This window comes from Geodermatophilus sp. SYSU D00779 (genome assembly GCF_054050595.1).
Map to the genome: position 1 here is coordinate 171,519 of NZ_JBJGZQ010000002.1, position 83,791 is coordinate 255,309.

Here is an 83,791-nt window from a genome sequence, read left to right on the forward strand (position 1 = left end):
ACGGCTACCGCATCGGCCTGCCCCGGCCGGGCAGCTGGCGCGAGGTGCTCAACACCGACGCCGAGGGCTACGGCGGCTCCGGGGTCGGCAACATGGGCAGCGTCGAGGCCGTCGAGGAGCCGTGGCACGGCCAGCCGTACTCGGCCACCCTCGCCGTCCCGCCGCTGGGCACCGTCTGGTTCGTGCACGACTGACGGACCCCTCCTGCCCCACCACTCGCGAGCTCGCGGTGGGGCCCTGCAGGAGGACCGTTCCAGTACGTCACGAGGCCGCGCCGTCGCCCACGGACCTGCAGCTCCGGGGGCGACGGGGCCGCTCCGATGGGACGATCCGAGGGACATGCCTGCCTCCTCCCTGCGCCGCGCGGCCGTGGCCCTGCTCGCCGCGGCCGCGCTGCTGCTGGTGTCCGGCTGCTCGATCGCCGTCGTCGGCCGGCCCAGCGCGGCCCAGCCCCCGGCCTCCGACATCCCCTCCGGCGAGCTGCAGGTCATCGGCGCCACCACCGGCCCGATCGACACCCTGGCGCGCAACGCCCTGGCCGACCTCGAGGCCTACTGGGCCCAGCAGTTCCCCGACGTCTTCGGGCAGGACTTCGTCCCCCTCCAGGGCGGCTACTTCAGCGTCGACCCCGACGACGTGGACCCGGGCGCGTTCCCCCAGGGCATCGGCTGCGGCTCCGACCCGCGTGACGTCGAGGGCAACGCCTTCTACTGCCAGGCCCCGGACGTGCCGAACTCCGACTCGATCAGCTACGACCGCGCCTTCCTGCAGGAGCTCGCCGAGCAGTACGGCCGGTTCATCCCCGCGCTGGTGATGGCCCACGAGTTCGGCCACGCGGTGCAGGGCCGGGTCGGCTACCCCGACTACTCCATCTCGGTGGAGACCCAGGCCGACTGCTTCGCCGGCGCCTGGACGGCGTGGGTCGCCGACGGGCAGAGCGAGCACACGCAGATCCGCGCCCCGGAGCTCGACGAGGTGCTGCGCGGCTACCTGCTGCTGCGCGACCCCGTGGGGACCAGCATCAACACCGAGGCGGCACACGGCTCCTACTTCGACCGCATCTCGGCGTTCCAGGAGGGCTTCGAGGCCGGTCCGACCGCCTGCCGCGACAACTTCTCCGCCCAGCGCCCCTACACCCAGGGCGCCTTCTCCACGCCCCGCGAGGCGGCGACCGGTGGGAACGCGCCGTTCGGCGAGGCGCAGCGGATCGCGGCCAGGGCTCTCGAGGAGTTCTGGGGCCTCGCGTTCGACCAGGTCTTCGGGGAGCCGTTCACCGCGCCGCAGCTCCAGCCCTTCGAGGGCAGCCCGCCGGGCTGCGCCGCCGACGACCTGGACCTGGTGTTCTGCGCCGACGAGGACCTCGTCGGCTACGACGTCCAGGACCTCGTCGGCCCCGCCTACGAGGAGCTCGGCGGCGGCGACTACGCCGTCATCACCGCCGCGTCGCTGCCCTACGCGCTCGCCGCCCGCGACCAGCTGGGGCTGTCCACCGACGACGAGGAGGCGATCCGGTCGTCGATCTGCCTCACCGGCTGGTTCTCCAAGGCCTTTTTCGACAAGAGACTGCGGGCGGCCGCCATCTCCCCGGGCGACATCGACGAGGCGGTGCAGTTCCTGCTGACGTACGGCACCGACCCGTCGGTCGTGCCCGAGGTCTCGCTGACCGGCTTCCAGCTGGTCGACCTGTTCCGCAACGGCTTCTTCGGGGGCGCCGCCGCCTGTGACGTCGGCGCCTGAAAGAGGACCTTCCTGCCCCTCGCGCGGCGGCGCCGTCCCGGGTCCCGCCCTGAGCTTGCGAGGGGGAGGACGGGGTCCTCAATACAGGGCGAGGGTGAGCTGGCGGCGGGCCGCGGCGACCCGCGGGTCCTGGTCACCGACGACGCCGAAGAGCTCCACGAGGTGCCGGCGCGCCTGGTCGCGATCGTCCCCGGTCGTCCGGCGGACGACGTCGAGCAGCCGCTCGAAGGCGCCCTCGACGTCCCCCGTGCCGAGCAGGAAGTCCGCGGCCCGGGCCTGCGCGGCGACGTCGTCCGGCGCGGCGTCGGCGGCGGCCAGTGCGTCCGGGCCGGCCTCGTCGGCGCGGCGGAACAGCTGCACCTGGCGCAGCGCGAGACCGGCGACCGGGTGGTCGGGCTCGGCGTCGAGGATCGCCTGGTAGGCGGCCTCGGCCGCGGTCAGGTCACCGCGCTCGAGCGCGGCCTCGGCGGCATCCAGACGGGGGTCCTCGGCCTCCGCGGGCGCGCCGTCGCCGGCGCCCGGGACCGCGCCGCCGGTGGTGGCGCGCACCAGCTCGGTGACGAACTGCCGCGCCTGCTCCTCCGGGATCGCGCCGGTGAACTCGGCGACCAGCTGGCCCTGCCAGACCGCCTTGACCGCGGGGATGCCCTGGACCCGCAGGCCCTGGGCGAGCGCGGGGTTGGCGTCCACGTCGACCTTGGCGAGGACCCAGGAGCCGCCGCCCTCCGCGGCCAGCCGCTCGAGCACCGGGGACAGCTGCTTGCACGGCCCGCACCACTCGGCCCACAGGTCGAGCACGACCGGCACCTGGAAGGAGCGGTCGAGCACCTCGGCCTGGAACGTCTCCTCGGTGACGTCGACGACCGCGGCCCCCGATGCGCCGGCCGGGGCGGCGGCGCCGGGCGGCGGCGCCGCCTGCGCCCGTGCCGCGGCCTCGGAGCGGGCCTTGACGGCAGCGAGGTCGACCGCGCCGGCGAGGGAGGCGGCCAGCTGGGCCTGCTGGGCCTGCGCGCGCGGGTCGGGGCGTCCGGGACGGGTGGGCTGCATGACCTCGATCATCCCACCGCTGCGGAGACGGTGTCGGGGGGTGCCGGGGCGGCCGGTCAGCCGGCCGCGGTCGCGTCGTCCGCCACGTCGCCGGCACCCCGCCGGACCCGCTCGAGGATGGCGAACAGCGTGTCCAGCTCGTCGTCGGGGACGTCGCCGAGCCCGAAGTCCAGCGCGGTGAGCGCGGCGGTCGCCTCCTCGACGACGGCGCGGCCGCGGTCGGTGATCGCCGCGAGGACGCCGCGCCCGTCGGCGGGGTTGGGGCGGCGGTCGACGTAGCCGGCGGCGACCAGCCGGTCGATGGCGTTGGTGACGCTGGTCGGGTGCACCATGAGCCGGCTGCCGATCACCTTCAGCGGCAGCTCGCCGGTGCGGCTGAAGGTGAGCAGCACCAGCACCTCGTAGCGGGCGAAGGTCAGCGCGTGCGGCCGCAGCGCCTCGTCGAAGCGGGCGAGCAGGATCTGCTGCACCCGGAAGACCGACGTCGCGGCCCGCATCGCCGCGGCCGGGCCGAAGCGCTGTTCCCAGGACTCCCCGGCGCGCACGATGGGATCGAACGGCAACCCCAGCGGACGGACCATGGCCCCAGAGGCTACGGGTGTGGCTCCCCGAACCGCCGACCGGTGAGTGCGCGTGGTCACCGGCGTGGCACGACCACGCCGAACCGCACTCGGCGCACTCGAGCGAGCGGTCGGACGGCTACCGCGGGGCCGGGCGCAGCGGGGGCACCTGCCGCACGCCGAACACCTCGCGCAGCGCGACCTGCGCCGCGTTGTCGCCGCAGGCACCGTGCACGGCCGGCCCCGGCGGGGTCGCCGACGAGGCGAGGTAGACGCCCTGCACCGGGGTCTTGTAGGTGTTCCAGCGCGGCACCGGCCGGGCGAGCATCTGCCGCAGCGACGCCTGGCCGTTGGAGATGTCCCCGCCGAGGTAGGTCGGGTTCCAGGCCTCCATCTGGACGGCGTCCTTGGTGACCCGGTCGACGACCGTGTCCTTGAAGCCCGGTGCGAAGCGCTCGATCTGGTCCTCGATGGCCGCGGTCATGTCGATGTCGGAGCCGTGCGGCACGTGCACGTAGGCCCAGAAGACGTGCCCGCCCGCGGGAGCGCGCGTCGGGTCGGGCACGGTCGGCTGGACGGCGAGCACGTACGGGCGGTCGGTGGACCTCCGCTCGTTGGGGGCCCGCTCGCCCTCGATCGTCTCCTCGAGCGTGCCGGCGACGTGGATGGTCCCGGCCCGCCGCACGTCGGGATTGGTCCACGGCACCGGCTCGGACAGGATCCAGTCGACCTTGAAGACGCCGGCTCCGTGCTCGTACCGGTCCACCCAGCGGCGGTAGCCCTCGTGCACCCGGTCGCCGGCCATCGCCACGAAGGCCTCCGGCGTCGTGTCCAGCAGCACGGCCGGGACGCCGTCGAACTCGCGCAGGTCGGTGACCAGGTGGTCGGTCTCCACCTCGCCGCCCTGCTGCTCCAGCGCGGTCACCATCGCGTCAGCGAGGTTCTGCGACCCGCCCTCGACCAGCGGCCAGCCGACGTGGTGACCCAGCATCGTCAGCAGCATCCCGAGCGCGGACGTCAGCGGCCGGGTCAGGTCGAGCATCCCGTGCGCGGCCGCCCCGCCGAGCAGCGCGCGGGCACCCTCGGTCTCGAAGTGACGGTGCGCCAGCCAGCGCACGTTGGGCAGCCCGTTGAGCCCGAAGTGCACGATCTGCGGCACGCTGCGGGTCGGGAGCCGGCGCAGCCGGCTGGTCAGGAAGAAGTCGACGACGTCCTGCCCGTGTGCCACGAGCGGCTCGAACAGCCTCCGGTAGGCCGGACCGTCCGGCCCGAGGCCGGCCGCGGTCTCCTCCAGTGAGTGGTGGGCGACCGAGGCACCCCCGCCGTCGAGGGGGTGCGCGTAGTTGACCTCCGGCTGCACGAGGCGGACGCCGCGGCTGGCCAGGTCGAACTCGCGGAAGAACGGCGCCGCGGCGGCCATCGGCTGCACGATCGAGCAGACGTCGTGCCGGTAGCCCGGCCGCATGAGCTCCTCGGTGCGCATCCCGCCGCCGGGGCGTCCGGCCGCCTCGACGACCTGCACCCGCAGCCCGGCCGCGGCCATCCGGAGGGCCGCCGCCAGCCCGTTCGGCCCGCTCCCGACGACGACGGCGTCCGGCTTCCCGTTCACCCCGTCATCGTGCCCTCAGCGGGTCGGACCCGCGCGAGCAGCGCTCTACAGCTGTTCCAGGAGCAGGGCGGCGGCGCGGAACGGGTCGCTCTCCCCCGCCACCACCTGTTCGGCGAGGGCACCCAGCGCCGCCGAGCCGCGGACGTCGCCCATCCGCTCGCGGAGCGCGGCCAGCGCGATCGCCTCGATCTCGCGTGCCGCGCGGACCGCCCGGCGGCGGTGCCCCTCCCCCGAGGACCCCAGCCACGCGCGGTGTTCCTCGACCGTCCCGACGAGCTCCTCGATGCCGGTGCCCGAGGCGGCCACCGTGCGGCGGATCGGCGGGCGCCAGGCGCCCGGGAAGTCGTGCCGGCCGCCGAGGGAGAGCGTGTAGCGCAGGTCGCGCACGGTCTGGTCGGCGCCGTCCCGGTCGGCCTTGTTCACCACCAGGACGTCGGCGACCTCGAGGATCCCGGCCTTGGCGGCCTGGATGCCGTCGCCCATGCCCGGCGCGAGCAGCACCAGCGTGGTGTCGGCGAGCGAGGCGACCTCCAGCTCCGACTGGCCCACGCCGACGGTCTCGACCAGCACGACGTCGCACCCGGCGGCGTCGAGCACCCGCAGCGCCTGCGGGGTGGCCCAGGCCAGGCCGCCGAGGTGGCCGCGGGAGGCCATGGAGCGGATGTAGACGCCCTCGTCCCCGGCGTGGTCCTGCATGCGTACCCGGTCGCCGAGCAGCGCGCCACCGGAGAAGGGGGACGACGGGTCGACGGCGAGGACGCCGACCCGCAGCCCGCGCGCGCGGTAGGCGCGGACCAGCGCGGTCGTCGTCGTGGACTTGCCGACGCCGGGCGAGCCGGTGAGGCCGACGACCTGGGCGCGCCCGGTGTGCGGGGCCAGCGCCGCGGCGACCTCGCGCAGCGCCGGACTGGCGTCCTCGACCAGCGTGATCAGCCGCGCCACCGCGCGGGCCTCGCCGTCCCGGGCGCGGGCGACCAGGTCCGGGACGTCCACGGCACGCCGGCCCCGCCGGCCACGGAGGGCGGCGGGGCCGGGCGTCCGGACGGCTGTGCCGAGCGCGTCCGCGGGGACGACGGAGCCCTCCCGGGTCACGCCTTCGCGGGCACGTGCAGGACCAGCGCGTCGCCCTGGCCGCCACCACCGCACAGCGCGGCGGCACCCACGCCGCCGCCCCGGCGGCGCAGCTCCAGCGCCACGTCGAGCACGATCCGCGCGCCGCTCATGCCGATCGGGTGGCCGAGGGCGATCGCACCGCCGTTGGGGTTGACCTTCTCGGGGTCGATCCCGAGCTCCTTGGTCGAGACGAGCGCGACGGCGGCGAAGGCCTCGTTGAACTCGACGAGGTCGAGCTCCTTGGGGTCGATGCCCTCCTTCTCGCACGCCTTCTGGACCGCACGCGACGGCTGGCTCTGCAGGGTCGCGTCGGGCCCGGCCACGACGCCGTGGGCGCCGATCTCGGCGATCGGGGTGATGCCCAGCTCGGCGGCCTTCTCGGCGCTCATGACGACGACCGCGCAGGCGCCGTCGGAGATCTGCGAGGCGGTCCCGGCGGTGATCGTGCCGTCCTCGGCGAAGGCCGGCTTGAGCTTCGACAGCGTCTCCACCGTGGTGTCGGCGCGGACGCCCTCGTCGTCGCGGAACTCGATCGGGTCGCCCTTGCGCTGCGGGATCAGCACCGGGGTGATCGCCTCGTCGAAGACGCCGTTCTTCCCCGCGCGGGCGGCCTTCTGGTGGCTCTCCGCGGCGAACGCGTCCTGCTCCTCGCGGGTGAGGTCGTAGCGGCTGTTCGCCTGCTCGGTCAGGGCGCCCATCGCGACCTGGTCGAAGGTGTCCGACAGCCCGTCGTGCGCCATCGCGTCGACCAGCTTGGCGTCGCCGTACTTGGTGCCGGTGCGGGAGTTGGGCAGCAGGTGCGGCGCCTGGGTCATCGACTCCTGGCCACCGGCCACGACGACGTCGAACTCGCCGGCGCGGATGAGCTGGTCGGCCAGCGCGATGGCGCTCAGGCCGGAGAGGCACACCTTGTTGATCGTGAGGGCCGGGACCGTCATGGGGATGCCGGCGGCGACGGCCGCGGGGCGGGCCGGGTTCTGGCCGGCGCCGGCCTGCAGCACCTGCCCCATGATCACGTACTCGACCTGGTCGCCGGAGATGCCGGCGCGCTCCAGCGCGGCCTTGATGGCGACGCCGCCGAGGTCGGCGGCGGAGAAGTCCTTGAGCGAGCCGAGCAGCCGCCCCATCGGGGTGCGGGCGCCGCTGACGATGACCGAACGGGACATGAGATGCCTCCAGGGCCGGGTCGCCGACGCTGGCGACCCATGGGGTCGGTGCCGCCGCCGTGACGGGACACGGCGTCGATTCCGCCGAGGATAGGCCGCCGCACGGGCTCCGGGCCCCGGCGTGACGCACGTCTCAACGCAGCCGACGGTGGGCCATCGAGGGTGGCCCGCACGGCGGCGTCAACGCCTCGCACCCGGAGCAGTTCGACGAGGCGCTGATCGGCTTCCTGGCGCGCTGGGCCTCCGCAGCGATCGGGCGGGGGCCGCCGCACGGGTGTGTGCGGCGGGCCCACGTGGCTGTGTGGCGCCCCCACCTGTCGTCTCAGACGTCTGGTCCGGGAGGATGCCGCCGTGACCACCGACCCGCGCACCGGCCTGCCGGCCGAGTTGTTCACCACGATCGACCACGTGGGCGTCGCCGTCCCGGACCTCGACGAGGCGCTGGCCTTCTACGCCCAGGCCTTCGGCGTGCACTCGGTGCACGAGGAGGTGAACGAGGAGCAGGGCGTCCGCGAGGCGATGCTCGCCGTCGGCGACGGCGAGACGCGCATCCAGCTGCTCGCGCCGCTGACCCCCGACTCGACGATCGCCAAGTTCATCGGCCGCTCCGGCCCGGGCCTGCAGCAGCTGGCCTTCCGGGTGGCCGACGTCGAGGCGGTCAGCGCGACGCTGCGCGAGCGCGGCCTGCGGCTGCTCTACGACACCCCCAGGCGCGGGACGTCGGACAGCCGGGTCAACTTCGTCCACCCCAAGGACGCCGGCGGCGTCCTCGTCGAGCTCGTCGAGCCGGCGCCGACCGCGCACTGAAGAAGGACCCCGCCCTCCTCACCCCTCGCAGGCTCGGGGCGAGCCTCTGGGCGGGGCCATGAGCCGATTGATTACCCACCGGTAACATCTCGCGCCACTGCACCGCCTCACGAGCCGACGGAGACCCGGGAGACGCACGTGTTCGACATCAGGGACGCCATCCTCGCCGACCAGCTGGACGCCCTCGCCGGGCTGCCGGTGCCGGAGTCCTACCGGGCCGTGCTGGTCCGCAAGGACGAGCAGGACATGTTCGCCGGCCTGCCCACCAAGGAGAAGGACCCGCGCAAGTCGCTGCACGTGGAGGAGGTGGCCACCCCGGAGCTGGGCCCGGGCGAGGCGATCGTCGCGGTGATGGCGTCCTCGGTGAACTACAACACCGTCTGGACGTCGATCTTCGAGCCGGTGTCGACCTTCGGGTTCCTGGAGCGCTATGGGCGCCTCCACGACCTGGCCAAGCGGCACGACCTGCCCTACCACGTGGTCGGCTCCGACCTGGCCGGCGTGGTGCTGCGCACCGGCCCGGGGGTGCACCGGTGGAAGCCCGGCGACGAGGTGGTCGCGCACTGCCTGTCGGTGGAGCTGGAGGACCCGGCCGGGCACGACGACACGATGCTGGACCCCCAGCAGCGGATCTGGGGCTTCGAGACCAACTTCGGCGGCCTGGCCGAGCTGGCGCTGGTCAAGAGCAACCAGCTGCTGCCCAAGCCCGCGCACCTCACGTGGGAGGAGGCCGCCGCGCCGGGGCTGGTCAACTCCACCGCCTACCGGCAGCTGGTCAGCCGCAACGGCGCGGACATGAAGCAGGGCGACGTCGTGCTGATCTGGGGCGCCTCCGGTGGCCTGGGCTCCTACGCCACCCAGATGGCGCTCAACGGCGGCGCCATCCCGGTCTGCGTGGTCTCCAGCCCGGAGAAGGCCGCCATCGTCCGCTCGATGGGCGCCGAGCTGGTCATCGACCGCTCCGCCGAGGGCTACCGGTTCTGGAAGGACGAGGACACCCAGGACCCCAAGGAGTGGCAGCGGTTCGGCAAGCGGATCCGCGAGCTGACCGGTGGGGACGACGTCGACATCGTCTTCGAGCACCCGGGCCGCGAGACCTTCGGCGCCAGCGTCTACGTCGCCAAGAAGGGCGGCACGATCGTCACCTGCGCCTCCACCAGCGGGTACCTGCACCAGTACGACAACCGCTACCTGTGGATGAACCTCAAGCGGATCGTCGGGTCCCACTTCGCCAACTACAAGGAGGCGTGGGAGGCCAACCGGCTCATCGACCGCGGCCTGATCCACCCCACGCTGTCCAAGGTCTACCCGATGGAGGAGGTCGGGCAGGCCGCCTGCGACGTGAAGAACAACTGCCACCAGGGCAAGGTCGGCGTGCTGACCCTCGCCCCGGAGGAGGGGCTCGGCGTCAAGGACGCCGAGAAGCGGGAGAAGCACCTCACCGCGATCAACCGGTTCCGGGGCGTCTGAGGGGAGCCACCTTCCTCCCCACCGAGCCGGCGGCGGGACCCTGCAGGGGCCCGCGGGGCCTTGCAGGGTGCCGGCACGTGGCGCGGCCGCGTGCGGTGCTGGCACCCTGCAGGGAGGGGTCTGGCGACACGCCGGGCCCGCCCGCCGACTCTGCGAGGATGACCGCATGACCGATCCCCGCCGCGACATGCTGCCGATGCGCGAGGCCCAGCACTCGTTCGACGTGGTGCTCCGGGGCTACGACCGGCACCAGGTGGCCGAGACGATCGAGCGCCTCGAGGCCGACATCCAGGTGGCGATGGCCGACCGCGACGCGGCGATGAGCCGCTCGGCCGACCTGGCCGGCCAGCTCTCGGCGCTGCACGGGGAGATCGACCAGCTGCGGCGCAAGGCCGCGTCCTCCGGGCCGACCACCTTCGAGAACATCAGCGAGCGCATCCAGCACATGCTGCGGCTGGCCGAGGAGGAGGCCGCGGAGATCCGGCGCTCGGCCGAGGAAGAGGCCCAGGCGCTGCGGGAGCACACCGCCGCCGAGGAACGGGCGATGCACGAGCGGCACGCCGCCGGCCAGGCCGAGGTCGATCGGATGATCGCCGAGGCCCGGCAGAACGCCGAGCAGATCGCCAGCAAGGCGCAGATCCGCGCCGACGAGCTGGTCGCCAAGGCCCAGGAGAAGGTCGCCCGGCTCGACGCCGAGTCGCAGGCCCGGCGGGCCAAGGTGGAGGAGGACTTCGAGATCGCGCAGCGGGCGCGCCGCCAGGAGGCCGCCCGGCAGGACGAGGAGCGCGACCGCACCTCCGCCGAGGCCGCCCGGCAGCGGGTCGCCGCGGCCGAGGAGCACGCCGCCCGGCTGGTCAGCGAGGCCGAGGCCGCCGCGACCGCCATCCGTGCGGTGCGCGACGAGCTCACGGGGCGGCTGCTCGAGGCGCGCTCGCTGCTCGAGCGCCTGCCCGACCTCGGCGACCGGCGCCCCGAGCCGCAGGCCGGCCCCCGGCCGCCCGCGCCGGTCCGTCCACAGCCGACCCCGCGCGTGCCGCAGGCCCAGCCCCAGCCGGCCTCCGAGGAGCAGCGGCAGCCGCAGCCGGTCGGGCCGGTCACGGCCCAGCAGCCGGTGGTGCGGCCCACGACGGCACCCCAGCCGGCGCAGCGGCCGGTCGAGCCACCGACGGGCAACGGCGAGGCCGTCGCGGCCCGGCAGCCCACCCGGCCGCCGGCGCCCCCGACGCAGCCGGCCGTCACCCCGGCGGCCGACGCCCCCACCGAGCAGGTCACCCCGGGCCCGCAGACGACGCAGCAGCTGCGCCCGGTCCCGACCGGGAGCACGGCCGCCTCCGCGCCGCCGCGGGTCGACCCGCCCACGCTCGTGCAGCCGGCCGTCACGCCCGACGACGCCGACACCGGCAGCCAGACCGTCACACCCGGCCGGCGCTGAGCCCAGCCGCTCCCTCCTCGGTAGCGAGGCAGCGCACCACCGTCCGCGGGACACCTGCGTCCCGCGGGCGGCCCCGTCCACGGACGCCGGTCCCACTCCCGGGACGACCACCACCCCCTCGGCGTCCCGATGCCGGACGGGCCCGCCGGGGAGCTCCTGGACCGGGCGGGCGTCGACGCGCGCCTGCTGTCGCTGCTGGCCGTGCCGACCGCCCGGGAGGGCGTCGACGTGGCCGCCCTCCCGCGGGACGGCGGCGCCGAGGGTCCGGCCCGCAGCGCGCTGCTCCGGCCGTCGGTGGCGCCCCGTCGGGTCCGGGGAACCGGCCACGGCGGCGCTGACGACCTGGCGGGACGCGCAGCGGCCGCCGTTCGCCCCCGACACCGTCGGGGTCACCGGGGACGGCGTCCTGCTGTCCCACCGTTACGCCTCCGACCCCGACGGGCTGGTGACCGAGGTCTCCCCGTGACTCTCGGTTGGACAGGAGTCGCGATGGGTGGACGAATGGACGCCGGACCGGCACCCGGCCCGCTCGCGCACCCGCTGGAGGGAACCGTGGACCGCTGGACCCGCGTGCTGGCCGTCGCCGCCGTGACCGCCGGGACGGTGCTCGTCGCCCCGCCCGGGGCCGGTGCCGCCGAGACCGGCCTGCTGCGTCTGGCCCACCTGTCCCCCGACACCCCGGCCGTCGACGTCTACGTCGACTCGGTCCCCGACCCCGGCGACGGGACGGCGCTGCTGACCGTGCCCGGGGTCGGCTACGGGACGATCTCCGGCTACCAGGACGTGCCCGAGGGCGTCTACACCGTCAGCATGCGCCAGGCCGGCGCCGACCCGGCCACCCCGCCGGTGCTCTCCACCACCGTGCAGGTCGGCCCCGGCAGCGCCCGCACCGTCGCCGGCGTGGGCCGCTTCGCCGACCTGGGCCTGGAGGTGCTCGAGGACGACCTCACCCTCCCGCCGTCGGGCCGGGCACGGGTTCGGGTCGTCTCCGCCGCGGCCGACGCGCCGACCCTCGACGCCTCCGCGGGCGGCACCGCCCTCGCCACCGGCCTGGCCTTCGCCGAGGCCGGCGACCACGTGAGCGTGCCCGGCGACGCCGACCGGCTGCAGGTGACCGTGGACGGCGGGCAGACCGAGCTGCCGCTGGAGCTGGACCCGGGCTCGGTGTACAGCCTGTTCGTCCTGGACCGGCCCGAGGGCGGGCTGACCGTGCGCACGGTCCTGGACGCCGCGGGCTCCGGCGTCGTCCCGACCGGCGGCGTGGAGACCGGCGCCGGGGGCACCGCGTCCGCGGAGCCGGCGCCGGGGGTCGTGGTCGGCGCCGTCGGCCTCACCGTCCTGACCGGCCTGCTGCTGGCCCGGCGGTCGCGGCGTCGTGCCGCGCGGCGCTGAGGCCCGGCCGGTGAGCCGCCACCGGGAGCCGCGGCGGCCGGTGCTGCCCCTGGCTCGGGGGCTGCTCGCCGGCACCGCGGTCCTCGCCGGTGCGGTGGCGCTGTTCTCCCCCGGCGTGCCCGCCCCGGCAGCAGCGGGGGCGCCGCCCGCCGCGACCGTCCCCGCCCCGGTGGTCGCCGAGGCCGGCACGGACGGGACGTCGGCGGCGCCCGTGCGCGTGCGCGTGCCGGCGATCGCGGTGGACAGCGAGCTGCTGCGGCTGGGCACCGACGCCTCCGGGGTCCTGGTGCCCCCGGACGACTTCTCCCGGGCCGGGTGGTTCGCCGGCGGCGCCGTCCCGGGCGACGTCGGCCCCGCGGTGGTCGCCGGGCACGTCGACTCGGTCGACGGGCCGGCGGTCTTCTCCCGCCTGCGCGACCTCGTGCCCGGCGACGAGGTGCTCGTCGACCGCGCGGACGGGACGACGGCCCGCTTCACGGTGACCGGGGTCGGCCGGTACCCGAAGGACGACTTCCCGACCGGGGCGGTCTACGGACCGACGCCGCGGGCGGAACTGCGGCTGGTCACCTGCGGCGGCGACTTCGACCGCTCGCGGCGCAGCTACGAGGACAACGTGGTGGCCTTCGCCCGGCTGACCTGATGCCGCGGCCCCGTCCCGGGTCCCGCCCTGAGCTCGCGAAGGGTGAGGAGGGCGGGGTCCTCTTTCAGCGGCGGTGGCCCCGCGCGGCCCAGCAGGTCGCGTGCCAGTGCCGGCGCAGGTCGGCGGCGGAGTCGGTGTCCCAGGGATCGAGGTCGGAGTCGCGCGGATAGGCCGGCCAGGTCACCAGGTGCGGCGTCCCCGGGCGGATCTCCTGGTCGCAGCCGGGGCAGCGGTAGGACTTGCCGCTCGCGGCCCCGGTGAGCCGGCGCACCACCCAGTCGCCGTCCGCCGCCTCCTCCACCGTCTCGGGACGGCGCAGGGGGTCGCGGCCCGCAGGCCGCGCCCCCCTCCGACCGCTGCGCCGGGGCACCGGGTCAGCGGCGCGCCACGTCACGGGCGGCATGGTCCCGGAACCCGCGGCCGGTCTTGCGGCCCAGGTACCCGGCGGTGACCAGGTGCTCGAGCAGCGGGGCGGGCGCGAAGCCCGGCTCGCGGAACTCGGTGTACAGCTCCCGCTCGATGGCCAGGGACACGTCGAGGCCGACGACGTCCAGCAGCTCGAAGGGGCCCATCGGGTAGCCGCAGCCGACCTTCATGGCGGCGTCGATGTCGTCGGCCGTCGCGTAGTGCGCCTCGAGCATCTTCACCGCGTCGTTGAGGTAGGGGAACAGCAGTGCGTTGACGATGAAACCGGCCCGGTCGGAGCAGGAGACGGCGTGCTTGCCCAGCCGCTGGCACACCGCGTGCGCCGTGGCCGCCACGTCGGGGGCGGTCGAGATCGTGGAGACGACCTCCACCAGCTTCATCACCGTGGCCGGGTTGAAGAAGTGCATGCCGACGACGTCCTCCGGCCGACCGCTGGCCTTGGCGCACTCGATGACCGGCAGGCTGGAGGTCGTGGTGGCCAGCACCGCGCCGGGCTTGGCGATCTCGCCGAGGTTGGCGAACAGCGCCTCCTTGACCGGCAGCGACTCGACGACGGCCTCGATGACCAGGTCGCGGTCGGCGAGCTCGTCGAGGACCGTCGTCCCGCTGACCCGGGCCAGCACCTCGTCCCGCGTGGCCTCGTCGAGCCGGCCGCGCTGCACCTGCTTCTCCAGCGACTTCGCCAGCTCCCGGTGCACCGCCTCGACCTTCTCCGGCGAGCGGGCGACGAAGCGGACGTCGTAGCCGCCCTTGGCGACGACCTCGATGATGCCGGTGGCCATCGTCCCGGAGCCGACGACGCCCACCGTGGAGACCTCGCGGGCGCCCTCGGCGGCCCCGCCCTCGACCGGGGTGTGCGCATCGGGCACGACCTCGGCCGAGTCCCGGCCGGCGTAGGTGTAGAAGCCGCGGCCGGACTTCCGGCCCAGCAGGCCCGCGGTCATCATCTGCTTGATGATCGGGCTGGGCGCGTGCAACCGGTCGCGGGACTGCCGGTACATCGTCTCGAGGATCTCGTAGGCGGTGTCGATGCCGATGAGGTCCATGAGCGCCAGCGGGCCCATCGGCAGGCCGCAGCCCAGCCGCATGGCCGCGTCGATGTCCTCACGGCTGGCGTAGCGGTTCTCGTACATGGCGACCGCGTGGTTGAGGTAGCCGAACAGCAGCGCGTTGGCGATGAAGCCGGCCTTGTCGCCGATGGTGACGTCGACCTTGCCCAGCCGCGCGGCCAGCGCCTCCACGTCCTCGATCACCGACGGCTCGGTGACGACGGTGCGCACGACCTCGACCAGTTTCATGACCGGTGCCGGGTTGAAGAAGTGCATCCCGATGACCTTGCCCGGCCGCCCGGTGGCCACCGAGATCTCGGTGACCGACAGGCTCGAGGTGTTGGTGGCCAGGATGGTGTCCGGCGGGCAGATCTTGTCCAGCGCGGCGAAGATGTCGCGCTTGAGCTCCAGCCGCTCGGGCACGGCCTCGACCACCAGCTCGGCCTGCGCGAGGTCCTCCAGCGACGTGGCGAACCGGATCCGGCCGAGGATGGCGTCGCGGTCGGCGGGGTCGAGCTTGCCGCGCTCCACCGCCCGCCCGGTGGAGTGCTCCAGGTGCTCCCGCCCGCGGGCCACGGCCGCCTCGTCGACGTCCACGGCGGTCACCGACAGGCCCGCCCGGGCGAGGACCTCGGCGATGCCGGCGCCCATCGTGCCCAGCCCCACCACGCCGACCTCGGTCAGTTCTCTGGCCACGCTGCCATCTCCTCTGCGCCGCGGATGATCCGGGGCAGTCTCTCATCCGCGCCCCGCCGCCCCCGCCGCGAGCGGTGGGGGCAGGGGGTCCTCTCTCAGAAGAGCCGCTGCGTGGGGTCGTCGGTGCCCTTGAGGACGGCGTAGTCGACGGTCAGGCACTCGATGCCGCGGTCGCCGGCGAGCACCCGCGCCTGCGGCCTGATCTCCTGCGCGGCGAACACCCCGCGCACCGGCGCGAGCAGCGGGTCGCGGTTGAGCAGCTCGAGGTAGCGGGTCAGCTGCTCCACGCCGTCGATCTCGCCGCGGCGCTTGACCTCGACGGCCACGGTGGCGCCGTCGGCGTCCCGGCAGAGCAGGTCCACCGGACCGATGGCGGTCGGGTACTCACGGCGCACCAGCGACCAGCCCTGCCCGAAGGTCTCCACGTGCAGCGCGAGCAGCCGCTGCAGCTCGGCCTCGACGCCGTCCTTCTGCAGGCCCGGGTCGACGCCGAGCTCGTGGGAGCTGTCGTGCTCGACCGACTCGATGGTGATGATCAGCTGCTCGCCGGCCTTGTTGGTGACCGTCCAGGTGCCGGAGGCCCCGTCAGGACCGCTGACCAGCTCGTCCTTGAACGAGCACGGCGGGGTCATCCAGTTCAGCGGCTTGTAGGCGCGGTCGTCGGCGTGCACGGAGACCGAGCCGTCGGCCTTGACCAGCAGCAGCCGCGGCGCCATGGGCAGGTGGGCGGTCAGCCGCCCCACGTAGTCGACCGAGCAGCGGGCGATGACCAGGCGCACGGGGACCGACGGTACCGAACCGGCAACGACGGGCCCGGGACGCCGGGGGTCCCCGCGGTGGCACGGCATCCTGACCAGGTGAGACCTGCTCCGCTGACCGCCGTCCTGGCCGCGCTCGTGCTGGTGGCCGGGTGCGCCGGCGACAGCGGCCGCGACGCGGCTCCCCCGCCGACGCCCGTCCCCGACGGGCCGGGTCGGCTGGTCCTCGAGGTGGAGCACGTCGGCGGCTTCACCACCCCCGACGCGCTGGCCGCCCGGGTGCCGCTCGTCGCCGTCTACGGCGACGGCCGGGTCGTGGCGCCGGGGGCGCAGATCGAGGTCCACCCGCCGCCCGCGCTGCCCTCCCTGCAGGTGTGGCAGCTCGACGCCGAGGGGGTCCAGACCGTCGTCGACCGCGCCGTCACGGCCGGCGTGACGGACACCGCCGACCTGGGCTCGCCCCCGGTCGCCGACGCCCCGGCGACCCGCTTCACCCTCGTCACCGACGCGGGGACGTCGGTGCGCGAGGTCCCGGCGCTGTTCGAGCTGCCCGACGACAGCGGGCTCACCCCGGAGCAGCAGGCGGCACGCGGCGAGCTGCGCGGCCTGCTCGAGGTGCTCACCTCGCCCGAGCCGCTCGGCGCCACCGGCCCGGAGCCCTACGCGGCCACGGCGGTGGCGGCCGTCGCCGGGCCGTGGACGCCGCCCACCGACCCCGCGCTGCTGCAACCGGAGGCCGCCTGGCTCGGCCCCGCACTGCCCGGCGAGCCCCTCCCCGGCGGGCCGCTGACCGGCCGGGCGGGCCTGTCCTGCGTCGTTGCGCGGGGAGCCGAGGCGGAGGCCGTCCTGGCCGCGGCCGCGTCGGCGACCACGCTCACGCCGTGGGTCGCCGGCGACGGCAGCCGGTGGACGCTCACCCTGCGCCCGCTGCTGCCGCACGAGACCGGCTGCGCCGACCTCGCCGGCTGAGACGACGCGGGCCCGGCTCCTCCGGACGGGAGGGCCGGGCCCGCGGGCGGCCCCGTCCAGGGCACCGCCGTGAGCCTGCGCGCGGTGGGGAGGACGGGGTCCTTCTCAGGCGGTCACGGGCTGGCGCAGGTCGTCGTCCACCTCGACCCGGGCCACCGGGTCGGCCGTGGAGGTCGACCGGTACCGGTCCACGTCGAGGATGCCCTCGCGCTTGGCGACGATCGTCGGGACCAGCGCCTGACCGGCGACGTTCACCGCGGTCCGGCCCATGTCCAGGATCGGGTCGATCGCCAGCAGCAGGCCGACGCCGGCCAGCGGCAGGCCGAGCGTGGAGAGGGTCAGCGTCAGCATGACGACCGCGCCGGTCACCCCGGCCGTGGCCGCCGAGCCGACGACCGAGACCAGCGCGATCAGCAGGTAGTCGGTGAGGCCGAGGTCCACGCCGAAGAACTGCGCCACGAAGATCGCGGCCAGCGCCGGGTAGATCGCCGCGCAGCCGTCCATCTTCGTGGTCGCGCCCAGCGGGACGGCGAAGGACGCGTAGGACCGCGGGACCCCGAGGTTCTGCTCGGTCACCCGCTCGGTCACCGGCAGGGTGCCGATCGAGGAACGGGACACGAACGCCAGCTGGATCGCCGGCCAGGCACCGGCGAAGTACCGCAGCGGCGAGAGGCCGTGCAGCCGCAGCAGCACCGGGTAGACGACGAAGAGCACGAGCGCGAGGCCGACGTAGACCGACCCGGCGAAGACGCCGAGCGAGCCCAGGGACCCCCAGCCGTAGCTGGCCACGGCGTTGCCGATGAGCCCGACGGTGCCGACCGGGGCCAGCAGGATGACCCACCACAGCAGCTTCTGCACGATCGACAGCGCCGAGCGGGTCAGCGCCAGGAACGGCTCGGCCGGCTCGCCGACCTTGAGCGCGGCGACGCCGATCGCCACGGCCAGCACGATCAGCTGGAGCACGTTGAAGGACAGGCCGCCGTCCGCCGAGGACTGCAGGCCGAGGACGTTCGCGGGCACCAGCCCGGTGAGGAAGTCCCACCAGGAACCGGTGGTCTCGGGCGCGGCCTGGGCGGCGGCGTCGACGGAGCTGTTGCGGCCCGGCTGGGTGAGCAGGCCCAGGCCGATGCCGAGGGACACCGCGATGAGGGCGGTGATCGCGAACCACAGCAGCGTCTGCCCGGCCAGGCGGGCGGCGTTGGAGACCTGCCGGAGGTTGGCGATGCTGACGATCACCGCGGTGACGATCAGCGGCGGGACGAGGACCTTGAGCAGCGTGACGAAGGTGCTGCCGACGGTCTGCAGGGTGCTGGTCAGCCAGTTCGGCGTCCCGTCGGCGACGGGACCCATGTCCCGGGCGACGAGCCCGAGGGCGACGCCCAGCACGAGGGCGAGGAGGACCTGCGCCGCGAACGGGACGCGGCGGAGACGAGCGAGCACGGGAGTGCCTTCCAGGGACGGTGCGGAGGGGACGACGGAGCGCGCGGGCACTCAGGAGTCGGCCGTCATCCGTCCGAAGTCGAGCGCACGCCGCCGGGTGAGGTCCCACCTGTCGCGCACGTCAGAGCACAAGGCGCCCCCGCCGTCCGCCCATCCCTCCTGTGCGCAGTCTCACCGTGCGGCCCGTTGGCCCGAAGGCCCCGTCCCGGGACCCGCCCTGAGCCTGCGAAGGGTGGGGAGGACGGGGTCCTCCTACGAGCGGCGGGGCCTGCGGGGGCCCTCTTTCAGTCGGGCCAGACCGGGCGTCGCTTCTCCAGGAACGCCGACATGCCCTCGACCGCACCGGGCAGCTGGCTGGCGGCGGCCATCACCTCGACCGCCGTGGTGTAGGCGTCCCGCTCGGGCCGTCCGAGCTGGGCGTGCATCGTCTGCTTGCCCCACGCCTTGCTCGCCCGCGACCCGCGGGTGGCCCGGGCCATGAGGTCGGCGACGGCGGCGTCGAGCTCGGCGTCGGGCACCACCCGGTTGACCAGCCCCCAGTCCAGCGCGGTGGCCGCGTCGATGACGTCGCCGGTGAGCGCCAGCTCCATGGCCCGCTTGCGGCCGACGTCGCGGGCGATGGCCACCATCGGCGTGTGGCAGAACCAGCCGCCCTTGCCACCGGGCGCGGCGAAGCCGGCCGACTCGGCGGCGACGGCCAGGTCGCACGAGGCCACCAGCTGGCACCCGGCCGCGGTGGCCAGGGCGTGCACCCGGGCCAGCACCACCTGCGGGACGTCGTGCAGCGTCTGCATGAGCTCGGTGCACAGCTGCAGCAGGCTGCGCACCTCGGGAACCGGCCGGCCGGCGACGTCGGCGAAGTCGTGCCCGGCGCTGAACACGGGCCCCTCCGCGGCGATCACCAGCCCGGCCGCGTCGCTCTCCCCCACCGCCGTCACGGCGCCCAGCAGCTGGGTCAGGTGGTCCCGGGAGAGCGCGTTGCGCTTGGCCGGCCGGCACATCGTGAGGGTGACGACGTCGCCGTCCCGCTCGACCCGGGGTTCGCCCTCTGCAGTCATGGGCCGACGCTAGCCGACCGCTGCACGGGCAGGGGCGCGCCGTGCAACCGCCCACGGCCGCCCGCCTTGGCGCCGTACATGGCCTGGTCGGCCTCCTGCAGGGCCTCCTCGAAGGGTGTGCCGGGCTCGGCCATGGCGAGCCCGATGCTCGCCGAGACCCGCACGTGGCGGCGTCCGACCGCGACCCGGTCCACCAGCGCGAGGACGAGGCGCTGCCCGAACGTCGTCGCCGTCCCCTGGTCCACGCCGGGCAGGACGGCGGCGAACTCGTCGCCGCCGAGCCGCCCGACGACCGCGCCGGGCACCTCCTCCAGGTGCGTGCGGAGGCGCTCGGCGAGGCGGACGAGCACCTGGTCCCCCACGGCGTGCCCACCGCGGTCGTTGACCTCCTTGAAGTGGTCGACGTCGATGAACAGGACCGCACCGCCGCCGGTGAGCGCGGCCCGGCCCGCGTCGAGGAGGTGGGCACGGTTGGCCAGGCCGGTCAGCGGGTCCTGCCGGGCCACCCGGGTGAGGGCCCGGCGCCACCCGTCGGCGTCGGCGGCCACGGTGGTCAGCCGGTCGACGGTCTCGGCCAGGACCCTCTCCTGCTCGGCGTCGGCGTCCGGCGCCAGGTCGCCCACCGCGGTGGAGAGCAGGTCGAGGACCTCGTCCAGCGGCGCGCCGGTGGCGACGGCCTCGAGCACCCGCCCCTGGGACACCAGCAGGCGGGCGTCCCACCGGTGTGCCGCGACCTGGCGCCGCAGGGAGAGCACGCTGCGCACGAGGTGGACCTGGATCTGCAGGACGTCGAGGTCGTCCTCGGAGAAGGAGCGGACGTCGTCGTCGGAGACCCCCAGCGAGCCGAGGACGAAGCCGTCCTCGTCGATCAGGGGGACGCCGAGGTAGGAGCGGATCGCGCCGGCCGCCACCGCCGGGTTCCCGGCGAACACCGGGTGCGCCAGCGCGTCGGTCACCTCCAGCGGCTTCCGCGTCGCCACCACGTGGGCGCAGAACGACAGCTCGTCGGGGACGTTCGAGGACGGCACCCCGACGCCGATCTCGGCGGGGAAGCACTGCAGGTCCGGGCCGACGAGGTCGATCACCGCGATGGGCGCGTGCAGAGCGCGGGCCATGTGGGCCACCACGGCATCGAGGTCGGCGTCGCCGGCGTGGCCGCCGAGCCGGTAGCTGGCGATCGCGGCGAGGCGGCCGGGGTCGGCCACGGCGGGACGGGGGCTCTGCACGGGCCGGACCGTAGCGGCTGAGGTGACGATCGACACACGAGGTGACACCCCGGGTTGCCCGTGTCGCGGGACCGCTCCGGCCCTCCGAGCGGGAACGAGGACAGGGCAGGATCGCGGCATGGACCCCGTGCGCTTCGGACTGGTGGGCTACGGCTTCGGCGGCCGGTACTTCCACGCACCCCTGCTGGCGGCCGCCCCGGAGGTCGACCTGCTCGGCGTGGTGACGACGTCGGCCGAACGGCGGGCGCAGGTCGCCGCGGAGCACCCCGGCCTGCGCACCTTCGGCTCGCTCGAGGAGCTGGCCGACGCCGGCGCCGAGGCGGTGGCGATCTCCACCCCGGCGGACACGCACACCCCGCTGAGCGAGCAGGCACTGGGTCTGGACCTCGCCGTGGTCTGCGACAAGCCCTTCGCGCTGGACGCCCCGGCGGCGGAGGGGACGGTGCAGCTGGCCGCAGCCCGCCGGCTGGCGCTGGCGCCGTACCAGAACCGCCGCTGGGACTCCGACTTCCGCACCGTCCGGGCACTGGCGGACGCCGGCCGGCTCGGCACGGTGACCCGTCTCGAGTCGCGCTTCGAGCGGTTCGAGCCCGAACCGGGCCCGCCGGCCGCGGGCGGCGGCACGCTGCTGGACTTCGGCAGCCACCTGGTCGACCAGGCACTGCTGCTGCTCGGCCCGGTGACGAGCGTCTACGCCGAGTGGCGGGTGCGGGAGTCGGGCCTGGACGACGACGTCTTCGTCGCGCTCACCCACGCCGAGGGCGCCCGCTCGCACCTGTGGGGCAGCTGGAGCCAGGGCGCGCCCGGCGACCGCTTCCGGGTCAGCGGCACCGAGGGCGCCTACGTCGTCGGCGGCCCGATGGACGGGCAGGAGGCCGCGCTGCTGGCCGGGCACACGCCGGCGACGCTCGACGAGCACTGGGGTGCCGAGCCGCAGGAGCGCTGGGGCCGGCTGCGCCGTGGCGACGAGGGCGTGGTGGTGCCCACCGAGCGCGGCCGCTGGGACACCTTCTACCCGGCCTTCGCCGCCGCCGTCCGCGGGCAGGGGCCGGTGCCGGTCGACCCGCGGGACGCCGTCGCCACCGCCCGGGTGCTCGACGCGGCCCGCCGCAGCGCCACCGAGGGCACCGTGGTGGAGCTGCGAGGCTGACGTGGCCCCTCGGGTGCCGCCGTCCCCGCCGGACGACGTCCGGCCGGTCCTGCTGCGCCAGGTCTGGCGGGATGTGGCGTTCCTGCACTGGCCGCTGGACCCGGCCGTCGCGGCGCCGCTGCTGCCGCCCGGCACCCGGCCCGACGTGCTGGCCGGGGTCACCTACGTCGGCGTGGTGTCGCTGCGCATCGCGCGGACGGCTCCCGGCGTCGGTCCCGCGCTCCCGTGGGCCGGCGCCTTCGACGAGGTGAACGTACGGCTCTACTCCGTGGACGAGAGGGGTCGCCGCGGCGTCGTCTTCCTGCGCATGGACGCCGGCCGGCTGCTGCCCGTGCTGGCGGCGCGGGCGCTCCCCCGCCTGCCGTACGTGTGGTCGCGCACCCGCGTGCAGCGGGACGACGAGCCGTACGTGGTGTTCGTCGGCCGACGCCTGCGGATCGTCCTGCGCATCGGCGCGCCTGTGGAGCCCGGTCCCCTCGATGCGTTCGTGACCGCCCGCTGGGGCCTGCACACCCGCGTCGCCGGCTACACCGTGCACCTGCCGGTGGCGCACGAGCCGTGGCCCCTGCGGAGCGCCGAACTCATCGATCTCGCCGGTGATCCGCTGCAGGCAGCGGGGCTGCCCGCAGCGGCCGGCCCCCCGGTCGGCGTGCTGTTCTCGCCGGGGCTGGACGAGGTCCGCCTCGGGCCCCCGAGCCGGGTGTGAGCGCGCAGCAGCGCTCCGCCCACGCCACGACTCAGGCCGGGGGCAGGGACTCAGGCCGGGGGCAGGGACTCAGGCCGGGGCAGGGACTCAGGCCGGGGGCAGGGACTCAGGCCGGGGGCAGGACCAGGTCGTCGAGGCCGTTGGCCTCGCGGACGACGTCGACGATCTGACCCATGATGTCGGTCAGTCCGAAGTCCTTGGGCGTGAAGACGCGGGCCACGCCCTGCTCCCGCAGCCGGCGGGCGTCGCTGTCAGGGACGATCCCGCCGACGACCACGGGGACGTCGTCGAGGCCGGCGTCCCGCAGCCCCCGCAGCACCGCCGGCACCACCTGCAGGTGGGAGCCGGAGAGCACCGACAGGCCGACGACGTGCACGTCCTCCTCGACCGCGGCGCTCACGATCTGCGCCGGGGTGAGCCGGATGCCCTGGTAGACGACCTCGAAGCCGGCGTCCCGGGCGCGGACGGCGATCTGCTCGGCGCCGTTGCTGTGCCCGTCCAGGCCCGGCTTGCCGACCAGGAACCGCAGTCGCCCGCCGAGCTCCTCACCGGTGGTGCGCACCCGCTCCCGGACGTCGGCCAACGACGCGTCGGCCTCGCCACCCCCGGCGGCCGCGGCGACGCCGGTGGGTGCCCGGTACTCGCCGAACACCTCGCGCAGCACGCCGGCCCACTCCCCCGTCGTCACGCCGGCGCGGGCGCACTCCAGGGTGGCCGCCATGAGGTTCTCGTCGGTCCCGGCGACCGCGCGCAGCCGCGCGAGCGCCCGCTCGACCGGCTCCGGGTCGCGCTCGGCGCGCCACTTCTGCACCGACTCGCAGGCGGCGGTCTCCACCGCGGGGTGGACCACCTGGATGGCGGTGTCGAGGTCGGCCAGCAGCGGGTTGGGCTCCGTGGCCTCGAACCGGTTGACGCCGACGACGACGTCGTCCCCGCTCTCCATCCGGCGGCGGCGCTCGGCGAGCGAGGTGACCAGCTGGCCCTTCATGTAGCCGGACTCGACCGCGGCCACCGCGCCACCCATCTCCTGCACGCGGGCGATCTCCGCGCGGGCGCCCTCGACCAGCTCGGCCACCTTGCGCTCCACCACGACCGAGCCGGTGAACAGGTCGTCGTACTCGAGCAGGTCGGTCTCGTAGGCGAGCACCTGCTGCAGCCGCAGCGACCACTGCTGGTCCCAGGGCCGGGGCAGGCCGAGCGCCTCGTTCCAGGCCGGCAGCTGGACGGCGCGGGCGCGGGCGTCCCTGGACAGGGTGACCGCGAGCATCTCCAGCACGATCCGCTGGACGTTGTTCTCCGGCTGGGCCTCGGTGAGGCCCAGGGAGTTGACCTGCACCCCGTAGCGGAACCGCCGGTGCTTCGGGTCCTGCACGCCGTAGCGCTCCTCGGTCAGCTCGTCCCAGAGCCGGGTGAAGGCGCGCATCTTGCACATCTCCTCGACGAAGCGGACGCCCGCGTTGACGAAGAAGGAGATGCGCGCGACGACCTCGCCGAAGCGCTCCGGCGGCACCTGGCCGGAGTCGCGCACCGAGTCCAGGACGGCGATCGCGGTGCTCATCGCGTAGGCGATCTCCTGCACCGGCGTCGCCCCGGCCTCCTGCAGGTGGTAGCTGCAGATGTTGGTCGGGTTCCACTTCGGCATCGCCGACACCGTGTAGGCGACCATGTCGGTGATCAGCCGCATCGAGGGCCCGGGCGGGAAGACGTGGGTCCCCCGCGACAGGTACTCCTTGATGATGTCGTTCTGCGTCGTCCCCGCGAGCTTGCTGACGTCGTGACCGTGCTCCTCCGCGACCGCCTGGTAGAGCGCCAGCAGCCACATCGCCGTCGCGTTGATCGTCATCGACGTGTTCATCTCGTCGAGCGGGATGCCGTCGAAGAGCGCGCGCATGTCGCCGATGTGCGTGATCGGCACGCCGACCTTGCCGACCTCACCGACGGAGAGCTCGTCGTCGGGGTCGTAGCCGGTCTGCGTCGGCAGGTCGAAGGCGACCGACAGGCCGGTCTGCCCCTTGGCGAGGTTGCGCCGGTACAGCGCGTTGGACTCGGCCGGCGACGAGTGACCGGCGTAGGTGCGCATGACCCAGGGGCGGTCGCGCTCCTCCGGCCTGTGCGGGAACGGCATGCCAGCGGAGTGTAGGGGCGTTACCCGCCAGTAGAAACGACCCCTCGGGGTGTCCCCCGGTGGCACACTCGCAGGCGCCGAGGGGAGGACTGCGATGGCACCGGTGGCCGGCACGCACTACCTGGCGGGACCGGTGATCGCGTTCGCCGTGGTCGCCGGGCTCGCGCTGTTCCTGCGGTGGGCCTTCCGCAGCGACCCGCGCCGTCGTCCCCCGGCGGACGACGGGCTGCTCACCCGCGTCGCCACGCTCTCCCGGCGCGAATCGGCACTGGCGCTGCGCGCGGTGCTCTCCGACGCCGGGATCCGCTCGACCGTGCGCGTCCCCGGCCCGCACCGGGCGGAGGTGCTGGTCTTCCCCGAGGACGCCGACCGCGCCCGCGCGCTGGCCGCGTCGTTCCGACCCGGTTAGCGGGAGACCCCTCGTGCCCCCCGAACCTCGCTCCGCTCGGCTCGGGCCCCTGCACGAGGGCCGTCAACCGGGCCGCTCGACCCGCTCGATCCGGGCGCCCAGGCCGCGCAGCTGCTCGACGAAGTCGGGGTAGCCGCGGTCGACGTGGTGCACGTCCTGCACCTCGGTGACGCCGTCGGACACCAGCCCGGCCAGCACCAGCCCGGCGCCGGCCCGGATGTCGGTGGCCAGCACCGGCGCGCTGGAGAGCCGCTCGCGGCCCCGGACGACGGCGTGGTGGCCGTCGGTGCGCACCGAGGCGCCCAGCCGGACCAGCTCGTTGACGAACATGAACCGGCCCTCGAACACGTTCTCGGTGATCAGCGCCGTCCCCGTGGAGACGGCGGCCAGCGCGACCGCCATCGGCTGGAGGTCGGTCGGGAAGCCGGGGTAGGGCAGCGTGACGACGTCCACGCCGCGCGGGCGGCGGTCCATCGCCACCCGCAGCCCGTCGGGCAGCGGCTCGACCTGCGCGCCGGCGTCGCTGAGCTTGGCCAGCGCCACGGTGAGGTGGTCGGCGACGGCCCGTTCGATGACCACGTCCCCGCGGGTCATCACCGCCCCGATGGCCCAGGTGCCGGCGACGATCCGGTCGGGCACGGTCGTGTAGGTGACCGGCTGCAGCCCCGGCACGCCGTCGACGGTGATGGTCGAGGTGCCCGCGCCGTCGATCTGCGCGCCCATCGCGGTGAGCATCGCGCACAGGTCGACGATCTCCGGCTCGCGGGCGGCGTTGTCGATGACCGTCGTCCCCTCGGCGAGCACCGCGGCCATGACCAGGTTCTCCGTCGCGCCGACCGACGGGAAGTCCAGCCAGATGCTCGTGCCCTCCAGCCGCGGCGCGGTGGCCACGAGGAAGCCGTGTTCGCTCTCGATGGTGGCGCCGAGCCGCTCGAGGCCGGAGATGTGCATGTCCAGCCCGCGCGAGCCGATCGCGTCGCCGCCGGGCAGCGCCACCCTGGCCGACCCGCAGCGGGCGACGAGCGGGCCGAGCACGCTGATCGAGGCCCGCATCCGGCGCACCAGGTCGTAGTCGGTCTCCGTGGCGGGCCGGTCGGGCACGTCGACGACCAGCCGGCCACCGCCGCCGTGCGCGTGCCGCTCGTAGGTGACGTCGCACCCGAGTCGGCGCAGCACCTCGCTCATGATCGCCACGTCGAGGATGTCGGGCACCTCGTCGATGGTGGTCCGCCCGACGGCCAGCAGCGCGGCGGCCATGAGCTTGAGGGCGCTGTTCTTCGCGCCGGTCACCCGCACCCGCCCGGTCAGGGCCGTGCCGCCGGTGACCTCGAAGCACTCCACCGGCTCACCCTACGGTGGCCCCGCTGCAGGGTCCCGCCGCCGGCGCCGTCCCGAGGCTCACCCCGAGCCTGCGAGGGGCGAGGAGGACGGGGTCCTCCCACGGTGGGAGCAGCGGGGTCCTTCTCCTAGGCTCCAGACATGACCGTCCGGCTGACCCGCATCTACACGAAGACCGGCGACGCCGGCCAGACGCACCTCGGGGACATGAGCCGGGTGGCCAAGACCGACCCGCGCCTGGTCGCCTATGCCGACGTCGACGAGGCCAACAGCGTGCTCGGCGTGGCGCTGGCCCTCGGGTCGCCGACCCCGGAGCTGACCGAGCTGCTGCGCAGCGTGCAGAACGACCTGTTCGACGTCGGCGCCGACCTCTCCACCCCGGTCACGCCGGACCCGCAGTACCCGCCGCTGCGGGTGACCGCCGCCTACACCGAGCGGCTGGAAGCGGCCTGCGACACGTACAACGCCGAGCTGCCGAAGCTGTCCAGCTTCATCCTCCCCGGAGGCACGCCGCTGGCCGCGCTGCTGCACCAGGCCCGCGTCGTGACCCGGCGGGCCGAGCGCAGCGTGTGGGCGCTGCTGCAGGCCGACGCCGAGCGCACCAACGCCGAGACCGCGCGCTACCTCAACCGGCTCTCGGACCTGCTGTTCATCCTCGCGCGGGTGGCCAACCCGGGCGGTGACGTGCTGTGGGAGCCGGGCGCGCACAGCGGGGCGCACGCCCAGCGGGCCGCGGCGTCCTCGGCGGCGGAGACCCCGGCCGCCGACTGACGGAGGACCCCCGCCTCCCACTCCTCGTAGGAGGACCCCGTCCTCCCCGACCTCCGCGAGCTCGGGCTGGGACCCGGGACGGGGCCGGCGGTGACCTGGAGGAGGCCGCTCAGCGGACCGGGGGCGCGGACTCCACCCAGGAGAGGAAGCCCGTCACGGTCGAGGGGTCCATGGCCAGCTCCCGGGGCCCGGCCGCGGTGGCGCAGGAGAGGACGACGACGTCGTCGGGGAGGGCGACGTCCCCGGCATCCGCACGACGCCGGCCCTGCACGCGGAACTCGGCCCGGCACAGCCGCTGCTGCGGGCGCACCGACAGTGACAGCGCCCGGTACCAGAGCAGCGAGTCGCCGCCGTACCAGGCCACGCCCACCGACCAGCGCGGTGAGCCGGCCGACCGCAGCCACATGGTGACGGCACCGAGCCCGGAGAGCAGGAAGCGGCGGCGCAGCAGGAAGGCGACGACCAGTCCGACGAGGACCCCCACCACGACCACGACGAGCAGTTCGGTCGTCATCGGGGGCGCCGGGCGGTCAGGCGGGCGGCGGGAGGCTCAGGCGTCCTGACCGGCGGCGCGCAGTCGCGACTGGGCGCGCCTGGCGGCGGCGAGGGCATCGGGGTCGTCGCCGGCCTCCTCCGCGCGGCGCAACGCCTCGCGGGCCCGCTCGACGTCGATCTCGGAGGAGATCTCCGCGGTCTCGGCGAGGATGGAGACACCGCGGTCGGTCACCGACAGGAAGCCGCCGTGGGCCGCGACGACCATGTCCTCGCCCTCGACGGTGCGGACGGTGACGACGCCGCCCTCGGCGAGCTGGCCCAGCAGCGGCGCGTGGCCGGGCAGGACGCCGAGCTCACCCTCGGTCGTGCGGGCCACCACCATGTTGGCCTCGCCGGACCAGATCATCCGCTCGACGGCCACCAACTCGACATGCAGGGTCGCCACGACACTCCTCGGGGTCCACCGGCCGGCGGTACGGGTCGCCACGTCCGGGCTGGACACGGCGACGGGTCGGGCACACTCTAGCCGCCGTGCCCGCGCCGTCCCTGCCGAGGCCCCGTCCGGAGGCTCGTGCGAGCGGTGCGGAGGACGGGTCCTCCCTCAGGCGCAGCGGCGGTACAGCAGGGTCCAGCGGCCCACGCGCACCCAGGGACGGCGCACGGTCGAGGCCGGCGCCCAGTCCTCGGTGTGGAACTGCCGCCCGCCGACGTAGGGCACCGCCGCGGACGGCGGCCAGCTCCAGTCGGCGCCGTCCACCCGCGTCCCGGTGATGCCGTCCACGTCGTCTCTCCCGATCGCCGCCCAGCTGGTCCAGGCGTCCTCGCACGAGATCGGCACAGGGCGAGGAGCCCTTGAGGCGACTCGCACCACACCCACCCGTCCGGGCCGCCGCGCCGGGGCTACCCGCCGCACCACCGGGAAACACGGAACGGCCGGGTCCCGTTGGGGACCCGGCCGTTCTCGGCGGTGCTGGTGAAGACCCCGCCGACCCCGTCCCGGCCCCCGCCCCGAACGTGCGAGGGGTGGGGAGGACGGGGTCCTCCGACGAGTGGGGGGAGCGTGGTCCTCCGTCAGGCGCGCTTCAGCTTGTCGGCATTGCGCTCGAGGTCCTCGAGGCCACCGCACATGAAGAAGGCCTGCTCCGGCACGTTGTCGTACTCGCCGTCGGTGATCGCCTTGAACGCCTGCAGCGTCTCCGACACCGGCACGAACGAGCCCGGCTGACCGGTGAAGGCCTCGGCGACGAACATGTTCTGCGAGAGGAAGCGCTCGACGCGCCGGGCCCGGTTGACCGTGACCTTGTCCTCCTCGGAGAGCTCGTCGATGCCGAGGATCGCGATGATGTCCTGCAGCTCCTGGTAGCGCTGCAGCACCTGCTTCACCCTCTGGGCGATCGCGTAGTGCTCCTGCCCGATGTACTGCGGGTCGAGGATCCGGCTGGTGGAGTCCAGCGGGTCCACGGCCGGGTAGATGCCCTTCTCCGAGATCGGCCGGCTGAGCACGGTCGTCGCGTCGAGGTGGGCGAAGGTGGTGTGCGGCGCCGGGTCGGTGATGTCGTCGGCGGGCACGTAGATGGCCTGCATCGAGGTGATGGAGTGGCCGCGGGTCGAGGTGATCCGCTCCTGCAGCTCGCCCATCTCGTCGGCCAGGGTCGGCTGGTACCCCACGGCGGAGGGCATGCGGCCCAGCAGCGTGGAGACCTCGGACCCGGCCTGGGTGAACCGGAAGATGTTGTCGATGAAGAGCAGCACGTCCTGGTTCTGCTCGTCGCGGAAGTACTCCGCCATCGTCAGCGCGGAGAGCGCCACCCGCAGGCGGGTGCCCGGCGGCTCGTCCATCTGGCCGAAGACCAGCGCGGTGGACTCGATGACGCCGGACTCGGTCATCTCGGTGATGAGGTCGTTGCCCTCGCGGGTGCGCTCGCCGACGCCGGCGAACACCGACACGCCACCGAACTCCTGGGCGACGCGGCGGATCATCTCCTGGATGAGCACCGTCTTGCCCACGCCGGCGCCACCGAACAGGCCGATCTTCCCGCCGGCCACGTAGGGGGTCAGCAGGTCGATGACCTTGATGCCGGTCTCCAGCATCTCGGTGCGGCCCTCGAGCTGGTCGAACCGCGGCGCGTGCCGGTGGATCTCCCAGCGCGGTGCGTCGGTGCCGTAGCCAGGGGTGTCCAGGCACTGGCCGAGCGCGTTCCACACGTGGCCGGTGGTCACGTCACCGACGGGCACGGAGATCGCGGAGCCGGTGTCCCGCACCTCGGCACCCCGGACCAGGCCGTCGGTGGGCTGCATGGAGATGGTGCGGACCACGTTGTCACCCAGGTGCTGGGCGACCTCGAGGGTCAGCGTCTTGCCCAGGTCGGCGAGGGTGACCTCGACCTGCAGGGCGTTGAACAGGTCGGGCATCGCGTCGCGCGGGAACTCGACGTCGACGACCGGCCCGGTGACCCGGACGACGCGGCCGGTCGTCTGGGTGGTCGGACGGTCCTCGGTGACGGTCATCTGTACTGCTCTCCTGCCCTCGGCCTTGCGTTGGTCCGCGTCTTCGGTGTCCCTGCCGCGGGAGCGGCGGGGGTGGGGTCAGTCGTCGGCGCCCGCGGACACCAGCGCGTCCGCACCGCCGACGATCTCGCTGATCTCCTGGGTGATCTCGGCCTGGCGAGCCTGGTTCGCCTGCCGCGAGAGGTTCTTCGCCAGTTCCTCGGCGTTGTCCGAGGCCGACTTCATGGCCCGTCGCCGCGACGCCGACTCCGACGCCGCCGACTCCAGCATCGCCGCGAAGATCCGCGTCGTCACGTACTTCGGCAGCAGGGCGTCGAGGAGGGCGTCAGGCGAGGGCTCGAACTCGTAGGACGTCGGGACGCCGGAGTCGCCGGTGGTGACGCCGCTCTCCCGGTCCTCCCGCTCGTAGTCGAACTCCTCGACCTCCTCGACCTCCAGCGGGGCCATCCGCTTGGCGACCGGGACCTGCGCGAGCAGCGACCGGAACTCGGTGTAGACGATGTGCAGCTCGTCCACGCCGAGGACGCCGTCGGCGCCGGCACCGGTCTCGTCGTCGTCCTCACCGGCGGTGAAGGCGGCGATGAGCTCCTCCCCCACCCGCTGCGCGTCGGTGTAGTTCGGCTGCTCCGAGAACCCGGTGAAGGTCTCGGCCACCGGGCGGTTGCGGAAGGAGTAGTAGGTCTCCCCCTTCCGGCCCACCACGTAGAGGACCGGCTCCTTGCCCTCCTGACGGAGCAGCGAGAGCAGCTCCTCGGTCCGGCGCAGCACGTTGACGTTGTACGAGCCGGCGAAGCCGCGGTCGGAGGTGATGACCAGCACCGCCGCCCGCCGCGCGTCCTGCCGCTCGGTCAGCAGCGGGTGGTCCAGCGACGCCGAACTCGCGAGGGCCGACAGCACCCGGGTGATCTCCCGGGCGTAGGGCTTGGAGGCCTCCACCCGGGCCTGGGCGCGCACGATGCGGGCGCCGGCGATCAGCTCCTGCGCCGAGAAGATCTTCTTCGTCGACTGCGTGGAGCGGATGCGGCGCCGCAGCGCGCGGAGGTTGCCGGCCACGGTCAGGCGCTCCGCTTGACCTGGACGCGCTCCTGGCCGCGCTCGGACGCGTCCATGGCCTCGGCCTCGTCCTCGTTGATGCGCAGCGTGCCGCCGTCGGAGGTCTGGAACTGGCCGTAGAACTCCTCGACGGCCCGCTCCAGGCCCTGGACGGCGTCGTCCCCGAGGGCCTTGCTCTGCCGGATCCCGTCGAAGACGCCGCCGTGGTTGCGGGCGACGTAGTCGAGGAACTCGGCCTCGAAGCGACGCACCTCCGGCACCGGCACCTTGTCCAGCTTGCCGGTGGTGCCCAGCCAGATGGAGGCGACCTCGCGCTCCACCGGGTAGGGCTGGTACTGGCCCTGCTTGAGCAGCTCGACCAGGCGCTGGCCGCGCTCGAGCGTCGCGCGGCTGGAGGCGTCGAGGTCGGAGGAGAACGAGGCGAAGGCCTCGAGCTCGCGGTACTGGGCCAGGTCCAGCCGCAGCCGGCCGGCGACGGACTTCATGGCCTTGATCTGCGCCGAGCCACCCACGCGGGAGACCGAGATGCCGACGTTGATCGCCGGGCGGACACCGGAGTTGAACAGACCCGTCTCGAGGAAGATCTGCCCGTCGGTGATCGAGATGACGTTGGTCGGGATGTAGGCCGACACGTCGTTGCCCTTGGTCTCGATGAGCGGCAGACCCGTCATCGACCCGGCACCCAGCTCGTCGGAGAGCTTCGCGCAGCGCTCCAGCAGCCGGGAGTGGAGGTAGAAGACGTCGCCGGGGTAGGCCTCACGGCCCGGCGGACGGCGCAGCAGCAGCGAGACCGCGCGGTAGGCCTCGGCCTGCTTGGACAGGTCGTCGAAGACGATCAGGACGTGCTTGCCCTCGTACATCCAGTGCTGGCCGATGGCCGAGCCGGTGTAGGGGGCGATGTACTTGAAGCCCGCTGCCTCGGAGGCGGGTGCCGCGACGATGGTCGTGTACTCCATCGCGCCGGCCTCCTCGAGGGAGGCGCGGATGGCCGCGATCGTCGAGCCCTTCTGGCCGACGGCGACGTAGATGCAGCGGACCTGCTGGCTCGGGTCGCCGGTGGCCCAGGCCTGCTTCTGGTTGATGATCGTATCGGTGACGATCGCGGTCTTCCCGGTCTGCCGGTCACCGATGACCAGCTGGCGCTGGCCGCGGCCGATCGGCGTCATGGCGTCGATGGCCTTGATGCCGGTCTGCATCGGCTCGTGCACCGACTGCCGCTGGACGACGGTCGGGGCCTGCAGCTCCAGCGCCCGGCGGCCGGTGGTGGCGATCGGGCCGGCGCCGTCGATCGGGTTGCCCAGCGGGTCGACCACGCGGCCGAGGTAGCCGTCGCCGACCGGCACGGAGAGGACCTCGCCGGTCCGGCGGACCTGCTGGCCCTCCTCGATGCCGGCGTAGTCGCCGAGGATGACGACGCCGACCTCACGGACGTCGAGGTTCAGCGCCAGGCCGCGGACGCCGCTCTCGAACTCGAGCAGCTCGTTGGTCATGACCGAGGGCAGGCCCTCGACGCGGGCGATGCCGTCGCCGGCCTCGGTGACGATCCCGACCTCTTCCCGCGACACGTCGGGCGAGTACTCGGTGACGTAGTTCTGGATGGCACTGCGGATCTCGTCAGCGGAGATCGTCAGCTCGGCCATGGCGTGGTGTCCTCTTCCCTGCTGGGTGGTGTCTGAGTGGGAGCCGGTCAGCCGACGAGCCGTCGGCCGGCGGCCTCGAGACGGTGGGCGATGCTGCCGTTGATGACCTCGTCACCGACGCGGATGACCAGGCCCCCGAGCACGCTCGGGTCGACGGTCACCTGGAGGCCGATCGGGCGGTGGTAGAGGCGGCCGAGGAGCTCGGCCAGCCGGCGCTCCTGCGCGTCGGTCAGCGCCACGGCGGTCGTCACGTGCGCCACCGACTGACCGCGACGGGTCGAGGCCGCCTCGGAGAGGCGCTCGACGACGTTCTCGGCGTTGCCGATGGCCCGCCCGGTGAGGTGGTTGCGCAGCAGCATCGCGGAGATCGGGCTGACCCGCCCTGCGAGCAGCCGGTCCAGCAGCGCGGTCTTGCCGGCGGCCGGAGCGGTGCGGTCGCTGAGGATCCGGGACAGTTCCGCATCCCCTGCGACGATACGCCCGAAGCGGAACAGCTCGTCCTCGACGCCGTCGAGCTCACCGCGGGCGTCCGCGGCGTCCAGCGCGGCGTCCGTGGCCAGGGTCTCGGTCGCCTCCACCAGGTCCAGCGGCCGCGACCAGCGCTGCCGCGCCGCGGTCTCGACCAGGTCGAGCGTGGCCTCGGAGACCCGGCCGGACAGCAGCCGCCGCGCGACGCCGGCCCGGTCCGCCGGGCTGCCCGACGGGTCCGACAGCGCCCGGCGCAGCGCGACCTGCCCGTCGAGCAGGCGCGCGACGGCGAACAGCTCGTCGGCCAGGGCCGCGAGCTCCTCGGGGGTCGCGGCCCGCTCCTGACCGGTCAGGCGGTCGCGCGCCCGCTCCAGCAGACCGGAGGCCGGCCGGGTGATCTCGCCGAGCCGGTCCCGGACGACCGCCAGCGCCTCGCGGCTGGAGGCATCCATCAGCGGTCGCCCTGCACGTACACGGAGCTGCCCGTGGCACCGCCCCGGCCGTCCGGCGAGGCACCGGCGGCCATGCCGTCGAGCTGGTCGAGGAACCGGTCGACGGTGCCGCTGCGACGCGCCTGGTCCTCGAGGGACTCGCCGACCACGCGGCTGGCCAGGTCGACCGCGAGCGCGCCGATCTCGCCGCGCAGCTGGTTGACGACCTGCTGCCGCGAGGCCGACAGCTGCTCCTCGCCGCGGGCGATGATCCGCGCCGACTCCTCCTGCGCCTGGGCCCGCAGCTCCTCGAGGATCTGCTGGCCCTCGGCACGGGCCTGGTCGCGGATCTGCGCGGCCTCGGTGCGCGCCTCGGCCAGCTGGGCGCGGTACTGCTCCAGCGCCGCCTGGGCCTCGGCCTGCATGGTCTCGGCCCGCTCGATGCCGCCCTCGATCGCCTCGCGGCGGGCCCGGAAGACCTGCTCGAACCGCGGCCAGACGAACCTGGCCAGGACGAAGAAGGCGATCGCGAAGGTGATCGTCCCGATGATGATCTCCCCCACGGGGGGGAGCAGCGGGTTGGCCGACTCCGCAGCCTGGATGCTCATGCTCTGCACGTCCCTACGTCAGAGGAGTCCGGACGGGACTCAGGTCAGCCGGCGTTGCCCGGCCCGAAGATGAAGGGGACGACCAGGCCGATGAGCGCCAGCGCCTCGGAGAGCGCGGCGCCGAGGAAGGCGTAGGTCCGGGTCAGGCCGGCCGACTCGGGCTGGCGGGCGGTCGCCTGGATGTAGGCGGCCCAGACGATGCCGACGCCGATGCCCGGGCCGATGGCGGCGAGGCCGTAGCCGACCGAACCGATGCTGCCGACGAGCTCTGCCATGACGTCCATGCGGGGTGGTTCCTCCTGTGTCGGTCGCCCGGGGGGTCCCCGGGCGGCTGGCTGGGGGTGGTACGGGGTGGTGCGGTCAGTGAGCGGGCTCGACGGCGCCGTTGAGGTAGGTCGCCGTGAGGACGACGAAGACGTAGGCCTGCAGGACGATGACCAGCAACTCGAAGAAGGTCATGACCAGCGCCATGAGGAAGGAGGCCGCGCCGAAGAGGGGCATGATCCCGCCGGCGGTGAGCAGGTACACCGCGCCGAGCGAGAAGACGACCAGCAGCATGTGGCCGGCGAACATGTTGGCGAAGAGCCGGACCGCCAGGGTGAACGGGCGGATCACGAAGACCTGCAGCAGCTCGATCGGCGTGACGAGGATGAGGGCCCCGATCGGCACGCCGGGCGGGACGGCGGCGTCCTTGAAGTAGCGCGCGGCCCCCTGCTCGCGGATGCCGATGTAGTTGTAGAGGACCCACACGATCACCGCGAGGACCAGCGGGAAGGCGAACCTGGAGTTCGGCGAGATCTGCGCGAACGGGACGATGCTCATGAAGTTGTTCGCGAGGATGAAGAAGAACAGCGACGCGAGGAACGGCGCGAACGGCAGGCCCTTGGGGCCGATGACGTCGCGGGCCATGCCGTCGCGGACCAGCGAGTAGCCGCTCTCACCGATGTACTGGAGCTTGCCGGGGACCACCGACACCTTGCGCGCGGCGAGCACCAGCAGCGCGAGGATCGCCGCGGTCGCGATCCACATGATGATCGTGATCCGGGTGATCTCGAAGTCGATGCCCAGGACCGAGAACTCGGCGACGGCCGGCGGGTAGAACTCGGCGATCGTCGGCGACTGGAAGCCACCCTCACCGCCACCTTCGGCGGCGAGTACGTCGACGAGCGCGTGGGCGCTGGAGGTCACCGTTGTCCCTTCTGCGTCCTGGTCGGGCTGCGGCGCCCGCCCCGGGTGGAGCCGGTGCGCCCGGACCCCTCGGTCGGGGGCAGGGCGCCGTACTTGACGACCACCAGGTAGATGGCCACCGTCAGGCCGAGGAGCACACCGATGAGGGCGACGAAGCGCGTGCCCCACCAGCGGTCGAGCAGCAGCCCGACCCCGCCCCACACGATGATCCCCGAGAGCATGGTCCCGGTGATGCTCCACCCGATGTCGGCCCCGCTGGGCTGACGCTGGGCGGACGGTGCAGGTCGAGGTCGAGAACCCCCGCTGGAGGAGCTGTCCTCGGCCATCGGGCGGGACACTATCAGCCGCGTGTCGGGGGGCCTCCCGGCGGCAGCGGGGTTCCCCCGGTCGAGGGCGGGGCGGGCGGGGCGACACGGGGCGGGGCGGGCGGGGTGACGTAGTACAGCCGGCGGGTCCAGACCCAGCGCTGCTGGACGACGCTCCAGACCAGCGCGCCCGCGACCACCGTCCACGCCAGCGTCCTGCGGTGCACCCACCCGTCGGCCGGCAGCGACTGCAGCACGGCGGCCAGGACCAGGATCTTCACGAAGAACGAGCCGAGGGCGGCGGGCAGCGTGAAGGCGTCGCCGTGCCGCCCGGCCCAGGCGATGACCAGGCCGGACAGCGCGAAGAAGAACGTGACGACGGCGGCGCCGAGCAGCACGGCCACGGCGGCGTCCCACCCCGCGAACAGCCCAGCGACCGGTGCGGCGACGGCGGTGAGCGCCGCGGTCACCGCCGTCCCCACGCGGAGGAAGGAGAGGTCCCACGGGACGTGCTGCTGCTCGGTCCCGGTGGCGGTCATCGGACTCCCTGGGGCGACGGCTTGCCGGCCGGGTCGGCCGGCCGGCCCTGGACGGAGGGGGCGGCTGCGCGCAGGGCCCGCCCCGTGGGGTGGTGCGCGCGGCTGCGCCGCCGCTGGGCCTCGAGCTCGGCCGCGCGGGCCTCGCGGGCGGCCCGCCGGGCGCGCGGGCTGAGGACCACGACGACGCCGAGGACGAGCAGCACCGCGATGCCGACGAGCAGCTCCACCCGGCCGCCGGTGATGGACAGGCCCACCGCCCCGAAGGAGAGGAGCGCGGCCCAGAAGTACATGACCAGCACCGCGCGCCGGTGGGAGTGCCCGATGGCCAGCAGCCGGTGGTGCAGGTGCATCTTGTCCGGCGAGAAGGGCGAGCGGCCGCGCAGACTGCGGCGGACGACGGCCATGACCAGGTCGATGAACGGGATGGAGAGCACCGCGATCGGCACCAGCAGCGGCAGGGCCAGCGGCAGCAGGGTCGCCGCGGAGTCGAACGTCTGCGGGTCGGCCTGCCCGGTCGCCGAGACGGCGGCCGCCGAGAGCATCAGGCCCACGAGCATCGAGCCGGAGTCGCCCATGAAGATGCGGGCCGGGCTGAAGTTGTGCGGCAGGAAGCCCAGGCAGGCACCTGCCAGGACCGCGGTGATCAGCGTGGGGGCACTGGCGATGTCGTCGTAGCCCTCGACGCCCAGGTTGTAGCTGTAGGCGAAGAAGGCCAGCGCGGCGATCGCCGAGACGCCCGCGGCCAGGCCGTCGAGGCCGTCGATGAAGTTGAGCGCGTTGACGGTGAGGACGGTCAGCAGCAGCGTCAGCGGGACGCCGATGTCGGGCCCGAGGGAGAGCGTCCCGATGTCGGCGACGGGCAGGAAGACGTAGAGCAGCTGGACGCCGAGCAGCACCATGACGCCGGCGGCGGCGATCTGGCCGGTGAGCTTGGTCAGGGCGTCCAGGCCGAACTTGTCGTCGAGCACGCCGAGCGCGCAGATCAGCCCGCCTGCGATGAGGACCGCGGCGGTCTGCGAGTCGTCGAAGGTGCGTTGCAGGGCCGGCAGCCGCGTCGCCACCAGGACCGCGGCGGCGACCCCGAGGTACATCGCGACGCCGCCGCCGCGCGGCGTGGGGATGACGTGCACGTCGCGTTCGCGGGGCGCGGCCATCATGCGCAGCCGGACCGCTGCCAGCCGCACCACCGGGGTGGCCAGGAAGGTGACCAGCCCCGCGGTGAGCAGGACGACGACGTACTCGCGCATGGCTCAGGCGGGACCGGAGACGGTGCCCCAGGAGAGGGTGCTCATCGCAGCGGATCTCCCGGGATCGACGACGGACTGGAGTCCCACGGTATCGCTCCGGCCCCTGCCCCACCGGGAGCGCGCGTCCCGCCTGGCCCTTCCGGGGTCCCGAGCCTGCGGGGGTGGCCGCGTCCCGGGCATGCGGCGGGTGCGGAGGACGGCGGCCCCCTCCCGGGTCCCGCCCTGAGCCGGTGAGGTGCTGGAACGGCCCCCTGCAGGGACCCACCGCGAGCCTGCGAGCGGTGGGGGGCAGGGGGTCCTCCTTCAGTCGACGATCTCGGGGACGACCTCGCGCAACCGGTCGACCGGGATCGCCCCGACCCGCAGGACCCGCGGGGCCGGCACGGTGCAGTCGACGATCGTGCTCGCCGCGCTCCCGGCGCGCGGCCCGCCGTCCAGGACGACGGCCGCGTGCGGACCGAGCTGGGCGACCGCCTCGTCTGCGGTGGTCGCGGCCGGCCGGCCGGAGCGGTTGGCGCTGGAGACCGCGAGCGGGCCGGTGCGCCGCAGCAGGTCGCGGGCGACCTCGTCGTCCGGCAGCCGGACGGCGACGGTGCCCTCGGCGTCCCCCAGGTCCCAGGCCAGGGACGACGCGTGCTCGAGGACCAGGGTCAGCCCCCCGGGCCAGAACGCCTCGGCCAGCTTCGTCGCCAGCGGCGGGACGACGGTGACCAGCCCGACGAGGGTGGAGGCCTCGCCGATGAGCACCGGCACCGGCATCGTGCGGCCGCGGTTCTTCGCCGCCAGCAGCGCGGCGACCGCCGGTGGGGTGAACGCGTCGGCGGCGACGCCGTACACGGTGTCGGTGGGCATCAGCACCAGCTCGCCCCTCCCGATCGCCGCCGCCGCGGCGTCCAGCCCGGCGGCACGGGCGTCGGGGTCGGAGCAGTCGTAGGTCGCCGGGGTCGAAGACGGAGCCACGGAGGGCGAGTCTGTCATCCCCCGCTCCGGTGCGCGGTCGTGTACCGGGGACGGCCGGTCAGGTCGGGGTGGTCCTCGACGTCGGTCCAGCCGCCGGAGGCCCGCACCAGCGCGGGCAGTGCGCTCCCCTGCTGGTCGGCGTGCTCGATGCCCAGCCCGCCACCGGGCCGCAGCAGCCGCCCGGCGGTCCGCAGCAGACCGCGGACGACGTCGAGTCCGTCGGGGCCGCCCCACAGCGCGAGCGGCGGGTCGTGGTCGGCCACCTCGCGCGGCACCGTGGCGCCGTCGGGCACGTACGGCGGGTTGGAGACGACGAGGTCGACCGCGCCGTCGAGCTCCCGCAGCAGGCCGGGGTCGGTCATGTCGCCGGACAGCACCTCGACGGGGGTGTCCCCCGCCGCGGCGCGGGTGGCGGCGTTGGCCTTCGTCCACTCGATCGCGACGGGGTCGCGCTCGACGGCGGTGACCCGCGCGCCGGGGTGCTCGTGCGCGATCGACAGCGCGATGGCGCCGGAGCCGCTGCCCAGGTCGACGACGACGGGCTCGGCCAGACCGGCCAGCCGCGCGAGCGCCCACTCGACGAGCTGCTCGGTCTCCGGCCGCGGCACGAAGACGCCCGGGCCGACGGCGAGCTCGAGGTGGCGGAACGGCGCGCGGCCGGTGAGGTGCTGCAGCGGCACCCGGTCGGCGCGCTGTCCGGCGAGGGCGTCGAAGCGGGCGGCCGCGTCGTCCGGGACCTCGCCGAGGGTGAGCAGGCCGGCGCGGGGGACGCCGAGGACGTGGGCGAGCAGCAGCTCGGCGTCCACCCGTGGCGACTCGACCCCGGCGTCGGCGAGCCGCCGCGCGGCGTCGCTGAGCAGCAGCCGGGTGTTCAGGAGCCGGCCGCCAGCAGCTCGGCGGTGTGCGCGCGGGTGAGCGCGTCGATGACCGGGTCGAGCTCGCCGTCGAGCACCTGGTCGAGGTTGTGCGCCTTGAAGCCGACCCGGTGGTCGGAGATCCGGCTCTCCGGGAAGTTGTAGGTGCGCACCCGCTCGCTGCGGTCGACGGTGCGCACCTGGCTGCGGCGCTGGTCGCTGGCGGCCGCGGCGGCCTCCTCGCGGGCGGCGGCCAGCAGCCGGGAGCGCAGCACCCGCAGCGCCGACTCGCGGTTCTGCAGCTGGCTCTTCTCGTTCTGCGAGCTGACGACGATGCCGGTCGGCAGGTGGGTGATCCGGACGGCGGAGTCGGTGGTGTTCACGCTCTGCCCACCGGGGCCTGATGAGCGGAAGACGTCGATGCGCAGGTCGTTGGGGTCGACGGTGACGTCGACCTCCTCCGCCTCGGGCAGCACGAGGACGCCGACGGCGGAGGTGTGGATGCGGCCCTGGGACTCGGTGACCGGCACCCGCTGGACCCGGTGCACACCGCCCTCGAACTTCAGCCGGGACCAGATGCCCTCGTCGGTGCGGGACTTGATCGCGATCGAGACGTTCTTGTAGCCCCCGAGCTCGGCCGGCACGGCGTCGAGCACCTCGGTGGCCCAGCCGCGGCGCTCGGCGTAGCGCAGGTACATGCGCAGCAGGTCGCCGGCGAACAGCGCCGACTCCGCACCGCCCTCCCCCGCCTTGATCTCGAGGATGACGTCCTTGTCGTCGTCGGGGTCCTTGGGCAGGAGCAGCTCGCGCAGCCGCTCCTCGAGCTCGGGCACCCGCTGCTCGAGCGCCGCCGCCTCGACGGCGAAGGAGGCGTCCTCGTCGGCGAGTTCCCGCGCGGCGGCGAGGTCGTCCCGGACGGCGTCCAGCGCGCGCTTGGTCTCCACCAGCGGGGCCAGCTGCGCGTAGCGGCGGCCCAGGCGCCGAGCGCGGGACACGTCGGCGTGGACGGCGGGGTCGGCCAGCTCGGTCTCCAGCGCGGCGTGCTCGGCCAGCAGCCCGCTCAGCCGGTCGGGCGCGGCGTCGGTGCTGCTCATGGGAAGTCCTCTCGGGGGTGGTGCACGGGGCTGGACACGACGACGGCGCCCGCCCCACGCGAGGTGGGACGGGCGCCGTCGGGTGGACTACTGGCCGGCGTTGGCGTTGCGCTTGCCGAACCGCTTCTCGAAGCGGGCCACGCGGCCGCCGGTGTCCAGGATCCGCTGCTTGCCCGTGTAGAAGGGGTGGCAGGCGGAGCAGGTCTCGACGGTCAACGTGCCGCCGGGCGCCGTGCTGCGGGTGGTGAAGGTGTTCCCGCAACCACAGGTCACCGTGGTGGTGTGGTAGTCGGGGTGGATGCCGGGCTTCATGTCGCCTCTTCCGGTGGTCTGTGCCGTTCAGGTGGTCGAACGCCGGCGGCCGGCCGGTCATTCCGGCCGCGCAGCGGGGCTCGGTCGCTCAGTATCCCTGACGCCGGCGACGTGCTGGAACGGCCCTCCTGCAGGGTCCCGGCCCGAGCGCCAGCGAGGGTCGGGGGCAGGAGGGTCCTCTACTCGTTGCCGGGGCCGAGCGTCGTCTTCTGGATCTGCATGAGGAACTCGATGTTGTTGCGCGTCTTGCGCAGCTTGTCGAGCAGCAGCTCCAGCGCCTGCTGCGGCTCGAGCGCGGCGAGCACCCGGCGCAGCTTGATGACGATGGCCAGCTCGTCGGGCGACATGAGGATCTCCTCCTTGCGCGTGCCCGACGCGTTGACGTCGACGGCCGGGAAGACCCGCTTGTCCGCCAGGCGGCGGTCCAGCTTGATCTCCGCGTTACCGGTGCCCTTGAACTCCTCGAAGATGACCGTGTCCATCGTCGAGCCGGTCTCGACCAGGGCCGAGGCGATGATGGTCAGCGAGCCGCCGTTCTCGATGTTGCGGGCGGCACCGAGGAAGCGCTTGGGCGGGTAGAGCGCCGTGGAGTCGACACCACCGGAGAGGATGCGCCCGCTGGCGGGGGCCGCCAGGTTGTAGGCGCGGCCCAGGCGGGTGATCGAGTCCAGCAGCACGACGACGTCGTGGCCCATCTCGACCAGGCGCTTGGCCCGCTCGATGGACAGCTCCGCGACCGTGGTGTGGTCCGACGGCGGCCGGTCGAAGGTCGAGGCGATGACCTCGCCCTTCACCGAGCGCTGCATGTCGGTGACCTCCTCGGGCCGCTCGTCGACGAGGACGACCATGAGGTGGCACTCGGGGTTGTTCGTCGTGATCGCGTTGGCGATCGACTGCAGCACCATCGTCTTGCCGGCCTTGGGCGGCGACACGATGAGGGCGCGCTGCCCCTTGCCGATCGGCATGACCAGGTCGATGACCCGGGTGGTCAGCTGGTGCGGCTCGGTCTCCAGCCGCAGGCGCTCCTGCGGGTAGAGCGGGGTCAGCTTGGTGAACTCCGGGCGCTGCCGGGCCTGCTCGGGCTCCAGGCCGTTGACGGTGTCCAGCCGGACCAGCGCGTTGTACTTGTCCTTGCGCTCGCCCTCGCGGGGCTGACGGACGGCGCCGGTGATGGCGTCACCGCGGCGCAGGCCGTAGCGGCGCACCTGCGACAGCGAGACGTAGACGTCGTTCGGGCCGGTCAGGTAGCCGGAGGTGCGGACGAACGCGTAGTTGTCCAGCACGTCGAGGATGCCGGCGACCGGCAGCAGGACGTCGTCCTCGCTGATGGTCGGCTCGTTCTGGTCGAAGCGCTCACGGTTGTTGCCGCGGCGGTTGCGGTCCCGGTAACGGCGCCCCCGGCGGCCGCGGCCGCCCTCGAAGTCGTCGTCCTCGTCGTTGCGGTCGTCGGTGCCGCGGTCGTTGCGGTTGTCGGTGCGGTTGTCCGGCCGACCGCCGCGCTCGCCCCGGTCGGGACCGCGGTTGCCGTCGCGGTCGCTGCGGCTGGTGTCGCGGTCGCTGCGGCTGGTGTCGCGGTCGCTGCGGTTGGCGCGCTCGGCGCGGTCGCCGCCGTCCCGGGTGGCCTCGCGCTCGCGGTTGTCACCGCGGTCGCCACGGGTGCCGCCGTCCCGCTCGCCGCGGTCGCCACGGGTGCCGCCGTCCCGCTCGCCGCGGTTGCGCCCGCGGTCGCGGTTGCGCTGCGGGCGGTCGCCCTCGGCGCGCTCGCCGTCGGTGTCCTCGGGCGCGGTGCCGGCTGCGGGAGCGGAGGCCTCGGCGCGCGGCTCGGGCGCGCTCGGCGCGGCCTCGACCGCCGGAGCGGTGCTCTCGACCGCCGGAGCGGTGCTCTCGGCCGCCGGAGCAGTGGCCTCGGCCGGGGCGGTGCTCTCGGCGGCCGGCGCGCCGGCGGGCCGGCTGGCCGCACGACGACGGCGCGGCGCGGCCTCGGTGCCCGCGTCGGGCGACGCGGTCAGCGGACCGCTGTTCGCGCCACCGCTGATCGGGGCCTCGAGCGGTGCGGCCGTGGCAGCCACCCCGCGCGCGGTGTCGGCGCCACGAGCGGTCGGGATGTCGGCGGGGGCCGCGTCGGCGGTGGCGCCACCAGCGCCCTCGCCGCCCACCTGGCGGGCGGAGATGGCGGCGACCAGGTCGCCCTTGCGCATCCGGGCGGTGCCGGAGATGCCGAGCTCGGCGGCCAGTCGCTGCAGCTCGGGCAGCAGCATGCCGGAGAGCCCGCTGCCGCGGCGACGGGTGCGGCCCGTCGTCCCAGAAGCGGCAGGTGCCTCGTCGGTGCCTGCGCCCTGCGGCGCGGTGACGAGGTCGGTGGTCTCGCTCACGTACAGGTCCTTCCCTGCGGAGACCTGCGCCTACCAGCGCAGGGGGTGATCCGGCCCCTGCCGCCCGATCTTTGAGCGGACAGCGAGGAATGCGGGATGCAGTGGGTGCGGAGCGGTTCTGCGGCGACGGACATCAGATCGTCTGCAACGCCCCGCGCGAGGCTCGCCCGACTGGGCGGCTACGCCGTGAGCCTAGTTCGGGCTCACGTACGCGACAACACCGTGCGGTACCGGTGTGTTCCTCGTTATCGAGACGATACCTGCTGGCCGGGGCGCTGCACACGGGCACCGTGGACATCGACCCCCAGGGGGAGCACCGACCACCCCTCAGGAGTGAGATCGGCCACGCCTCGCACGCGGACGGCGCCGGCCGGGTCGTCCGCGGGGTCGTCGGGGTGCCGGCGGGTGAGCACGAGCAGGCTCGGGCCCGCGCCGGAGACGACGGCGGCGTGGCCGGCGGCGCGCAGCCGTTCGAGCAGCCGCGCGGAATCCGGCATGGCCGCCGCGCGCTGCCGCTGGTGCAGCCGGTCCTCGGTCGCCTCGAACAGCAGCGCCGGCTCGCTGACCAGCGCGTGCACCAGCAGCGCGGCGCGCCCCGCGTTGAAGGCCGCGTCGGCGTGCGGGACGGCGTCGGGCAGCAGGCCGCGGGCGACGTGCGTGGACAGCGTCGCGTCGGGGACGAGCACCACCGGCCGCACGTCGTCGTGCACGGGGATGGTGTCGGCGCGGGCGACCCCGTCGGTCGTCCACGACAGCGTCGCCCCACCGAGCAGGCACGGGGCGACGTTGTCGGGGTGGCCCTCCAGCTCGGAGGTGAGACGGAGCACCGCGTCGAGGTCGACGGGGTCCACCTCGGGGCACAGCGCCCAGGCGCCGAGGACGCCGGCGACGACGGCCGCCGCCGACGAGCCCATCCCCCGCCCCTGGGGGATGCCGTTCTCGGCGACGACGCGCAGGCCCGACGGCGTCCAGCCGAGCTCGTCGCACGCGGCCCGGAAGGCGCGGACCACCAGGTGCGACTCGTCCGTGGGCAGCTCCCCCGCGCCCGTGCCGGAGACCTCGACCTCCAGGCCGGACGCGACGACGTCGAACGCGACGACGTCGTGGCAGGCCAGGGCGATGCCCGCGCTGTCGAAGGCCGGCCCCAGGTTGGCGCTGGTCGCCGGGACCCGGACCCGCACGGCGTCCGGGTCAGGGTGCGCCACTACAGCCCCAGCTGGGCGGCGGCGGTCGCGGCGTCGACCGGGACGGTCACCGGGGCCGGCGCGCCGGAGATGGCCCACTCCGGGTCCTTGAGCCCGTTGCCGGTCACCGTGCAGACGACGCGCTGGCCGGGCTCGAGCTCGCCGGCCTCGGCGACCTGGAGCAGCCCGGCGACCGACGCGGCCGACGCCGGCTCGACGAAGACGGCCTCGGTGCGGGCCAGCAGCCGGTAGGCGGCGAGGATGGCCCGGTCGGTGACGGCGTCGATGCGCCCGCCGGACTCGTCACGGGCGGCCAGCGCCTTGGTCCAGGACGCCGGGTTGCCGATGCGGATGGCCGTGGCGATGGTCTGCGGCTGCTCGACGACCTGCCCGGTGACGATCGGGGCGGCGCCCGCGGCCTGGAAGCCCCACATCCGCGGCGTCCGGCCGGCCGTGCCGTCGGCGGCGTACTCGCGGTAGCCCTGCCAGTACGCGGTGATGTTGCCGGCATTGCCGACCGGCAGGCAGTGGATGTCGGGGGCGTCGCCGAGGACGTCGACGATCTCGAACGAGGCGGTCTTCTGCCCCTCGATCCGGTACTGGTTGACGCTGTTGACCAGGCTGACCGGGTAGTCGATCGCGAGCTTGCTGGCCAGCGCCAGGCAGTCGTCGAAGTTGCCGTCGACCTGCAGGAGCTTGGCGCCGTGCACCAGCGCCTGGGCCAGCTTGCCCAGGGCGATCTTGCCCTGCGGCACCAGGACGGCGCAGACCAGGCCGGCGCGCGCGGCGTAGGCGGCGGCGCTGGCGCTGGTGTTGCCGGTGGAGGCGCAGATGACCGCCTGCGCGCCCTCCTCCTTGGCCTTGGTGATGGCCATGGTCATCCCGCGGTCCTTGAACGACCCCGTCGGGTTGGCGCCCTCGACCTTGAGGTAGACGTCGCAGCCGGTGCGGCGGGACAGCTCCTGCGCCGGCACCAGCGGGGTCGCGCCCTCCTGGAGGGTGACCACCGGGGTGCTGTCGCTGACCGGCAGCCGCGAGCGGTAGGCCTCGATGAGGCCGGGCCACAGCGGGGAGACGGTGCCCCGGACGGGCAGCTGCGTCGTCATGACAGTCCTTCCACGCGCAGGATGCTGGTGACGCCGCGCACCGCGGGCATCTCCCGGAGCGCGGTCACCGTCGCCGACAGGGCGGCGTCCGGGGCGCTGTGCGTCACGATGACCAGCGTCGCGGCGTCCCCGTGCCCGTCCTGCCGGACGGTGGCGATGCTGACCCCGTGGCGGGCGAACTCCTGCGCCACCGTCGCGAGCACGCCCGGCTTGTCGGCCACGTCGAGGCTGACGTGGTACCGGGTCGGGGTCTCGGCGATCGGCCGCGCGGGCAGCCCCGCGTAGGTGGTGACGCCCGGGCCGGCGACCCCGGCGACCCGGTTGCGCGCGACGGCGACCAGGTCGCCGAGCACGGCGCTGGCCGTCGCGTCCCCGCCGGCGCCCTGGCCGTAGAACATCAGCTGCCCGGCGGCCTCGGCCTCGACGAAGACGGCGTTGAACGCGCCGCCGACCGAGGCCAGCGGGTGCGTCGTCGGGATCATCGCCGGGTGCACGCGGACGGCGACGGAGTCCCCGCCGTCCGCCAGGACCCGCTCGCAGATGGCCAGCAGCTTGACGGTGCAGCCGATCTCCGCGGCGCGGGCGACGTCGGTCGCGGTGACCGCGGAGATGCCCTCGCGGTACACGTCCGCGGCCGAGACGGGGGTGTGGAACGCCAGCGAGGCGAGGATGGCGGCCTTGGCCGCGGCGTCGAAGCCGTCGACGTCGGCGGTCGGGTCGGCCTCGGCGTACCCCAGCTCGGTCGCCTCGGCCAGGGCCTCGGTGAAGCCGTGCCCGGTCTCGGCCATCCGGGACAGGATGTAGTTGGTCGTGCCGTTGACGATGCCGACCACCCGGCGCAGCTGGTCACCGGCCAGCGACTCGCGCAGCGGGCGCAGCAGCGGGATCGCCCCGGCCACGGCGGCCTCGTAGTACAGGTCGACGCCGGCCTTGGCCGCGGCCGCGTGCAGCTCGACGCCGTCGTCGGCCAGCAGCGCCTTGTTGGCGCTGACCACCGACTTGCCCGCCTCGAAGGCGGCCAGCAGCAGCGAGCGCACCGGCTCGATGCCGCCGATGACCTCGACGACCAGGTCGACGTCGTCCCGGGTCACCAGCCCGTGCGCGTCGGTGGTGAGCAGGTGCGCCGGGACGTCGGGGTGCCGGTCGGGACGGCGGACCGCGACGCCGGCGACCTCGACCGGCCGGCCGATGCGGGCGGCGAGGTCGCCCGCCTGCTCCTCCAGCAGCCGCAGCACGGCGCTGCCGACCGTGCCGCAGCCCAGCAGCGCGACCTTCAGCGGATCACTCACGAGCGGGCTCCTGCCGGGTGCTCGGGCGCGGGCTGGTCGATCGCCGGCGAGGGCGCGGGCACGTCGGCGAGGACGGCGTCGAGGGCGAACACGTCCGACAGTGTCTGACGCCGGACGACCTCCGTGGCGACGCCCTCCCGCACGGCCACCACCGGCGGCTTGAGCAGGTAGTTGTAGTTGCTCGCCATCGACCAGCAGTAGGCGCCGGTCGCGGCGACGGCGAGCAGGTCGCCGGGCTGCACGTCGGCGGGCAGCCACAGGTCGCGGACCAGGACGTCGCCGCTCTCGCAGTGCTTGCCGACGACCCGGCACAGCGCCGGCGGGGCGTCGGAGGTCCGGTTGGCCAGCACGCAGGTGTAGGACGCGTCGTAGAGCGCGGTGCGGATGTTGTCGCTCATCCCGCCGTCGACCGAGACGTAGTTGCGCACCTGCGGGGCGCCCTGCCCACCGCTGCCCAGCCGCACCGGCTTGATGGTGCCGATCTCGTACAGCGTCACCGTGCCGGGGCCGGCGATGGCCCGCCCGGGCTCGACGGCCAGCCGCGGCACCGGCAGGTCCAGCGCCGCGCACTCGGCGGCGACGACGGTGCGCAGCCGGTGGGCGACGTCGCCGGGGCTGACCGGGTCGTCCTCGGGCAGGTAGGCGATGCCGAAGCCGCCACCGAGGTTGAGCTCCCCCAGCACCTCGCCGGTGGCCTGCCACACCTGGCCGAGCAGGCCCACCACCCGGTGCGCGGCCGCCTCGAACCCGGCGGTGTCGAAGATCTGCGAGCCGATGTGGCTGTGCAGGCCGGTCAGCCGGAGGGCCGGCTCGCGGATGACCCGGACCGCGGCGGTCAGCGCGTCGCCGGTGGCCAGGGAGAAGCCGAACTTCTGGTCCTCGTGGGCGGTGGCGATGAACTCGTGGGTGTGCGCCTCGATGCCCACCGTCGTCCGGATGAGCACCGGCACCGGCGCGCCGCCGGCGGCGACCCGCGCGGCGGCCATCGGGACCAGCCGGTCGATCTCGTCGAAGGAGTCCAGGACGACGTGGCCGATGCCGGAGTCGACGGCCAGCTGCAGCTCGACGAGCGACTTGTTGTTGCCGTGCAGCGCGATCCGCTCGGCCGGGAACCCGGCGGCCAGGGCCAGGGCCAGCTCGTTGCCCGAGCAGGCGTCCAGGTGCAGGCCGTCGTCGGCGATCCAGCGGGCGACCTGCCCGCAGAGGAACGCCTTCGACGCGTAGTGCACGTCGGCGCCGTCGAAGGCGGCGGCGAAGTCCGCGGCCCGGCCGCGGAAGTCGGCCTCGTCCAGCACGAACAGCGGGGTGCCGTGCGCCCGCGCCAGCTCGGTGACCGGCCGGCCGCCCAGGTGCAGCTCGCCGTCGACCCGCTGCGCCGAGCGCGGCCAGACCTGCGGGTCGAGGGCGCCGAGGTCGGTCGGCGGCAGGCCGACCGACGGCGGCGGGGTCATGCCGCCGTGCAGCGGGCCGGCGGGGTGCGCTCTCACATCCGCTCCGGAGCGTCGACGCCGAGCACGCCGAGGCCGTTGCGCAGCACCACGGCGGTGGCCGCGCACAGCCACAGCCGGGCGGTGGTCAGCGGGGTCGCCTCCTCGTCGCCGCGCGGGAGCACGCGGCAGGAGTCGTAGAAGCGGTGGTAGGTGCCGGCCAGCTCCTCGAGGTAGCGGGCCACCCGGTGCGGGGCGCGCAGCTCGGCGGCCGACGTCAGCACCCGCGGGAACTCGCCGATCGACCGCAGCAGGTCGTTCTCCCGCTCGTGGGTCAGCTCGGCGACGTCGACGTCCCCCGGGGTGGGCGGGTCGAGGCTCGCGGCCACCCCGAGGTCGGCGGCGTTGCGCAGCACGGAGGAGATCCGGGCGTGCGCGTACTGGACGTAGAAGACCGGGTTGTCGTTGGTCTGCCGGCTCCACAGGTCGAGGTCCAGGTCGATCTGCTGGTCGACCGAGGCCCGCGCCAGGGCGTAGCGGGCGGCGTCCTTGCCGACGGCCTCCACGAGGTCCTCGAGCAGGACGACGGTTCCGGCCCGCTTGCTCATCCGCACCGGCTCGCCGTCGCGGACCAGGTTGACCAGCTGGCCGAGCAGGATCTCCAGGTTGGCCTCGGGGTCGTCGCCGACCGCGGCCACCAGCGCCTTGTACCGGCCGACGTAGCCGGCGTGGTCGGCGCCCAGCATGATCACGACCTTGTCGAAGCCGCGGTTGCGCTTGTCCAGGTAGTAGGCGCAGTCGGCGGCGAAGTAGGTCGGGTCGCCGTCGCTCTTGACCAGCGGCCGGTCCTTGTCGTCGCCGAAGTCGGTGGTCCGCAGCCAGGTGGCGCCGTCGGCCTCGTAGACGTGGCCGTTCTCGCGCAGCCGCGCGATGGCCTTCTCCAGCGCACCGGTCTCGTGCAGCGTGCGCTCGCTGAAGTAGACGTCGAACTCGACGCCGAACGCGGCCAGCGTCCGCTTGATCTCGGCGAACATCAGCTCGACGCCGCGCTGCCGGAAGCGCTCCTGCTGCTGCTCCTCGGGCAGCTCCAGCACGCCGGGCTCGGCGTCGACGACCTGGGTGGCGATCTCGCCGATGTAGTCGCCGGCGTAGCCGTCCTCGGGCACCGGCCGGCCGTGGGCGGCCGCCATCAGGCTGCGGGCGAACCGGTCGATCTGCGCACCGGCGTCGTTGAAGTAGTACTCCCGCGTGACGGTGGCGCCGCTGGCCTCCAGCAGCCGGCCGAGGGCGTCGCCGACGGCGGCCCACCGGGTGCCGCCGATGTGCACCGGCCCGGTCGGGTTGGCCGAGACGAACTCCAGGTTCAGCTTCTGCCCGGCGAGGGTGTCGGTGTGCCCGTAGGCCGGGCCGGCGGTGACCGCCTCGACCGCGATGCGGCCGAGCGCGCCCTGGGCGAGGGTGACGTTGAGGAAGCCGGGCCCGGCGACGTCGACCGCGGCGATGCCGGGCTGGGCGCGCAGCTCCTCGGCGAGCACCTCGGCGACCTCGCGGGGCGGACGGCCGGCGGGCTTGGCCAGCCGCAGGGCCACGTTGGTCGCGTAGTCGCCGTGCTCGGGGTTCTTCGGGCGCTCGACGACGACGTCCTCGGGCACCGGGACGGCCAGCGCGCCGCGGTCGACGGCGGCGGCCACGGCGGTCCGGACGACGTTCCGCAGCTGCTCGGGTGTCACCGCACGAGCGTACTGACCGGGCTCGTCCGCCCCGTGCGGCCTTCCTCACCCCGACCGGCGTTCTGCCCGGGTGCGTTCAGGTCGCGCACCTAGACTCGGCGGCCGCAACCGCCGCGCAGGAGTCGCCGCGCGGCGCACCGGCGCGCGCACGGACGCGGCCGGCGAGGACACCGAGCACCGAGGAGAGGCCTTGGCCAAGGACCGCAAGCCCGAGCCCGACCGCACGCGCGGCGGAGCCGACCGGGCGGGCGCGGCAGGCGGGAGGGGCGGGCGCACGCGTCCGCCGGTGACCAACGTCGTGGCCCCGCAGCGGCCGTGGGGGCTGATCGCCGCCGCGGTCGCCGTCCTGGTGTTCGCCGTCGCCGTCCTCACCTACGCCGTCCTGCAGGTCAACGAGGCCGAGGAGGGCCGGGTCGACTCGGCCGACGAGATCCAGGGCCTGCAGACCTTCGACTACGCCGCCGGCCAGCAGCACGTCACGACCCCGGTCACCTACGAGCAGTCCCCGCCGGTGGGCGGGCCGCACGACGGCGAGTGGGCCGACTGCACCGGCACCGTCTACGACGTGCCGATCCGGCTGGAGAACGCCGTCCACAGCCTCGAGCACGGCGCCGTCTGGATCACCTACGACCCCGGCGTCGTCAGCGGCGACGCGCTGCAGACGCTCACCGACCTGGCCAGCGAGTCCGGGCGGATGCTCTCCCCGAACCCCGGGCAGGACTCCCCCATCAGCCTGCAGTCCTGGAACCACCAGCTGAAGGTCGACTCGGCCGACGACCCGCGGGTCCAGCAGTTCGCCGACTTCTTCACCTACAACCAGGAGTTCTACCCCGAGCCGGGCGCCAGCTGCGAGAACCCGCAGTTCATCAGCGACCCGCTGACCGTGGAGGACAGCAGCCGCGGCGCTGCCTCCACGACCACCGACTCCCCGACCACGCCCACGGCCGGGGCCGGCGCGCCGTGACCGCCGCGCGCAGCCCGCTGCGGGTCCTCCTGCTGGCGGTCATCGCCGTCGGGCTGGTCCTGATCGGCGGGGGCGCGGCGGTCGCCCTGGGCATCGGCCGCGGCGAGGCGACGCCGGAGTCGGGGTCGGTGGCGGCCGGCTTCGCCCGTGACATGTCCCAGCACCACCTGCAGGGCGTGGAGATGGCGAACCTGGTGCCCGAGCGCAGCACCGACCCGGAGGTCCGCCAGCTGGCCTTCGACATCGCCGAGACCCAGCAGAACCAGGCCGGTCGGATGCAGGGCTGGCTGGCGCTGTGGGGCCTGCCGCCGAGCGGCGGGGACACCATGGCCTGGATGGGCTCGGGCAGCGGGCACACCGGGCACGACGTGGCCCCGGCGCACGGCAGTCTGATGCCGGGGATGGCCACCGAGTCGGAGCTGGCGCAGCTGCGCTCCCTGTCGGGCACGGAGTTCGACGTCGAGTTCCTGCGGCTGATGATCCGGCACCACCAGGGCGGCTTCGACATGGCGCAGTACGCCGCCGAGCACGCCGACGTCCCGGCCGTCGCGGACCTGGCCGGCACGATCGCCGAGACCCAGACGGCAGAGGTGACCACCATGGAGGGGATGCTCGCCGCCCGCGGCGGCACCCCGCTCCCGGCGCCCTGACGCACCGCCGTCCGGACGCCGCGGCGGGGCTGGTAGGTTCTACGACGCCCCACCGCAGAGCCCCCGTAGCTCAGGGGATAGAGCACCGCCCTCCGGAGGCGGGTGCGCAGGTTCGAATCCTGCCGGGGGCACCCAGTGACACGAGAGGCCCCGCCGACCCGGGAACGGGTCGGCGGGGCCTCTTCCGTCCGGGGCGCGCCCTCCGTCACCGCAGCGGTCAGGCGACGCCCGACGGCGGCTTCGTGGCCGTTCCGGATCACGGCGACGAGCTCAGCTGGCTCCTGCGGCGGAACGCCGACGACGGTGAGCGGTTCCGGTCAGGCGGCGGCGGGATCGGCGGCGACGGGCTGCAGCGGCAGCAGCAGCTGGTCGAGCGGCAGCCGGTCCCGGGCGGCCGTCTCGCGGCTGGCGAACGGCTCGGCGAGCTGCACCGTGCCATCACGGCGCCCGAGAGCCAGGACCACGAGCGGCGTGACCTCGCTGGCGGCGAGGAGCGCGGCGACCCGGTCCCGGTCGAAGCCACCGAGCTGGTGGACGACGAGGCCCTCGTGCTGCGCCTGCACCGACAGGTGCGCCACCGCCTGCCCGGTGTCGTAGACCGCCCACGGCCGGGCCGTGCCGTCCGGAGCGGTCGTCTCGGCCGCGGCGATGACGAGCGCCGAGGCGGCGTGGGCCCAGGCTCGGTTGCCGGGGGCCAGGGCATCGAGCACGGCGGCGTGCTCGGCGCTGCCCCGCAGCGCGACGGCGAACCGCCACGGCTGGGTGTTCGACGCGCTCGGCGCCCAGCGGGCGGCCTCGAGCAGGGCGGTGAGCTGGTCGACCGTGAGCTCGTGCCGGGGGTCGAGGGCGCGGGGGCTCCACCGCTCGGCGAGCAGCGGGTGCAGCGGCGCGCCGGTGGTCGCGGTCTTCGAGGTGGGCGGGTTCGTCGCGGTCATGGCGTCCGTTCCGTGTGTCGCTCGGTCGGCGGCGGGTCGAGGGAGTCCACCGCGTCAGCGGATGACTGCTCCGCGAAGCCTGATTGAAGGCTCAACGATTCCCCTGCCGTGAGGTGATCCCCGGCACGGGCCGCTACGTGCGGGCCGACGACGGGACCGACGCCCCGCCGGCACCCGCCCCAGCGGCAGCGCGAGGCCCCGCGGTCCGCGGCGGGGCCTCTCTCGTCCGTCCGGGCCGGTGTCAGACGCGCAGCGCAGGGACGGCGGCGGCCACGGCGTCGGCCAGCGACGTCGGCGCGCGACCGAGCAGCCGGGCCAGGTCGTCGCCCTCGACCAGGAGCTCGCCGGCGGCCACGCCGCGGTCGCCGTCGGCGAGGACGGCCGCGACCGGCTCGGGCAGGCCCGCGGCGGCCAGGACCTGCTGGTACTGCTCGACGGGCAGGTCGGTGTAGGTCACCGTGCGACCGGTCACTGCGGGGACGACCTGCGCCAGCTCGGTCATGGTGAACGGCGCGCCACCCAGCTCGTACACCGCACCGGCGTGCCCGTCGGTGGTCACGACGGCGGCGGCCGCCGCGGCGTAGTCGCCGCGCTGACCGCGCGTCCCCGCCCGCTCCGGCGATGCCGTGCTCCAGGTGGACGGGGAGCTGGGCGGTGTAGTTCTCCGTGTACCAGCTGTTGCCCAGCGGCGCGTGCGGCACCCCGGCCTCGGCCAGGAGCTGCTCGGTGGCCCGGTGCTCCTCGGCCAGCAGCAGCGTGGAGGTGTCGGCGTGCGCGATGCTGGTGGAGGCGATGGACCCGACGCCGGCGGCGCGCGCCGCCGCGACGGCGTTGCGGTGCTGCCGCACGCGCGGCCCGACCTCGCTGCCGGGGACCAGCAGGAACCGGTCGGCGCCGGGAAGCCTCCTCCAGCGACGCCTCGTCGTCGTAGTCGGCCGTGCGGACGACGACGCCGCGATCGGCGCGGTCGGCGCGGTCGGCGTGCGGCGTCCGGTGGCGACGACGTCCGCGGCCGGGGTGCCGCGCTCCACCAGCGCCTCGACGGCCAGCCGAACCAGGTGTCCGGTGGCTCCGGTGACGACGATCGACATGGCGGGTGCTCCTCGGGGCTCTCGTGCGGGGCGGATCGCGGTCCGCCCCGCACGACCCCGCGTCCGGCAACGCACTCCCCGGCGGGAGCAGGTCCCCCGGACGTGCTCCCCGCGTCAGCTGGTGAGCAGGCCGCCCTCGACCGGGAGCGTCGTCCCGGTGACGTAGCCGCCGGCGTCACTGACCAGGAAGACCAGCGCGGCGGCCAGCTCCATGGGGTCGCCCTTGCGGCCGGCCAGCACCCGGGTCATCTGGCCCTCGATGTAGCCCTCCGGGTACTGGTCGGTCATCTCCGACTCGAAGAAGCCGGGGGCCAGCGCGTTCACCCGGATGCCCTTGCGGCCGGTCCACTGCTGCGCCAGGTCGCGGGTGAGCCCGATGAGACCGGCCTTGCTGGCCGCGTAGGCCGCCTGGGGCAGCCCGGCGGTGGTCAGCCCGAGGATGCTCGAGATGTTGACGATCGAGCTGCCCGGCTGCATCACCCGCGCGCAGGCCTGCGCCATCCAGTAGCAGCCGTTGAGGTTCACGTCGATCACCGAGCGGAACTGCTCCGGGGTCTCCCGGGTGGCCGGCACGGCGGTGCCGACGCCGGCGTTGTTGACCAGGACGTCGACCTTCCCGAACTCCGCCACGGTGGCGTCCACGAGCCCCTGGCAGTCCTCGGGCCGGGCGACGTCGGTGCGCACCGTGATCGCCCGCCGTCCGGCTGCCTCCACCGCCGCCCGGGTCTCGCCCAGCCGGTCCTCCCGACGGGCGCCGAGCGCGACGTCGGCACCGGCCTGGGCCAGGGCACGGGCGAACACGGCACCGAGGCCGGAGGACGCCCCCGTCACGATCGCCACCCGGCCGTCCAGCCGGAACATGTCGAGGACCGTCCTGTCCGTCACGTGCACTCCCGTCGTCGTCGGTGGGCCCTGAGCCTGTCGCCCCCGCGTCCGCCCCGCCACCCGCGGCCTCCCGGACTGTGGGGTAGAGCACAGACCTCCCGGGTAGGGGCCGGACCCGTTCTGCGATCCGGTGGGGAGGACCCGTGGCCAACCTGGCACAGCACCTGCTCGACACCACGGCCGCGCACGGCGACCGGCCGGCGCTCCGGATGGACGACGCCGTCCTGACCTACGACGGGTTCTGCGAGGCCGCCGCCGGCGTGGCCGCGGGCCTGCGGCAGCGGGGCGTGCAGCCCGGGGACCGGGTGGGGATGGTGCTGCCCAACGTGCTCGGCTTCCCGGTCGTCTTCTACGGCGCGCTGATGGCCGGCGCCGCCGTCGTCCCGATGAACCCGCTGCTCAAGGCCCGTGAGGTCGAGTACTACCTGCGCGACTCGGGCGCGCGGCTCGTGGTGGCGCTGGACGCGATCGCCGAGGCGGCCACCGAGGCCGCGGCCGCCGTGGGCGTCGACGCGGTGACCGTCGGCCCGGTGGACGTCGGCCCAGTGGACGTCGGCGGGGCGCTGGACGGGTCCGGCGGCCGGGACCTCGAGCCGCGGGAGGACCGGGACGCGGCGGTCATCCTCTACACCTCGGGGACCACCGGCCCGCCCAAGGGGGCCGAGCTGACCCACGCCAACCTGGCGAGCAACGCGCGGACCACCCACGAGACGCTGCTCGAGAACACCCCCGACGACGTCGTCATGGGCTGCCTGCCGCTGTTCCACGTCTTCGGGCTGACCTGCGCGCTCAACGCCGCAGTCATGGGCGGCTCCTGCCTGACCCTGCTCCCGCGCTTCGACGGCGGGAAGGCCCTGTCGATCATCGAGCGCGACCGGGTGACCGTCTTCGAGGGCGTGCCGACGATGTTCGCCGGGATGCTCCACCAGCCCGACCGCGACCGGTACGACGTCAGCAGCCTGCGAGTGTGCGTCTCCGGCGGGTCCGCGATGCCGGTCGAGGTCATGCGCGGCTTCGAGGAGGCCTTCGGCTGCATCGTGCTCGAGGGCTACGGGCTGTCCGAGACCTCGCCGGTGGCCTCGTTCAACCACCCGCACGCGGAGCGCAAGGCCGGCACGATCGGGACCCCGGTCCGCGGCGTGGAGATGCGCCTGGTCGACGACGAGGGCCGGGACGTCCCCACCGGGGAGGTCGGCGAGATCGCCATCCGCGGCGAGAACGTCATGAAGGGCTACTGGGGCAAGCCCGAGGAGACGGCCAAGGCCATCCCGGACGGCTGGTTCCGCACCGGCGACCTGGCCCGGCAGGACGAGGACGGCTACTTCGCCATCGTCGACCGCAAGAAGGAGATGATCATCCGCGGGGGCTACAACGTGTACCCGCGGGAGATCGAGGAGGCGCTCTACGAGCACCCCGCGGTCGCCGAGGCCGCGTGCGTCGGCGTCCCGCACCCCGAGCTGGGCGAGGAGGTCGCCGCGGCGGTGGCCCTCAAGCCCGGGCAGCAGGCCGACCCCGACGAGCTGCGCGCCTGGGTCAAGGAGCGGGTGGCCGCCTACAAGTACCCGCGGCACGTCTGGCTGGTCGAGGCCCTGCCCAAGGGGCCCACCGGCAAGATCCTCCGCCGGGCCGTCGAGGTCCCCGAGGGGGTGCGGGCGTGAGCGGACTCGCGGCCGCAGGCACGGACACAGCACCCACTGTCGAGGAGGACGCGTGACCGAGCCACCGCGGTGGCGGCAGGCCTTCGACGCCGTCGAGCGCCGCGTGACCCCCCGGGCGGAGGAGGTCGTGCGCAGCGAGGCCTTCGCCGTCGGTGCCGCCCTGACCCGCCGTGCGGTCACCCTGGCCCGCGGCTCCGCCCGCGACCTGACGGCCCGCGCCTGGCACCTGCTGAACCTGCCGGCCGGGACCGACGTCAGCCGGCTGCGCGCCCAGGTCGGCGCTCTCGACCGCGAGGTCCGCCGGCTGACCCTGCAGCTCGAGGCGGCGCGACGGGAGACCGAGCGCCGCCGCACCCCCGAGGAGTCCGATGCCGACAGTGCCCAGCCCGCAGACGGTGCTCGACCGCGTCCGGCGCGACGTCGAACGCAACGCCCTGCGCGCCCGTAACGGTCTGCGCCTGGTCAGCGGCGTCGCCCGGCCCGACGTCGGGCAGACGCCCAAGGACGTCGTCTGGCAGCGCGGCCGGACCCAGCTGTGGCACTACCGCAACGACCCCGCCACCCACGGCGGGGTGCGGTACTCGCCACCGCTGCTCGTCGTGTTCAGCCTGGTCAGCCGCAGTTACATCCTCGACCTGGCGCCGGGCAACAGCTTCGTCGAGCAGCTGCTCCGCGCTGGCTTCGACGTCTACCTGCTCGACTGGGGCGAACCGGACGAGCGGGACGCCGCCAACACCCTCGAGGACTACGTCGACGACTACATCCCGGCCGGCGTCCAGCGGGTGCTGGAGGTCTCCGGGGCCGACGAGGTCACCCTGTTCGGCTACTGCTTCGGCGGCGACCTCGCCCTCCTCTACGCCGCCCACCACCCGGACGCGCCGATCCGCAGCCTCACCGTGCTGGCCACCCCGGTCGACTTCCGGCACATGGGCCCGCTGGCCGACCTGTTCCGGGTCGGCGGCCTGGAGGTGTCCGACGTGCTGGACGCCGACGGCAACGTGCCGCCCCGGGTCGTCCTGCAGGGCTTCAAGACGCTGACCCCCACCGCCGAGGTGACCCGCTACGTGACGCTGTGGGAGCGCCTCTGGAACGACGAGTACGTGGCCGGCTACCAGGCCATGACCGGCTGGTCGGACGACCACGTCCCCTTCCCCGGGGCCGCCGCGGAGGAGACGGTGCGGATGCTGGTGCGCGACAACGGGATGGTCACCGACCGGCTGACGGTGGGCGGCGACCGCGTGCACCTGTCCGACATCCGGGTGCCGTTCCTCACCGTCCGGGCCGATCGCGACCACATCGTCCCGGCAGAGGCCAGCGCTCCCCTGATCGACCTGGTCGGCTCCCCGGACAAGCACGAGCTGCGGCTGCCGGCCGGGCACATGGGCCTGGTCGTCGGTCGGACGGCGGCCCGGACGACGGTGCCCACGATCATCGACTTCCTCCGACGACGCAGTGAGCCGTTGCAGGGCGAGGAGGTCGCCCGGTGACCACCGTGACCCCGCTGACCGAGGCGCACTGCGAGGCCCTGGTGCGCTTCTTCGCCGACCTGCCCGAGGGCGACCGGACCTTCATCCGCGAGGACGTCACCGACCCCGAGGTCGTGCGCGGCTGGGCGGCCGGCTCGCCGGGGGTCGACCGCTGGGTGGCGCTGGACGACGGCGGCCGGGTGTTCGGCTACGTCGCCGTCCTCCGGCTGCCCGGCTGGTCCGACCACGTCGGCGAGGTCCGGCTGGTGGTCTCGCCCGACCGCCGCGGCTCGGGGCTGGGGCGGGAGCTGGCCCGGCACGCCGTGGTGCACGCCCTCGAGGCCGGGCTGACCAAGCTCGTCGTCGAGGTGGTCGCCGACCAGGGGCCGGCCCTGGCGCTGTTCACCGGTCTGGGCTTCACCGGGGAGGCACTGCTGGAAGACCACATCCGCGACCGGGACGGGAACCTGCGCGACCTCATGGTGCTGGCGCACCACGTCGACGACACCTGGGCAGGCATGGACGCGGTCGGCCTCACGGAGGCGCTCGACACGCCCTGACGGGGTCGGCGACGGGTCGTCCCGCAACCGTCCCGTCGCCGTCTCCCGGACGTTCCCGGCCCGACACCTGCGCCCGCGACGCTCGCGGTGCGAGCGGGCCACCCGGGTCCGCCGCGCGTCCCGGGAGGCACCGTGACCGCTGCGACCTCGTCGAACTGGCTCCGCGTCGGCGCCACCGTCGCCGTGAGCCGTCTGCGTCCGCCCGTGGGCAGCAGCCGGCGCCGCAGCGTCTGCGGCGCCGCCCGCGTGCTGACCGGCCTGGGCGTGCGCGTGGAGGTCCACGTGCCGGCCACGGCCTGGCCGCGCACCGGCACCGGGCTGCTGCTGGTCTCGAACACGGCCACCGCCCTGGACCCGCTGGCGCTGCTCACCGTCGTCCCCGGCGCCGCGGTCGCCGGGGGCCCCGACCGGCTCGCGGGGGTGCCGGTGCCGACGGTCCCCGCGGTCTCCGCGCGGGTCGCCACCCATCTGCGCCTGGGGACGTCGGTCAGCGTCCGCCCCGAGGAGGGCGGGCGGGGTGGCACGGGTCTGGGCCGCTTCTCCCCCGCCCTGCTGGCCGCCGCGGTGGACGCCGGTGCCGCGGTGTGCCCGGTCGCCGTCCGCTGGCGCGGCGCGGCGTCCCCGCCCCCTGGCGGACGCTCGACGGTGGCGGCGATGCGCTGGCTGGCCGCCTCCCCGGGCACCGTCGTGGAGGTGCACCTGCTGCCCGCGCTGTCCTCCGCCGGCGCGACGCCGCGGGAGTTGGCGACGACGGCGGAGTACGCGGTGGCCGCGGCCCTGGAGATCCCGTCCCCGGCCCCGTCCCGAGGCTCGCGCCGAGCGTGCGAGGCGTGAGGAGGACGGGGTCCTTCCACTACTCGGTGACCCGGCCGTCCTCGACGGTGATCCGGCGGGGGGTGTCGACGGCGGCCAGCATCCGGCGGTCGTGGGTGACCAGCAGCAGCGTGCCGCGGTAGCCGGCCAGCGCCTGCTCCAGCTGCTCGATGGCCGGCAGGTCGAGGTGGTTGGTCGGCTCGTCGAGGACCAGCACGTTGACCCCGCGGGCCTGCAGCAGCGCCAGCCCGGCCCGGGTCCGCTCCCCCGGCGAGAGGGTGTCGGCCGGGCGCAGCACGTGCTCGGCGGTGAGCCCGAACTTCGCCAGGAGGGTGCGCACGTCGGCGGTGGGCCGGTCGGGCACCTCCGCGGCGAAGGCCTCCAGCAGCGGCTCGGCGCCGAGGAACGCGCCGCGGGCCTGGTCGATCTCGCCGATCCGCACCGACGGGCCCAGCCCGCCGCGGCCCTCGTCCAGCGGCACCCGCCCCAGCAGGGCGGCCAGCAGCGTGGACTTGCCGCTGCCGTTGGGGCCGGTGATGACCACCCGGTCGCCCCAGTCCACCTGCAGGTCGACCGGCCCGAGGGTGAAGTCCCCGCGGCGCACGACGGCACCGGACAGCGTGGCGACGACCGCCCCGGCGCGCGGCGCGGCGGCGATCTCCATCCGCAGCTCCCACTCCTTGCGCGGCTCCTCGACCACCTCCAGCCGCTCGATCATCCGCTCGGTCTGCTTGGCCTTCGCCCCCTGCTTCTCCGCCGTCGCCCGGTTGTGGGCCTTGATGAACTTGTCCGGGTCCTTCTGCTTCTTGACCGCGTCCCGCACGCCCTTGGCCAGCCAGTTGCGCTGCATGCGGGCGCGCGCCTCGAGCCCGGCCCTGGTCTCGGCGTACTCCTCGTACTCCTCGCGCGCGTGCCGCCGGGCCACCTCCCGCTCGACCAGGTAGGCCTCGTAGCCGCCGTCGTGCACCCGGACCACCTGCTGGGCGAGGTCCAGCTCCACCACGCGGGTCACCGTGCGGGCGAGGAACTCCCGGTCGTGGCTGACGACGACGATGCCGCTGCGCGCCCCGGTGACGAAGCGCTCCAGCTGCTCCAGGCCGGCCAGGTCCAGGTCGTTGGTCGGCTCGTCGAGCAGCAGCACGTCGTAGCGCGAGAGCAGCAGGCCGGCCAGCCCGACCCGCGCGGCCTGGCCGCCGGAGAGCCCGGTCGTCGCCGTGTCGAGGGACACCCCGGGCGCCACCTCGCCGACGACCTGCGCCGCGCGCTCGTCGAGGTCGGCCCCGCCGAGGGTCAGCCAGCGCTCCAGCGCCTCGGCGTAGGCGTCGTCGGCGCCGTCCGCGCCCTCGGTGAGCGCGTCGGTGGCGGCGTCCAGAGCGGCCTGCGCGGCGGCGACCCCGGTCCGGCGGGCCAGCGCCTGGCCCACCGTCTCGCCCGGCCGGCGCTCGTGCTCCTGCGGCAGGTACCCGAGGGTCGCCGTGGGCGGGCTGACGGTGACGCTGCCCGACTCGGGTGGCAGCTCACCGGCGAGCGTGCGCAGCAGGGTGGACTTGCCCGCGCCGTTGACCCCGACCAGCCCGACGACGTCGCCGGGCGCGACGACGAGGTCGAGGTCGGAGAAGAGGACGCGGGCACCGTGGCCGGCGGCCAGGCCCCGGGCGACGAGCGTGGCACTCACGGGTCACCAGGGTGCCAAGCCCGGCCGGGACGGCGCGAACGGGTTCGTCCCGGCCTGGTGAGGTGCTGGAACGGCCACCCTCCAGGGGCCCGCGCCGAGCATGCGAGGCGTGGGGGGGGAAGGGTGGTCCTTCAATCGCCGGCGTCCTCCTCGAGGACGTCGTCGGCCATCTCGTCGAGCATGCTCTCCAGCGCGAGGTCGGCCTCCCCCGGCGGGCGGCGCTGCACGCGCCAGGGCTGCAGGTCGTCGTATCCGCGCACCGACACCCGGCGCAGCGGCCGCACCCGGTAGCGGGGCAGCCCGCGCAGCTGGCGGGCGAGGTCCCGGTCGACCAGCAGCGTGCCGGGCAGGGCGATCGAGGTGAGCCGGCTGGCCAGGTTCACCACCGGTGAGTACACGTCGCCGAGGTGGGTGAGCACGGTGCCGTACGCGGCGCCGACCCGCAGCGGCGGGCGGTCCTCGGCCTGCCAGGCCTCGGGCAGTTCCAGCCCGATCTCCACGGCGTCGATGGCCGAGACGGCGGTGTAGAGCACGCCGTCCCCCACCGTCTTGACCACCCGGCCGTGGTGGCGGGCGATGACCTCGCTCCCGATGCTCTCGAAGTCCTCCACCATCGCGCCGAGCTCCCGCCCACCCATCCCCCGGCTGCGGCTGGTGTAGCCGACCAGGTCGGCGAAGCCGACGGCGAGCTCCCGCCGGTCGACGGCAGCCGCCGGGGTGAGCAGCCGGTCGGCGTTGGCCGCCAGGTGCCGCCGCCACACGTAGGTCTGCAGCTCACGCAGCAGGGGGAAGAGGCTGCGGGCGGCGGCCACCGCCTCGTCCGGCGGGACGGCGCGCCCACCCTCGGCGCCGCCGCGGGACAGGGCGTCGGCGAGCAGGTCGGTCTGCCAGTCGGCCAGCCGCGACAGTGACTGCCCCATCGCGCGGGCGATCGAGGCCTCGGTGCCCGGCTCGATGAAGCCCGAGTCGATGAGCGCGCGGAGCAGCTCCAGCGCCCGGACGTCGGCGTCGGTGAAGATCGGGTCGTGGTCGGCGGCGTCGGGGAAGCCGAGGGCCCGCCACAGCCGCCGGGTGCGCTCGGGGGGCAGACCGGCCATCGCGGCGATCTGCAGCCGGGTGTAGCGGCGCGGACCGTCGAGGAGCAGGCGCAGCAGCGCCTCGTGGGCGTCGCCGGCGTCCGCCACCACGTCTGGGTCCCGAGGGGTGTCCGGCAGGGCCGTCAGCCCGTGGTGTGGACGACCAGGACGTCGACCGACGAGCGTCGGGTCACGTCCGCCGGCACCGACCCGATCAGCCGGCCCTTGAGGCTGTCGAGCCCCCGGTTGCCGACGACGAGCAGGTCGGCCTGGGCGCGGGTGACGACGTCGAGCAGGGTCTCGACCGGCGAGCCGACCACGGCCATCTGCTCGACCTCCCCCGCGCCGGCCCCGACGGCCTCCTCCGCGGCGCGCCGCACGACGTCGTCCGCCGGCGCGGACCCGACCACCGGGTACGCGCCCTCGCCCCGTTGGTGCGCGCGGGGCCCCTCGCGCTCGTCCGCCCGCGGCGGCAGGTAGGCGCACACGATCACCAGCCGCGCCCGGCAGGCCCCGGCGAGGGCCCCGGCGCGGCGCACCGCCAGCAGCGAGGAGTCCGACCCGTCGGTCCCGACGACCACCGTGCGGTAGGCGCTCACGGACCCTCCTCGATGGCCTTCCTCGGCCGCCTCGAGCGGCACGGCTCCGGCTCGCCGGGGAGCCGGCTCACCCGCCTGACCGGGCAATCTACCGAACACGCCGGTCACGGGGTGTGCTGGGGGTCACGCCCGGACACGCGCGGAGCGGACCGGAGGGTGCCGTTGCAGCTGCCGGGTGCGCTTGGATGGGGACGTCGCCCGGCCGACGCGAGGAGAGCGCCATCCACCCCGGCAGCAGCCGCCACCGCGACCCCGTGCGGGTCGAGGTCCGCAGCCTCAGCAAGAGCTTCGGCGCCGTCCGCGCCGTCTCCGACCTCAGCTTCAGCGTCGAGCCGGGCGCCGTCACCGGCTTCCTCGGCCCCAACGGGGCCGGCAAGACGACCACGCTGCGCATGGTCCTGGGCCTCGAGCGGCCGGACACGGGGACGGCGACCTTCGACGGCGTCGCCTATCCCGACCTCCCCTCGCCCGTGCGCAGGGTCGGCGCGGTGCTCGAGACGGCGTTCCACCCGGCGCGGTCCGGGCGCAACCACCTGCGGGTGTACTGCCGGGCCGCGGGCCTGCCGGTCACGCGCGCCGACGAGGTCCTCGCCCAGGTCGGCCTGGCCGACGCCGGCCGGCGTCGCGCGGGCGGCTACTCGCTGGGGATGCGGCAGCGGCTGGCGCTGGCCACGGCGCTGCTCGGCGACCCGGCGGTGCTGGTGCTCGACGAGCCGGCCAACGGGCTGGACCCGGAGGGCATCCACTGGCTGCGCGGGTTCCTGCGCCACCTGGCGCACGACGAGGGGCGCACCGTGCTGGTCTCCAGCCACCTGCTCGCCGAGATGGAGCAGACCGCCGACCGCGTGGTGATCGTCGGCGCCGGGCGGCTGGTCCGCGAGGGCTCGCTGGCCGAGCTGCGCTCGGGCGCGCAGGGCAGCGGCGCGGTGCTGGTGCGCAGCCCCGAGGCCGGCCGGCTGGCCGAGGTCCTCGGCGCCGCCGGGTTCGCCGTCGCACCGAGCGAGGACGGCCGGGTCACGGTGACCGGGACGACGCCGGACGCCGTGGGCGCGCAGGCCTTCCAGGCCGGGGTCGAGCTGCACGAGCTGCGCGCGGAGACCAGCGGCCTGGAGGAGCTGTACTTCCGGCTCACCGCCGGCCAGGAGCAGTTCGCCGCATCCCAGGGGGCCGCCCGATGACCGCGCTCGTCCGCGCCGAGTGGACCAAGCTGTTCACCACCCGGGTCTGGATCGGGCTGCTGGCCGGCGCCTGCGTGATGGCCGGCGGGTTCGCCGCCCTGCTCACCGGGCTCGCCGGCCAGGAGGGTGGCCCGCCCCCCGTCGGCTCGCCCGACTACGAGGCGCTGGCCCTCGCCGTCGCGTCCAACGCCGTGGTCTTCGCGCTGATCCTCGGCATCATCGGGATGACCCAGGAGTTCCGGCACCGCACCGCGACCCCGACCTTCCTCACCACGCCGAAGCGCGGCCGGGTCGTGGTCGCCAAGCTGGTGGCCTACGCGCTGGCCGCCGTCCCGTTCGCGCTCGCCGCGGTGGCCGTGACGGTCGCGGTGGTCGTCGTCTACGCCGGGGCACGGGGCGCCGCGCCGTCCCTGACCGGCGAGAACGCGGAGGTGCTGCTCAGCGCCGGGCTGGCGATCGTCGTGTACGCGGTCATCGGCGTGGGCCTGGGCGCGCTGCTGCGCAACCAGGTCGGGGCGATCGTCGGGGCGCTGGTCTACCTCTACGTCGTCGAGCCGCTGCTGTCGGCCTTCTCCGCCACGGCGGCGGTCTACAAGTGGCTGCCCGGCGGCGCCCTCGAGGCCATGACCACCACCTTCCGCGGCCCGCAGGCCATCGCCCCCGACCTCCTCGAGCGGTGGCAGGGCGGCCTGTTGCTGCTCGGCTACGGTCTGGTGGCGGCGCTCGTGGGCACTCTGCTCTCCGTCCGCCGCGACGTCGTCTGAAGAAGGACCCCCTGCCCCCACCGCTTCCGAGCCCGTGGCGGGGCCCTGCAGGGGGTCGAGCTCCCGATCGGAACGGGGATCACCCCATGACCACGCCCACGACCACGCGCATGACCGCCCCCCGACTGGCCCGGTTGATCGCCGACGGCGACCTCCAGGCCGTGCGTGCCGCCGTCCAGGACTCCCCCCGGCTGCTGACCGCCACGGTGGAGCGCGACGGCCAGGGCGGCTGGACGCCGCTGCACCTGGCCGTCGCCGAGGGACGCACCGAGGTCGTGCGACTGCTGGTGGAGGCCGGCGCGGACCTCTCCGCAAGGACCGAGCACGGCCGGGACCCGCTGCACACCGCGCTGGAGTCCGCGCCCGGACTGGTCCCGCTGCTGCGCGAGCTGGGCGCCCCGGTCGACGCGGCCAGCGCCGCCTACCTTGACGACGCCGAGCGGCTGCGCACCGAGCTGGACGGCGGTGCCCCGCTGACCGACCCGGTGACGGGGGTCGACCTGCTGACCCTCGCCGCGGCCGGCGGTGCCGCCGGCAGCGCCCGGACGCTGCTGGACCGGGGCGCCGACGTCGACCGCGGCGCGCTGCACACCGCCGCGGCCAGCACCCGGCTGGAGCTGGTCCACCTGCTGCTGGCCGCCGGGGCCGACGTCAACCGGCGCGAACCCGACACCGGCCGCTCCCCGCTGCACGCCGCTGTCGCCGGCGCTCCCGGGCGCGACGCGCCCGACGTGGTCCGCGTCCTGCTGGACGCGGGAGCCGACGTCAACGCCACCACCGTCGACGGCGCCAGCGCCCTCGACATCAGCCGGGTCGCCGCGGCCCGCACCCGCCGGGACGACGCAGGTCGGGCGACCACGCACGACGCCCTCGCCGACCTGCTCGTCGCACGCGGTGCCACGGACTGAGGACCCCCTGCCCCCCTCGACGTCCGAGCTCGTGGCGGGCCCCTGCAGGGGGCCGCCGTCCTCCCCACCCCTCGCAGGCTCGGGGCGGCGCCCTGGACGGCGCCGTTTCGCACCCGGTCTGCACACAGCTGCGGGCGTAGACTCCATCCCCGGTCCAGAGACGTGCACCGACGACGAAGAAGGCACTCGACCCCGTGTCAAGCGTGAGCTCATCCCGGCCGTCCTCCACCCCCAACTCCTCAGCGGTGGCGGGATTCGGCACCAACGAGTGGCTGGTCGAGGAGATGTACCAGCAGTACCTCGCCGATCCCTCGAGCGTGGACCAGGCGTGGCACGAGTTCTTCGCCGACTACCGGCCGGGCAGCCCGGTGTCCGCGAGCGACGACCGGGAGGCAGCGGCCGCTCCGGCCGCCGAGCCCGCGTCGTCCGCCCCGGCCCCCGCGCCCGCCGACCGGCAGCCGGCCCCCGACCAGCAACCGGCCCCCGACCAGCAGCCCAGCGACGGCGCCGGCGCCCCCTCCCGGGCCACCCGCGTGCAGGAGCGCACCGAGGACACCGTGGTGGACCGGGCCGCCGACCGGAAGGCGCAGCAGCAGCCGGCTGCCAAGGCCGCGCCCGCCGCGAAGCCGGCACCGGCCGCGAAGCCCGCCGCCGCCGCCAAGGCCGACCAGCCCGCCGGTGAGGGCCCGAAGCGCGTCCCGCTGCGCGGGGCGGCGGCCAGCGTCGTCAAGAACATGAACGCCTCGCTGACCGTGCCGACGGCGACCAGCGTGCGCGCGGTCCCGGCCAAGCTGCTGGCCGACAACCGCATCGTCATCAACAACCACCTGGCCCGCTCGCGCGGCGGGAAGGTCTCGTTCACCCACCTGATCGGCTACGCGCTGGTCCGGGCGCTCGACGACTTCCCGAACATGAACGCCGCCTTCGCCGAGGTCGACGGCAAGCCGACCCTGGTGCAGCCCGAGCACGTCAACTTCGGCCTGGCCATCGACCTGCCCCGGTCCGACGGCTCGCGCTCCCTCGTCGTCGCCTCCATCAAGGCCGCCGAGGAGATGGACTTCGCCCGGTTCTGGGGCGCCTACGAGGACGTCATCCGCCGCGCCCGCGCGGGCAAGCTGACCCTCGAGGACTTCTCGGGCACCACGATCAGCCTGACCAACCCGGGCACGATCGGCACCAACCACTCGGTGCCGCGGCTGACCGCCGGCCAGGGCGCGATCATCGGCGTCGGCGCCATGGAGTACCCCGCCGAGTTCCAGGGGATGAGCCCCGAGGCGCTCACCGACATGGCGGTCAGCAAGATCATCACGCTGACCTCCACGTACGACCACCGGATCATCCAGGGCGCCGAGTCCGGCGACTTCCTGCGCCGCCTGCACCAGCTGCTGCTCGGTGAGGACGGCTTCTACGACGACGTCTTCCGGTCGCTGCGCATCCCCTACGAGCCGGTGCGCTGGATGCCCGACGTGCGGGTCAGCCGCGAGGGGCAGATCGACAAGGAAGCCCGGGTCATCGAGGTCATCGAGTCCTACCGGCGCAACGGCCACCTCATGGCCGACACCGACCCGCTCGAGTTCAAGGTCCGCAGCCACCCCGACCTGGACATCCTCCAGCACGGCCTGACGCTGTGGGACCTCGACCGGAAGTTCCCCGTCGGGGGCTTCGCCGGCGAGAAGCTGATGGCGCTGCGCGACGTCCTCGGGGTGCTGCGCAACTCCTACTGCCGCACGGTCGGCGTGGAGTACATGCACATCACCGACCCCGAAGAGCGGGAGTGGATCCAGCAGCGGGTCGAGGTCAAGGCCGAGCAGCCCGACCGGGAGAAGCAGAAGCACGTGCTCGGCCGGCTCAACGCCGCCGAGGCGTTCGAGACCTTCCTGCAGACCAAGTACGTCGGCCAGAAGCGGTTCAGCCTCGAGGGCGGCGAGTCGGTCATCCCGCTGCTGGACGAGGTCCTCATCGCCGGCACCGACCACGGCCTCGACGAGGTCGCGATCGGCATGGCGCACCGCGGCCGGCTCAACGTGCTGGCCAACGTCCTCGGCAAGAGCTACGCCAAGATCTTCGGTGAGTTCGAGGGCAACATCGACCCCGGCACCGTGCAGGGCTCCGGGGACGTGAAGTACCACCTGGGCGCCGAGGGCACCTTCGAGAACCCGTTCAAGCCGGGTGCCGAGATCGCCGTCTCGCTGGCCAGCAACCCCTCGCACCTGGAGACGGTCAACCCCGTCCTCGAGGGCGTCGTCCGCGCCAAGCAGGACATGATCGACAAGGGCGAGCAGGGCTTCACCGTCCTGCCGGTCCTGCTGCACGGGGACGCGGCCTTCGCCGGCCAGGGCGTCGTCGCGGAGACGCTGAACCTCTCGCAGCTGCGCGGCTACCGCACCGGCGGCACCGTGCACGTCGTCATCAACAACCAGGTCGGCTTCACCACCAGCCCGGCGCAGTCCCGCTCGAGCCTGTACTCCACCGACGTGGCGCGGATGGTCAACGCGCCGATCTTCCACGTCAACGGCGACGACCCCGAGGCGTGCGTCCGGGTGGCGCGGCTGGCGGTCGAGTACCGGCAGGCGTTCAAGAAGGACGTCGTCATCGACCTGGTCTGCTACCGCCGCCGCGGCCACAACGAGGGCGACGACCCGTCGATGACCCAGCCGCTGATGTACGACATCATCGACCGCAAGCGGTCGGTCCGGAAGCTGTACACCGAGTCCCTCATCGGTCGCGGCGACATCACGCTGGCCGAGGCCGAGGAGGCGCTCAAGGACTACCGCGACCAGCTGGAGCGGGCCTTCGCCGAGACGCACGACGCGCAGGACACCTCGAAGCCGCAGCCGGTCATGGACCAGCCCGCCCAGGAGCACCCGGTCGCCACGGCGATCACCACCGAGGTGCTCAAGGCGATCGGCGACGCGCACGTCTCCCTGCCGCCGGACTTCACCGTCCACCCGAAGCTCCAGCGGATGCTGGAGCGGCGGGCGGCGATGGTCAGCGAGGGCGGCATCGACTGGGCGATGGGTGAGCTGCTGGCCTTCGGGTCCCTGCTCATGCAGGGCGTCCCGGTGCGGCTGGCCGGTCAGGACTCCCGCCGCGGCACCTTCGTCCAGCGTCACTCGGTGCTCATCGACCGGGAGTCCGCCGCGGAGTACACGCCGCTGGCGAACCTGTCCCCGGATCAGGCGAAGTTCTTCGTCTACGACTCGCTGCTCTCGGAGTACGCGGCGCTGGGCTTCGAGTACGGGTACTCGGTGGCCAACCCCAGCGCCCTGGTGCTGTGGGAGGCCCAGTTCGGCGACTTCGTCAACGGCGCCCAGATGGTCATCGACGAGTTCGTCAGCTCCGGTGAGGCCAAGTGGGGTCAGCGCTCCGGCGTCACCCTGCTGCTGCCGCACGGCCTCGAGGGGCAGGGCCCGGACCACTCCAGCGGTCGCATCGAGCGGTTCCTGCAGCTGTCGGCGGAGAACAACATGACCGTCGCCAACTGCTCGACGCCGGGCAACTACTTCCACCTGCTCCGCCGCCAGGCGCTCTCGGACGTGCACCGGCCGCTGGTCGTCTTCACGCCCAAGTCGCTGCTGCGGGCCAAGGCCGCCGTGAGCCCGGTCTCGGAGTTCACCGACGAGACCTTCCGGCCGGTGCTGGCCGACCCGGGCGTGGGCGGCGAGCCGCTGGACGACGGCGCCGTGCGCCGGGTCCTGCTGTGCAGCGGCAAGGTCGCCTACGACCTGCTGGCCCAGCGGGAGGCCACCGGCACCGCCGACACCGCGGTGCTGCGCGTCGAGCAGCTCTACCCGCTGCCGGCCGAGCAGATCCGGCAGGCGCTGGAGCGCTACCCGAACGTGCAGGACGTCGTCTGGGTGCAGGAGGAGCCGGCGAACATGGGCGCCTGGCAGTTCATGGCCGTGAACCTGCCCGAGCACCTGCCGGCCGGCCACCGCCTGCGCCGCGTCAGCCGCCCGGCCGCAGCCAGCCCGGCCGTCGGCTCGGCGAAGGTCCACGAGGTGGAGCAGAAGCGTCTCGTGGCCGAGGCCTTCGCGCACTAGTCCACCCCACCCATGTACTTCACGGACCGGGGCCTGGAGGAGCTGGCCGACCGGCGGGGCGAGGAGCAGGTGACCCTCGCCTGGCTGGCCGACCAGATGCAGGCGTTCGTCGACCAGCACCCCGAGTTTGAGGTGCCCGTCGAGCGGCTGGCCACCTGGCTGGCGCGCGGCGGCACCGAGGACGACGAGGAATAGCGAGCCGCTCTGCGAGGCCGGCCGCGGGGACGGGGCCGGAGGCTCCTCCCCGCGGCTGGGCGGACCGGCTCCGTGCAGCAGGGGACGGCACCTGCCCGCGGTGCCGTCCGGAGGATCGCCGTGTGATGGCGCGCCTGCGTGGGGACGGCGGCCCGCGGCGGCACGCTGTGTCCGTGCTCGGTCACTCGCACGCGCTCTCCGGGCTCGCCGCCGGTGCCGCGACGCTGCCGTGGGCCCCGGTCGGGGGCACCGTCGGCCAGGTCGCCTGGATCGCCACCGTCGGCGGGATGGCCATGCTGCCCGACCTGGACCACAACGGCTCGACGGTGTCGGACATGTGGGGCCCGATCACCGACGTCCCCTCCGGTGCGGTGGGGCGGCTGGCGCAGGGGCACCGCTGGGGCACCCACGACGCCGTCCTGGCCCCGCTGGTCTTCGGCGCCCTGGCGCTGGCCGCGGCGCTCGCGTTCTGGTCCAGCCTGCTGCTCCTGAGCCTGGCGATCGGGCTGGCGCTGAGGGCGCTGCACTTCCTCATCCCGGGGCGGGCGGAGAACACCGTCGTCGGCAACCTGGTGCTGTCCTGGGGTGGCGCCTGGCTGCTGCTCGAGCACTCCCCCAGCCCGGCCTGGCTGCCCTGGGCGGTCGCGCTGGGCGTGCTGACCCACATCGCCGGGGACGCGCTCACGACGCAGGGCGTGCCGGTGCCGGTGCTCTGGCTGCTGCGCCGGTCACGGCTGAAGCTGACCCCGCTGCGCACCGGGGCGTCGTTGGAGAAGGTGGTGCTGGTGCCGGCGTTCGCGCTGGTGACGCTGTACTGCGTCTACCTCAACACCGACGTCCGCGCCGCGGTCGACCCGCTGCTGCAGGACCTGCGCAGCTTGGGGTGAGAGTGGTCCCTCGCAGGCGGGAGGGACCCGTCCTCCCCACCCCTCGCAGGCTCGGGGCGGGACGCACGAGCAGCCGAGTGGCGGGGTCCTCCCTCAGCGGGTGACGCCCTGGTCGCGGGCGCAGGCGGCCACCGCCGTGGCCACGGCCTCGGCCACCCGGCGGTCCAGCGGGCTGGGCACCACGTAGTCCGCCCGCACCTCCTCGCCCACGACATCGGCGATCGCGGTGGCCGCGGCCAGCTTCATCTCCTCGGTGATGCTGGTCGCCCCGGCGTCGATCGCGCCCCGGAAGACCCCGGGGAAGGCGAGCACGTTGTTGATCTGGTTGGGCTCGCCGCTGCGGCCGGTGGCGACGACGGCCGCGTACCGGGCCGCCATCTCCGGGTCCACCTCGGGGATCGGGTTGGCCAGTGAGAACACGATGCAGTCCTGCGCCATCGAGGCGATCACCGACTCGGGCACCGACCCCCCGGACAGGCCCAGGTAGACGTCGGCGCCCTGCAGCGCGCCGGCCATCGTGCCCGCGTAGCCGGCCCGGTTGGTGTTCTCCGCGAGCCAGCGCTTGATCGGCGTGAGGTCCTCCCGGCCGGTGTGCAGCACGCCCCGGGAGTCGGCCACGGCGATGTCGCCGACGCCGGCCTCGAGCAGGATCTTGGTGCAGGCGACCCCGGCCGCACCCGCGCCGGAGACGACCACCCGCAGGGACCCGAGCTCCCGGCCGACCACCCGCGCCGCGTTGCGCAGCGCGGCCAGGACGACGATCGCCGTGCCGTGCTGGTCGTCGTGCATGACCGGGATGTCCAGCCGCTCGCGCAGCCGGTCCTCGATCTCGAAGCAGCGCGGCGCGCTGATGTCCTCGAGGTTGATGCCACCGAAGGACGGCGCGATCGCCGCCACGGTCTCCACGATCGCGTCGACGTCGGACGTGGACAGCACCACCGGCACCGAGGAGAGGCCGGCGAACTCGCTGAACAGGCAGGCCTTGCCCTCCATGACCGGCAGCGCCGCGGCCGGGCCGATGTCGCCCAGGCCCAGGACGGCGGTGCCGTCGGAGACCACCGCGACCACGCGCGGCGCCCAGGTGAACCGGTCGGCCAGCGCGGGCTCGGCGGCGATGGCGCTGGACACCCGCGCGACGCCGGGCGTGTAGGTGAGCGCCAGGTCGGCGACGGAGTCGATCGAGCGGGTGGGGCGTACGACCAGCTTGCCGCCCTCGTGCACCGCGAACGCCGGGTCGTCGGCGAAACGGTCGGCAGTCCCGTCGTGCTGCTGCGCGCTCATGGACCCGGGAGCCTAATCCCCCTCGCACGGTCCCGTCCCGCCGTGCGGGGGACACGGTCCGGGCACCGGACCGGGGCTGCGCGGCGCCGCAGGCCGACCTGGTTACCGTCCACGCGTGCAGATCCGTCAGCTCGCCGTCGGCGACGCCTACGTCCTCGACCTCGTCCCGCACGGCGACGCCCGCGGCCGGTTCACCGAGTGGTACCGCGCCGACGTGCTCGCCGACGTCGTCGGCCACGGCCTGCCGCTGGCCCAGGCCAACCACAGCGTCTCCGCCCGCGGCGTGCTGCGCGGCGTCCACTTCGCCCTCGTCCCGCCCGGCCAGGCCAAGTACGTCTACTGCCCGGCCGGCCGAGTGCTCGACGTCGTCGTCGACGTCCGGGTGGGCTCCCCCACGTTCGGCGTGCACGACGCCGTCGTCCTCGACAGCGAGCAGCCCCGTGCGGTGTACCTCGCCGAGGGCCTCGGGCACGCCTTCCTGTCGCTGGCCGACGGCAGCTCGGTCACCTACCTCGTCTCCAGCGGCTACGACCCGTCGCGGGAGTTCGGCGTCGCGCCGCTGGACCCGGCGCTGGACCTGCCGTGGCCGGACGACGTGGAGTTCGAGCTGTCGGCCAAGGACGAGCGGGCCCCCACGCTGGCCGAGGCCCGCGAGCAGGGTCTGCTGCCGACGATCGAGGAGTGCCGCGCCCGCTACGCGCAGCTGCGCACGGCCCGCTAGGCCGGACGCCCGGGCAGCCGCCCCGGCCGCGGCCACAGCCGGCCGACCACCCGACCGACGACGACCGCCGGGCCGAACGCGCGGCTGTCGTCGGTGACGAAGGGGTTGTCCCCCTCGACCCAGTGCCCACCCGGCACCACGCGGCGTACCCGCTTGACCACCAGCAGCTCCGGCCGTGCCGGGAAGCGGGCCAGGACGACGTCGTCGTGGCGCACCGTGGCGCCTCCGGCGACCCGCCGCACCAGCAGTCGGTCGCCGGAGCGGACCGTGGGGGTCATCGAGGGACCGGACACCCGGGCCACCACCCACGGTGTGACCAGCGGCTCGACGTCCGTCATCCGCCCTGCTCCGGACGTGTCCCCGCTGCTCACCGGGAGTAGGGTCGCAGACGAACCGACGCCACAGAACCGGAGGCTAAGCCCATGCGTTTCCGCATGTTCTCCGCCGTGGAGGCGACCGCTCACTGCGACGTCCCCTGCGGCGTGTACGACCCGGCCCAGGCCCGCATCGAGGCGGAGTCCGTCAAGGCCATCCAGGAGAAGTACCAGGCCAACGAGGACCCGGTCTTCCGGACCCGCGCGATCATGATCAAGGACCAGCGCGCCGAGCTGGTCAAGCACCACCTGTGGGTGCTGTGGACCGACTACTTCAAGGCCCCGCACTTCGAGAAGTACCCGCAGCTGCACGAGCTGTTCAACAAGGCCACCAAGCAGGCCGGCGCCTCGGGGGCCCGGGGCAGCATGGACCCGGCCGAGGGCCAGAAGCTGCTCGACTACATCGCCGAGATCGACAAGATCTTCTGGGAGACGAAGGCCGCCGCCTGAAGGACCTCCCCGCCTCCCGCCAGGGAGGCTGCTCCACCACGTCGCGACGGCCGGCGAGCGCTCCGCTCGCCGGCCGTCGCCGTGCCTGACGTCCCGCCGCCGAGGAGGGCCCGATGGCCCTCGGGTGCGTCCTGACGCCGCTGGTGCTCGCGGTGACGCCGGGCGCAGAGCTCGCACGGCCGGAGCGCTGAGCCCCCTCCCGGCCGCGGCCGATGACTCCTGCGGGCCGGGACGGTCTGCCGTGCCGAGACACCGCACCCGCACCCCAGGAGACCCGATGGCCGCCCGCCTGAACCCGTACCTGCACTTCGCCGGCAACGCCCGCGAGGCGATGGAGTTCTACCGCTCCGTCCTCGGCGGCGAGCTCGACGTGATGACCTTCGGTGACGTCGGCGGCGGGGACCAGTTCCCCGACGACGGCGTCATGCACGCCGTCCTGCGCACCGAGGACGGACTCGAGCTGATGGCCTCCGACGGCCACGACCCGGACGCCGCCGGACCCGACCGGGTGTCGCTGTCCCTGTCCGGGGACGACGCGCCCACGCTGACCCGCTGGTTCGAGGGGCTGGCCGAGGGCGGCGCGGTCGACGTCCCCCTGGAGAAGCAGGTGTGGGGCGACACCTTCGGTCAGGTGACCGACCGCTACGGCCTGCGCTGGCTGGTGGACATCGCCTCGGCCCCGGCCTGAGGGAGGACCCCGCTGCTCCCACCGCTCGCAGGCTCGCGGCGGGCCTCTGCAGCGGGGCCGGAACACAGTGGCCGCCCGGTACCGTCTGACCTCGATGCGTATCGACCGGGCCGGGTGGCCCTTCATCACCGGGCCCCTGGCACCCGCCGCTGTCCTCGCTGCGGCAGGCCGCGCCGGCGAGCGACGCGGCCTGCGGCTCGCCGCCTGGCCCTTCGCTCTCCTGTCGGCCTACATGGCGCTGTTCTTCCGCGACCCCGACCGGCGCTGCGACGTCGAGGCACCGGCACCCGACGACGTCCTCTCCCCCGCGGACGGCGTGGTGATGGTCGCGGGCGAGCCGCAGGAGGGGGTGGCCCCCGAGGGCGACTGGCAGCAGGTCAGCGTGTTCCTGTCCGTCGTCGACGTGCACGTGAACCGCTCGCCGTACCACGGTGAGGTCGTGGAGAGCTCCTACCGCAAGGGCAGCTTCCTGGCCGCCTACCGCAAGGAGTCGGCGCACCGGAACGAGCGCAGCGAGCTGTGGCTGCGCGACGGCGACCGCACGGTGGTGTTCCGGCAGATCGTCGGCGTGCTCGCCCGCCGCATCGTCACCCGCACCGGCGTCGGCCGGCGGCTGGCCACGGGCGAGCGGATGGGCCTGATGAAGTTCGGCTCCCGGATGGACGTCTTCGTCCCCCGGGAGTGCACGGTGCTCGTCCGGGTGGGCCAGCGGGTGCGCGGCGGCGAGACCGTCATCGCCCGCTGGTCCGACGTCCGCTGAGGAGGCCCCTGGTGCCCAGCTCCTCGTCCGGGGCCCGGCTCCCGCAGACCCGGCGGACGGCGACCGTCGAGTTCGTCCGCGGATCGGTGCGCGGCAGCCGGCGGCGGGCGCTGGCGACGCTGCCCAGCCTGTTCACGCTGGCCAACATGATGTGCGGCTTCGTGGCGATCCTGGTCTCCATCCGGGGCCAGTACACGCTGGCCGCCGTCCTGGTCGGGCTCTCGGTGGTCTTCGACATCGCCGACGGCGCCGTCGCCAGGCTGGTCGGCGCGGTGACGCCCTTCGGCCTGCAGTTCGACTCGCTGGCCGACCTGGTGTCCTTCGGGCTGGCCCCGGCGCTGCTCGCCTTCACGCTGTTCTCCGAGGGCCGCGACGCCTGGGACCCGCTGGGCTGGGTCGTCTGCGGCCTGTGGGTGGCGTGTGCGGCCATCCGGCTGGCGCGCTTCAACACCACCATCGACCCGACCGCGGACAAGCGGTACTTCACCGGCATGCCGAGCCCCGGCGCGGCCGGCGTCGTGCTCGCCTCGGTGTTCGCGTTCGGCGGCCAGATGCAGGGCCGGGAGCGGCTGTGGGTGCTGCTCATCGTGGCCGTCCCGGCGCTGCTGATGGTCAGCACGATCCGCTTCCGCTCGTTCCGCTCGCTGGTCAGCCCGAAGAGCGGGCGGCCGTACGGGCTGATCGTCGCGGCGCTGGCCGTCGTCGTCGGCTTCGCGTTCGTGCCGGTCGTGACCGGCTGCGTCCTGGCCTACGGCTACCTCCTGGCACCGGTCCTCGTGCCGGTCGTCGCCCCGCTCGGCCGGCTGGTCCCGACCCGCCTCAAGGAGCTGCTCACGTGAGCGAGCCCGCGAGCTCACGCGGAGGGCAGAGCACAGTCGGGCACGGGTCCGACGAGCGTCAGCGAGGAGGATCCGTGACCGTCCGGCCGGTGCGCCCCGACGACGTCCCCGCCGTGGTCGGCCTGGTGCGCGAGCTGGCCGAGTACGAGGAGGCCCTGCACGAGGTCCGGATGACCGAGGAGCAGCTGTCCGCTGCGCTGTTCGGCGACTCCCCCACGCTCTTCGGGCACGTCGCCGTGGTCGACGGGGCGGTCGTCGGGATGGCGCTGTGGTTCCTCAACTTCTCCACCTGGCGCGGCACCCACGGCGTCCACCTGGAGGACCTCTACGTCCAGCCGCAGCACCGCGGCAGCGGGCTGGGCCGCGAGCTGCTGCGCACGCTCGCCGGCCTGTGCGTGCAGCGCGGGTACGACCGGCTGGAGTGGGCGGTGCTGGACTGGAACACGCCCTCGATCGAGTTCTACGAGTCAGCCGGCGCGGTGCCGATGGACGAGTGGACGGTCTTCCGGCTCACCGACGACGCCCTGACCACCTTCGCGGCCGACCGCCGTCCCTGACGTCGACGCCGCGCCGCCCGGCTGCCACAGTGGGTGTCGCCCGCGTCACCTGGGGGTCCCGATGCCGCGCACACCGTTCGCCGTCAGCCTCCGCGACGCCCCGGCCTTCTGGACGCTCGGGGAACTGCTCACGCTGATCGCCACCGCGGAGCAGACCGGCGGGGCCTTCAGCCTCGTGGAGGAACTCCTGCCGCGTGGCGCCGAGCCGCCGCCGCACGTGCACCACCGGGAGGACGAGTCCTTCGTCGTCCTGGACGGCGCGCTGACCGTCCGGGTCGGGGACGCGGTGTTCCCGGCCGAGACCGGGTCGTTCGTCTTCTGTCCACGGGACGTCCCCCACCTGCTCACGGTGCACTCGGACACCGTGCGGATGCTCACCCTGTGCACACCCGGCGGACTGGAGTCCTTCTTCGTCGAACTCGGCCGTCCGGCGGCCGACCGCACCGTCCCGGTGGGTGAGCCCGGACCCGACGCCGAACGGGTCGCCACGCTCGCTGGGCACTACGGGGCAGAGATCCTGACCGACTGGCCCTGACCGTGGGTGCCGCCGCCACGGTCCTCCCGCGGCGATCCCACGACAGCGACGGCCACGCTCGACCGCGACCGAGCTGAGCAGGTGCCCGGTCACGAGGTGGGTGCTGCACCGGAGCTCCGTCGATCGCGTCCACGGCCGCGGATGCCGTGCCGGTGGACGGGTGGACGGCCTCCCGGCTCACCGACGACGCCCTGACCGGCTCCGCGGCCGACCGCCGCCGGCCCCGCTGAGCGGGACCGAGGGGGGGTCGGCAGGATCACCGGGGTGAGCATCGACCGCAAGCCGGCGGAGTGCTGGCTGACCGACATGGACGGCGTCCTGGTGCACGAGGGCCAGGCGCTGCCCGGCGCCGCGGACTTCCTCGACCGCCTGGTCGCGGCAGGACGCCGCTTCCTCGTCCTCACCAACAACTCGATCTTCACGCCGCGCGACCTCTCCGCGCGGCTGGCGAGGTCGGGCCTGCAGGTGCCCGAGGCGTCGATCTGGACCTCGGCGCTGGCGACCGCGGACTTCCTGTCCACCCAGCTGCCGGGCGGCTCGGCCTACGTCATCGGCGAGGCGGGCCTGACCACCGCGCTGTACGAGGCCGGCTACACGCTCACCGACACCGACCCCGACTACGTCGTCCTCGGCGAGACCCGCACGTACTCGTTCGAGGCCATCACCCGCGCCATCCGGCTGGTCGGCGCCGGGGCGCGGTTCATCGCGACCAACCCCGACGTCACCGGCCCCTCCCCCGAGGGCCCGCTGCCGGCCACCGGCTCGGTCGCGGCGATGATCACCCGCGCCACCGGCTCGGAGCCCTACTTCGTGGGCAAGCCGAACCCGATGATGTTCCGCAGCGCCATGAACCGGATCGAGGCGCACTCGGAGTCGACGGTCATGATCGGCGACCGGATGGACACCGACGTCGTCGCGGGCATCGAGGCCGGCCTGGACACCATCCTGGTGCTCACCGGGTCGACCCGGGCCGCCGACGTCGCACGCTTCCCGTTCCGGCCGGGCCGGGTGCTGGACTCGATCGCCGACGTCGTCGACCTCGTCTGAAGGACCCCGTCCTCCTCGCCGCTCGCGAGCTCGCGGCGAGCCTCTGGACGGGGTGGTTCAGCGGTCCTCGAACGCCAGGCGGGCCTCGGGGGTGGCCAGCAGGTACAGCTCGGTCGCCACCAGCGCCAGCAGCGGGACGCCGACCCACGCGCCACCCCACTCGAAGGCCGAGTAGAAGCCGAACAGGCCCAGCAGCAGCTGCAGGAAGACGACCGGCCCCCGCGACCACGGCGACACCCGCCACAGCCCCACGGCGGCCGCGCCCAACGCGACCGCGAAGATGCCGACGTAGACCACCTCGGCCAGGGCCCGCCCGACGCTGTCAGCCGTCGAGGTGAACGTGAGGACGAGCAGCCACAGGGCGACCGCGGCCAGCCCCGCGGCCTCCACGCCGGCGACCAGCGCCGCCCGGCGCACCGTTGTCGGGGCGGCCGGTCGCTCCCGCTCCGGGCGCGGCGCCGCCGGCTCGGCCGCGCCGCCGAGCAGCCGTTCCATCCGCCGGCGGTCCCGCGACGGCCGGGCTCCGGACTGCTCGGTCACGACCCGCAGGGTACGCGCCGGGACCCCGCGGGACGGCGTCCCGCCGGACCCGCCGAGCCCGTCCCCGCGGGCCCGTGCCACGCCAGCGCCGGGTCGAGCTGCGCCGCTGGCTAGCCTGACTGCCATGCGCGCGCTCGTGGTGGCCAACCCCGCGGCGACGACGACCAACCGCGGCGTGCGCGACCGGGTGCTCACCACCCTGGCCGGCGAGCTGCAGGTGGAGCTGGCCGAGACCACCCACCGCGGCCACGGCAGCGAGCTGGCTCGCAAGGCCTGCGTGGACGGCGTCGACGTCGTCCTCGCCCTCGGCGGTGACGGCACGGTCAACGAGGTGGTCAACGGCCTGCTGCACGACGGCCCGGGCGAGCACGTCCCGCCGCTCGCCGTGGTGCCCGGCGGGTCGACCAACGTGTTCTCCCGCGCGCTGGGCCGGGCGCGCGACCCGCTGACCGCGACCCGCGAGGTCCTCGACTCGCTGCGCGCCGGGCGCACCCGGCGCATCTCGCTCGGCACGGCCAGCGTCCGCGGCGCCACCACGGCGCCGGCCCGGCTGCCCGACCCGGCGCTGGCGCAGTCCGCCGCCGACGCCGGAGCCGCGGCCCACCCCGGGTGGAGCGAGCCGCGCTGGTTCGCCTTCTCCGCCGGGCTGGGCTTCGACGCCGACGTCATCGGCCGGGTGGAGGCCCACCGCGCCCGCGGGCTCCGCTCGACCGGGCTGCTCTACGTGCTCGAGGCGACCAGCACGTTCGTGTTCGGCCGCGAGCGCCGCGACCCCGCGATGTCGGCCCACCTGCCCGGGGGTCCGCCCCTCGACGGGCTGTTCCTGTGCCTGGTCTCGAACGTCTCGCCGTGGACCTACCTCGGCGCCCGCGCGGTCAACCCGACCCCGGACGCCACCTTCGACAGCGGCCTGGACGTCTTCGCGCTCGGTCCCACCGGGATCGTCCGGATGCTGCACCACGTGCGCGAGGTGTTCGCCTCGCGGCCCGACGTCCGCGGCGGGGGTGTGCACCGCTGGCACGACCTGGACGAACTCACCCTCACCGCACGCCGTCCGCAGGGATGGCAGCTCGACGGCGACCACCTGGGGACGGCGACCGGACTGCGGGTGCGCAGCGTCCCCTCGGCGCTGACCGTCATCGTCTAGCCACAGGAACCACACGGTTCCGATACCCGTCGCTGACCTGGGCTTTCATGACGCACCCAGCCGCCCGTCAAGGCACCGCGCGGGAGGTTCCGCTGGTCGAGTGGCGGGCCTTACCATGCCCGTGGTGAGCTTGCTCACGAGGGGTCGACCGATGCCCTCGTTCTGCTTGACAGGCGTCCTCGCCGTGAAAACATCGCGGTAGGAAAGCAACCTGTCGGTAACAAATGCACGAAGTCGCTGTGCCATGGCGCTGGCCACCCCGGTGCCGGCCTGCGGATCGGTCCGAGGCCGGCGACGACTGCACCACACCGTAGACGACATCGAGGAGAACACCGCCATGGACTGGCGCCACCGCGCGCTCTGCCGCGACGAGGACCCGGAGCTGTTCTTCCCCATCGGGACGACCGGCCCCTCTCTCGTGCAGATCGAGCAGGCCAAGGGTGTGTGCCGCCGCTGCCCCGTCACCGAGTCGTGCCTCGACTGGGCACTGCGCTCGGGTCAGGACTCCGGCGTCTGGGGTGGGCTCTCGGAGGACGAGCGGCGCGCGCTCAAGCGGCGTCAGGCCCGCACCCGCGTCCGCACCGCCTGAGCACACCGCACGGCACCCGGGCCCCGCGCCCGGCACCGCCACACTGCACGGCCACAGGGGCCGGTCCGGGGTCCCCGGACCGGCCCCTGTGCTGTCCATCGCCCCACCGGGCCCCGTGATCGGTCCACTCGCCTAACGGCGGAGACGGCCCGCACCGGGGAGGGTGAGCACCACCTCGGTGCCCGTACGGCCGTCGGCGGCGCGGGAGGGCGGGCTGGTCATGTCCAGGCTGCCGCCGAGCTCGCTGGCGACCAGCGTGCGCACGATCTGCAGGCCCAGTCCCTCGCTGGCGGAGGGGTCGAACCCCTCGGGCAGCCCCTGCCCGTCGTCCACCACGCGCACGACGAGGTCGTCACCGTCCCGCTCGGCCACCAGCTCGATGCTGCCGGGGCTGCCGTCGGGGAACGCGTGCTCCGCGGCGTTGTGCAGCAGCTCGGTGACCACCAGCACCAGCGGCGTCGCGGCGACCGCCGGCAGCTCGCCGAACTGGCCGACCCGGCGCGTCCGCGCGGCCGGGCCCACGGAGGTCAGGTCGCCCAGCATCGGCAGCACCCGGTCGAGGACGTCGTCGACGTCCACCACGTCCTCCCGGCTGCCGGCCAGGGTCTCGTGCACCACCGCGATCGACGACACCCGGCGTACCGACTCCTCCAGCGCCTCGCGGGCGGCCGGCTCGGTCATGCGGCGCGCCTGCAACCGCAGCAGCGCGGCGACCGTCTGCAGGTTGTTCTTCACCCGGTGGTGGATCTCGCGGATGGTGGCGTCCTTGGTCAGCAGCGCGCGGTCCCGCCGGCGGACGTCGGTCACGTCGCGCACGAGCACCAGCGCACCCTCCTCGGCACCGGGCGCCTGCAGCGGCAGCGCCCGCACCAGCAGGGTCGCCCCCACGCTGTCGACGTCCATCGGGTCGGGGAACCGCCCGGCCACCGCGGCCCGGATGCCGGCTGCGACCGCCTCGCCGGCCACCCGGTCGACCGCGGCGTCCCGGGTGAGCCGGGCCAGGTCGGCACCGACGACGTCCCCCGTGACGCCCAGCCGGCGGTAGGCCGACAGCGCGTTGGGACTGGCGTAGACCGCCCGACCGTCGGCGTCCAGCCGCACCAGCCCGTCACCCACGCGTGGGCTCAGCTCGGCGTCCAGCGGCTTCTCCGGCGGGAACGTGCCCGCCGAGACCATCAGGCAGAGGTCGGCGGCGATGTCGAGGTAGGTCAGCTCCAGGGTGGACGGCGACCGGGTCACCGCCAGGTTGGTGTCCCGCGCCAGGACGGCGACGACCACGCCCTCGTGGCGCACCGGCACGACCTCCCGGCGCCGCGGGGTGCTGCCCGACCAGTCCGGCTCCCCTTCGGTCACCGGGCGGCCCTCGCGGTGCGCCACCACGAACGGCTCCGCGGGCGAGCCCTCCACCTCCGAGCCCACGAGGTCCTCGGGCTGGCTGGTGGGGGCGGTGAGCGGGCGCACCTGGGCGACGCACCACCACGCCCCGGTGGGCAGCGGCACCCACAGCGTCAGGTCGGCGAACGACAGGTCGGCCAGCAGTTGCCAGTCGGCGACCAGCCGGCGGGCGTGGTCGACCTGGGCCGGCGCGGACGCCGAGCCCCGGGTGAGGCGTTCGGAGAGGCTGTTCATGGTGGGTCGAGGGTATGGCGGCCGATCACGACCGGCGGGCCCCCCTGCGGGGTCCCGTCTCGAGCCTGCGAGCAGTGGGGGCAGGGGCCCTCCCTAGGCTCGTCGCCGTGTCCTCGTCCCCCGACGCACCGGCCCTGACCGTCGACCGCGCCCGTCCCGACGACTTCCCGCGGATCGGGCAGCTGACCTCCGACGTCTACGTGGGCGGCGGGCTGGCCTCCCCCGAGTACGGCGCGCAGCTGCGCGACGTCGCGGGGCGGGCCGACCGCGCCGAACTGCTCGTCGTGCGGGACGAGGAGGGCCGCCTGGTCGGCAGCGTGGCACTGGTGCTCTCGGGCGACTTCGGCGAGGTCACCCGGTCCGACGACGAGGCGGCGTTCCGGATGCTCGTCGTCGACCCGGCCGCGCAGGGCCGCGGGATCGGCGAGCTGCTGGTGCGGACCTGCCTGGAACGGGCCCGCGCGGCTGGCAGGAGGCGGGTGGTGCTCTCGACGGACCGGCGGATGACGGCGGCCCAGCGCCTCTACCAGCGGCTGGGCTTCACCCGGCTGCCGGAGCGCGACTGGCGGCCCGCGCCGGGCATCGACCTCCTCGTGTACGCCCTCGACCTCTGAGCTTCACCCGTCGACGGTGGCGATGAGGTCGCCCTCCTGGAGCACCTCGCCCTCGACGACGTGCAGCTCGCGGACGGTGCCGGCCCGCTCGGTGAGGACGGGGATCTCCATCTTCATCGACTCGAGGATCACCAGGGTGTCGCCGGCCGCCACCTCGCTGCCGGGCTGCACGAGCACCTTCCAGACGCTCGACACCATCTCCGCGTGCACTTCCTCGACCGCCACCGCACCTCCTCGAGCTCGCCGTCGGTCCATCCTGGCACGCGTCAGATGTCCGACGCGGGGCTCCCGGAGGCCAGCCGCTCGAGCACCGCGCACACCTCGGGACCGTCGTGCGGCACGCCGACCTCCGGCACCGCGTCGAGGACGTCGCTGACGGCCCGGGCGGCGGTCGCGGTGTCCCGGGCGCCGGCGCTCACGGTCGCCAGCAGCGCGTCGTACCAGCGGTCCAGCCGATCGCCGGGGTCGTAGCCGCTCACCGCGACGACCTCGACCCCGCGGCCCACGGCGGTGTGCCGGCCCGAGCGGGGCAGCCGACCGGTGACCCGCCCGCCCTGACCCGGCGGCAACGTCGAGCGCAGCTGGACGGTGACCGCCCGCCGCGGCGGCGCGCCCGTCCCCGTGTCGGCGGCCGAGCCGGCCGCCGCGCTGCGCAGCGCCAGCTCGACGGCGTCCACGCCGTGCGCCCGCTCCAGCACCGTCGTGTCGAGGGAGAACCCGGCCGCCACCTCGGCCAGCTCTCCGTCCGGGGCGATGCCGACGGTGACCAGGCCGCGCCAGCCGATCTCGGGCAGCCGCTTGGCCGCCGGAGGCAGCTCGAAGGGCTCGTCGGGGGTCCAGGAGACGCGGGCGATGCCGGCGGCGCGGTCGCGCGACACCGGGGTCGTGCACCGCAGACCGCCGTCGGTGACCAGGGCGAGGAACCCGCGCTCACTGGCCGGCTCGACGCCGTCCCCACCGAGCCGCTCCAGCACCGCGGCGGAGGGGCCCACCCAGGTGAGGCCGGCGGCCACCACCGCACCGGCCAGCCGGGCGTTGCCGGCCAGTGCCGGGGGCACCGGGAGGACCGCCCGCGCGCCGCTGCGGCGAGCGGCCTCGACGATCCGGTCCACGGCGAGGTAGGACTCCGCGGCGGGGGCCGGGCCGAGCAGGATCGCGTCGTCGGCCAGCCGCACGTGCCGGGCGTTGCGGTCGGCCTCCGAGTGGACGGCGACGGTCTTCACGTCCAGGCGTGAGCAGGCCGCCATCACCGCGCACGCGGCCGGCCCACGGCCTGCCACGAGCACGCTCTCGATCCCGACGTGTGCCACGTCCCGAACCGCCTTCCACCGACCTCGACGCGCTCCAGCCTCCCAGCCTCACCCCGCGCCCCGCCGGACCGCCACAGGGGGCCGGTGCCGCGCGGGCTCGTGAGAGGCTGGGGGTCCAGCCTGACGGGTCCACCCGGGGTCGCAGCGCCAGATCTGCCCCGGGTCACCCAGAGGTGTCCAGGGGCCCGGCACCGGGCCCGCAGCAGCGACGAGGGAAGGAGGGCAGCGATGTCCAAGCGTGGACGCAAGCGGCGCTCCCGCAAGGGGAACAAGGCCAACCACGGCAAGCGCCCCAACGCCTGAGCGAGGACCCTGCTCCCCGCCACCGTAGGAGGACCCGTCCTCCCCACCCCCCGCGAGCGCAGGGCGGGACCCGGGACGGGGCCGGCGGGGCCAGCAGGGGTGGCCTGAACGCCAGAGGCCCAGAACCCGTCGGGTTCTGGGCCTCTGGCGTTCAGG

At 74.5% G+C, this 83,791-nt stretch carries 85 protein-coding genes and 1 tRNA gene (1 of these 86 running past the window's edge); 38 read left to right on the top strand and 48 right to left on the bottom strand.

What is annotated here, in order from left to right; genetic code table 11:
• Both glgB and ACI79G_RS02135 read left to right on the top strand, forming a co-directional pair.
• On the top strand, window positions 1–194 hold the 3' end of the coding sequence (gene glgB, locus ACI79G_RS02130; RefSeq protein ID WP_456879267.1) for a 1,4-alpha-glucan branching protein GlgB. Its footprint begins 2,710 nt before the window's first position; the window shows 194 of its 2,904 coding nt (coding positions 2,711–2,904); its start codon lies beyond the left edge, outside the window; its stop codon occupies window positions 192–194.
• Window positions 195–339: 145 nt separating this feature from the next.
• Entirely contained in the window at window positions 340–1,737 is a 1,398-nt protein-coding gene (locus tag ACI79G_RS02135) for a neutral zinc metallopeptidase (protein ID WP_456879272.1), read from the top strand.
• A 78-nt stretch (window positions 1,738–1,815) separates the two neighbouring features.
• Here ACI79G_RS02135 and ACI79G_RS02140 read toward each other — a convergent pair whose 3' ends face one another.
• The 5 genes from ACI79G_RS02140 to ACI79G_RS02160 all read right to left on the bottom strand — a co-directional run bounded on the left by ACI79G_RS02140 (window position 1,816) and on the right by ACI79G_RS02160 (window position 7,232).
• Window positions 1,816–2,784 carry a tetratricopeptide repeat protein gene (locus tag ACI79G_RS02140; protein ID WP_456879275.1) on the bottom strand — a complete coding sequence of 323 codons (969 nt, stop codon included), beginning with the start codon at window positions 2,782–2,784 and terminating at the stop codon, window positions 1,816–1,818.
• Between the two features lie 56 nt (window positions 2,785–2,840).
• Entirely contained in the window at window positions 2,841–3,365 is a 525-nt protein-coding gene (locus ACI79G_RS02145; RefSeq protein WP_456879277.1) for a MarR family winged helix-turn-helix transcriptional regulator, read from the bottom strand.
• A 118-nt stretch (window positions 3,366–3,483) separates the two neighbouring features.
• The gene (locus ACI79G_RS02150; protein WP_456879279.1) at window positions 3,484–4,953 is read right to left on the bottom strand and encodes a phytoene desaturase family protein; all 1,470 of its coding nucleotides are present in this window, start codon (window positions 4,951–4,953) and stop codon (window positions 3,484–3,486) included.
• 45 nt (window positions 4,954–4,998) lie between these two features.
• The gene (gene meaB, locus ACI79G_RS02155) at window positions 4,999–5,946 is read right to left on the bottom strand and encodes a methylmalonyl Co-A mutase-associated GTPase MeaB (protein WP_456879281.1); all 948 of its coding nucleotides are present in this window, start codon (window positions 5,944–5,946) and stop codon (window positions 4,999–5,001) included.
• Between the two features lie 95 nt (window positions 5,947–6,041).
• On the bottom strand, window positions 6,042–7,232 hold the full coding sequence (locus ACI79G_RS02160) for an acetyl-CoA C-acetyltransferase (RefSeq protein WP_456879283.1): 1,191 nt from the start codon (window positions 7,230–7,232) through the stop codon (window positions 6,042–6,044).
• 351 nt (window positions 7,233–7,583) lie between these two features.
• Between ACI79G_RS02160 and mce the strand changes: the two genes are divergently transcribed.
• The 5 genes from mce to ACI79G_RS02185 all read left to right on the top strand — a co-directional run bounded on the left by mce (window position 7,584) and on the right by ACI79G_RS02185 (window position 12,973).
• The gene (gene mce, locus ACI79G_RS02165) at window positions 7,584–8,039 is read left to right on the top strand and encodes a methylmalonyl-CoA epimerase (RefSeq protein ID WP_456879285.1); all 456 of its coding nucleotides are present in this window, start codon (window positions 7,584–7,586) and stop codon (window positions 8,037–8,039) included.
• Window positions 8,040–8,177: 138 nt separating this feature from the next.
• Window positions 8,178–9,509 (top strand): crotonyl-CoA carboxylase/reductase, encoded by a 1,332-nt coding sequence (gene ccrA, locus ACI79G_RS02170; RefSeq protein WP_456879287.1) that lies wholly within the window; start codon window positions 8,178–8,180, stop codon window positions 9,507–9,509.
• Window positions 9,510–9,675: 166 nt separating this feature from the next.
• The gene (locus ACI79G_RS02175) at window positions 9,676–10,941 is read left to right on the top strand and encodes a hypothetical protein (protein WP_456879288.1); all 1,266 of its coding nucleotides are present in this window, start codon (window positions 9,676–9,678) and stop codon (window positions 10,939–10,941) included.
• A gap of 552 nt (window positions 10,942–11,493) precedes the next feature.
• A complete protein-coding gene (locus tag ACI79G_RS02180) occupies window positions 11,494–12,333 on the top strand; it encodes a DUF4397 domain-containing protein (RefSeq protein ID WP_456879290.1) in 840 nt (279 codons plus the stop codon).
• 10 nt (window positions 12,334–12,343) lie between these two features.
• Window positions 12,344–12,973, top strand: a complete 630-nt coding sequence (locus ACI79G_RS02185) for a class F sortase (protein ID WP_456879292.1) — start codon at window positions 12,344–12,346, stop codon at window positions 12,971–12,973.
• A gap of 64 nt (window positions 12,974–13,037) precedes the next feature.
• Here ACI79G_RS02185 and ACI79G_RS02190 read toward each other — a convergent pair whose 3' ends face one another.
• From ACI79G_RS02190 to nucS, 3 genes are all read right to left on the bottom strand, one after another.
• The gene (locus tag ACI79G_RS02190; protein WP_456879294.1) at window positions 13,038–13,367 is read right to left on the bottom strand and encodes a hypothetical protein; all 330 of its coding nucleotides are present in this window, start codon (window positions 13,365–13,367) and stop codon (window positions 13,038–13,040) included.
• Entirely contained in the window at window positions 13,348–15,144 is a 1,797-nt protein-coding gene (locus ACI79G_RS02195; RefSeq protein ID WP_456879296.1) for a 3-hydroxyacyl-CoA dehydrogenase family protein, read from the bottom strand. The genes ACI79G_RS02190 and ACI79G_RS02195 overlap by 20 nt, the downstream gene beginning before the upstream one ends.
• A gap of 95 nt (window positions 15,145–15,239) precedes the next feature.
• Window positions 15,240–15,923 carry an endonuclease NucS gene (nucS, locus tag ACI79G_RS02200; protein ID WP_456879298.1) on the bottom strand — a complete coding sequence of 228 codons (684 nt, stop codon included), beginning with the start codon at window positions 15,921–15,923 and terminating at the stop codon, window positions 15,240–15,242.
• A gap of 78 nt (window positions 15,924–16,001) precedes the next feature.
• Here nucS and ACI79G_RS02205 point away from each other — a divergent pair, with 78 nt between their 5' ends.
• The gene (locus ACI79G_RS02205) at window positions 16,002–16,871 is read left to right on the top strand and encodes a hypothetical protein (RefSeq protein ID WP_456879299.1); all 870 of its coding nucleotides are present in this window, start codon (window positions 16,002–16,004) and stop codon (window positions 16,869–16,871) included.
• Window positions 16,872–16,976: 105 nt separating this feature from the next.
• On the opposite strand, the gene ACI79G_RS02210 is transcribed toward ACI79G_RS02205, so the two are convergent.
• From ACI79G_RS02210 to ACI79G_RS02220, 3 genes are all read right to left on the bottom strand, one after another.
• On the bottom strand, window positions 16,977–18,311 hold the full coding sequence (locus ACI79G_RS02210; protein WP_456879300.1) for a dicarboxylate/amino acid:cation symporter: 1,335 nt from the start codon (window positions 18,309–18,311) through the stop codon (window positions 16,977–16,979).
• A gap of 284 nt (window positions 18,312–18,595) precedes the next feature.
• Entirely contained in the window at window positions 18,596–19,369 is a 774-nt protein-coding gene (locus tag ACI79G_RS02215) for an enoyl-CoA hydratase-related protein (protein ID WP_456879301.1), read from the bottom strand.
• Complete coding sequence (locus ACI79G_RS02220; RefSeq protein ID WP_456879302.1) at window positions 19,366–20,595, bottom strand: diguanylate cyclase domain-containing protein; 1,230 nt, start codon at window positions 20,593–20,595, stop codon at window positions 19,366–19,368. The genes ACI79G_RS02215 and ACI79G_RS02220 overlap by 4 nt, the downstream gene beginning before the upstream one ends.
• 118 nt (window positions 20,596–20,713) lie before the next feature.
• Between ACI79G_RS02220 and ACI79G_RS02225 the strand changes: the two genes are divergently transcribed.
• Window positions 20,714–21,745 carry a Gfo/Idh/MocA family protein gene (locus ACI79G_RS02225; RefSeq protein WP_456879303.1) on the top strand — a complete coding sequence of 344 codons (1,032 nt, stop codon included), beginning with the start codon at window positions 20,714–20,716 and terminating at the stop codon, window positions 21,743–21,745.
• Between the two features lies 1 nt (window position 21,746).
• Window positions 21,747–22,451, top strand: a complete 705-nt coding sequence (locus ACI79G_RS02230) for a YqjF family protein (RefSeq protein ID WP_456879304.1) — start codon at window positions 21,747–21,749, stop codon at window positions 22,449–22,451.
• Between the two features lie 106 nt (window positions 22,452–22,557).
• On the opposite strand, the gene ACI79G_RS02235 is transcribed toward ACI79G_RS02230, so the two are convergent.
• On the bottom strand, window positions 22,558–24,576 hold the full coding sequence (locus tag ACI79G_RS02235) for a protein meaA (protein ID WP_456879305.1): 2,019 nt from the start codon (window positions 24,574–24,576) through the stop codon (window positions 22,558–22,560).
• A 94-nt stretch (window positions 24,577–24,670) separates the two neighbouring features.
• Between ACI79G_RS02235 and ACI79G_RS02240 the strand changes: the two genes are divergently transcribed.
• Window positions 24,671–24,985 (top strand): hypothetical protein, encoded by a 315-nt coding sequence (locus ACI79G_RS02240; RefSeq protein ID WP_091212673.1) that lies wholly within the window; start codon window positions 24,671–24,673, stop codon window positions 24,983–24,985.
• A 63-nt stretch (window positions 24,986–25,048) separates the two neighbouring features.
• Here ACI79G_RS02240 and murA read toward each other — a convergent pair whose 3' ends face one another.
• Window positions 25,049–26,326 carry a UDP-N-acetylglucosamine 1-carboxyvinyltransferase gene (murA, locus tag ACI79G_RS02245; protein ID WP_456879307.1) on the bottom strand — a complete coding sequence of 426 codons (1,278 nt, stop codon included), beginning with the start codon at window positions 26,324–26,326 and terminating at the stop codon, window positions 25,049–25,051.
• Window positions 26,327–26,464: 138 nt separating this feature from the next.
• Here murA and ACI79G_RS02250 point away from each other — a divergent pair, with 138 nt between their 5' ends.
• Complete coding sequence (locus ACI79G_RS02250) at window positions 26,465–27,094, top strand: cob(I)yrinic acid a,c-diamide adenosyltransferase (RefSeq protein WP_456879309.1); 630 nt, start codon at window positions 26,465–26,467, stop codon at window positions 27,092–27,094.
• Window positions 27,095–27,203: 109 nt separating this feature from the next.
• Here ACI79G_RS02250 and ACI79G_RS02255 read toward each other — a convergent pair whose 3' ends face one another.
• The 23 genes from ACI79G_RS02255 to argS form a co-directional block, all read right to left on the bottom strand.
• Window positions 27,204–27,608, bottom strand: coding sequence for a DUF2550 domain-containing protein (locus ACI79G_RS02255; protein WP_456879310.1), 405 nt, complete (start codon window positions 27,606–27,608; stop codon window positions 27,204–27,206).
• Between the two features lie 36 nt (window positions 27,609–27,644).
• Window positions 27,645–28,034: a F0F1 ATP synthase subunit epsilon gene (locus tag ACI79G_RS02260; RefSeq protein ID WP_091212683.1), complete on the bottom strand. Its 390-nt coding sequence runs from the start codon at window positions 28,032–28,034 to the stop codon at window positions 27,645–27,647.
• 156 nt (window positions 28,035–28,190) lie between these two features.
• On the bottom strand, window positions 28,191–28,370 hold the full coding sequence (locus ACI79G_RS02265; RefSeq protein WP_091212685.1) for a hypothetical protein: 180 nt from the start codon (window positions 28,368–28,370) through the stop codon (window positions 28,191–28,193).
• Window positions 28,371–28,660: 290 nt separating this feature from the next.
• Window positions 28,661–30,097 (bottom strand): F0F1 ATP synthase subunit beta, encoded by a 1,437-nt coding sequence (atpD, locus tag ACI79G_RS02270; RefSeq protein ID WP_456879312.1) that lies wholly within the window; start codon window positions 30,095–30,097, stop codon window positions 28,661–28,663.
• A 78-nt stretch (window positions 30,098–30,175) separates the two neighbouring features.
• The gene (locus tag ACI79G_RS02275) at window positions 30,176–31,150 is read right to left on the bottom strand and encodes a F0F1 ATP synthase subunit gamma (protein WP_456879314.1); all 975 of its coding nucleotides are present in this window, start codon (window positions 31,148–31,150) and stop codon (window positions 30,176–30,178) included.
• A gap of 2 nt (window positions 31,151–31,152) precedes the next feature.
• Entirely contained in the window at window positions 31,153–32,790 is a 1,638-nt protein-coding gene (atpA, locus tag ACI79G_RS02280; protein WP_456879316.1) for a F0F1 ATP synthase subunit alpha, read from the bottom strand.
• 47 nt (window positions 32,791–32,837) lie between these two features.
• Window positions 32,838–33,710, bottom strand: coding sequence for a F0F1 ATP synthase subunit delta (locus ACI79G_RS02285; RefSeq protein WP_456879318.1), 873 nt, complete (start codon window positions 33,708–33,710; stop codon window positions 32,838–32,840).
• Complete coding sequence (locus ACI79G_RS02290) at window positions 33,710–34,297, bottom strand: F0F1 ATP synthase subunit B (protein WP_456879320.1); 588 nt, start codon at window positions 34,295–34,297, stop codon at window positions 33,710–33,712. Before ACI79G_RS02290 ends, ACI79G_RS02285 begins: the two co-directional genes overlap by 1 nt.
• A gap of 44 nt (window positions 34,298–34,341) precedes the next feature.
• Window positions 34,342–34,581 carry an ATP synthase F0 subunit C gene (gene atpE, locus ACI79G_RS02295; RefSeq protein WP_100498270.1) on the bottom strand — a complete coding sequence of 80 codons (240 nt, stop codon included), beginning with the start codon at window positions 34,579–34,581 and terminating at the stop codon, window positions 34,342–34,344.
• A gap of 76 nt (window positions 34,582–34,657) precedes the next feature.
• Window positions 34,658–35,485, bottom strand: coding sequence for a F0F1 ATP synthase subunit A (atpB, locus tag ACI79G_RS02300; RefSeq protein ID WP_456879322.1), 828 nt, complete (start codon window positions 35,483–35,485; stop codon window positions 34,658–34,660).
• Window positions 35,482–35,706 carry a hypothetical protein gene (locus tag ACI79G_RS02305; protein WP_456879323.1) on the bottom strand — a complete coding sequence of 75 codons (225 nt, stop codon included), beginning with the start codon at window positions 35,704–35,706 and terminating at the stop codon, window positions 35,482–35,484. The genes atpB and ACI79G_RS02305 overlap by 4 nt, the downstream gene beginning before the upstream one ends.
• Before the next feature lie 119 nt (window positions 35,707–35,825).
• Window positions 35,826–36,329, bottom strand: coding sequence for a hypothetical protein (locus ACI79G_RS02310; protein WP_456879324.1), 504 nt, complete (start codon window positions 36,327–36,329; stop codon window positions 35,826–35,828).
• Window positions 36,326–37,576, bottom strand: a complete 1,251-nt coding sequence (locus ACI79G_RS02315; protein ID WP_456879326.1) for a glycosyltransferase family 4 protein — start codon at window positions 37,574–37,576, stop codon at window positions 36,326–36,328. Before ACI79G_RS02315 ends, ACI79G_RS02310 begins: the two co-directional genes overlap by 4 nt.
• A gap of 303 nt (window positions 37,577–37,879) precedes the next feature.
• Window positions 37,880–38,536 (bottom strand): L-threonylcarbamoyladenylate synthase, encoded by a 657-nt coding sequence (locus ACI79G_RS02320; RefSeq protein WP_245699895.1) that lies wholly within the window; start codon window positions 38,534–38,536, stop codon window positions 37,880–37,882.
• 14 nt (window positions 38,537–38,550) lie between these two features.
• Window positions 38,551–39,411: a peptide chain release factor N(5)-glutamine methyltransferase gene (gene prmC, locus ACI79G_RS02325; protein WP_456879415.1), complete on the bottom strand. Its 861-nt coding sequence runs from the start codon at window positions 39,409–39,411 to the stop codon at window positions 38,551–38,553.
• Window positions 39,408–40,484, bottom strand: coding sequence for a peptide chain release factor 1 (gene prfA / locus ACI79G_RS02330; protein WP_456879327.1), 1,077 nt, complete (start codon window positions 40,482–40,484; stop codon window positions 39,408–39,410). The genes prmC and prfA overlap by 4 nt, the downstream gene beginning before the upstream one ends.
• 87 nt (window positions 40,485–40,571) lie before the next feature.
• Window positions 40,572–40,796 carry a 50S ribosomal protein L31 gene (gene rpmE, locus ACI79G_RS02335; RefSeq protein WP_091212718.1) on the bottom strand — a complete coding sequence of 75 codons (225 nt, stop codon included), beginning with the start codon at window positions 40,794–40,796 and terminating at the stop codon, window positions 40,572–40,574.
• A gap of 179 nt (window positions 40,797–40,975) precedes the next feature.
• Window positions 40,976–43,168, bottom strand: coding sequence for a transcription termination factor Rho (gene rho, locus ACI79G_RS02340; RefSeq protein ID WP_456879330.1), 2,193 nt, complete (start codon window positions 43,166–43,168; stop codon window positions 40,976–40,978).
• Window positions 43,169–43,413: 245 nt separating this feature from the next.
• Entirely contained in the window at window positions 43,414–44,349 is a 936-nt protein-coding gene (gene thrB, locus ACI79G_RS02345) for a homoserine kinase (RefSeq protein WP_456879332.1), read from the bottom strand.
• 23 nt (window positions 44,350–44,372) lie between these two features.
• Complete coding sequence (thrC, locus tag ACI79G_RS02350; protein WP_456879334.1) at window positions 44,373–45,458, bottom strand: threonine synthase; 1,086 nt, start codon at window positions 45,456–45,458, stop codon at window positions 44,373–44,375.
• The gene (locus ACI79G_RS02355) at window positions 45,455–46,747 is read right to left on the bottom strand and encodes a homoserine dehydrogenase (RefSeq protein ID WP_456879336.1); all 1,293 of its coding nucleotides are present in this window, start codon (window positions 46,745–46,747) and stop codon (window positions 45,455–45,457) included. The genes thrC and ACI79G_RS02355 overlap by 4 nt, the downstream gene beginning before the upstream one ends.
• Window positions 46,744–48,234 (bottom strand): diaminopimelate decarboxylase, encoded by a 1,491-nt coding sequence (gene lysA / locus ACI79G_RS02360; RefSeq protein WP_456879338.1) that lies wholly within the window; start codon window positions 48,232–48,234, stop codon window positions 46,744–46,746. The genes ACI79G_RS02355 and lysA overlap by 4 nt, the downstream gene beginning before the upstream one ends.
• Complete coding sequence (argS, locus tag ACI79G_RS02365) at window positions 48,231–49,904, bottom strand: arginine--tRNA ligase (RefSeq protein ID WP_456879339.1); 1,674 nt, start codon at window positions 49,902–49,904, stop codon at window positions 48,231–48,233. The genes lysA and argS overlap by 4 nt, the downstream gene beginning before the upstream one ends.
• A 190-nt stretch (window positions 49,905–50,094) precedes the next feature.
• Here argS and ACI79G_RS02370 point away from each other — a divergent pair, with 190 nt between their 5' ends.
• The 3 genes from ACI79G_RS02370 to ACI79G_RS02380 all read left to right on the top strand — a co-directional run bounded on the left by ACI79G_RS02370 (window position 50,095) and on the right by ACI79G_RS02380 (window position 51,649).
• Window positions 50,095–50,868 (top strand): DUF3105 domain-containing protein, encoded by a 774-nt coding sequence (locus tag ACI79G_RS02370; protein WP_456879340.1) that lies wholly within the window; start codon window positions 50,095–50,097, stop codon window positions 50,866–50,868.
• Window positions 50,865–51,518: a DUF305 domain-containing protein gene (locus ACI79G_RS02375; RefSeq protein ID WP_456879342.1), complete on the top strand. Its 654-nt coding sequence runs from the start codon at window positions 50,865–50,867 to the stop codon at window positions 51,516–51,518. Before ACI79G_RS02370 ends, ACI79G_RS02375 begins: the two co-directional genes overlap by 4 nt.
• Before the next feature lie 59 nt (window positions 51,519–51,577).
• Window positions 51,578–51,649, top strand: a tRNA-Arg gene (locus tag ACI79G_RS02380).
• 186 nt (window positions 51,650–51,835) lie between these two features.
• On the opposite strand, the gene ACI79G_RS02385 is transcribed toward ACI79G_RS02380, so the two are convergent.
• The 3 genes from ACI79G_RS02385 to ACI79G_RS02395 all read right to left on the bottom strand — a co-directional run bounded on the left by ACI79G_RS02385 (window position 51,836) and on the right by ACI79G_RS02395 (window position 54,429).
• On the bottom strand, window positions 51,836–52,453 hold the full coding sequence (locus ACI79G_RS02385) for a nitroreductase family protein (RefSeq protein ID WP_456879344.1): 618 nt from the start codon (window positions 52,451–52,453) through the stop codon (window positions 51,836–51,838).
• Between the two features lie 241 nt (window positions 52,454–52,694).
• Window positions 52,695–53,012 carry a hypothetical protein gene (locus ACI79G_RS02390; protein WP_456879346.1) on the bottom strand — a complete coding sequence of 106 codons (318 nt, stop codon included), beginning with the start codon at window positions 53,010–53,012 and terminating at the stop codon, window positions 52,695–52,697.
• A 646-nt stretch (window positions 53,013–53,658) separates the two neighbouring features.
• Window positions 53,659–54,429, bottom strand: a complete 771-nt coding sequence (locus ACI79G_RS02395; RefSeq protein ID WP_456879350.1) for an SDR family NAD(P)-dependent oxidoreductase — start codon at window positions 54,427–54,429, stop codon at window positions 53,659–53,661.
• A 143-nt stretch (window positions 54,430–54,572) separates the two neighbouring features.
• Between ACI79G_RS02395 and ACI79G_RS02400 the strand changes: the two genes are divergently transcribed.
• From ACI79G_RS02400 to ACI79G_RS02420, 5 genes are all read left to right on the top strand, one after another.
• On the top strand, window positions 54,573–56,087 hold the full coding sequence (locus tag ACI79G_RS02400; RefSeq protein WP_456879352.1) for a long-chain-fatty-acid--CoA ligase: 1,515 nt from the start codon (window positions 54,573–54,575) through the stop codon (window positions 56,085–56,087).
• Between the two features lie 52 nt (window positions 56,088–56,139).
• Window positions 56,140–56,535 (top strand): hypothetical protein, encoded by a 396-nt coding sequence (locus ACI79G_RS02405; RefSeq protein ID WP_456879354.1) that lies wholly within the window; start codon window positions 56,140–56,142, stop codon window positions 56,533–56,535.
• A complete protein-coding gene (locus tag ACI79G_RS02410; RefSeq protein ID WP_456879356.1) occupies window positions 56,456–57,574 on the top strand; it encodes an alpha/beta fold hydrolase in 1,119 nt (372 codons plus the stop codon). The genes ACI79G_RS02405 and ACI79G_RS02410 overlap by 80 nt, the downstream gene beginning before the upstream one ends.
• A complete protein-coding gene (locus tag ACI79G_RS02415; protein ID WP_456879357.1) occupies window positions 57,571–58,113 on the top strand; it encodes an N-acetyltransferase family protein in 543 nt (180 codons plus the stop codon). The genes ACI79G_RS02410 and ACI79G_RS02415 overlap by 4 nt, the downstream gene beginning before the upstream one ends.
• Window positions 58,114–58,245: 132 nt before the next feature.
• Entirely contained in the window at window positions 58,246–58,947 is a 702-nt protein-coding gene (locus tag ACI79G_RS02420; protein WP_456879359.1) for a hypothetical protein, read from the top strand.
• A 19-nt stretch (window positions 58,948–58,966) separates the two neighbouring features.
• Here ACI79G_RS02420 and ACI79G_RS02425 read toward each other — a convergent pair whose 3' ends face one another.
• From ACI79G_RS02425 to ACI79G_RS02435, 3 genes are all read right to left on the bottom strand, one after another.
• Window positions 58,967–60,601, bottom strand: coding sequence for an ABC-F family ATP-binding cassette domain-containing protein (locus ACI79G_RS02425; RefSeq protein ID WP_456879361.1), 1,635 nt, complete (start codon window positions 60,599–60,601; stop codon window positions 58,967–58,969).
• A gap of 131 nt (window positions 60,602–60,732) precedes the next feature.
• A complete protein-coding gene (locus tag ACI79G_RS02430) occupies window positions 60,733–61,788 on the bottom strand; it encodes an adenylate/guanylate cyclase domain-containing protein (protein WP_456879364.1) in 1,056 nt (351 codons plus the stop codon).
• Window positions 61,789–61,820: 32 nt separating this feature from the next.
• On the bottom strand, window positions 61,821–62,276 hold the full coding sequence (locus ACI79G_RS02435) for a universal stress protein (RefSeq protein ID WP_456879365.1): 456 nt from the start codon (window positions 62,274–62,276) through the stop codon (window positions 61,821–61,823).
• A 185-nt stretch (window positions 62,277–62,461) separates the two neighbouring features.
• Between ACI79G_RS02435 and ACI79G_RS02440 the strand changes: the two genes are divergently transcribed.
• The 6 genes from ACI79G_RS02440 (at window position 62,462) to ACI79G_RS02465 (ending at window position 70,251) form a co-directional block, all read left to right on the top strand.
• Window positions 62,462–63,454 carry an ABC transporter ATP-binding protein gene (locus ACI79G_RS02440; RefSeq protein WP_456879367.1) on the top strand — a complete coding sequence of 331 codons (993 nt, stop codon included), beginning with the start codon at window positions 62,462–62,464 and terminating at the stop codon, window positions 63,452–63,454.
• Complete coding sequence (locus tag ACI79G_RS02445) at window positions 63,451–64,218, top strand: ABC transporter permease (protein ID WP_456879369.1); 768 nt, start codon at window positions 63,451–63,453, stop codon at window positions 64,216–64,218. Before ACI79G_RS02440 ends, ACI79G_RS02445 begins: the two co-directional genes overlap by 4 nt.
• Before the next feature lie 86 nt (window positions 64,219–64,304).
• Entirely contained in the window at window positions 64,305–65,126 is an 822-nt protein-coding gene (locus tag ACI79G_RS02450; RefSeq protein ID WP_456879371.1) for an ankyrin repeat domain-containing protein, read from the top strand.
• A gap of 203 nt (window positions 65,127–65,329) precedes the next feature.
• Window positions 65,330–69,169, top strand: coding sequence for a multifunctional oxoglutarate decarboxylase/oxoglutarate dehydrogenase thiamine pyrophosphate-binding subunit/dihydrolipoyllysine-residue succinyltransferase subunit (locus ACI79G_RS02455; protein ID WP_456879373.1), 3,840 nt, complete (start codon window positions 65,330–65,332; stop codon window positions 69,167–69,169).
• Window positions 69,170–69,181: 12 nt separating this feature from the next.
• Window positions 69,182–69,364 (top strand): DUF6104 family protein, encoded by a 183-nt coding sequence (locus tag ACI79G_RS02460; RefSeq protein ID WP_456879375.1) that lies wholly within the window; start codon window positions 69,182–69,184, stop codon window positions 69,362–69,364.
• Between the two features lie 173 nt (window positions 69,365–69,537).
• Window positions 69,538–70,251: a metal-dependent hydrolase gene (locus ACI79G_RS02465; RefSeq protein ID WP_456879377.1), complete on the top strand. Its 714-nt coding sequence runs from the start codon at window positions 69,538–69,540 to the stop codon at window positions 70,249–70,251.
• 93 nt (window positions 70,252–70,344) lie between these two features.
• Here ACI79G_RS02465 and ACI79G_RS02470 read toward each other — a convergent pair whose 3' ends face one another.
• Window positions 70,345–71,532 carry an NAD(P)-dependent malic enzyme gene (locus ACI79G_RS02470; protein WP_456879379.1) on the bottom strand — a complete coding sequence of 396 codons (1,188 nt, stop codon included), beginning with the start codon at window positions 71,530–71,532 and terminating at the stop codon, window positions 70,345–70,347.
• Window positions 71,533–71,647: 115 nt separating this feature from the next.
• Between ACI79G_RS02470 and ACI79G_RS02475 the strand changes: the two genes are divergently transcribed.
• A complete protein-coding gene (locus ACI79G_RS02475; protein ID WP_456879380.1) occupies window positions 71,648–72,253 on the top strand; it encodes a dTDP-4-dehydrorhamnose 3,5-epimerase family protein in 606 nt (201 codons plus the stop codon).
• On the opposite strand, the gene ACI79G_RS02480 is transcribed toward ACI79G_RS02475, so the two are convergent.
• Complete coding sequence (locus ACI79G_RS02480; RefSeq protein WP_456879382.1) at window positions 72,250–72,591, bottom strand: S26 family signal peptidase; 342 nt, start codon at window positions 72,589–72,591, stop codon at window positions 72,250–72,252. The genes ACI79G_RS02475 and ACI79G_RS02480 overlap by 4 nt on opposite strands.
• Before the next feature lie 84 nt (window positions 72,592–72,675).
• Here ACI79G_RS02480 and sodN point away from each other — a divergent pair, with 84 nt between their 5' ends.
• The 7 genes from sodN to ACI79G_RS02515 all read left to right on the top strand — a co-directional run bounded on the left by sodN (window position 72,676) and on the right by ACI79G_RS02515 (window position 77,503).
• Entirely contained in the window at window positions 72,676–73,077 is a 402-nt protein-coding gene (gene sodN, locus ACI79G_RS02485; protein ID WP_456879384.1) for a superoxide dismutase, Ni, read from the top strand.
• A 277-nt stretch (window positions 73,078–73,354) separates the two neighbouring features.
• The gene (locus ACI79G_RS02490; RefSeq protein ID WP_456879386.1) at window positions 73,355–73,765 is read left to right on the top strand and encodes a VOC family protein; all 411 of its coding nucleotides are present in this window, start codon (window positions 73,355–73,357) and stop codon (window positions 73,763–73,765) included.
• A gap of 94 nt (window positions 73,766–73,859) precedes the next feature.
• Window positions 73,860–74,525 (top strand): phosphatidylserine decarboxylase, encoded by a 666-nt coding sequence (locus ACI79G_RS02495; protein WP_456879388.1) that lies wholly within the window; start codon window positions 73,860–73,862, stop codon window positions 74,523–74,525.
• An 11-nt stretch (window positions 74,526–74,536) separates the two neighbouring features.
• Entirely contained in the window at window positions 74,537–75,364 is an 828-nt protein-coding gene (gene pssA / locus ACI79G_RS02500) for a CDP-diacylglycerol--serine O-phosphatidyltransferase (protein WP_091212766.1), read from the top strand.
• Between the two features lie 74 nt (window positions 75,365–75,438).
• Window positions 75,439–75,921, top strand: a complete 483-nt coding sequence (locus ACI79G_RS02505; protein WP_456879391.1) for an N-acetyltransferase family protein — start codon at window positions 75,439–75,441, stop codon at window positions 75,919–75,921.
• Window positions 75,922–75,982: 61 nt separating this feature from the next.
• Entirely contained in the window at window positions 75,983–76,456 is a 474-nt protein-coding gene (locus ACI79G_RS02510; RefSeq protein WP_456879393.1) for a cupin domain-containing protein, read from the top strand.
• A gap of 264 nt (window positions 76,457–76,720) precedes the next feature.
• Window positions 76,721–77,503 carry an HAD-IIA family hydrolase gene (locus ACI79G_RS02515; RefSeq protein ID WP_217635930.1) on the top strand — a complete coding sequence of 261 codons (783 nt, stop codon included), beginning with the start codon at window positions 76,721–76,723 and terminating at the stop codon, window positions 77,501–77,503.
• A gap of 57 nt (window positions 77,504–77,560) precedes the next feature.
• Here ACI79G_RS02515 and ACI79G_RS02520 read toward each other — a convergent pair whose 3' ends face one another.
• The gene (locus ACI79G_RS02520) at window positions 77,561–78,043 is read right to left on the bottom strand and encodes a hypothetical protein (protein ID WP_456879395.1); all 483 of its coding nucleotides are present in this window, start codon (window positions 78,041–78,043) and stop codon (window positions 77,561–77,563) included.
• A 124-nt stretch (window positions 78,044–78,167) separates the two neighbouring features.
• Between ACI79G_RS02520 and ACI79G_RS02525 the strand changes: the two genes are divergently transcribed.
• Window positions 78,168–79,190 (top strand): diacylglycerol/lipid kinase family protein, encoded by a 1,023-nt coding sequence (locus tag ACI79G_RS02525; RefSeq protein ID WP_456879397.1) that lies wholly within the window; start codon window positions 78,168–78,170, stop codon window positions 79,188–79,190.
• A gap of 337 nt (window positions 79,191–79,527) precedes the next feature.
• Window positions 79,528–79,779: a WhiB family transcriptional regulator gene (locus ACI79G_RS02530; protein ID WP_456879399.1), complete on the top strand. Its 252-nt coding sequence runs from the start codon at window positions 79,528–79,530 to the stop codon at window positions 79,777–79,779.
• 132 nt (window positions 79,780–79,911) lie between these two features.
• On the opposite strand, the gene ACI79G_RS02535 is transcribed toward ACI79G_RS02530, so the two are convergent.
• Window positions 79,912–81,408, bottom strand: a complete 1,497-nt coding sequence (locus tag ACI79G_RS02535; RefSeq protein WP_456879402.1) for a sensor histidine kinase — start codon at window positions 81,406–81,408, stop codon at window positions 79,912–79,914.
• Between the two features lie 107 nt (window positions 81,409–81,515).
• Here ACI79G_RS02535 and ACI79G_RS02540 point away from each other — a divergent pair, with 107 nt between their 5' ends.
• Window positions 81,516–82,022 carry a GNAT family N-acetyltransferase gene (locus ACI79G_RS02540; protein ID WP_456879406.1) on the top strand — a complete coding sequence of 169 codons (507 nt, stop codon included), beginning with the start codon at window positions 81,516–81,518 and terminating at the stop codon, window positions 82,020–82,022.
• Window positions 82,023–82,025: 3 nt separating this feature from the next.
• Here ACI79G_RS02540 and ACI79G_RS02545 read toward each other — a convergent pair whose 3' ends face one another.
• On the bottom strand, window positions 82,026–82,247 hold the full coding sequence (locus ACI79G_RS02545; protein WP_091212776.1) for a biotin/lipoyl-binding carrier protein: 222 nt from the start codon (window positions 82,245–82,247) through the stop codon (window positions 82,026–82,028).
• Between the two features lie 41 nt (window positions 82,248–82,288).
• Entirely contained in the window at window positions 82,289–83,332 is a 1,044-nt protein-coding gene (locus ACI79G_RS02550; RefSeq protein ID WP_456879409.1) for a biotin carboxylase N-terminal domain-containing protein, read from the bottom strand.
• A 228-nt stretch (window positions 83,333–83,560) separates the two neighbouring features.
• On the opposite strand from ACI79G_RS02550, the gene ACI79G_RS02555 reads away from it, so the two are divergent.
• Complete coding sequence (locus tag ACI79G_RS02555) at window positions 83,561–83,635, top strand: 50S ribosomal protein bL37 (RefSeq protein ID WP_014377707.1); 75 nt, start codon at window positions 83,561–83,563, stop codon at window positions 83,633–83,635.
• The last annotated feature ends 156 nt before the right edge of the window (window positions 83,636–83,791 follow it).

Coding starts and splice junctions, on each gene's coding strand:
- atpD (WP_456879312.1), bottom strand. CDS start 30,097: ATGACCGTCACCGAGGACCGTCCGACCACCCAGACGACCGGCCGCGTC.
- rpmE (WP_091212718.1), bottom strand. CDS start 40,796: ATGAAGCCCGGCATCCACCCCGACTACCACACCACCACGGTGACCTGT.
- ACI79G_RS02470 (WP_456879379.1), bottom strand. CDS start 71,532: ATGAGCGCGCAGCAGCACGACGGGACTGCCGACCGTTTCGCCGACGAC.
- ACI79G_RS02285 (WP_456879318.1), bottom strand. CDS start 33,710: ATGGATGCCTCCAGCCGCGAGGCGCTGGCGGTCGTCCGGGACCGGCTC.
- ACI79G_RS02490 (WP_456879386.1), top strand. CDS start 73,355: ATGGCCGCCCGCCTGAACCCGTACCTGCACTTCGCCGGCAACGCCCGC.
- ACI79G_RS02535 (WP_456879402.1), bottom strand. CDS start 81,408: ATGAACAGCCTCTCCGAACGCCTCACCCGGGGCTCGGCGTCCGCGCCG.
- ACI79G_RS02250 (WP_456879309.1), top strand. CDS start 26,465: ATGACCGTCCGGCTGACCCGCATCTACACGAAGACCGGCGACGCCGGC.
- ACI79G_RS02530 (WP_456879399.1), top strand. CDS start 79,528: ATGGACTGGCGCCACCGCGCGCTCTGCCGCGACGAGGACCCGGAGCTG.
- ACI79G_RS02445 (WP_456879369.1), top strand. CDS start 63,451: ATGACCGCGCTCGTCCGCGCCGAGTGGACCAAGCTGTTCACCACCCGG.
- ACI79G_RS02240 (WP_091212673.1), top strand. CDS start 24,671: ATGGCACCGGTGGCCGGCACGCACTACCTGGCGGGACCGGTGATCGCG.
- ACI79G_RS02385 (WP_456879344.1), bottom strand. CDS start 52,453: ATGACCGCGACGAACCCGCCCACCTCGAAGACCGCGACCACCGGCGCG.
- ACI79G_RS02525 (WP_456879397.1), top strand. CDS start 78,168: ATGCGCGCGCTCGTGGTGGCCAACCCCGCGGCGACGACGACCAACCGC.
- prfA (WP_456879327.1), bottom strand. CDS start 40,484: ATGAGCAGCACCGACGCCGCGCCCGACCGGCTGAGCGGGCTGCTGGCC.
- ACI79G_RS02225 (WP_456879303.1), top strand. CDS start 20,714: ATGGACCCCGTGCGCTTCGGACTGGTGGGCTACGGCTTCGGCGGCCGG.
- ACI79G_RS02480 (WP_456879382.1), bottom strand. CDS start 72,591: ATGACGGACGTCGAGCCGCTGGTCACACCGTGGGTGGTGGCCCGGGTG.
- ACI79G_RS02305 (WP_456879323.1), bottom strand. CDS start 35,706: ATGCTCTCGGGGATCATCGTGTGGGGCGGGGTCGGGCTGCTGCTCGAC.
- ACI79G_RS02160 (WP_456879283.1), bottom strand. CDS start 7,232: ATGTCCCGTTCGGTCATCGTCAGCGGCGCCCGCACCCCGATGGGGCGG.
- ACI79G_RS02495 (WP_456879388.1), top strand. CDS start 73,860: ATGCGTATCGACCGGGCCGGGTGGCCCTTCATCACCGGGCCCCTGGCA.
- ACI79G_RS02510 (WP_456879393.1), top strand. CDS start 75,983: ATGCCGCGCACACCGTTCGCCGTCAGCCTCCGCGACGCCCCGGCCTTC.
- ACI79G_RS02450 (WP_456879371.1), top strand. CDS start 64,305: ATGACCACGCCCACGACCACGCGCATGACCGCCCCCCGACTGGCCCGG.
- ACI79G_RS02310 (WP_456879324.1), bottom strand. CDS start 36,329: ATGACCGCCACCGGGACCGAGCAGCAGCACGTCCCGTGGGACCTCTCC.
- ACI79G_RS02135 (WP_456879272.1), top strand. CDS start 340: ATGCCTGCCTCCTCCCTGCGCCGCGCGGCCGTGGCCCTGCTCGCCGCG.
- ACI79G_RS02255 (WP_456879310.1), bottom strand. CDS start 27,608: ATGACGACCGAACTGCTCGTCGTGGTCGTGGTGGGGGTCCTCGTCGGA.
- atpA (WP_456879316.1), bottom strand. CDS start 32,790: ATGGCCGAGCTGACGATCTCCGCTGACGAGATCCGCAGTGCCATCCAG.
- ACI79G_RS02145 (WP_456879277.1), bottom strand. CDS start 3,365: ATGGTCCGTCCGCTGGGGTTGCCGTTCGATCCCATCGTGCGCGCCGGG.
- ACI79G_RS02140 (WP_456879275.1), bottom strand. CDS start 2,784: ATGCAGCCCACCCGTCCCGGACGCCCCGACCCGCGCGCGCAGGCCCAG.
- ACI79G_RS02410 (WP_456879356.1), top strand. CDS start 56,456: ATGCCGACAGTGCCCAGCCCGCAGACGGTGCTCGACCGCGTCCGGCGC.
- ACI79G_RS02290 (WP_456879320.1), bottom strand. CDS start 34,297: ATGAGCATCCAGGCTGCGGAGTCGGCCAACCCGCTGCTCCCCCCCGTG.
- ACI79G_RS02175 (WP_456879288.1), top strand. CDS start 9,676: ATGACCGATCCCCGCCGCGACATGCTGCCGATGCGCGAGGCCCAGCAC.
- ACI79G_RS02215 (WP_456879301.1), bottom strand. CDS start 19,369: ATGACTGCAGAGGGCGAACCCCGGGTCGAGCGGGACGGCGACGTCGTC.
- ACI79G_RS02235 (WP_456879305.1), bottom strand. CDS start 24,576: ATGCCGTTCCCGCACAGGCCGGAGGAGCGCGACCGCCCCTGGGTCATG.
- sodN (WP_456879384.1), top strand. CDS start 72,676: ATGCGTTTCCGCATGTTCTCCGCCGTGGAGGCGACCGCTCACTGCGAC.
- ACI79G_RS02315 (WP_456879326.1), bottom strand. CDS start 37,576: ATGCGCGAGTACGTCGTCGTCCTGCTCACCGCGGGGCTGGTCACCTTC.
- thrC (WP_456879334.1), bottom strand. CDS start 45,458: ATGACGACGCAGCTGCCCGTCCGGGGCACCGTCTCCCCGCTGTGGCCC.
- atpE (WP_100498270.1), bottom strand. CDS start 34,581: ATGGACGTCATGGCAGAGCTCGTCGGCAGCATCGGTTCGGTCGGCTAC.
- ACI79G_RS02440 (WP_456879367.1), top strand. CDS start 62,462: ATGGGGACGTCGCCCGGCCGACGCGAGGAGAGCGCCATCCACCCCGGC.
- ACI79G_RS02460 (WP_456879375.1), top strand. CDS start 69,182: ATGTACTTCACGGACCGGGGCCTGGAGGAGCTGGCCGACCGGCGGGGC.